Raw genomic sequence first — 113,608 nt, 5'->3', positions numbered from 1 at the left:
TTGCTGAAGGCGGAGGGATTGTCGCTGCTTGGCCAGCAGGTCAGCCGGGAAGCCTATGTGCTTGCCTATAATGACACGTTCCTGCTCATCTCCGTCGTTTCCGCGCTGGCGCTGACCGCGCTTTTGATCCACCTCGCATGGTTGCGCATCCGCCCCTTCCTTTTCCCGGAGGACATCGATGCCGCACCGGCCCCCCAGTCTTGAACCTTCCAAGAGTGCCAAAATGTTGAAGAAGTTTTTTACTCCCGTTTCCATTCTCGTGCTGCTCGGCGGTTTCGCCGGTGTTGCGCTCGTGCTTTACGCCTGGCGGCTGCCGCCCTTTCTCTCCACCGTGGAAATGACCGACAACGCCTTCGTGCGCGGTTACGTCACGACCATGAGCCCGCAGGTCAGCGGATATGTCGTGGATGTGCCGGTGAAGGATTATCAGGAGGTGAAGCAGGGTGCTTTGCTGGCGAAGATCGATGACCGCATCTATCGCCAGAAACAGGCGCAGGCGGAAGCAACGCTCGATACGCAAAAGGCGGCTCTCGATAATTCCCGCCAGCAGGAAAATGCAGCCAATGCCCATATTCTTTCCAGCCAGGCCGCGGTCGACAGCGCCGAAGCCTCGCTGAAACAGGCCCAACTGGCATCCGACCGGCAGGATAATCTCATAAAAAGCGGTGTGGGAACTTCCAGCCTTCAGGAAGAAGCCCATGCCGCACTGGAAAAGGCGCGGGCATCGCTCTCCCAGGCAAAAGCCGCCCTTGAGGTTTCACGGCAGGATCTGCAGACCATCATCGTTAACCGCAGTTCGCTGCAGGCTGCGGTCGCAAATGCCGAAGCGGCCGTCGAGCTTGCCCGGATCGACCTCGCCAATACCGAAATCCGTGCGCCCGTGGATGGCAGGCTCGGCGAAATCGGCGTGCGCACTGGCCAATATGTCACCGCCGGCACGCAGCTGATGGCCGTTGTGCCGCATGATGTCTGGGTTATCGCCAATTTCAAGGAAACCCAGCTTGCGGGCATGCAGGTTGGCCAACCGGTGACGATTTCCGTCGATGCGCTGCATCGCCGGAAGCTGACCGGCCATGTGGAGCGTTTTTCGCCCGCCACGGGTTCGGAATTCGCCGTCATCAAGCCCGACAATGCGACCGGCAATTTCGTGAAAATCGCCCAGCGTCTCGGTGTGCGCATCACCATCGACGCGGATCAGCCGCTGGCGGCAGAACTTTCGCCGGGCATGTCTGTGGTGGTGCATGTGGACAAGAGCAAGGCGCCCGATGGGGCGGAGACGGCGGCGAGGTAGTCTGGCGTTGAGTTTGCAGAGGGGGGTATTCCTCCGCGAAATCAACCCAACAAAAAACCCCGGATGTCGCCATCCGGGGTTTTCCTTTGACCGTTAGGTCAGATCTTACTCGTCGTCGCCGTCGCGGTCAGCTTCCGGATCGAAGAAGTCTTCCGGACGCAGCGCGTCTTCGTCAACGCCGTAGATGGCGTCAGCGGAGGTGAGGCTTTCGCCCTTGGCCTGACGCTCTGCTTCTTCAGCCGAACGGGCAACGTTCAGCTCGACCTGCAGCTCGACTTCGGCATGCAGGTGCAGGGTAACGTTGTGCAGGCCGATGGTCTTGATCGGCGTGTTCAGCTCAACCTGGTTGCGGCCGATGTTGAAGCCTTCGGCAGCCAGGATTTCAACGACGTCGCGGGCAGCAACAGAACCGTACAGCTGACCGGTTTCGCCAGCCGAACGGACAACGATGAAGGACTTGCCTTCGAGTGCTTCGGCAACCTTCTGGGCTTCCGACTTGCGCTCGAGGTTACGAGCTTCGAGCGTTGCGCGCTCGGTTTCGAAACGGGTCTTGTTGGCGGCGTTGGCGCGCAGCGCCTTGCCCTGCGGCAGCAGGAAGTTACGGGCATAGCCGTCGCGAACCTTGACGGTTTCGCCCATCTGGCCGAGCTTGTTGATGCGTTCGAGAAGAATAACGTCCATCTTCTTGATCCTTTCTATGGTTTGGTTTCGTTCGTAGTGTCGGTTTTCCGCGCCGGCGTCAGGGAGATCGTGCTGCGCACGTCGCTGAGGCCGAACACGAGAATGATGAACAGCGGAAAGACAAAGACCGCCGAGAGATATGCGAGAATGAGGACCGGCAGGCGCCAGTCCTTGCCGCGGGCGCGCTTGTGCAGCGAGGCATAACCCGCCATCAGGAAGCCCGCGCCAAAGGTGCCGCAGATGACCGCGCCGATCATGGCCGCCACGCCGCCAAGGAACATGGCGAGAATGCCGGCCAGAAAAATGAAGATCGCGTTGCGATGCATGCGCAGTGCCGAGGGAATGTCCTCACGCGGGCGCAGGCCCTTGCCGAAAGAGCCGACTAGCCGGGTCGCGAAATAATAGGCCGCAAACAGAAGGATGACCCAGAGGCCGCCCTGAACGATCGGCAGCATCAGCACCAGCAGCGATTTCGTTTGCGCCAGCGCCTCTGCATTGGGCTCGAACAGCGGTTCGCGGTTCTGCACCGATGTCATCATGATATCGACCATGCGCGCGACCAGATCAGGACCGTAACCGATCATCCAGCCAAGAATGACGACGGCGACCGAAACCAGAATGCACAGGTGCAGCACGATGCCGGAGAGCGGATACCAGGCAAGCAGATCATCCGGGCCGCCGATTTCGGAAGCCGGGCGCGCCAGATTGGCGAGATGCGAAAGCCAGCCCGCCGGGATCAGCGTGAAGATCGCGATGGTCAGCGCAAACAGCGGCGACATGACCAGCGCACCGATGATGGCGGTGGTGATGATGGCGACGATGGCGGCGCGATTACCCCAGCCCATGCCTGCGATCAGGATCGGCATGGCGGAACCGGCATAGAGCAGGAAGGAAAAGGACGACTGTGCCGTTGCGCCAAGCGTTAAAAACGCGGCGCATATGCCGGCGAGAACGCCGGAGATCAGCACTGTCTGGTTCAACTTTTGCACTTCGCTGTCCTGCTGAAACTAAGCAGTTAGAGGATCGCTCGTGAGAGCCTCATCCCCAACATGGGATTTAGAGTATCGATCCGCGCCCAACGCGGAAGGATCTGGAAAAGCGAGGCCGCGTTAAACGCAGCCCCGCTTCAATTCATTACGCTACAACGTAGGGCAGCAGGCCGAGGAAACGGGCGCGCTTGATCGCCTGGGCGAGTTCGCGCTGCTTCTTCTGGGAAACGGCCGTGATGCGAGAAGGAACGATCTTGCCACGCTCGGAAATGTAGCGCTGCAGGAGACGTACGTCCTTGTAGTCGATCTTCGGAGCGTTGGCGCCGGAGAAGGGGCACGTCTTGCGACGGCGGTGGAACGGGCGGCGTGCCTGGGAAGAGGATGCGTCAGCCATTGGTCAATTCTCCTTATGCACGGTCTTCGCGCGGACGGCGCGGACGGTCTTCGCGGGGACCACGATCTTCACGCGGGCCACGGTCCGGACGGTCGCCATCGCGGCGCGGACGGTCGTCACGGTCGCGCTTCTGCATCATCGCGGACGGGCCTTCTTCGTGGGCTTCGACGGCGATGGTCATGTAGCGAAGAACGTCTTCGTTGATGCGCATCTGGCGCTCGACTTCATGGATGGCGGCCGCCGGAGCGTCGATGTCCATGAGAGCGTAGTGAGCCTTGCGGTTCTTCTTGATGCGGTAGGTGAGGGACTTCAGACCCCAGTTCTCGATGCGTCCGACTTTGCCGCCGAACGATTCGATAACGCCCTTGTACTGCTCGACAAGTGCGTCGACCTGCTGGGCAGAAATATCCTGCCGGGCAAGGAAGATGTGTTCGTAAAGAGCCATTTAAGCTTTGCCTTTCTTGCGTTTCGTCCTTCACCCGGCAACGGCGCTAAGCCTCAACGACTGCTCCTGAAAAGGCGTGAGCCTTAAAGCAAGAAAAGCGTTGTTCGAGACGGTCGAGAGCGGAGACACGGGAGGCCGGAAAAACCTTATGGTTCCTGCTGTTCCGTGACCGGAACCAGCCCTCCGTTCAGCCACCAGCCAATTGGACCGGGTGTTGTGAACAGCGCGCTTATACGGATTTTTGCCCGGAATGCAAGGGCAGAGGCGAAAAAGCGCGCCGTTCGATCATCAGATCGGCATTGGATATTGCCGGTGAATGGCTGCGATGCCCTTCAGCACGTCCTCGGAAAGAGTGACATCCGCTGCCGCAATATCAACCTTCAGCTGCTCCATCGTGGTGGCGCCGATGATGACGGAGGCCATGAAGGGGCGCGTCAGGCAGAAGGCAATGGCGAGCTTTGCGGGGTCGATACCATGCGCGGCGGCAAGCTCCAGATAGGCCTTTACCGGTGCTTCCTGAAGCGGCTGCAGGCGGCCACCGAGATCCTTGTTGATGGTTCCGCGTGAACCGGCGGGACGAGCGCCGTTCTGGTATTTGCCGGTCAGCAGCCCTGCTGCCAGCGGTGAATAGGCGAGCAGGCCGACATCTTCATGGTGGGCGACTTCCGCCATGTCCAGATCGAAGCTGCGATAGAGCAGGTTATATTCGTTCTGGATCGTGGCGACGCGCGGCAGGCCCTTGGCTTCGGCGATGTCGATATATTTCTGCGTGCCCCAGGCGCTTTCGTTGGAAAGGCCAATGGCGCGGATTTTTCCGGCCTTTACCAGTTCGCCGAGCGTTTCCAGCTTTTCGGTGATTTCGGCAAGCGTGCGCGCCGTGTCCTGACCGGAAGCGTCAAAGCTCCATGCTCCACGGAAATGATAGGTTCCGCGATTCGGCCAGTGGATTTGGTAGAGGTCTATATAGTCGGTCTTCAGGCGCTGGAGGCTGGTATCGACAGCCTCACGGATCGCGGCTGCGTCGATATCGCGACCGCCACGAATGTAATCGCGTCCTGAGCCGGCAACCTTGGTCGCGAGCACGACCTGATCGCGCTTTCCGGTCTTTTCAAACCACGAGCCGATATAATCTTCCGTCCGGCCCTGGGTCTCCGCGGAAACGGGCGTGGTGGGGTAAAGCTCTGCCGTATCGAAGAAATTCACGCCGTTTTCGACGGCGTAATCCATCTGCGCATGCGCTTCGGCTTCGGTATTCTGTGTGCCCCATGTCATGGTGCCGAGGCAGATTTCAGACACGGAAATATCCGTGCGGCCCAATAGTCTCTGTTTCATGGAATTGTCCCGGTGCTTGGCCAGATAGTTTGGAAGGTGGTGGTGAAAGTAATGGGGAATTGCCGCAGTGCAAGAAAAAATATGATGAAAAGAAAGGGGAAAACAGCACGACAAAACCCCTCACACCGGGCCGGCAGGCGGCCTCAAGCCTTGACTTCGCTGGTGGGAATGTGAATGGAAGTCGACAAGAATAAAGGCAAGGCCAGACAAGAAGGACGACATCCCATGGGTATTGCATTCACATTTCCCGGTCAGGGAAGCCAGGCTGTTGGCATGGGCAAGGAGCTGGCGGATACCTATCCGGAAGCACGCGCCGTGTTTCAGGAAGTCGACGAAGCGCTCGACCAGAAGCTTTCCGACATCATGTGGAACGGCCCTGAAGAGACGCTGACGCTGACGGCCAATGCCCAGCCGGCCCTCATGGCCGTCTCGATGGCGGTCATGCGCGTTCTTGAGGCGCGCGGATTAAAACTGTCCGATACCGTTTCTTATGTCGCGGGCCACTCCCTCGGCGAATATTCGGCGCTCTGTGCCGCCGGTACTTTCTCGGTTGCCGATACCGCCCGTCTTCTGCGCATCCGCGGCAATGCCATGCAGGCCGCCGTGCCGGTGGGTGAGGGCGCGATGGCCGCAATCATCGGGCTTGAGCACGATGCCGTTTCCGCCATTTGCGACGAGGCTGGCATTCTCGGCGTGTGCCAGATCGCCAACGACAATGGCGGTGGCCAGCTGGTTATATCAGGCAGCAAGGCGGCTGTCGAAAAGGCAGCGGCAATCGCTTCCGAAAAGGGCGCCAAGCGCGCCATCATGCTGCCGGTCTCCGCTCCCTTCCACTCCGCGCTGATGGCGCCGGCGGCGGAAGCCATGCGCGAGGCGCTGGCCAAAGTCGAAAAGCACAATCCGGTCGTTCCTGTCATCGCCAATGTGCGTGCCGCCCCCGTTTCCGACGCCAATGAGATCGCCGGCCTGCTGGTCGAGCAGGTGACGGGCCAGGTGCGCTGGCGTGAGACGGTGGAATGGTTCGCCGCCAACAACGTGACCCAGCTTTACGAAATCGGTTCCGGCAAGGTGCTGACGGGCCTTGCCCGCCGTATCGACAAGACGGTGAATGGCGTTGCCGTCAACGGTGCTGCCGATATCGATCAGCTTCTCGCCACGCTTATCGGCTGAGGCGGGATTTCTCCCGCAGCCACATTCCTCAGGGCGCAACAACGCTCAACATTTTCAGTCCGAAGCTCTAAAGAAGGAATAGGACATGTTTGATCTGACAGGCCGCAAGGCCCTCGTAACCGGCGCGACCGGCGGCATCGGCGAAGAAATCGCCCGCCTTCTGCACAAACAGGGCGCAACTGTCGGCCTGCACGGCACGCGCGTTGAAAAGCTTGAGGCGCTGGCGACGGAACTTGGCGACCGCGTCAAGATTTTCCCGGCCAACCTTGCCGACCGCGCTGAAGTCAAAGCGCTCGGTGAAAAGGCTGAAGCCGAGCTGGAAGGCGTCGATATCCTCGTCAACAACGCCGGCATTACCAAGGATGGCCTGTTCGTTCGCATGAGCGACGAAGACTGGGATAACGTCATCGAAGTGAACCTGACGGCGATGTTCCGCCTGACGCGCGAGCTGACGCATCCGATGATGCGCCGCCGTTTTGGCCGCATCATCAACATCACCTCCATCGTCGGCGTTACCGGCAATCCCGGCCAGGCCAACTATTGCGCCTCCAAGGCCGGCATGATCGGCTTTTCCAAGTCGCTGGCGCAGGAAATCGCCACCCGCAACGTTACCGTCAACTGCGTAGCCCCGGGCTTCATCGAAAGCGCGATGACCGGCAAGCTCAACGACAAACAGAAAGACGCCATCATGGGCGCCATTCCCATGAAGCGCATGGGCACGGGTGCCGAAGTCGCCTCTGCCGTGCTTTATCTCGCTTCCAACGAAGCGGCCTACATGACCGGCCAGACCCTGCACGTCAACGGCGGCATGGCGATGATCTGACGGCACGTAAGTCCGTCATGAAAAGGATTGCGGCGCTGTTTAAGCACCTTCTTGGGTAGCTGGCGCCGCAAGGCCCCGCTGACCGGTTTTCGGCGAAATTGCCTGTCATACGCTGTGCTTAGCGCGTTTTCAGGCTTTTCGACCGATTGAAACCATGTTAAGCGGGCCAAGACTGTGAACAGTCGTCCCGGAGAGACAGGAAGCCGTTGCGATTTTGCGTGACGATGTCTAGCTTGGACCGGGTTGAACGGGTTTGCCCGCAGTGCCGGATTTGAACGGCGCATGAGGGCTTCTAACAGGGCAGGGTGCCGCGAGGCATTCCCTTCAAAATAAAGGTCGAGGAAACCGACATGAGCGATATCGCAGAACGCGTAAAGAAAATTGTAATTGATCATCTTGGCGTTGACGCCGACAAGGTTGTTGAAGGCGCCAGCTTCATTGACGATCTGGGCGCTGATTCGCTCGATACCGTTGAACTGGTCATGGCTTTCGAAGAAGAGTTCGGCGTTGAAATTCCCGACGACGCTGCGGATTCGATCCTGACCGTCGGCGACGCTGTCAAGTTCATCGAGAAGGCCCAGGCCTGATCGACCCGCATGGGGAGGTGCAATATCCTCCCGTCTTGGCCCGGCTTGTCCGGGCCAATGTTTTATCGGCCGGTGGCACGTGCTCCGACAGGTGCTCGTTTCCCGGCGATGCATGAGGTTACGGCCCGGAACGGTAGCCGCGATTCTCATGCCGTGATTTTGAAATGCTGCGCCATTGCGTGAACACCCCGTGGTGCCCGATGTCGCAGAAGACCGATGATTTGGATAAGGGCGGAGCATTGGCGATGAGGCGTGTCGTTATCACCGGTACCGGCATGGTATCTCCTCTTGGATGTGGAACGGAAGTGACCTGGGAACGGCTGTTGGCCGGCCAGAATGGCGCCCGTCTCGTGACTGAATTCGAAGTCGAAGACCTTCCTGCAAAGATCGCCTGCCGCATTCCCGTGGGCGATGGTTCCAACGGCACCTTCAATGCCGATGACTGGATGGAACCCAAGGAACAGCGCAAGATCGATCCCTTCATCCTGTATGGCATGGCTGCCGCCGACATGGCGCTTGCTGATGCAGACTGGCATCCTGAAACCGACGAAGACCAGATCGCAACCGGCGTTCTGATCGGCTCCGGCATCGGTGGTCTGGAAGGCATCGTCGAGGCCGGTTATACGCTGCGCGACAAGGGCCCGCGTCGCATTTCCCCGTTCTTCATTCCCGGCCGCCTGATCAATCTCGTATCCGGCCAGGTTTCCATCCGCCACAAGCTGCGCGGACCGAACCATGCCGTGGTGACGGCCTGCTCGACCGGCGCGCACGCTATCGGCGACGCCGCCCGGTTGATCGCGCTCGGCGATGCCGATGTCATGGTCGCCGGTGGTGCCGAATCGCCGGTCTGCCGCATCGCGCTTGCCGGTTTTGCGGCCTGCAAGGCCCTTTCCACCCAGCACAATGACAATCCGGAAAAAGCCTCGCGCCCTTATGATCGCGATCGCGATGGCTTCGTCATGGGCGAGGGTGCCGGCATCGTCGTTCTGGAAGAGCTGGAGCACGCCAAGGCGCGTGGCGCGAAGATCTATGCGGAAGTGGTCGGTTACGGCCTTTCTGGTGATGCCTATCACATCACGGCACCGTCCGAAGATGGCGAAGGCGCCTACCGCTGCATGTCGATGGCGCTGAAGCGGGCGGGTCTGACGCCTGACGATATCGACTATATCAATGCCCACGGCACATCCACCATGGCCGATACCATTGAGCTTGGAGCTGTCGAGCGTCTTGTCGGCGAATCGGCCTCGAAGATTTCCATGTCTTCCACCAAGTCGGCCACCGGCCATCTGCTCGGTGCGGCGGGCGCCATAGAGGCGATCTTCGCTACGCTTGCAATCCGCGACAACATCGTTCCGCCGACGCTGAATCTCGACAATCCCGATGTCGAGACCAAGATCGATCTTGTGCCGCACAAGGCGCGCAAGCGGCAGGTCAATGTGGCGCTTTCGAATTCCTTCGGCTTCGGTGGCACAAACGCCTCCCTCGTGCTGCGCCGTTACGAAGCGTAAGTCGCGGCGGCTGTGGCCGTCGCGATGGCGTCCGCGCCGCATACCGTCCCCGGCGGTGCGGCGCTCTCCTGCCGGACGCTTTAAAGAATGTTCTTTCCTTAGAAGAACGTGGTTCGGCTTGCGAAAGCCATTCCGGTTTTCGCGCCGATATTGTAGTCATTGATTGGGAGAGTTTGCCGGTCTGCTCGATTTCGGACCACAGGTATCTTTCCCCCGTCGGCTTTGTCCGAGGTGATATTCGTGAGGCAGAACAAGAAGGCTTCACGGTGTCTTTATGTGGTGCAGGAAGCCATTCCGAACCTGTTTTTGCCGCATTACCTGCGCAAAAAGCGCTGACAACGCCGAACTGAAAAGGACCGACGGTGAGCGACACGAACCAGAACAGCCAGGGACCATACGGACAAAACGGCGCGGGCGAAGGCAATCGCGGTCCGATCATTCCGAAATCCCCGACGGAAGCCTTGCGGCCGGAAAAGGTGCCGGCGCCGCCGAAGCGCTCCCGCAAGGCCCATGGCCAGCTTGTCATCTTCCTGAACTTCCTGATGACGCTTGCCGTTGCCGTTTGCGTCCTGGCGATCGCCGCCTTTTATTACATGATCAATGCGTTTCAGGAGCCGGGGCCGCTTGAAACGAATACACATTTCACCGTGCGTAATGGTGCCGGTCTCATTGAGATCGCCAATAATCTCGAGCGCAACGACATCATCTCCAACGCACGCGTTTTCCGTCTGATGGCCGGCAGCTATCTGCAAAAGGACCAGACGTTGAAGACCGGCGAATATGAGATCAAGGCCGGCGCATCGATGAAGGACATCCTGATGCTGCTGGAATCGGGCAAGTCGATCCTTTATTCCGTGTCGCTGCCTGAAGGGTTGACGGTCAAGCAGATGTTCGCCCGCCTTGCTGCCGACGAGGTTCTGGATGGTGAACTTCCCGCCACCTTGCCACCGGAGGGTAGTCTGCGTCCGGATACTTACCGCTTCACCCGTGGCACCAAGCGCGAAGAAATCATCAATCAGATGAGCGCGGCGCAGGACAAGCTGATCGACATGATCTGGGAACGGCGTGATCCCGACCTGCCGATCAAGACCGTCGAGGAGTTCGTGACGCTGGCCTCGATCGTCGAAAAGGAAACAGGCAAGGATGACGAGCGCGCCCATGTTGCCTCGGTCTTCTACAACCGCCTGAAAAAGGGCATGCGTCTGCAATCCGACCCGACGATCATCTATGGTCTGTTCGGCGGCGACGGCAAACCTTCGGATAGGCCGATTTATCAATCGGATCTCCAGAAACAGACGCCGTTCAACACTTACGTGATCAAGGGCCTGCCGCCATCGCCCATCGCCAATCCCGGCCGGGCCGCACTGGAGGCGGTTGCCAACCCATGGCGCACGGATGATCTTTATTTCGTGGCCGATGGTACGGGCGGTCATGTTTTCGCAAAGACGCTGGACGAGCACAATGCCAATGTGCGCCGGTGGCGCAAAATCGAGGCCGAAAAGGCGGCTGCCGGAGCGAATCCCGAAGTTGTCGTGGATGGTCAGCCCGGTGGTGCAGAGGCGGAAAAACCGGCCAATAACTAACTGATAAATCACGGCCGGGCCTTGTGACCACAAGGCCCGGTTTCGTGCGGCGTGACGGGGGGATTCCATATATGACGTTGCAATCGATGACCGGCTTCGCGCGCAGCGAAGGCACCTCCGGCCGCTACCGCTGGGCGTGGGAATTGCGCTCGGTAAACGGCAAGGGGCTGGATCTGCGCCTGCGTCTGCCTGCCGGTCTGGAAGCCTTGGAAACCGGGCTGAGGGAAATCGCGGGGGCGCATCTTTCCCGCGGCAATATCCAGGCGGGACTGGCGCTCTCAGTTGCCGAGAACCGGCTCGAGGCTGTCATCAATCGCGATGCTCTCGCCGCGGTTCTGGCGCTCAAGAAGGAACTGGGCGATGTCGTCGACGACAAGCCATTGAGCTTCGATACGCTGCTTACGTTGCGCGGTCTGGTCGATTTTCGCGAGGCGGAAGACGATGCGGAGGCGCTGGCTGCGCGCAACGGCGATGTGCTGGCTGGCTTCGCTGTTGCAGTCGAAAAGCTGAAGGACATGCGCGAGCGGGAAGGGGCATCTCTTTTCGCCATCCTTTCCGGTCATATCGACCGGATCGAGCAGCTTGTGAACATCATTGAAAGCGATCCCTCCCGTCACCCGGAGCAGATCGCGGCGAGGCTTGCTCAGCAGATTGCGCTGATTGGCGATGGCATGCACGGGCTTGATCGTGACCGCCTTCATGCCGAGGCGGCGCTGATCGCCACCAAGGCGGATCTGCGCGAAGAGATCGATCGGCTGCATGCCCATGTGCAGGCCTCTCGGGAGCTTTTGGCCAATGGCGGTCCGGCTGGCCGCAAGCTCGATTTTCTTGCACAGGAATTTAACCGTGAGTCGAATACAATCTGTTCCAAATCGAACGCCAGTGCGGTAACCGCAGCAGGTATAGAGCTGAAAGTGGTTATCGACCAGTTCCGCGAGCAGGTCCAAAATCTGGAGTAGACCCATGGCCCCGGTGAATATTTCTCCCGTCACGATCGCCCGCAGGGGGCTGATGCTGGTGATTTCTTCGCCTTCCGGCGCGGGCAAATCCACGATCGCGCGCAACCTGCTTGAGAAAGACAAGAATATCAGCCTTTCCGTCAGCGTCACCACACGCGCTCGCCGGCAGAGCGAGATCGAGGGCATTCACTACCACTTCATCTCCAAGCGCGATTTCGAGCGCATGCGTGATAATGAGGAATTGCTGGAATGGGCCGAGGTTCACGGCAATTTCTACGGCACGCCGCGCGAGCCGGTGGAAGATGCCATGGCCGCCGGTCGCGACATGCTGTTCGACATCGACTGGCAGGGTGCCGAGCAGTTGCAGGACAAGATGAAGGCAGACGTGGTCTCGATCTTCATCCTGCCGCCGACCATGACCGAACTGCAATCGCGCCTGCACCGCCGCGCCGAAGACACCGAAGAGGTGATCAAGACCCGGCTCCTCAATTCCCGCGCGGAAATCGAGCACTGGCGCGACTATGACTACGTCATCCTCAATGACGACCTTCAGGCCGCTTTCGAGGCCGTCGAAGCAATCGTCAAAGCCGAACGCGTCCGCCGAGACCGCCGCCATGGCATGTTCGATTTCGTGCGGGCTTTGCTGGAGGAAGAGCCGAAGCTCTGAGGTATCAATGAGATCAGACCACCAAGTTTGATCGTCCCTGTCTCGTCCATCGTCATGCCCCAGAGTCCTTGAACGAAGGACAAACTGGCGCTATGTATATCCCAATGGGATATACGAGGGTCGATGCATGGCTACGTCTACCGTATTTACAAGCAATCGCAGTCAAGCTGTCAGGCTGCCGAAGACCGTCGCTTTTCCAGACGACGTCCATAAGGTGGAAATCCTGAAAGTCGGTCTGACACGTATTATTGTCCCCTATGGGAAGCGTTGGGACGACCTCTTTTTGAGCGGTCCGCGTGCCACGGACGATTTCATGTCCAGTCGCGAAGAGCCGCCGTTGGAAGAGCGGGATTCCTTCTGATGCTCCGATATATGCTGGATACGAACATCTGCATCTATGTGATGAAGACATACCCGACCGACCTTCGGGACAAATTCAACAGTTTGGCGGACGAGCTTTGTATTTCGAGCATTACGCTTGGTGAGCTCTGTTACGGTGCGGAGAAGTCAGCCCGGCGGCGCGAAAATCTAGGCGCGATCGAGAATTTCACAGCGCGTCTGGAGGTACTGCCTTTCGCGGACAAAGCCGCATCGCATTACGGCCAGATCAGGGCGGAGCTCGCCAGAGCGGGCACGCCCTGTGGTGTTCACGACATGCAGATTGGTGGCCATGCCCGTAGCGAAGGATTAATCGTCGTGACAAACAACATGCGCGAGTTCGTCCGGATGCCCGGCTTACGGGTCGAAAACTGGGTGTAGTTTCAAAATCCTGATTTACAGGCAGTTCGCCAACGTAACGAACTCTTCGACCGATAACGTCTCCGCCCGGCGCGTGGGATCGATACCAGCCTTTTCAAGCAGCGCCTCGCCGCCAAGGCTTTTCACGCTCTGGCGCAACATCTTGCGGCGCTGACCGAAGGCGGCTTCGGTCACTTTTTCGAGCTTGGCGATATCGCAGGGCAGCGGCTTGTCCTTCGGCAGCAGATGCACGACGGTGGAGGTTACCTTCGGTGGCGGGCTGAAGGCCTGTGGCGGGACATCGAAGGCCATTTCGGCAACCGTACGCCAGCCGGCGAGAACGCCAAGGCGGCCATAATGGTTGTCGCCTTCTTCCGCCACGATGCGCTGCCCGACTTCCTTCTGGAACATCAGCGTCATGGAGAGCCAGAAGGGTGGCCATTGCTTCGGCAGAAGCCAATTGACCAGCAATTGCGTGCCGACATTGTAAGGCAGGTTGGCGATGATGCGCACCGGCTCGCCGACGGGGACCAGAGCCTCGAAATCGGTCTGCAGGGCGTCTCCCTCTATGACCTCAAGCCGTCCGGGGTAATGCGCCTCGATTTCCGCGAGCGCCGGCAGGCAGCGACTGTCCCGTTCGACGGCGATGACCTTTTTCGCCCCGAGCGAAAGAATAGCGCGGGTGAGGCCGCCGGGACCGGGCCCGACCTCAATGACAGTCACGCCTTCGAGCGGTCCCGCCGTTCTGGCGATCTTCTGGGTAAGGTTGAGGTCGAACAGGAAGTTCTGTCCGAGCGATTTCTTCGCATCGAGCCCATGACGCTGGATGACGTCCCGTAGCGGTGGTAGTCCGTCGATGGCCGCCATTATGCGCCGGCCCGGCTGCGGAGGGAAATGTCCGCCGCCATCTTGAGTGCCGCCACGAGGCTCGCCTCATTGGCGATGCCCTGGCCGGCAATACCAAAGGCAGTGCCATGGTCTGGCGAGGTGCGGATGAAGGGCAGCCCGAGTGTGACGTTGACCGAATCGTCGAAGCCCAGCGCCTTGGCGGGGATGAGCGCCTGATCGTGATACATGCACACTGCCACGTCATAACGCTTGCGGGCGGCATCGTGGAACATGGTGTCGGCGGGCAGGGGACCGAACGCATCGATCCCGTCCTTGCGCAGCCGCATGGTCGCGGGGTGAACGATATCGCGATCCTCCGTGCCGAGTGCGCCGTCTTCACCCGCGTGCGGGTTCAGCCCGGCAACCGCCAGACGCGGAGCTTCGATGCCGAATTTCCGTCGCAGATCGGCATCGATGATCCGGCAGGTCGTGACGATCAATTCTTCCGTCAGCGCGGCCGGCACGTCTTTCACGGGAATATGGATCGTCACCGGCACGACACGGACCTTGGGGCCGGCGATCATCATGACAGGCGTGACTTGTTCACCGGTCTGGCGCAAGGCGAGATCAGCCAGAAACTCCGTATGACCGGGGAAACCGAAGCCAGCCTCGTAAAGCACCGATTTCGCGATGGGATTGGTGACAACGGCCGCAGCCTTGCCCTCGACCGTCAGCGAAACGGCGGTTTCGATGGCCTTGATCGTGGCATGGGCAGCGCCGACATGCGGTTGCCCCGCCTGCACGTCGAAGCCGACGGAAAGAGGTAGGATCGGAAACGCGTTTTCGAAAAGGCCAACGGCACTGTCCGCATCGCAGGTCTCGATATTGAGCGGCACGCCGATCAGCGCCGCGCGGCTTGCCACCACATCGGGGTCGCCGATGAAGATGAAGGGGGGCACACCGTTTTCCCGGCGCTTCGCCCAGGCGGTAATGGCGATATCGGGGCCGATACCGGCTGGATCTCCCTGTGTCAGGGCAAGCGGCAGGGATGCATATGTCACGGAAAGACCCGGCTCTTGTATCAATATCAGGTGTTGACGATCTGCGCCTTCTTGCGCAGCTCATCCATGTATTTCTTTTCGTTCGGGTTTTCGCCTTCCTTGGCCTTCATCAGGTCTTCGGACTTGAACACCATTTCCGCCGCATAGTCGTCGGAAACCTGGCGCTGCTTGCAGATGGCCAGATATTCGACGCCCTTTTCGGTCACGCGTGTGCCGGTGGTGCCGCCTTCCTTGGTCTTTTCTACCAGAGCCTTCCAGTCTTCCGGCAACTCAGGCGCCAGAATGCGGCCGAGGTCCTTGATTGCCACATCGCGCATGGTCGCGGCAAAGCTCATCGCCTGATCGCAGCCGGGATAACGTTTACGCGAGGCTTCAGCCTCAGCCTTGCGCTTGCCGGTGATGGCGTTGCGCTTTGCTTCCGGTATCACGAAGATGACCTGCTGCAGGAAATATTCCGTGGTGACGGGTTTGTCGCCTCGCTCTTTCAGGCGGGTGACAAGATCCTGCGTTGACATCTTGCCGCGCGCGCCATAACGGGCGTTCACAAGGCGCGGCCAGCTCATCTGAACGGCGATGAAGGCCTTGAAGTGGTCGGCGCCAACACCCGCCTGCGCCAGCACCTTCGTCAACTGCTCCGGCTTCATCTTGTTGTTGCCGGCAAATCGCGCGAAAGCAGCATCGACATCCTCCGTACTGACCGACATTTTGACGCGGGCGATTTCTTCGCGCTTCAGCGCTTCATCGACGAGCTGCTCACGCGCCTTTTCATTGAGGTTGCCGGACTGGCGCTGCAACTTCAGGAAGGCGACGCGCTTGGAAATGTCGTCATTGGTGATCGGGGTCTTGTTGACGACGATCTTCACGGTGTTATCGGCAAAGGCCTGACCGGCATAAGGCACGATGGCCATGGGAACGGCGAATATCGCAAAGGCAAAAGCAGCGCCACGCAAAGCCGACTTTCCGAAATTCATCATATCCTTCTCCCTTTCGTCAGGCTGGGTCCTGTTGCCCTGTCCCGCCAATCTGTTCGTCTGGTAACAGGGATTTTGCCTTCCCCCGCCTTTCAGACCTGCACATGTGCATCCGCACCGCGAATTTGCCACGTATATATCATCGTGATCCGCAAAACGGCAATGTGTCGGTTTGTTGAAAGAAACCCGATACTGTCATGCCGGGTCGACACTGGCGCGGTGTTGCGGCAAAACCGTGACTACTACTGGTCTGATAGCAAAAAGGCAGGCCACAATGCTGTGCGGCCCGCCTTTAAACTCAGTAATTGTTCGGCTTCCAGCCAATATCCATGTCGTTCCAGTCTTCGTTCGCGGAGCCGACGCTGATATCGCCAAGGGTACGGAAGGCAAGACGGGCGTTGATGGACCAGTCATTGGCGGCCTGGCGGCTGGAGTTGATATTGCCTTCGTCGGAATAGCTGACCGTCAAGATCGTGCATTCATCCTGATAGGCGATACCAATCCGGCGTTCGGCGGCAAACTTGCCGTTCAGATCGTAGTTGATCGAGCCGAACAGCGACCAGTTATCGTCCATGCGCAGTGAACCGGACGCCTGGATGATATCGCGGTCTTCGTTATAGCCGTATTTCGGCTGCGCCTTGACCTGCGTATAGCTGAGCCTGCCGTTGATGCGGCGATCCGAATAGCTGATGCCCGTTTCAGACCGGTTGATTTCGAAATTGTCCTTGTCGAGACGCAGGCTCGAGGACAGCGAAAGACCGATAGGTGCATCGAATGCAGCCATGGCGACATAATCCGAACGATCGGATTCGAGGCCGGAATCGGCGCCGACATTCAGAAGATCATAGGAGGCGAAGGAATTATCGCCAGCGAGATGGAAGGACTGGCCGGCAATGGCGCGAACACCGTAACCATTGTCGAAAGTACCGTTGTAACGGAAGCCGAGATTGGCTCGTGTGCCGCCTTCGATCCGGTCGAAGCCCGAAAATTTGTCGCGCTCAAACAGGTTTGTGGCGTCGAACACAAAGGCTTGTGAGTCCTCGTTCGGGAAACGACCGGAATATTGCTCGTTCGGCCGCACGAAAATCTGCGCGATGGGCTCGATCACGTGGCTGCTGTTGAGAGCGGTGAACAGCCAGGGATAACGCACCTCAAGGCCACCGGTGACCATGCCGCGCAAGGCAGCATCGTCATGGATCATGCCTTCATAGGCATAGGATGTGCCGCCGGAGGTGAAGCTTGCCGCAGTCATGTCGGTCCACAATGCGTCGCCGCGCGCCGCAAGGATCGGCGTGATCTGAAGACCGCTATCCATCGTGATGGTGCGCTTCCATTCCGCTTCCGTGGTCCAGCGCGTGTAAGAGCCTTCCAGACCGTTGAAGCGCGGGAAGCTGCCCATCGCGTAGGAATCCTGCGTCGAACGGCTGATGCTCGTGAAGTTCGTGGTCAGCGAGAGCTCGCCGCCATAGATAGGATCCGGCAGGAAGTAACGATAGTCAACGACCGGATGAACGATCGCCTGCTTACGTTCCTTGAGCTCTGAATTATCCGTGTCCTGAACGTTGAAGTAATAACCGCGGGCGTCGAAGCTGTTACGTTCGCCAGTGCCTGTCAGATAAATCTGATTGGTCTGGACGTCGTTCTTGTAGCCTTTCAGGCTGTAGGTACGCGAAAAATTGTTATCCGACTGCACCATGGCGTCCCAGCCGAAGGCCCAGCGCGGGTTGATGCTGAAATCGCCCTTGCTGGCAACCATGCCGCGCTGATCGTTCAGCGCGTCACTCGTTCCGGCAATGAACGTATCCGAGGACTGCTGGCTGATGCCGGCGATCGTCAGCGTGTGCATGCCGGTTTCGAAACGCTGGCGCAACTCGGCCTGAAGAAGCAGGCCCTGTTTTGTGTAGTAGGTCGGTGTGACCGTGAGGTCGGACGTATCGGAAAGAACCTGGAAATAGGGGACACCGATACCGAAGCCGAGCTTGTTGGTCATGCTCATCTGCGGGAACAGGAAGCCCGACTTCCGCTTCACCGTATTGTCCGGCACCGTCAGGAACGGGATATAGGCGATCGAATGGCCGAAAAGCTGCAGACGTGCTTTTTCCAGCCGCACCGTATGGGTCTTGCCGTCCTGAATGACGCGCTCGGCCTTTACCTGCCACAGCGGCGCCTTTTCCGGGCGCTCGGCGCAGGGCAGACACGCGGTGTAGACACCGTTGTTGAGGACCATCAGGTCGCCTTCAAGGCGCTCGGCGCTTTCCCCGGCAATACGGGTATTGTCCGTGGTCTCGACGCGCAATGCGTTGACGAAGCCCTGACCGAAGTCGTCGGTCACGTCCATCTCGTCGGCATAGATCTTGTTGCCGCCCGGCTCGATCAGCTCGATGTTGCCATGGGCGACCACGCGACCGGTCTGCTGGTTATATTCCACTTGCTGGGCCACCATACGGTAGCCCGAATATTTCATGCGAACCACGCCCTTCGCGATGACGCGCTGGGAATCGCGGTTATAGGTCAGTTCATTTGCTGTAAGCAGGAGTTTCGAATCGTCTTGGCTTGCCGACGCAAGCAAACCATCCTGGCCGAAAGCGACCGGGCTGGATGCCAAATACGCGCACACAGCGGCACCTGTCAGAAGGGCCGTCCAAAGCCGCCTGATATTCCCGCGGTCAATTACCGCCACTTAGCCGTCCTCCTGATGAAGCAGAATGGTTGCCCCCAAAGCCAACGCCACGATGACTGGAACCCAGACCGCGACGGTGGGAGGGACAACACCACCACTCCCGAATGCCCTTACGAGCACGGTTACTACATAAAGCACGAAGCCGGAAACGATTCCACCCAGAATCACGGAGCGCGACTGGGCGAAGCGGCTGAACTTTAATGAAACGGTCGCGGCGATCAAGGTCATCGCAACCAGAAGCAGGGGCGTCGATAGCAGGAAATGATACTGCGTCTCAAGCGCCTTTGAAGATAGTCCAAAGGACTTTGCAACTTCGATCTTGTGAGAAAGGTCAAAGAAAGCAACGGTTTCCGTCTGCGTCATGCGCTCTTGGACGAATTCCCGTCTCAGATTGGTACTGATCTGCATGCTCTCTTGCCGAACTGGCACATGTCCGGCCCGCGTTTCAGAAACGCCGTTAAGAAGCCAGTAACCATCTTCCAATTTAGCCGACTTCGCATCCTTCCGCGAGACGATGTTTCCGTCCTTGTCGAGGTCGATGAGAACCACGTCGAGAAGCATCGTTCCGTTGTCTTCGAAGCTCTTGGCGCCGATGATCGTATCCTGGCCGCCGCTCGACTGGCGCATCCACGGAATGATCTGCTGCTGGCGTCCGCCGCCCGCTTCGTTTCGCAGGCCGGCTTCCATGGCGAGCGACTTGTTCTGGCCCCACGCTGCGATGGGGTTCAGGACAGTGACCGACAGGATGCCGATGAGGACCGCGCCGAGCACGAAGGGGAGAATGAACTGCCAGGCGGAAATGCCGGCGGCGCGCGTCACGACCAGTTCGTAGCGCCGGTTGAGCGAGATCAGCGTCGTCATGCCGACGAACAGCGCAATGAATGGTATGGTCTGCTGCAGGATCAACGGCAGGCGAAGCGCTGTCAGGCCAAGCGCGGCCGGAACGGAATAGCCGGGCAGGCCGGACATGCGCCGCGCCGTTTCGCTGAAGTCGGCAAGGTAAATGATCGAGGATACGCCGATCACGAACCAGATGGCCGTGATGAGATATCGTTTCAGAAAGTACCGGGCGAGCGTGTTGAAGATCATGCGTTGCCGCTCCCCGAATTGCGCGCCAGCCGGCTGGAGAAGAGACGGCGCAACCGGCCCGCCGCATCGGTTACCATCCTCGGCATTTTCGGTTTACGGCCGGTGATCAGCACGAAGGCGGCCGCAGCACCGCTGAGGCCCGGAACGGCATAGACCAGAGGAATGAAGGCTGCGCTCTGCTTCACCTGGTTCGTGACGTAAAAACCGAGCCAGCGAAGCACGAAAGCCGTCACCAGCGCCGCGACCATCGGATGCATGCGCGCCTCGCGGTGCGAACGGGCGTCGGCGGCGATGACCAGCGATATCAGCGCAAAAGAAAAGGCGAACATCCAGTCCGACAGTCGCTTGTGCAATTCGCTGCGGAACGTCTCCGGCGAGCGCTTGTAGCTCGCATTGTTTTCATCGGGCGAAAGAAGGAAACCGAGGCTGGCGTCGCCCGGAGAGAGCGAAGGCTCCGAATCCTGCTTTTCCGACATGGTCGAAAGGTCGAAGGCATAGGACAGGAACTTGACGATCGAGACCTTGCCGTCAGGCGTCTTCTGCTGCACCTCGCCGTCGCGCATGGTGAGCGACGTACCGCTTTCGTCGATCATGCCTTCCTTGGCATAATAAATGAGATCGAAATTCGGATCGCGGCGGTCGGCAACGAACAGTCCCTTGAGAATACGGCCCTGCCGTTGGGCAATCTGCACGTAAAGGCCGTCCTGGATGGTACGGAACGTCTTCTCCTCGATCACGGAGGAGAGAAGGTCGGCATAGGCCGCAGCCACCATCTGCCGGGCCGAACTGCGGGCAGGCGGCTCGACGAAATTGGTGATGGTGAAGGAAAGCGCGCTCAGGACGGCGGCCAGAATGAGAACCGGGCGATACATGATCGAACGCGGAGATCCGGCCGCATCGATGATCGCGAGCTCGGAATCATTGTTCATCGTCGTGAAAATCTGGGTGATGCCGATGACGAGCGCGAAAGGCAGCACGACGGGAATGAGCGTCGGCAGGATCATCGTCGCGAGCGCCATGAAGGAACCCATCGACTGGCCCGTATCGGTCACGAGATTGATTCTCTGGAGAACCTGGATGGTCCAGATGATGGCCAGCACCGGCAACAGCGCGACCAGAAACATCTGCGTTGTCCGCCGCAGGATATAGTTCTCGAGAAGCTTCATACGGCCCTGTTCGACATTGTTTTTCCCTGCGATCGCTCGCCGAGTTTCCGCCTATCTAATCGCATCGTTTGCAATTGGCTATTCCGGCAGGCTCACAAATATGTTTTGCGCGACAATTTTTCCGCCGCCTGTGTCTTTTTGTGGAACAAGCTGTCGGTTTCATGACGTGAGTTCGCATTCACTAAAAATGCATTTCCTTTAACGGCTGTGGGGCTTTAAAGAATGCGGGGTTGCGCCCGGGGCCGAAAAGGCCATGATCATGCGCATCGTGCAAGTCGTAGAAGAAGAGCAGGAAAACATGTCCGCCAAATTTGATATATCTTTCGCCAATTCCGCCTCGCTGGAAAATGCCCTGGCCGTGATGCTGCAGGCCTCGGGTGATGCGAAGGCCGTCGCCGGTGCTTCCGAAGCCGATCCGGGTGGTGTGATCGAAAGGGCGGCGAAGATCGCGGGGTTTTCCGCAAAATCCATGACGACGCTCGATGTTATCGCGCCGCAGGGTTCCGCTGCCGACCGGCTGCTCGTCATCGGAATCGGAAAGCCGTCGAAGCTGGTCGCCCATGACTGGCTGCGTGCCGGCGGTACGGCGGCTGCCCATTTCAAGAAGGCGGACAAGGTCGTTGTCTATCTCGATGCGCCGGGCGTAGAGGTTGGCGCTCAGGCGGCGGCGGATTTCGCGCTTGGTCTTCTGCTGCGCGCCTACAGCTTCGATGCTTACAAGACCAAGAAAAAGTCCGAGGACGAAAAGACGCCGAAGAAGGTGGAGATCATCATCGTCACGGCCGCCCATCAGGAAGCGGAAAAGGCTTTTGCCGTCTCCGAGGCGGTTGCGGGCGGCGTTATACTGGCGCGCGATCTCGTCAACCTCCCTCCGAACGTTCTCGGCCCGGTCGAATTCGCCGAAAAGGCGGAAGAGTTGCGCAAGCTCGGCGTCGAGGTGGAGGTCCTTGGCGAAAAGGAACTGAAGAAGCTTGGCATGAATGCCCTTCTCGGCGTGGCGCAGGGTTCGGCCCGTCCGCCGCGGCTTGCGGTCATGCAATGGAACGGCGGCTCCAAAAAGGATGAACCCGTTGCCTTTGTCGGCAAGGGGGTCGTTTTCGATACCGGCGGCATTTCGCTGAAGCCCGGCCTCAACATGGAAGACATGAAGGGTGACATGGGTGGTGCTGCAGCCGTAACCGGCTTGATGCATGCGCTTGCGGCCCGCAAGGCCAAGGCAAACGTTATCGGTGTCATCGGCCTTGTCGAGAACATGCCTGATGGCAACGCCCAGCGCCCCGGCGACATCGTGACTTCCATGTCCGGCCAGACCATCGAGATCATCAATACCGACGCCGAAGGACGGCTGGTTCTGGCCGATGCGCTCTGGTACACCAAGGAGCGTTTCAATCCGAAATTCATGATCAATCTCGCAACACTGACGGGCGCGATCACCGTGGCGCTCGGCAATCTGCAGGCCGGATTGTTCTCCAACGACGATGAACTGGCAACGCGGCTTTCGCAGGCCGGCGAGGTGACGGCTGAAAAACTGTGGCGCATGCCGCTCCACAAGGATTACGACAAGATCATCGATTCCAAATTTGCCGACATGAAGAACAGCTCGGGCCGCCTGGCGGGCTCCGTCACCGCTGCGCAGTTCCTCAAGCGCTTCGTGGGTGAAACACCGTGGGCGCATCTCGATATCGCCGGGACAGCCATGGGCTCGCCGCTGACCGAGATCAACCAGTCCTGGGGATCGGGTTACGGCGTGCGTCTTCTGAACGAACTCGTTCGCGCCCACTACGAAGATTGAGACGAGCGGAGCGGCACGCCAGCGCATGACTGAAATTCTGTTCTATCACCTGACGGAATCGAAGCTGGAGGACGCGCTGCCGCCCTTGCTCGAGAAATCGCTGGAACGCGGCTGGAAGGTCGCGGTCCAGACAGTGGGCGAGGAGCGCCGGGACTTCCTCGACACGCATCTCTGGACGTTCCGCGACGACAGCTTCCTTCCGCACGCCACCGACACTTCGCCAGTACCGCAAAACCAGCCGATTCTCCTGACGGCATCGGACGGGAACGCCAACGCCGCGAGTGTTCGTTTTCTCGTCGATGGCGCCGAGCCCCCGGCAGTGGAGGCTTATGAACGCATCGTCTTCATGTTCGACGGATACGATGCCTACCAAACCGAAATGGCGCGAAACCACTGGAAAAGGCTGAAAACGGAGGGGCATTCGCTGACCTACTGGCAGCAATCGCCGGAAGGGCGCTGGCAGAAAAAGGCATGACCCGTCCCCCCGTCTGACTACCTTTGCAACGGGAAAATGGCCGGTAAGAAATCGCATGTGGTGTCGCCCGTGGCGGTTGTTTTATGAACGCATGCAACATGTACGCTTTCAGACGCGTTATCAGCAGACAGAGGGGATATGCGATGGGACAGATGATGCCACGACCGGATCTGGAGCTGGAACGACTGGTAGCAGTGCGGTCCGTTGTGGCTTTCAAGAATGCGGAAACCGCTGAATTGAAGGCGATCTCGCAACTGGCGCAGGGCGTATTCGGGGTGGCACGCGCGGCCGTGCATATTCTGGATGAGGACTGGCTCCACATTGCCGAGCAGGCAGGGCTGCAATTCCAGGAATGCCCCCGTGACATCGCGATCTGCGACCGTGTGGTCGTCACGCAGAATATTCTGACTGTTACGGATCTGAGCGCTCATCCTGAATTCGGCTCTTTGCCTTATGTAAAGGGCGCGCCCGACCTGCGGTCCTACGCCGGCGCTCCGATCGAACTCGAACCCGGTCTGGTGGTCGGGACTTTTTGTCTGCTTGACCCGCACGTTCGGGAGTACACCGCTGCGGAGGTCGATAATCTCCAGTATTTTGCGACACTCGCGGGCGCGCTTTTGAGATTGCAGAAAGCGAACTTCACCATGAGCCTTGCCGCCCGGGAACTGCGCGATGCGGCCATGACCGATCCGCTGACGGGCTTTTATAATCGCAAGGCTCTGGACGCGATCGTTGATCTGGAACTTGGCGCCGCGCTTTGCGAGAAAGACACTTTCGGTGTTCTCTATCTCGATCTCGACGGCTTCAAGACCATCAATGACACGCTTGGCCATGCGGCAGGAGACAGGGTGCTGGTCGAGGCATCCACCCGAATCCGCGATGCTGTAAGAGAAGATGACGTGGTGGTGCGCATGGGGGGCGACGAATTCGCAATATTCGTGCCGCGTCCGGATTCATCCACGCTCATCAGTGGCCTTGCGGAAAAACTGCTCCACGCGTTTCGGCAACCGTTTCATGTGGAGGGTGAGAGCGTGCTTGCGCGCCTCAGCATCGGCGGCGCCATCGCGCCGCAGGCGGGCGCGGATCGCGCGACGCTGCTGCGGAGCGTCGATGAAGCCCTGTATCAGGCCAAAAAATCGGGGCGCGACCGGTTTGTCAGCCGCGCCCTCTGAAAGATTGCCTTGAGAAGCGTTTCGCTGCTCAGTCGTAGAAAGAATCCACGAATTTGTGGCGGCCGAGCAGAAAAGCATCGGCCACATGGGTCAGCGGCGCAAGATCGACGTCCGAGCGGCCTGACTTGATGATCTCGGCGAAGCGCTCGTAAAGGGCCGGATATTCCCGTTCCGGCTGGGATAGTTTTTCCTCACCATTGATCGAAAGCTTCGCCCCGCCTTCCGAAAGCACCATCCGCCCCGCGGCGGTCTCGGCCACGATGTCCCAGCTCTGCTTGCCGGTCTGACGCCAGTCGAATTCGGCATGGACGGGCATTTTCGTCACGTCGGAGAAATGCAGATCGGCCGCGATCGGCGCGTCGCGGTTTTCCGGGAATTCAAGCGTCGCCCTGGTCAGGAACAGCGCGCGCGGCAGGATATGGGTGATGATGGAAAGCGCATTGATGCCGGGATCGAACACGCCGAGACCACCCGCCTGCCAAATCCATTCCTGGTTCGGATGCCAGTGGCGCACATCTTCTTTCCAGATGACATGAACGCTGTTGATCGTCGTGGAGGCTAGAAACGCCTTGGCAGCCTCCACGCCAGGTGCATAACGCGAATGCCAGCTTGCAAACAGTGACAGGCCTTTAGAATCCGCGAGGCGGACGAGATCCTGTACCTCCGAAAGCGTCGCGCCCGGCGGCTTTTCGAGGAAGACGTGCTTGCCGGCATTCAGTGCCGCATAGGCTGCCTCATAACGATATTGCGGCGGCATGCACAGAGAGACGGCGTTGATATCGGGTACGGCCTCGAGCATCGCCTCGATGGTGCCGTAGGATGCGACGCCATCCACCGTGCCATGGCGGCTTGCGGTGCAGATCAATTCAAAATCCGGATTGCCTGCAATGGCGGGAAGATGCTGGTCGCGAACGATTTTTCCGACGCCGACGATGGCAAGCTTGGTGGCTGACATGAAGTGGAACCCGTGTGTGAGTGCTGCCTAAGATAAAGTGTGATTTTTACAGGTTTTTAGCAGAAACGCCCGCAGGAGCAAGGTGATCGTTTCGGCGCGACGCGTCTTTTCCAGACGATGACTTCACCGAAACTTTCGATACACATTATCGATCGTGTAATGCTTGATCATGAAAATATTTCTTTGTGATTTTCAGTGATGTTTTCGATGGCCGGGCTGTCTTAATCCAATTTTTTAGGTATATTCTCGTTTTGTTAGAGTTTTATGTATTTTTAACTTGAGTATATTTTAAAGAGCGGGTCGTGGTGGTTTTATTCAAGGCTGACCGTCTGTCTGGCTTCGTTCAGAAAGTCAACGAAAGCAGCCGGCAATTCAATACATACGGATTGATCTTCGGCATCATCCTCTACAATCTCTACGTATTCGTGGACATCAGTCTGGTGCCGGAAATCATCTGGCTGGATCTGACAGTCCGCCTGATGATCATCACACCGCTTCTCTTTCTTTATTTCCCCGCCCGATATTATGCGATCAGGATGCGGCCGGACGGCGTGGCGCATGAGGTCCTGCACGGACTGGGTTGCATGTTGGTCGTCGCCTCGATCATGTTCATCTATGCCAATGCGCAAACCTCGTCGGCGAGCGAATATTACGTGGGTATCGTCACCGTCGTCCTTTATATGAACACGATACATCGCAAACCGTTTCCGCTTGCGGTCATGGGCACGGTTGGCTGCATGGCGGTTTTCATTGTCGGCATGGAATATGTCACGGTCACGAGCGAGGTGGCCAAGCTACCGGCCATCATGTGTTCCGCTGGCATCAGCGCCGTCTCGCTGTTTGCGGCCTACCGCATCGAGCAGGTGGAAAGAAAGGACTATCTGGCCTCTCTGCGGGAGAAGACCCTGCTGCAGCGGATTCAAAGTGCAAATCACGAGCTTCAGCAGCTTTCCAATACCGACCAGCTCACCGGAATTCGCAATCGCCGCAGCTTCGAGGAGGCGGCGAACGAGGCGTCGGTCGGTAGCGGCCGGCCGCGGGCGCTCATCCTTCTCGATGTCGATTATTTCAAGAACTACAATGACGCAGAAGGCCACGTCGCCGGCGATGACTGCCTGCGCAGGATTGCCGGCAGGCTGCGTGGCGCCCTGCGCAGGGACGATGGCGACAGAAGTTTCATAGCCCGTTACGGTGGGGAAGAATTTGTCGTTCTGCTTGCCGATTGTACCGCTTCCGCTGCGCTTGCCGTTGGCGAAAGACTGAGACTGGCCGTAATCGACGAGGCCATCCCCCATCTCAACCGTCCAGACAGACAGGAAATCGTCACCGTCAGCCTCGGCATCGCCGTTTCCGGCGACGGCAGGGAAATCATATACGAGATGGTGAACCGGGCCGATATGGCGCTTTACGAGGCAAAGCGCCAGGGCCGCGACCGGCTGGTGCTGGCCTCCGGGCATATGGGAATGCCGGCGGAGCTGTACGGGCTCGAGGCCATGATGTCCGGATAGGGCTGATGGCTTGGCGGCGCCATAAAATTTGCCCCGCGCAAGCGGGATTGTTGAAGACCGGCCACCGGAATTCCGGGGCAAGAACATATAATAATCGGGGAATGCAGATGATGGAATTGATCGCCGCACAAGCGGCAGCGTCCGCTGCCGAACTTCCATTCCTGCTGCTTCAGGCGGCCGCGGTGGTTGGCATGGTGTCCGTGCTGATCCTTCTGCGGCGGAACATCGCCCTCGAGGATCCCCGCTATAAAATCTACTATGGCCTCGTCTTCGGAATGACAGGTTTTCTGCTGACGCTGCTTGTTTCCGAATTCATCAAGCTGCCCTCCAAGCCTTACATCCGCTCCGATCTGCTGTTTCTCGCGGGGGTGCTGGGCTCATGGCAGGGCGGGCTTATCAGCCTGTCCCTCGTCGCGGCCGGGCGTTTCGTGTTCGGCGGCCCCGTGCTGTTTTTTGCGGCCCTGCAGGACATGGTCGTCATTTCGGCCTGCGGCATCATCATGTATGGCTGGATGCGCGACCGACGCCTCGCCGATCTGGGAACTCTGGATATTCTCACCGTCTTCGCCGTCAGATTCATGGCCGCGCTGCTTGCCACCACAATCTCGTTCGTGTTTGGTCTGATCGACCAGACGCTGTTCTTGAGCGCAATAGGCCGCCGAACGCTGGGAGCTGTCGCCGTTGGCCTGCCGATGATCGTCTGCCTGTTCATCCTGCTGCGCAGCGAGGCGCGCGCGCGCGACGAGGCAAAGAAACGCGAGTTGGCGGCGCGGACGGATTCATTGACCGGACTGCCCAACAGGCGCGCCCTCAAGGACCATATGGAAACGATCATGCGGCAGGAGCCGGCCGTTTCGCACGCCCTCGTTCTGATCGAGATCGTCAATATTGCCGATGTCGCCGCCTGCGAGGGGGAGGACTGGAGCGATATTTTCTGGCCCAGGCTGGCGCGGGAAATCTGCGATGGGGAATACGGCCTGCTGTGCAGCGCCCATGCACCTTGCAGCTTCATGTTCGGCGATACGACACTTGCAGTTGTCATGCGGGAGATTTCGCTGGAGAAATCCGAAGGTGCGAAACTCATGTTGCATCTGCATGAGGGGTTGAGCACCTTTTGCCGCTCGGCGGAAGCGGGGCCGGTACCGCATCTCAAAATAGGCGCCGCAAGTCTGGACAGGCTTTCCCGGCAGAACGTGGCCTCGTTCTTCAGACATCTCAGCCTGGCGCTCAAGGGAAGCGATCATCCCGTGCAGATTTTCCCCTTTTCGTTTGCCGAGAAGGCGACACGGGACGAGACGGTGCGGCAGATGCTCGTCAACTGGATCAAATCCGGCAGGCCGCCCATTTGCTATCAGCCGAAATTCGAAATGCGCAATCGCCGCATGATCGGTGCTGAGGCGCTGCTGCGCGCGGTCGATGCGCGGGGGCAGGCGCTTTCGCCCTATTATGTGCTGGAGATCGCCGAACGTCATCGGTTGCTGGCGGAATTCGAATGGTCGACGATCGAAGCCGTGGTGAACGACCTTCGCGATCTGCATGATTTCGATGCGGATTTTCATCTCGCGGTGAATATTTCCGCTTCGTCCTTTGCAACCGTGCACTTTGCTGACCGGGTCGTGGCGCTGCTGCAGGAAATGGCGGTGCCGGCGCATCGCCTGGCGATCGAAGTGACGGAGATGAGCAGGATTCCGACCAACGACGTCGTGCAGCAGAATTTCGATGCGCTGTTCGCCGCCGGCGTGCGACTGGCGCTCGATGATTTCGGGACCGGTTATGCCGCGCTCACTTTGCTGGCGCGGTTCCCGTTTGAAGAGGTCAAGATCGATCACTGGATGACGTCGAGGCTGGATCAATCGCGGTTCCGGGAGGCCATTGCGCTCGCCTTCGAGAGCGCGGAGCGTTATGGCGCTAAGCTGGTGACGGAAGGTATAGAAACCGAGGAGCAGAGCAGGCTTCTCATGCAGATGGGTATTCGCTTCGGGCAGGGTTATCTTTATTCCCCTGCCGTGCCGCTCGCACGGCTGCAGTCCCGCAGGGCGTGTGCCTAGCGCCAAGGGCGCCGCTCACGTCTTCCCGCGCCAATGATGGATCAGCAGTAAATTCGGCTGGGGCCGGATTGAATGTTCTCACTGTCTGTGCTGAGAAAAGTCACCTGTTGAACGAATGTCATGATCCGCTCTGTCGGTCATGCGGGCGAGCCGATGCTTGAAAAAAACGATGCATGGAACGACATGCCCGGAACGCCGGTCGAGCGCCGACTGAACGAAGCGGCCAGGGGCGCTGCTGCGGCCGGCCGCTCACTTGATGCCACCGCCCATTCCCTTTCCGGCAGCCGGCGCATGGCGCACGCGCCATGGCCGCTGACGGGGCGGCCGTTTCTCAAGTTGTTTCTGGTCTGGGCACTGCTTATGGCAGCCGTCGTGTCCGCACTGGCGGCTTATCAATATGTCAGCCTGCTCGGCGAATTGGCACGGCAGAGCGATGCATTGCAGGCTGAGGCATCCCGCCGGGCCGATCAGCATGATGCCCATGTGACGGCGCTTTCGGCGGTGGCGCAGGCGCAGCAGGGGGCGGATTATCGCCTCTTGCTCGATGTCGCGGCACCCATTCTGCAATTTTACCCGCGTATTGACGAGGTCCAGCTGGTTTCCCTCAACGAGGCGGGGCCTGTTGTCGGCACACGGCCGCTGGAGAGCGAGCTGGCAGCGACGATCCGCGAGGCGGCATCGGTCTTTACCGGCCGGCCGGCTCTGGTGGCGAGCGATCTCAGACCCGGCCATTACATGATCGTCAAGCGCAGCCCCAATAGCGGGTCGGCCTCGAAGGTGCTGGTGCTTGCCGTCGATGCCGGGCGGCTTCTCGCGTCCGACGCTGCGTTCTGGTCGGAAAAACAGGCGGTGATCCGTCTTAAAATGCCTGGCGGGACAGTCCTTCTCGGCCCACCCACGATGCCGGAAGCGCCGCAATATGTCCGGCAGCTCAGCAGCGCCAGCCAGCCTCTGACGCTGGAAGTCGCGCTCGCAATCACCTGGCGGGACCTTTTGCCCGGCCGCGCCCTGCTGGCGGGCGTGGCTGGCGCAAGCGTCGTTTTCGTGCTCTGTATTGTCATGACAAGACAGAGGACGCGCATGCGCGCCGCCGAGAGACGCGCCGAACTGAGCGGCATGGAAGCGAGACTGACCCACGCCTCGCGGGTTAACGCTCTCGGAGAAATGGCGAGCGGCCTTGCCCACGAGCTTACCCAGCCCCTGACGGCGATATTGGCGCAGGCGCAGGCGGGGAGACGGCTGCTTGCCCGTCAGGATGTCACGGCTCTTTCCGGTGCTCTCGACGATATGATCGATCAGGCGCGGTGCGCCGCGAATATGCTCGACCGGTTCCGCAACTGGTCGCTGCCGCACCGCCAGCCGGTCGCGGCGCATGACCTGCGCGCCGCCCTGCGCAATGTCGATGCGCTGCTTGCCGGCGAAGCCGCCCGGCATGACGCCAGCATTGATATCGCGATGCCGGAAGTGCCGCTTCCGGTGCGGGTCGATCCCGTCGAAATAGAACAGGTCATGTTCAATTTGCTGCGCAACGCGCTTGACGCACTCACTGCCATTGAAGGCAGACGTGCGATCACGGCAGGATTGAGCCGGAACGGTGATTTCGCCGTTCTCGATGTTGCCGATAACGGCCCCGGCGTAGCGCCCGAGCTGCTCGACCGGTTGTTCACACCTTTCACCACCACGAAAAACAACGGAATGGGGCTGGGGCTTGCCCTCAGCCAGAGGCTGGTGGAACGCGCCAGCGGTGAAATCCGATACGTCGCGAGTGAGAATGGTGCCCATTTCCGGGTTGTCCTACCGCTTGCACCGGAGGCACGGGACCCATGACGCTGCCCGTCTATCTGGTTGATGACGATGACGCCGTGCGCAAGGCGCTCATCCTGCTTCTCTCCACCGTCGGCATAAAGGCGAAGGGCTTTGCTGATCCCGTGGCGTTTCTCAGCCAGCTTGCCGCCCTCGAGCCGGGCTGCCTGATCCTCGATATTCGCATGCCCGCCATAACCGGATTGAAATTGCAGGAGAAACTGACGGAAGAGGGGATAGACTGGCCGGTCATCATCATTTCCGGTCACGGCAACATCGAAGCCTGCCGCCGGGCCTTCCATAATGGGGCGGTGGATTTTCTCTCCAAGCCGGTCGACGAACAGGATCTCATCGACGCGATCCAGAAAGCGCACCGGATATTGGCCCGCACGCTTGACGCAAAAGCGCTGCAGGCGGAGAATTTGGCGCTCCTGTCGCTGCTGACCGCGCGGGAGCGGGAGATACTTGAACGCATCGCGCTCGGTTTTACTTCGCGCCAGATCGCAGACGGACTTGGTCTGTCGCCACGCACGGTGGACAGCCATCGCGCCGCCATTGGCCTGAAGCTCGGCACAACCTCGCAGGCGGAAATGACAAGGCTTTGGCTGGAAGCGGGTGCGGATCGGTAGAACTACCGAGCAGCCGGAAAGTCTTACGGATTCGCGGCTCAACGCCATCCGCTTAAACTGCAGTCCTCATCAAGCAAGAGGACCTTTTCATGATCCGCAACCTTCTCGTTGTTTCCACTCTGCTCGCTCCTTCGGTCGCCCTGGCGCAGACGCTGCCGACCGCACCTTACCTGCCACTTGAATTGGCGGAAAAGGCGGCCAGTGCAGCACTTCAGGCCTGCTCGGCCAAGGGCAACGCTGTCACCGTTGCCATCGTCGCCCGCGACGGCGCCGTAAAGACGGTCCTGAAAGCAGATGGTTCGGCTCCGCACACGGTCTCCAGCGCCACCGGCAAGGCATTCGCTGCCGCATCGCTCGGCCGTGATATTGGCGAGATTGCCGAATTCATCGCCTCCAAGCCCGCCAATGATGGCCTCCGCAACATGGATGAGCGCATGGTCATTCAGGCAGGCGGGCTGCCGATCAAGATCGGCGACGCGCTCGTCGGCGGTATTGGCGTTGGAGGCGCGCCGTCGGGTGCAATCGATGCCGAATGTGCGCGTGAAGGTCTGAACACGATCGGCGCGAAGTAAGTTTCGTCAATGCGATACGGCGGCTTCGCAAGAGGCCGCCGCTCCTGTGCCGTCGCGCATCAGCCGGCCATTGCTTCCTCGTATTCACTGGAAAGCATCAGCCATTGCTCTTCCGCATCCGATAGCCTGGCAGCGGCTTCGCCACGCTCCTTGACTTTCTGAGCGGCTTTGGCAGGGGCTTTTTCATATAGCGCCGGGTCGGCCAGTTCGGTGTCGAGCGTCTGAATCAGTTTCTCAAGCTTTGCCGTCAGGGATTCGATTTCGTTGATCTTTTTCTTCAACGGCGCGAGTTGGGCACGCTTTTCCGCGCTTGCCTTGCGCTGATCGGCCTTGGAAGCCTGATCGGCAACGGTGTCGCTCTTGTCGTCCTTCTTTTTACCGGAGGAAACGACGAGATCGCGATATTCCTCCATGTCGCCTTCGAACGTCTTGACCGTCCCGTCGGCCACCAACCACAGCCGGTCAACGGTCGCCTCAATAAGATGGCGGTCGTGGGAAATGAGGATCACCGCGCCATTATAATCATTCAGCGCCTCGATCAGCGCCCGGCGGCTGTCGATATCGAGATGGTTGGTCGGTTCGTCGAGGATCAAGAGGTTGGGTGCGTGGAAGGCCGCAAGGCCCATCAGCAGGCGAGCCTTTTCGCCACCGGAAAGGTCTTTGGCAGCCGTCGCCATCTTTTCAGTCGCAAGCCCCATCTGCGCCACGCGTGACCGCACCTGCGCCTCCGGTGCCAGCGGCATCAGCTTGCGCACATGTTCGACCGGGGTTTCATCCGGCACCAGATCGTCGAGCTGATGCTGCGCGAAGAAGCCGATCTTGAGGCCGGGCGCGACGCGAAGATCACCCGCCTGCGGGGCGAGACGGCCGGAAATGAACTTCGCAAAAGTGGATTTGCCGTTGCCGTTGGAGCCGAGCAGCGCAATGCGGTCGTCATTGTCGATGCGCAGGTTGAGGTGTTTCAGAATGGACTTGCCCGGTTCATAGCCGACCGCGCCGCCATTGATGGCAACGATCGGCGAGGCCGGCTGTTTCTCCGGCTCAGGAAACGTGATCGGCTGCACATGATCTTCGATCACGGCGGCGACGGTGCCCATGCGCTCCAGGGCCTTGATGCGGCTCTGCGCCTGACGGGCCTTGGTGGCCTTGGCGCGGAAACGGTCGATGAAGCTCTGCAGGTGTTTGCGCGCGGCGTCGTTTTTCGCCTTGGCTTTCATCTGCAATTCGTCGGCCTCGGCCTTCTGCCGCTCGAACTGATCGTAGCCGCCGCGATAAAAGGCCAGCTTCTTCTGGTCGAGATGCACGATGGAATTGACGGCGTTGTTCAGCAGATCGCGATCATGGCTGATGATAATGACAGTGTGCGGATAGCGGCGGATATATTCTTCCAGCCACAGCGTGCCCTCAAGGTCGAGATAGTTGGTCGGCTCATCGAGCAGCAGCAGATCGGGCTCGGCAAACAGCACCGAGGCGAGCGCCACACGCATGCGCCAGCCGCCTGAAAAGGAGGAGGCGGGGCGGAGCTGCGCCTCATGATCGAAACCGAGACCGGCAAGAATGCTCGATGCACGCGCTTCCGCCGAATGGGCATCGATATCGACGAGCCGCATCTGGATCTCTGCGATACGATGCGGATCGGTTGCGGTCTCCGCCTCCGCCAAAAGCGCGCTGCGCTCCTTGTCAGCGGAAAGCACGATGGAGATGAGAGATTCCTCCGTGCCCGGCGCTTCCTGCGCCACCTGGCCGATGCGGGCCTGTTTCGGAATGGTCACCGAACCGCCCTCTGCCGCGAGATCGCCGGTGATGATGCGGAAAAGGGTGGATTTGCCGGCACCGTTGCGGCCGACGAGGCCCGCCTTCACACCGGCGGGAAGTGTCACGCTGGCGTGGTCAAGGAGCAGACGCCCGGCGATGCGGGCCGAAAGATCGGTAATCGTAATCATGGCGTCGTTTTGGCCGAACTGTGTGACCAAGGCAAGAGCAGGCACGCCACACCGCGGCAGTTATGAGGTCGGAAATGAAGAGGCGGCAAACGGGGACAAGGCGCGGGATGGCAGCTCGTTTTCCGGATATAAGCCCATCCTGAAGGCTTGCCGAAATGTCCTAGCAACCCAACTGCGCGAGATAGCTGTCGCGATTGTGCTGCGCGAGGTCCCTGCAATAACCGACGACGCAGTTGCGGGTGCCGCACCGGGCGCAAAGCAGGGCCAATTCAGCCTGGCTGAAGAATTCCGCGGGCGTTGCCGTGCCGTCCACTGAGGCGACGCCGATTGAAACCGTCAGATGCTCGCCGCCGCCCTCACTCGTCACGAAGCGCAAGGCTTCGACGCTTTGCCGCAGACGTTCAGCGATCGCCTCAGCCGTGTTTTGCGCAACGCCTGCAAACAGGAAAGCAAATTCGTTGCCGCCGATGCGGGCGACAAAATCATCCTTCTTGATCGTCTTGCGAAAGAGCCCAGCAAGCCGCCGCAGGGCCTTGTCTCCGGCGGCGGGGCCGTATTTGGCGTTGATCTCGCGGAAATGGTCGATATTGAGGAGCATCAGCGATGTCGCGGAGGCGGCCCTGTCTCCGGCAAAAAGCTCTCCGAGTTTTTCGAGGAAAGCCGCCCGGTTGGGCAGCGCCGTCAGCACGTCGCGCAGGGAACCGGCCTGCAGTTCGGCGCGCCGCCTCTCGACGTCATGTATTTTCATCAGCCCCATGGAGATGAAATGCCTTAGGCTGGTCTGTTCCTCGTGGATGTCGTCCAGCAATCGGGCGACGCGGTCGGTGGCCGGGGACCCAACAGTTTCGTCTTCGCCAAGGCGTCCGATGAAGGCTTCCGTGCGCCTCTGGCCAGCTTCCAGCCGTGCGGAAATCTGTTTCAGCGTTTCAAAGGCCTCGCTGGCCATCTGTTCCGCTTCGATGCGGGAGAAGCCGGGCAAATTGTGCCTCTGGCCAACCAGATCGATCTCGTGCTGTTGCGGCGCATTACCGAGCGCCAGGATGTCTCGGCCCATGGCCGGGTTATGGCCCGACAATATTTCATAGATCAATTCGTAATTGCGCGGCAATGGTGCAATATTCATCCTGGCGATGAACTGCGCGACCTTGGTAAGGACAAGACTACTTCTCGCCTGTTCGCGTTTTTTATCGCCAGCAGATGTCATCGCTGTCAGCTCCAGTATCGATGGTCTTATCAATCGAACGAAATAACCGTTTTCTGAATGGCCAAATCATAGGCGAGACGGCTTAAAATTGGCTAAACCAGCGAGCGAAATTCATCACTTCCAGGTTTTATTTCGGCCCTTGGCGAACGGAACCTTTCAAACGTCCTTTGATTGATAACATGACAAATGCTGATTTGATTTCCGGCTCCCGCCGATCTTATATCGCTTGGTCGTTATTGCAGAGAAGGTGCAGCCCATGACGAATTCCCGAACCCTCTATTCGCTCTGCGGAAGCGATGTCTCCAGGCCATTTTCCCCCCATTGCTGGAAAACCGTGTTTTCGTTGGCGCATAAGGGACTGGATTTCGAAGAGCGTCCGTTGCCCTTCACCGTCATCCCGACCGTGGAGGATGGTTTTTCGAAGACGGTGCCGATCCTGCGGGACGGCGACCGCCTGGTGAGCGACAGTTTCGAGATTGCCCTTTATCTGGACGAGGCCTACCCGGAGCGGCCATCGTTGTTCGATGGGGAAGGCGGCAAGGCCATGGCGCGCTTTATCGAAAGCTGGTCCCAAACCCAGCTGCATCCGGCCATCGTCCGTATCGCCGTGCTGGATATCCACAATATGCTGGATGAGCCGGATCGTCGTTATTTCCGCGAAAGCCGGACAAGGGCGCTTGGCCGCCCGCTCGAGGATGTCGTCGCCAACCGCGAAGACGAGATCGCCGCCTTTCCTGCCTTGCTCGCTCCCATCCGCCGGATGCTGAGTTTTCAGCCCTTCATCGGCGGCACGTCGCCGCTTTTTTCGGATTACATCGTTTTCGGCGCGCTGCAATGGGCGAGGATCACCACCGGTGCTGATCTGTTTTCAGATAATGACCCTGTGCGCGACTGGTTCGAAGGGTGCCTCGATCTTTACGATGCAAGGGGCCGCAGTGTGACAGCGGCGTGAAATGTCTGCCGTCAGTGCCGCAATCTCATTGATCCCCCTTGTTTTCGGGCCTTTGGGCGGGTAAAGACCGCCCACTTTCTCTGAAGGAAAAGGAAACGGACACATGGCGATTGAACGCACATTTTCGATGATCAAGCCGGACGCAACCAAGCGTAACCTCACGGGCGCGATCACCAAGGTATTTGAAGACAACGGCCTGCGCGTCGTCGCCTCCAAGCGCGTCTGGATGAGCAAGCGCGAAGCCGAAGGCTTCTACGCCGTCCACAAGGAGCGCCCCTTCTTCGGCGAACTCGTTGAAGGCATGACTTCCGGCCCGACCATCGTTCAGGTTCTGGAAGGCGAAAACGCCATCCTCAAGAACCGCGAAATCATGGGCGCCACCAACCCGGCCCAGGCCGCTGAAGGCACCATCCGCAAGACCTTCGCGCTTTCCATCGGCGAAAACTCCGTTCACGGTTCCGACGCTCCGGAAACCGCCGCTCAGGAAATCGCCTACTGGTTCGCCGAAACCGAAATCGTCGGCTGATTCAAAGTCTCAACGGCTTGAATCGCTCTATCAGGCGATTGCTCGAAGCTGCTGAAAAGACTCGAAGAAGCGGAGCCGAAAGGCTCCGTTTTTTTGTTTTTTGTTGCGATAAGGGGACGCCGCACCCGCCTTCATCATCATTCCTGTGACAAGCACAGGGACGAGGAGAGGTTGCACTCGCTCCGTCAGTCCCTACGACGCCGGGCAACCCTGAGCCGGCCGCATATCAATCGTTCCGTCAGGTTTAAACACCTCCGGATTGGGCGTATAGAGCGGGCCGACGACCAGCGGCTTGGCGGGGAGAGCTGACTGGTCGGTATCGGAGCGGATAGTGGTCTCGATCGTCTGCAGAATATCGCCATCCGGCCCTTTGATGCGGACGGTGACCCTGTAGGGCCGGTCCTGCTTCACACATTCGACCGGCGGGCTCTGAACGGTGATCCTTTCGTCCTTCGGAAAAATCTTCTCGCGGGTGGTGAGGTCGGGCCCTCCGCGAGGGTTTTCGAATGTTGCTTCAACGCTGCTGCCATCGCGAATGGGGGCAATACGCTGCAGCGTCACCAGATAGGTGGCAATGGCCACGCGATAGTTGAAGACGAACATGCGGCCGGAAACCTTCGCCACCTCGCGCGGTTCTTCGCGCTGACAGCCGGAAAGGGTGAGTATCGCCACCATTGCCAGCAATGGCAGGCCGGTTCTTTTCATGACCGCGTCTCCTTCGTGCGGTGATAGTGCCGGCTGGCTTTCTGCCGGTTGCCGCACACCGCCATATCGCACCAGATCCGGCTTCTGTTCTTGCTGCGGTCGATGAACAGCCAGCCGCAATTGCCGCAGATCCTCAACCGCTGCCGTGGTTCGTCCGCAAGCAGCGACAGTGCGGAGTGGGCGGTGGCATTGGCGAGATGTTCTGCCTTCGGGAACATGCGCAGGGCGGCGCCGCAAGCGAAGAGAAACTGCGCCAGTTTCCCGTCGTCCTCGCCGCCATCGGCGATGGACGAGCGAAAATAATCGTCGATTGCCTCGCGCAGATCGAAAAGAACCGGCCGTCTCTCTTCGTCGGGCGCGACGAGGGGGGGAAATCTTTCTCGCTCCGCACCAAGCCGTGTCGCCGCTTCGGCAAAGGTGGCGATCTGCCCGGCCACGGCGAAGCGGTCTACCGATCTAGCGGCGTCTGAACGCAGGATCACGCTGTTGGCAACATCCAGCGCCAATGCGCCGCCCGCGAAACGATGTTCTGTCCAGCGAAAGGTCATGCCGCACATTATAACTATCAAAACTGGTTTTAATAGTTATAATCACAGCGGGAGGATGCGCTTGGCCTATTTCATGCAACAATTGCTGAATGCCGTGCCGGTCGCCGCGCTTTATGCGGCTCTGGCCTTTGGTTATGCCGTCGCCTTTTCAGTCACCAGACGCGCCGATGTCACCTATGGCGCCATATTCGCCTTTGCTGGCCAGACCTGCCTGCTTTTTGCCGATTTCGGCTGGAACCGCCTGTGGCTTGTTCTCCCGGCGACATTGGCGCTGGGGGCAGGGGCGGGCCTGTTCGGCGGGCTGTGGGCGGCGGGTTTCATCGGCAGGGTGGTGATGCGGCCGTTAGCGAAAGCCTCTCCCAACGCGGTGACGGTCGCTTCCATCGGGGTGTTGATAGCGCTGACGGAAAGTGCAAGGCTGGCCGCCGATACACGGCAATTATGGCTCCCGCCGCTTTTGTCGGAGCCGATACGTTTCTGGGCTGATGGCGGCTTCGCCGTGACGCTGACGCCGATGCAAATGCTGAATACGACGGCCTTCAGCCTGCTCATTTTCGCCGGATCGTTTTATCTTGGCCGCTCCGCTTTCGGCAGGCGCTGGAAGGCAGTGTCGGACGATGCTTTTGCTGCAGCCTTGTGCGGGGTAAATGCAGGCCGGATATTTCTCGTGTCCTATTGCGCGGCGGGTCTCGTCGCCGCCATCGCGGGCGTGCTGGCCACATTTTATTACGGCACCATGGATTTCGGGGCCGGTCTGGTCTTTGGCCTGAAGGTGGTGCTGATTTCTGCGGCAGGCGGTTATGCCAGTCCGCTTATCTGTGGGCTGGGGGCCGCCGCCGTCGGTTTTGCGGAAACTCTCTGGGTCGGTTACGGACCGGCCGCCTGGCGGGATGCGATGGTTCTCGCGATGCTGGTCGGCTGGCTGGTTATCATGCGCAGCAGGGTTGAAGCGCCTTAGGGCATTGACGAAAGCGGTGCCCGCTTCAACCGGACCATGCGGGAAGAACAAGGCGTTATCGCCACTTTTCCCTGGCGGTATCGTCGGTTGTCTTTGCCGCAACCCACTCGCCCGCCGTTCCATCCTTGCCATGTTCCTTTTTCCAGAACGGCGCGGATGTCTTCAAGTAGTCCATCACGAAATTCGCGCCATCGAAGGCTGCCTGTCGATGCGATGAAGCGGCGATGACGAGGACGATATTTTCGCCCGTGGCGATCTTGCCGTGGCGATGGATGGCGGTGAGGCCAAGCAGGCCGAAGCGTTCCATCGCGAGCTTGGCGATGCGCGTCATTTCCGCTTCCGCCATGCCGGGATAATGTTCCAGTTCCAGCGCCGCGAGCGTGCCGCCATCATCCCGGCAGAGCCCGGTGAAGGCGACAACCGCGCCGATGCTCCTGTCACCTTCCGTTAGCTGGCGGGTTTCTTCCGCTGCGTCGAAATCCTCTGCCTGGACACGGACGGTCGGCTGCATTCGCTCATCCCCCCGTCATCGGTGGGAATATGCCGATCTCGCGCGCGCCGACGATGCTTTCATCATGCTCGACGTGTTCCTGATTGACCGCAACGCGGATGACATTGGGAAATTCGAAGGCAGCCTCGTAATTTTCACCGCGTGTCGCAAGCCAGGCAATCAGCTCGCCGGCCGTAGTGATGGAGGAAGGGAGGTCCAGCTCCTCTTCATCCGTGCCGATCTTCTCGCGAACCCAGGCGAAATAAACGATCCGTGTCATCATTCTTCATCCACGATGTGCTTGAGGCCAGCCTTGAAGTAATCATAACCGGTATACATGGTGAGCGCTGCGGCCAGCCAGAGAAGCGTGATACCCATCTCGGTCGTGTATGGCAGAACCTTGTCGCCAGCAGGACCCGCGAGCAGGAAAGCGATGGCGACCATCTGGATGGTGGTCTTCCATTTGGCGATGCGGGTGACGGGAACGCTGACCTTCAGCGCCGCCAGATATTCGCGCAGGCCGGAAACAAGAATTTCACGGCAGAGAATGGTGATGGCCGCCCAGAGCGACCAGCCGGCAATGGTGCCGTCGGCCGCCATCAGAAGCAGGACGGATGCGACCAGCAGCTTGTCAGCGATCGGGTCCAGCATGCGGCCGATATTCGACGTCTGGTTCCAGATGCGTGCCAGATAACCGTCGAGGAAATCGGTCAGCGAGGCGATGATGAACAGCCACAGTGCCGTCCAGCGCGCAAAATCCGAACTCTCCAGTTTTCCTTCAACGTAAAAGCAAAGGACAATGACCGGAACAGCGAGAATCCGGCCATAAGTGAGGAGGTTGGGAATGCTGTATGCGCGCGAAGCCATGGGGAAACCTGTCAGTCTGAGATCAGCTGCCTTGATGCCGCCGCTAGGGCATAGCGTCAACACGTGATTATGTTTTTTTAGCAGGTCAGCCCCGCCGTTCTGCGTCAATCGCTGCCGCTCTCGTGGAAGTGATTGTAAATTTGCCGCGCCACCGTCTCGGAAATGCCGGTGACGGCCATCAGGTCATTGAGGCCCGCGCGGGAAACCGCCTTGGCGGTTCCAAAATGCTGCAGCAACGAACGTTTGCGCCCCGGTCCGATTCCCGAGATTTCGTCCAGCGGATTGCGCACCATTTCCTTCTTGCGCCGGGCCCGGTGCGATCCGATCGCGAAACGGTGCGCCTCGTCACGCATGCGCTGAATGAAGTAGAGCACGGGATCACGTGGCGGCAGGGAAAAATCGCTGCGCCCGTCCGCGAAGAAACGTTCACGGCCCGCCTCGCGGTCCATGCCTTTGGCGACGCCGATGGTGGTCACGCAGTCGCGAATGCCGAGTTCGTCGAGGATGGCCCGCACCGCCGTCATCTGCCCCTGACCACCATCGATCAGGATCACATCCGGCCAGGCGGGGAAGGGCATGTCGGCAGCTTCTTCTGCTGTCGGTATGCGCTCGCGATCCGGCTTTCCTTCTTCTTTCAGCAGGCGTGAGAAGCGGCGGGTCATCACCTCCCGCATCATGCCGAAATCGTCGCCCGGCGTGATGTCGGTCGATTTGATATTGAACTTGCGATACTGGTTCTTCACGAAACCTTCCGGCCCCGCCACCACCATGCCGCCGACCGCATTGGTGCCCATGATGTGCGAGTTATCGTAGATTTCGATCCGCCGAGGCACGTAGGCAAGGCCGAAAGTCTCGGCAAAGCCCTTCAGCAGCCGCGCCTGAGACGAGGTCTCCGCGAGCTTGCGGCCGTGCGCCTCGCGGGCATTGGCAAGCACGTGATCGGTAATGTCCTTCTTCTCGCCGCGCTGCGGCACGCTGATCGTGACCTTGTGCCCGGCTTTCTCCCCGAGGGCGGCCGCCAGCAGTTCCTGTTCCTCCACCGTTTCGGAAAGCAGGATCTGTTTCGGCACCGGCTTGTCGTCGTAGAACTGCGCCAGAAACGCGTTGAGAATTTCCGAGCCGGGCAGGGAAGGATCGGCCTTGGGGAAATAGGCGCGGTTGCCCCAGTTCTGGCCGGTGCGGAAAAAGAACACCTGAATACAGGAAATGCCGCCTTCGTGGTGGATGGCGAAGACATCCGCCTCTTCAATGCCGGCGGGGTTGATGCCCTGGTGGCTCTGGACGTGCGAAAGTGCCGCCAGCCGGTCGCGATAGATGGCGGCGCGCTCGAAATCGAGGTCTTCGGAAGCCTCGTTCATTTGTCGCGCAATTGCGGTCTTGACGCTCTGGCTCTTGCCGGACAGGAAATCCTTGGCTTCCTTGACCAGCTCCGCGTAGCCCTCGTCGCTGATCTCATGCGTACAGGGCCCGGAACAGCGCTTGATCTGGTACAGAAGACAGGGACGGGTGCGGGTTTCGAACACGCTGTCTGTGCAGGTGCGTATCAAGAAGGCGCGCTGCAGCGAATTGATCGTGCGGCCAACCGCGCCGGCGGACGCGAAGGGTCCGAAATAGTCGCCCTTGCGCGCCCTTGCTCCCCGGTGCTTGAAGATCGCTGGGGCACGGTTGTCGGCGGTGATGAGAATATAGGGGAAGGACTTGTCGTCGCGCAGAAGTACGTTAAATCGCGGCCGCAAGCGCTTGATTAGATTCGCTTCCAGAAGAAGCGCCTCGGTCTCCGTGCGGGTGGTGACGAATTCCATGTGCGTGGTGTGACGCACCATCTGGGCGATGCGGTTGGAATGCACGCGGCCCTGCGCATAATTGCCGACGCGCTTTTTCAACGAGCGTGCCTTGCCGACGTAAAGCACGTCGCCCGCCTCGTTGAACATGCGATAGACACCCGGCGCATTTGGCAGGTGTTTGACGAATTCGCCAATGAGGTCCATGCCCTTCAGGCCGGATTCGTTCTTCCATCCCGCATTCCAGTCCATGCCGGCGACGTCGCGCGGAGCCTCGGCCGTTTCCGTTGCGGCGAGGCTTGCATCGTCATCTTCGTCGTCGGTGTCATCGAAGAGAATACCGCCGTCAGGCAGCTTCTTTCCGTTCATTCAGGTATCTCCGCCACGTCAGGGGTTTCCCAGCCAAGGTGCTGGCCGCCGTCGAGCGCGATCATTTGTCCGGTGACCGACGGCGTGTCGTAAAGAAAGCGAATCGTCCGCCCGAACTCGTCCGGCGCAGGACCACGCTTTAATATAAGGCCGTCGATCTGCGCCTGAAAGTCCTCGGGCGCCTGTCTTTCGCTTTTGAAGGTGGGTCCAGGCCCGATGGCATTCACCCTGACGCGCGGCGCGAAGCTCTGCGCCATCGTCCGTGTGGCGGTCCAAAGCGCTGATTTCGAAAGGGTGTAGGAATAAAAGCGTGGCGTGAGCGCAAGCACACGCTGGTCGATGATATTGACGATCAGCCCGGATTTATCGGCGGGCAACTGTTCGACAAAGGCGGCGGCGATGAGGGAAGGCGCCCGCACATGCACGGCAAAATGCGCATCGAAGATATCAGGGTCAGGCGCTTCCGCCGTGTCGCCGAGAAAAACAGACGCATTGTTGACGACGACGCCGATGGGGCCGAGGGCGGAAGACGCCTTTTCGATCAGCGCCGCTGTCGGGGCTGATTGTGTCAGGTCCGCCTGAACGGCAGCAGCTCTGCCACCTTTCTGCCTTATTTCGTTAGCGAATTCCTCCGCCTGCGCGATCGATTCATTGGCATGGACCGCGATCGCAAAGCCGTGGCTGGCCAGATCGGTGGCGATAGCGCGCCCAAGCCGCCGTGCGGCCCCGGTAATCAAGACTGTCTTCGGTATATCTTCTTTCACAGCGGACCTGCATTTGCTCATACACGCCCTATTTGCTGGATATAAATGCAAATCGCAAGCTGTCACTCGGCCCGAAAAGAATTGGGCGATTTTTTATTCACAATGCAATTTTGGTTTAATTTTAATATAACGAAGTTTAAAGGCGATCTATTTTTGTTTAGCCTTTTGTTAGGGTTAATAAAACCCTTGTGGCAATTAGGCAACGTCTAATTCTAGTCACGCGTCTGCCCCAAACAATTCACATTTTGGCTCTTTGATCTCCGCATTCTCCCATCAAATTCGGTTTCCAGAGGGGCGATCAACCCGACGAATTATGCCGCGTCTGAAAACAATGTTTTGAGTGCAGAGCGGTCCTGAAAGGAGAATAACATGCGTATTTTCGTAGCAACCCTTATGGCTTCGACCATGGCCGCCGCAGGATTTTCGGCTGCTCGCGCCGCTGACGCCGTAAACGAAGTGCCGCAGGCACCGGTTTCCTACGACCAGCCAGCACCGGTCAAGGACTGGTCCGGCGCTTACCTCGGTGGTACCGTCAACTACGACTGGGGCCGTTTCAGCTCCAGCAACGACGGCCGTGACGCCAAGGGCGCTGGCGGCGGTCTGTATGGCGGTTACAACTGGCAGAATGGCCAGATCGTTTACGGTGCCGAAGCTGACGTCAACATGGGTGACGAGCGCGGTTCCGCCGGTACGGTCGCAGGTCGCTCGGTCGAAGGCAAGCAGGGCGTCAACGGCTCGCTGCGTGGCCGCGTTGGTTACGACATGAACCCGTTCCTGCTCTATGGTACGGCCGGTCTTGCTGTCTCCGACAACAAGGTTCGTGACGGCGTCAACAAGGACAGCGCCACGGCTCTCGGTTACACGGTTGGTGCCGGTGTAGAAGCCATGGTGACCGACAACATCACCGCCCGTCTGGAATATCGCTACAGCGATTACCAGAAGAAGGACTATACGCTCGGCAACGACGCCTTCTCGCGCGGTTATGACGACCACTCGGTCAAGGCCGGTATCGGCGTCAAGTTCTGATCCTTTCCGGATCGGTCAAAGAAAAGCCGGGGTCATGCCCCGGCTTTTTGTGTCTGTGATTTGCCGTTGAACGCCCGGCAAAAAGCCGGGTGTTCTGCGCGGTCACGTCAGGCGGCGGCCTTCATTTCCGTATAGGCCTCGAATCGCTTGCCAAAGGTTTCCGGCCACGCCGCCAGCGCATCGCGCCCTTCGGCCCACTCGCCCGCAAAACGCAGGTCTAGATAACCGATCATCGCAGCCAGCGCGAAATGGCCGCCGTGCAGCTTCTTGCCGGTCTTCGGCAGGTTGGCGTTGAGATGGTCGAGCCCGCGCACCACCTTGCTCCACTGCTTGTCGATCCAGGGCTGGTGAATTTTCTCTTCCGGTCGGAAACGGCGCTCGTAGACGATGGCCAGCAGGCAATCCATGATGCCGTCGCACAGCGCCTCCAGAATTTCCACATCCGTGCGCTTGCCGTTCTTTTTGGGGTAGAGTTTACCGCCTGAAAGACGGTCGAGATAATGCATGATGGCCACGCTGTCGTAGACCGATCCGCCATCATCAAGCAGCAGTACCGGAATCTTTCCCAGCGGATTATTGTCCATCAGCGTGGCCGGCTCGGCGTTGGTGTCAACGCGAACGGAGGTTATGTCGATGTCGAGATGACGGGCCGCCATGCGCACCTTGGCGGAGTAGGGGGAGGCAGGCGAATAGAGCAGTTCCATGGTTGGGTCCCTGTGGGTTGATCAGCGAATGGGGATGATTTCGGTTGAACTCGCGCGGCAGCCCTTGCGGTCAAGCTCCGGGCAATCGCGGAATGTCATGTCCCGGTTAAGGCAGATGCGCACTTCTTCGAGGCGCTTGCCATCGCAGCTGATAGAAATGCCGCGTTTCGACAGGCCGGGATTGGCATCGGTAAAGGCGGTTTCTATCGCATCGGCGGAAAGCGTGGCTGTTTCGGCGCCGGAAGCGATTCTCTCCGGCAGCCGGATGGCCTCGAAGGCGGCCCGCGTCGCCGAGAAATAGTCTAGCTGCGACAGGCCGGAACAGGAGCCGTGTTTGCGCCACTGATGGCCGATCAGGCCCATGGAGGGCATGATGTCGAACATGGTGCGGCCAATCGCGTCCGGAACACGCTCAGGCTCGTCGCTTCGGCAGAATTCGGGATAGCCGTTTTCGTTCTGCGGCCATAGCCCGTGCACCACGAATCCGTAACGCCTGTCGCTGCCGCACTGCTGTCGGTTGCCCGAGCCTTCGGAACTGGCGCAGAATGCCGGTGACCATGAAAGCGAGAGCACATAAAAATCGAAGCCGCTTCCGCGCGGCGGAGGCCTCTTATCCGGCTTCGCTTGAGAAACCGCGCGCCCTGGAGCGTCCGGCCCGGAATTGCCGGCGGTCTGCGATTGGGGTTGTGTCTGCCGGTCGGCCGGTGTGGTTGGGGCCGGATTTTGCTGCGCGAACCATAAGGCGCCGAGCGACAGAAGGCCCAGAGCGATGAAACCGGCATAACGCTTCATTCCGTGTACGTTCCCCGGAAAATGGACGACCTCATATCGCCGGCAGGCGACGATCCGGTCTTACATCAACTTGTGAACGGGGCAAACCGCCAATCTTTGATGAAAAGGTTGAAAGCTTCGCCGCATAACGAATAGAGTCGAACGAATCTCCGCAAAAGACGGAACAGGCTGGGGTGAAGCTGGAGGAAATAGGCGGGCATGACCGCATGAAATTCAAGAAATATATCTGGCCCGTCGTTGGCTTTGCGACGATCGGTTTTTCCGCCTGGTTGCTCTTTCACGAATTGCGCGGCCTGTCGCTCGATGATCTCTGGGACAGCCTGAAGGCCATTCGGGTGCGGGACTGGTTGTGTTCGGGTCTCTCCACCCTGCTGGCCTATGCCGCGCTTGCCGGTTATGACCGCATCGCGTTGCAGCATCTTGGCCGCAAGGTGAACTGGCTCTTCATCACGCTCACCTCCTTCACCACCTATGCGCTGTCCCACAATGTCGGTGCGTCGGTGTTTTCGGGCGCCGTGGTGCGATATCGGGCGTATACGTCGAAGGGACTAAGTGTGGCGGAAGTGGGCGTTCTCGTCGGCCTCTGCTCTTTCACCTTCCTCATCGGCACGATCATGCTGATCGGACTGGTGCTGCTTTACGAGCCTGACATCACTGAACGGTTCACGGGCATACTGCCGGTCGAAGCCTCGACCACGACAGGCGTCGTGCTGCTCTTTTTCGTCAGCCTTTATGTTCTCGGTAGCCTGCTCAGGCTGAAGCCTCTGAAGATCGGCTCCTTCGTGTTGCCATACCCGGCGCCGAAGCTTGTGGCGCAGCAACTGGTCATTGGCCCCATCGAGCTGATCGGCGCGGCGGGCATCATCTATTTCGCGCTGCCGGAAGCCGGCAATCCCGGCTATATGGTCATTCTCGGCATATTTCTGGTGTCGTTTTCCGCAGCGCTCATTTCGCATGCGCCGGGCGGATTGGGCGTGCTGGAACTCGTCTTCGTCACCGGCCTGCCGGACATGAACCCGGCCGACGTCATCGCGGCGCTCCTGGTCTTCCGCCTGTTTTACCTCATCATCCCCTTCGTCATGGCGCTGTTCGTGATCCTCTTCTTCGAAAGATCACAGCTGGCCGCGGCGCAGAAAAGGGAAGGGTTGAGGTAACTCAGCCGTCTTCCGGCTTTTCCTCGCCGCGCAGCCAGAAGGCGCGTTGCGAGGCAAACCTGTCCTGCGCCAGCCTTGTCTTGAGGTAAGGCAGCAACGTGTGCAGCTCTTCTTTCAGCGTGTAGGGCGGATTGACGATGATGAGGCCGGAGCCGCTCAGCCCATCCAGCCGGTCGCTCCTGACGGAAAGTTCCGCGCATAGCATCTTCGGAATCTCGAAGGATTGCAGCCGCTCGTGGAAATCCTTGATCGGCGCGCCTTTCTTGAGCGGATACCACAGGCAATATGTGCCAGTGGAAAAACGTCGGTAGGCTTTGTTCAGGCCATCGGCCAAGCGCTGATATTCATTCTCCAGCTCGAATGGCGGATCAACGAGGATGAGGCCGCGTTTTTCTTTCGGCGGCAGATGCGCGCCAAGCGACAGCCAGCCATCGAGCTCGGTCACCCGCACCTGATAGTCACCTTCGAATAGCCGCGCGAGCGCGCGGCTGTCATCCGGGTGCAGTTCCATGGCCGAAAGCCGGTCCTGCGGGCGAAACAGCATACGCGCGAGTTTCGGTGAGCCGGGGTAGAATTTGACACCGCCTTCAGGATTGAGTTCCTTCACGGCGGCAAGATAGGGCTCCAGCAGCTCGGCGATAGGGTCGGGCAGATCACCCTCCATCAGCTTTCCGATGCCGGTCTGCCATTCGCCGGTTTTCTGCGCCTCTTCAGACGTCAGGTCGTAAAGACCGATGCCGGCATGGGTGTCCAGTACCCGAAAGGCCTTGTCCTTGTTCTGCAGGTAACGCACGAGGCGGGCGAGAACGGCATGTTTGAGGACATCCGCGAAATTGCCGGCGTGATAAATGTGGCGGTAGTTCATGGATGTGTCTCGCTTGCCGTTTATCCGGATGAATGGTCAGGATGAATATTCTTGATGGACGTCACTTCGGCCTTTTTGCCGCATCGTTGATGCAATATACAAAAGACATGAACGTTGCGACCCCGATTTCCGCTGAAAAAGCCACCCTGAAGGCCGAAGTCCGTATCGGACACACGGTCTGCCCGCATGACTGTCCGAGCGCGTGCGCGCTGGAGGTCGATATCAATGCCGATGGCCGCATCGGTCGTGTGCGCGGCGCCAATGCCAACACCTATACCGCCGGCGTGATCTGCGCCAAGGTGGCGCGGTATTCCGAGCGCATCTATCATCCCGGTCGTCTGCTGACCCCGAAGCGCCGCAAGGGCGCAAAAGGGGCGGGCGACTGGCAGGAAATTTCCTGGGAAGCGGCGCTGGACGAGGTCGCCGACGCTTTTGTGAAGGCAGAAGCCCGGCACGGCGCGGAGGCCATCTGGCCTTATTTCTATGCGGGCACCATGGGGCAGGTGCAGCGCGACTCCATCGAGCGGCTGCGCCACGCCAAGAAATATTCGGGCTTCTTCGGCTCGATTTGCACCAACATGGCCTGGACCGGCTATGTGATGGGCACGGGCGCCTTGCGTGGCCCCGATCCGCGCGAGATCGGCAAGGCCGATGTCGTCGTCATCTGGGGCACCAATGCGGTCGCCACGCAGGTCAATGTCATGACCCATGCGGTCAAGGCCCGCAAGGAACGCGGCGCGAAGATCGTCGTGGTCGATATCTATGACAATCCGACCATGAAACAGGCGGATATGCGCCTCGTCGTCCGGCCGGGCACGGATGCGGCGCTGGCATGCGCCGTGATGCACATCGCCTTCCGCGACGGTTACGCCGACCGTGGTTACATGGCGCGCTTCGCCGACGACCCGGCCGGGCTGGAGGCGCATTTGAAGACGAAGACGCCGCAGTGGGCATCAGAGATCACGGGCCTTTCGGTCGACGAGATCGAGGATTTCGCGAGGCTGGTTGGCGTCACGAAAAAGACCTTCTTCCGGCTCGGATATGGGTTTGCCCGACAGCGCAACGGCGCGGTCGCCATGCATGCAGCGCTTTCGATCGCCACGGTGCTCGGTTCCTGGCAATATGAGGGCGGCGGCGCGTTCCACAATAATGGCGACATCTTCCGGCTCAACAAGGCGGAGCTCATGGGCACGGCCTATGCCGACCCCGACGTGCGCCAGCTCGACCAGTCGCAGATCGGCCGCGTGCTGACGGGGGACGCCGAAGCGCTGCGCCATGGCGGTACGGTGACGGCGCTGCTCATCCAGAACACCAATCCGGTCAATGTCGCGCCCGAACAGAGGTTGGTGAAGCAGGGCTTCCTGCGCGATGATCTCTTCGCCGCCGTGCATGAGCAATTCATGACGGAAACGGCCGAGCTTGCCGATATCGTGCTGCCCGCCACCATGTTCCTCGAACATGACGATATTTACCGCGCCGGCGGCCAGAATCACATTTTGCTTGGGCCCAAACTGGTGGAGCCGCCCGAAACGGTGCGTACCAACCTCTTCGTCATCGAGGAGCTGGCAAAGCGTCTCGGGATCGACCACATGCCGGGCTTTGGCCTTTCAGCGCGCGATCATGTCGATCATATGCTGAAAGTCAGTGGCTGGGGCGACTTCGATACGCTCGCCGAAGAGAAATGGATCGATGCGCAGCCACCGTTCGAGGTCGCGCATTATCTTGAAGGCTTCGGTTACGGTGACGGGAAGTTCCGTTTCAGCCCCGATTGGGCAACGGGGCCTTCTCCCAACAAGCCGCCGAAGAACATCGGCGTGATGGGGCCGGTGTCGGAATTTCCGAAATTCCCGGATCAGGTCGATGTCATCGAGGTTGCGGATGCTGACCATCCCTTCCGACTGGCGACATCGCCCGCGCGCAACTTCCTGAATTCCACTTTCGCGGAAACCAAAACCTCCGTGCAGAAGGAAGGTCGCCCGGAACTGATGATCTGTCCTGAGGATGCTGCCATCAACGGCATTTCTGATGGCGACATCGTCCGCATCGGCAACGGGCGAGGCGAGGTCCGGCTCCACGCGAAAATCGTGGAAGGTGCTAGGCCGGGAGTGCTCATTGCCGAAGGGCTATGGCCGAACAAGGCGCATCTGGACGGGGAGGGCATCAACGTGCTGACCGGTGCCGACGCCGTCGCTCCCTATGGCGGCGCGGCATTTCACGACAACAAGGTTTGGCTGCGCAAAAGCTGACGGAAGATTTTGAATGACGAAGTTCGACAACGTGACAATTGAAATTCTGAAAGACGAAACGCTTTCAAAGAACTGGTATCACCTCCGCAACATAACCTACAATTACACCAATTCCCGTGGCGAAACGAAAGTCATCAGGCGCGAAGCCTATGACCGTGGCAACGGCGCGACGATCCTGCTGTTTGATCCACGACGCCAGACGGTTGTTCTGGTACGGCAGTTTCGCATGCCGGCCCATGTGAACGGTCATCCCGGCTGGCTCCTTGAAGCCCCGGCTGGCCTGCTGGACGGCGATAACCCGGCCGAAGCCATTCGCCGCGAGGTGACGGAAGAAACGGGCTACGTCGTGAGGGACGTGCGGTTCCTCTTCAAATCGTTCATGTCGCCCGGTTCTGTCACCGAGATCATTCATTTCTTCGCCGCGATTGTCGAATCTTCGGATCGTGTCGAAGAAGGCGGCGGTGCGGCCCATGAGGACGAGGATATCGAGGTCGTGGAAATCCCGCTGGACGACGCCATGAAGATGATCGAGACGGGCGAGATCTGCGATGGCAAGACGATCATGCTGCTGCAATGGGCGGCGTTGAACCGCGCCTCCCTGACAGCCTGAGATTTCATCATCTTTCGGAGACTCTTATGAACGTGTCGCTCTTAAAGTCGCCCGCTGCCGCGACTGACCGGATCCGGCTGGTGGAAAAGGAAACCGTCTGGAAGGGCTTCGTGCATTTGCAGAAGCTCGTTTTTGACCAGCGCATGGCTGACGGCAAGATGATCCGTATTGTGAGGGAGGTCCATCATCACGGCCTCGCCGCCGCCATTCTCCTGTACGACCCGAAACGTGACAGCGTGGTAATGGTGCGGCAGTTTCGCCCCGCCGCCTTCGTCAACGGCGATCCGAACTTCATGATCGAAGTTCCGGCAGGGCTTCTCGATGGCGACGATGCCGCTGATGCGATCCGCCGTGAGGCGATGGAGGAATCCGGTTACGCCGTCGAAAAGGTTGAATACCTCTTCGACATGTATGCCAGCCCCGGCACACTGACGGAAAAGGTGAGCCTCTTCGTCGCCCGTATCGATCTCGACGTGCAAGCGGGCAGCGGTGGTGGACTGGAGGATGAAGGCGAAGATATCGAGGTTCTGACCTACGGTCTCGACGAAGCCTTCGGAATGATCGCCTCGGGTGAGATCACGGATTCCAAGACGATCATTCTGCTGCAATGGGCGATGTTGAATCGTGATCGGCTTTAAAGGCGGGGCGGCTTGAGCATATCCAGTGAACTAACCCACGGATACAGCCATCAACGCTAAAACCGCCCCCTGACGCCGGCACCCACGAAAATCGACTGCAAGTCGCCGCCACCAGCGTTCTTCTCCGACGACAGGCTTCCGGCGCCCGCGCCGCTATAATGCGTGTTCCCGCGCCCGAGGCTGGTATAGTCGTAAGCGCCGTCGAGGTAGATCGAGGCGTTTTCAGTCACGTCATAGGCAACGCCTGCCTTCACCCCGAACATGCCGGCAACGTCGAATTTGTCAGTGAAGCGCATGTCGCGCAGCCAGTGATCGTCAGTCGCCTTGGCGTAGACCATGGCGCCACCTTCGAGACCGAGATTGAGCGACCAGTTGCCGAATCTCTGGCCGCCCGTCAGGTTGCCGTAGAAAACCGGTATTTGTTGGCGATAGGTTATTCCCTTGAGGCCATCCTTGAATTTGCCCGAGAAATCGCGGCGGGAGAAAACACTGTAAACGGCGTTGCCACCATAGGCCGACCATTGCACATCGGTGTAGCGAAAACCGACGCCCGCGCTGAGATATTGCTGCGGATCCTCCAGCAATGTGCGATTGAGTTCGAGGCCTCCCGAAAAATAATGGTCGAGCCGTGTGTCATCATGCTGGGAGCGATCGCTCCAATTCTCCTTGGAGCTGTCTTTCGAAAAAGGCCATACCCAGTCGTAGTCGGTCATGTAGCCATCGCCTTCAAAACCGATGCGGCCTTCCGCCTTGACGCGCCAGCCGGGCGCTAGTTCAAGCCCGAGCGAGCCGCGCAACGCCACGGCGTTTTTCGTTTCCCATTCCAGTTCGCTCACCTTGCGGCCACCGAGATGAACAGTTTCCGTCGCCCGGAGATTGAGAACGCCGGCATCCAGTGAAGCCGTAATGCCGTTTTGTTCGGCGGCGAGTGGCAGGCAGGTACCCATCAGTAAAGCCGCAGAAAGCGGCAGGGGAAATCTCGAAAATCGCATAATCGCTCCTGAACGTCCGGAGGGCCTGAAGTAGAGGCCGTTGCGGTCATTAAAGACGATTATGGTAAATGATCGGTTTATTTCACCGAAGATACCAATTCTGATTTATCTATGTACTTTAGGAATAGCTACATCACGAGGCAGAGACAAGGATGGAATACTCGGTTTTACTTTCGCTCTTGTCGAAAACGGCTTTTCCGCCTTCCATCCGTACCTTGCCTTCGGCGAGTAATTTCAGCGCCAGTGGATAGAGCTGGTGCTCGACGGTGAGAATCCGCGCAGCCAGGGTATCGGCCGTGTCGTCGGAAAGAACCGGCACAGCCCCCTGCGCAATCGTCGGGCCCTCGTCCATGCCTTCGGTGACGAAATGCACCGTGCAGCCGGAAATCTTCATGCCGCTGTCGATGGCACGCTGATGCGTATGCAAACCGGGGAAAAGCGGCAGCAGGGAAGGGTGGATATTGATGATGCGGCCTTCATAGGGGGCAATGAAATCCCCCGAGATCAGCCGCATATAGCCGGCGAGACAGATGATGTCAGGCGCAATCTCCCCAAGAGCGGCCAGAATGGCGCCCTCATGTTCCGTCTTGCTCGCATAGGTCCTGCGTTCGAAGACGAGGGTCGGAATGCCGAAACCCCGTGCCTTTTCCAGCCCGCCGGCAGTTGCCTTGTCCGAGATCACGCAGGCGATTTCCGCCGGAAAATCCGCCGTCTGGCAGGCCTTTACCAGCGACACCATGTTGGAGCCGCTGCCGGAGATGAAAACGACGACACGTTTGCGGCCGGACGAAAGGGCGGCGGGCATCATAGGGCGAGGGCGCCCTTGTAGATCGTGCCGTGCGCGCCTTCTTCACGGGCGACCATGCGGCCGAGCGGGAAGACGGTCTCGCCTTGGGCCGTCAGAACTTCGGTGACCTTTTCGGCATTTTCAGCCGAAACCACGACGATCATGCCGACGCCGCAATTGAAGGTGCGCAGCATTTCCTTTGCTTCGACACCACCGGTTTTCGCAAGCCAGGAGAAGACGGCGGGAACCTCTATCGCTTCGAGATCGATCTCGGCGGCGAGATGTTTGGGCAGAACGCGCGGAATATTCTCCGGGAAACCGCCGCCGGTAATATGCGCCAGTGCCTTCAGCGCGCCGGTCTCTCGGATCGCTTTCAAAAGTGGCTTCACATAGATGCGGGTTGGAGTCAGCAGCGCTTCGCCCAGCTTCTTGCCATCGGCGAAGGGAGCGGGTGCATCCCAGTCGAGCCCGGAGATCGATACGATCTTGCGCACCAGCGAGAAGCCGTTGGAGTGGACGCCGGATGAGGACAGGCCAAGAATGACGTCGCCCTCGGAAATGTCGCCGGCGGGCAGAAGCTGGCCGCGTTCGGCCGCGCCCACGGCAAAGCCCGCGAGGTCGTAATCGCCATCTGAGTACATTCCCGGCATTTCAGCGGTTTCGCCGCCGATCAGCGCACAACCGGATTCGCGGCAGCCGGCGGCGATGCCGGAAACGATCGCAGCGCCCTGGTCGGGATCGAGCTTGCCGGTGGCAAAATAATCGAGGAAGAACAGCGGTTCTGCACCCTGAACCACGAGATCGTTGACGCACATGGCGACGAGATCGATACCGACGGTGTCGTGATAGTTTGCGTCGATGGCGATCTTCAGCTTGGTGCCGACGCCGTCATTGGCGGCCACCAGAACCGGGTCGGTGAAGCCAGCGGCTTTCAGATCGAACAGGCCGCCGAAGCCGCCGATTTCGCCGTCCGCGCCGGGACGTCGCGTGGAACGCACCGCCGGTTTGATCTTCTCGACCATCAGATTGCCGGCGTCGATATCCACCCCTGCGTCACTATAGGTAAGACCGTTCTTGCCCGACTGGCTCATGGCTCTCGTCTCCGCTGGTTCGTTTGGCGTCGCCATTCGCACGGGACGGGGCCTGATGCAAGGGTTTGAGTGGCAAAACCTCCGGTTTTTAACGGCTTTGACGTTCCGCGATGGCCGCTCTCGGCAGCATTTGCCGCAATGCGGCGAAGGTGGGACCGAATATTCTGCGTTGTGGGCTTTTTCAGCCCCCCTTATCCCTTTGCCGACGCAGTCTTGACCATGTGCCCACGCCCATCCTATCTCCATGATGCGGGATGACGATGCGGTGACAGAAGGATGAACGGATGCAACCCCATGTAAGCGGTACCAGCCTGCGCCGGCAGGTGTTTTTCTGGATCGGCGTGCTTGCCGTCTTTATCCTCTTCCTGATGGTCTTCAGCTCCATTCTCCTGCCTTTCGTGGCTGGCATGGCGCTAGCGTATTTTCTCGATCCGGTGGCCGACTGGCTGGAGAGGCGCGGCCTCAGCCGGCTGATGGCCACAGTCGTCATTCTCATCTCCTTTGTGCTGGTCTTCGCGCTGTCGCTCATCATCATCATTCCGCTCATTGCCGCCCAGGCCTCGGAATTCATTACGCGCATACCGCAATATATCTCGTCGCTGCAGCAGCTGATCGCCGGCGCCGATACCAATCTCCTGCCGGACTGGGTGAGCAGCCAGATCGACGCGGTAAAGGAGAACTTCTCGAAACTCCTCACCGAAGGTGCGGGTTTCATCGGCACATTGCTGACGCAGATATGGAATTCCGGGAAATCGCTGGTCGATGTCGTCTCGCTCCTGGTGGTCACCCCCGTCGTCGCCTTTTACCTGTTGCTTGACTGGGACCGGATGATCGACAAGGTCGACAGCTGGATCCCGCGCGATTACGTGCACACGGTGCGCCAGATCGCCCGCGACATGGACAAGACCATTGCCGGTTTCGTGCGTGGGCAGGGCTCGCTCTGCCTCATTCTCGGGGTTTATTACGCCGTCGGCCTGTCGCTGGTCGGGCTTAATTTCGGCCTTTTGATCGGCCTTTTTTCGGGCCTCATCAGCTTCATTCCCTATATCGGCTCCATGGTCGGCCTGATCCTGGCGGTTGGCGTCGCCATCGTGCAGTTCTGGCCGGATTATCTCTATGTCGTGCTGACCCTCGTCGTGTTCTTTTCCGGCCAGTTCATCGAAGGCAACATCCTGCAGCCGAAACTTGTCGGCAGCAGCGTCGGCCTGCATCCTGTCTGGCTGATGTTTGCCCTCTTCGCTTTCGGCGCGCTTTTTGGCTTCGTCGGGCTTCTCGTCGCGGTGCCGGCCGCGGCGGCGGTCGGCGTGCTTGTCCGCTTCGCCTTGTCGCGGTATCTTGAAAGCGATCTTTACCACGGGCACGCCGCCAACCTTCCCTGGGAAGCCAACCTTACCCTGGAAGAAAGGGAAACGTCCTCCGGCAAGGTTGACTCTCAGAGCTGACAATGACTGACCCAATCAAAACCGACAACGCCCGGTCGAAGGCCGAGCAGCTGCCGCTCGCATTTTCGCATCCGTCCGCCTCCGGCCGGGAGGATCTCCTCGTGTCGGCTTCGCTGGAGGCCGCCGTCAGCCTCGTTGACGCATGGCCGCACTGGCCCTCGCCGGTGGTCGTGCTGGCAGGGCCGCCCGGTTCCGGAAAATCGCACCTTGCCAATATCTGGAAAAATATCAGCGAGGCCCGCGAGATTCATCCGCAAGCGGGCGCGGATGCCGCGCGCGCGGCCGAAAGGGGGGCGGTGCTGTTCGAGGACGCCGATCGGCGTGGTTTTGACGATACCGAACTCTTCCATGTCATCAACAGCGTACGCCAGAATGGCACGACGCTTCTGATGACCAGCCGGCAATGGCCGTCGGCCTGGCCGGTCGCGCTGCCGGATCTGCGCTCGCGCCTCAAGGCCGTGACGGTGGTGGAAACGGGTGAACCGGACGAGGCGTTGCTGGCGCAGGTGCTGGTGAAGCTCTTCGCTGACCGGCAGCTTTACATGGATGACAAACTCATAGGCTACATCGTCAACAGAATGGAACGTTCGCTCGATACGGCGCAGACGATCGTAGAGCGGATCGACAGGCTGGCGCTTTCGCGCGGAACGAGGATCACCCGCCCACTGGTCGCGGAAGTCCTCAACGCGATGGACAATGCCGAGAGACATAACGGACCGGACGACGATTGACTGTCACAGTTCCGTCGTCAAACTGTTATACGGGCAAGAAGGACGATCGCGGGATGCAGCAGGATCACGGATTGGAAATTGGTCAGGGGATGGAACAGGGCATGGACGCTGTCGCGCAGGAAGATTTCAACAAGGTTCAGCCGCAGACCGAGGGCGAGAACCTCTGGGATAGCCCCGCGCGTTTCATCAACCGCGAATTCTCCTGGCTCCAGTTCAACCGCCGTGTCCTTGAGGAAACGCTGAACACCGATCACCCGCTGCTGGAGCGGCTGCGTTTCCTGTCCATCTCGGCGGCCAATCTCGATGAGTTCTTCATGGTTCGCGTCGCCGGCCTCGAAGGCCAGGTGCGCCAGAAGATCACCGTCAGGACCCCGGACGGCAAGACCCCGGCAGAACAGCTCGAAGATATTCTGAAGGAAATCGACAACCTGCAGATGGAGCAGCAGGCCTCGCTTGCCGTTCTGCAGCAATATCTTGCCAAGGAAGAAATCTACATCGTACGCCCGGCTGCGCTTTCGGATGAGGATCGCAACTGGCTGGAGACCGAGTTTGAGGAACGCATGTTCCCGGTGCTGACGCCGCTCTCCATCGATCCGGCGCACCCGTTCCCCTTCATTCCCAATCTCGGCTTTTCCATGGGCCTGCAGTTGGACAGCGTCAACGGCCGCGAGCCGATGACGGCGCTTTTGCGGCTGCCGCCGGCGCTCGACCGCTTCGTGCGGCTGCCTGATGAAAAGAACGCCATCCGCTACATCACGCTCGAGGATGTGGTTGGTCTGTTCATTCACCGGCTCTATCCCGGCTATACCGTTCGCGGTTCCGGCACGTTCCGCATCATCCGCGATAGCGATATCGAGGTGGAGGAAGAGGCCGAAGATCTGGTGCGCTTCTTCGAAAGCGCGCTGAAACGCCGCCGCCGCGGTTCCGTCATCCGCATCGAGACCGATAGCGAAATGCCGCAGTCGCTGAGGCAGTTCGTGGTGCACGAACTCGGTGTGCCGGATAATCGCGTCGCGGTTCTGCCCGGTCTTCTCGCGCTCAACACGATCTCGGAAATCGTGCGTGCCCCGCGCGACGACCTGAAATTCGAGCCCTACAATGCCCGTTTCCCGGAGCGCGTTCGTGAACATGCCGGCGATTGCCTCGCTGCTATCCGCGAAAAGGACATGGTGGTTCACCATCCCTATGAAAGCTTCGACGTGGTGGTGCAGTTCCTCCTGCAGGCTGCGCGCGATCCCGAAGTACTCGCCATCAAGCAGACGCTTTACCGCACCTCTAACGACAGCCCGATCGTTCGCGCGCTGATCGACGCCGCGGAAGCAGGTAAATCCGTCACCGCGCTGGTCGAGCTCAAAGCGCGTTTCGACGAGGAAGCAAACATCCGCTGGGCGCGCGATCTGGAGCGCGCCGGCGTGCAGGTCGTGTTCGGCTTCATCGAACTCAAGACCCACGCCAAGATGTCGATGGTGGTGCGCCGCGAGGATGGGAAGCTCCGGACCTATTGCCACCTTGGCACGGGCAACTATCACCCGATCACGGCGAAGATCTATACCGACCTGTCCTTCTTCACCTGCAACCCGAAGATCGCCCACGACATGGCGAATATCTTCAACTTCATCACGGGTTACGGCGAACCGGAGGAGGGCATGAAGCTGGCCGTCTCGCCCTATACGCTACGCGCGCGCATCCTCAAGCATATTCACGAGGAAATCGAGCACGCCAAGCGCGGCGCGCCGGCGGCGATCTGGATGAAGATGAATTCGCTTGTCGATCCGGAGATCATCGATGCGCTCTACCATGCCAGCGCCGCGGGTGTTGAGGTGGACCTCGTCGTGCGCGGCATCTGCTGCCTGCGCCCGCAGGTGCCCGGCCTGTCGGACAATATCCGCGTCAAATCCATCGTCGGCCGCTTCCTGGAGCACAGCCGCATCTTCTGCTTCGGCAATGGTTTCGGCCTGCCGTCGGACAAGGCGCTGGTCTATATCGGCTCCGCCGACATGATGCCGCGCAATCTCGACCGCCGCGTGGAAACGCTGGTGCCGCTGACCAATCCCACCGTGCATGAGCAGGTTCTTTCACAGATTATGCTGGGCAATCTCATTGACAACCAGCAGAGCTACGAGATACTTGCGGACGGAACGTCGAGGCGCATCGAGGTGCGTAAAGGCGAAGAACCGTTCAACGCGCAGCACTATTTCATGACCAATCCCAGCCTTTCCGGACGTGGTGAAGCCCTGAAATCCAGTGCGCCCAAATTGATTGCCGGGTTGATTTCGTCCCGCAAGAAACAGGCTGAATGACTCGATCAGAAGCACAGGGGCGGCTGACCGGCCTTGCCCCCGTTTCCGTCATAGATATTGGCTCGAACTCCGTTCGTCTTGTCGTATATGAAGGTCTTTCCCGCGCGCCTGCGGTGCTGTTCAACGAAAAGGTGCTTTGCGGGCTTGGCAAAGGTTTGGCGCTGACGGGGCGCATGCATGAGGAAGGTGTGAGCCGCGCGCTCCTGGCGCTCAGGCGTTTTCACGCCCTCTCCGAGCAGGCGCAGGCGCAGCAGCTTTATGTGCTGGCCACGGCCGCGGCCCGAGAAGCGGAAAATGGTCCCGATTTCATTCGTGAGGCCGAAGCCATCCTCGGCTGTGAGATCGAGGTTCTGTCGGGTGAGAAGGAAGCGCTTTATTCGGCCTATGGCGTGATCAGCGGTTTCCATGATCCTGATGGCATCGCCGGCGACCTCGGGGGCGGCTCGCTGGAGCTGATCGACATCAAGGGCAAGAGCTGCGGCGAAGGCATCACCCTGCCGCTTGGCGGTCTGCGGCTTTCGGAGCAATCGGACGGCTCGCTGGAAAAAGCGGCGACCATTGCCAGAAAACACGTCAAATCCTTCGCCAAACTTCTGGCGGCGGGTGAGGGGCGCACCTTTTACGCCGTCGGCGGCACCTGGCGAAATATCGCCAAGCTGCATATGGAGATATCCGGTTATCCCCTGCACATGATGCAGGGTTATGAATTGCCGCTGGAGGAAATGCTGAATTTCCTCGAGGAGGTCATCGTCTCCCGGGATAGCAAGGATCCCGCCTGGCAGGCGGTCTCCAAGAACCGCCGCTCGCTCCTGCCATTCGGTGCCATCGCCATGCGCGAAGTTCTGAAGATGATGAAGCCGGCCAGGATCGCTTTTTCCGCACAGGGCGTACGCGAGGGTTACCTTTATTCGCTGCTGACGGAGGCGGAGCGCGAATCCGATCCGCTGCTGGTTGCCGCCGACGAACTTGCCATTTTGCGCGCCCGTTCTCCGGAGCATGCGCGAGAACTGGCGGACTGGAGCGGTCGCACCTTCCCGGTTTTCGGCATCGACGAGACGGAAGAGGAAAGCCGCTATCGGCAGGCCGCCTGCCTGCTGGCCGACATCAGCTGGCGCGCGCATCCCGATTACCGCGGTCTGCAGGCGCTCAATATCATCGCCCACTCGTCCTTCGTGGCGATCACCCATCCCGGGCGCGCCTATATTGCACTTGCCAATTATTACCGCTTTGAAGGCCTGAACGACAACGGCACCACCGAGCCGCTTGCCGCCATGGCGGGGGAGCGTCTGCAGGAACTCGCCAAACTGCTGGGCGGCCTGCTGCGCGTCGTATATCTTTTTTCAGCCTCCATGCCGGGTGTCGTGGATCACCTGAAATTCCGCAAGACAGATAATCCGGATCTCGATCTGGAATTTGTGGTGCCGCATGATTATTGCGATTTTGCCGGCGAGCGGCTGGACGGACGTTTGCAGCAACTGGCGAAGCTGACGGGCAAGCGGCTGGCCTTCGTGTTCGAATAAGGAGCGGCGGAGTTTCTGTTCACGACAGAAATGACATTGGCCCCGTGCTAGGACCAGCGCTCGCAGAACGCTTCGATATCGTTTGACTGAAAGTCGCCAAGCCGCGCCATGATCGTCTCGAAGGGCCAGTCCCACCAGGCAATAGCGGTAAGCTTCTGCGCAATTGATCGTGAAAAGCGCTCGCGAATGATTTTTGCAGGTACGCCGCCGACGATGGTATAGGGCGGCACGTCCCTGGTCACCACGGCGCCGGCGGCCAGCACCGCGCCGTCTCCCACCTTGACGCCCGGCAGGACGATGACCCCGTGTCCGATCCAGACATCGTGACCGATAACGGCGCGATCCTGCTTCCGCTGCGCGAAAAAGGCATCGTCGCGCACCGCATCGGCAGAGTAATATTCAGGGCAGTAGCTGAAACGGTGCATGGATGGCCGGTCCATCGGATGGTTGGGAGCGCCTATCCTGACCTCCGCGGCGATGGCGCAGAACTTCCCGATGATCGCATCCCCCACCATGCAGCGGGGACCAAGATAAGAGTAGTCTCCGAGCTCAACATTATGCAGCGAGGTATCGGCCAAAATCTCGCAGCATCTGCCGATGCTCGAGTCTCTTACGCTGGCTGTTGCATGAATGACGGTCTCTGCGAGCTTAGGGCGCTTGATCTGTGCGGTCGAATCCATTGCAGTCTCCCGATTTTGCGCCTGCTTAACCGGGCATGATGAAGGCCCTATGACGCGAGACGGCGGAGCATTCCATCCGTGACCGGCATACCCTGTCAAGTTCAGAACACGTCTCTTGCTTCGTGTGACATTCTCTCCTTACAGATCGGCGTCACCTGTCGGCGACATTCGGGCGCATTATCGTTTCCAGTAGTGCTCCGTTATGTTTTGAGCATTCCGAATGATATGACCGGCGATTTCTGGGTCGCCGCCCTCGAAGGTCTGCGGGTCGGCCCCGCATAACAACAAAAAGAGCTGTTGATGCGCGACCGCGGCAAAATAATCCCGGGGTGGTGGCTGCATGTCTGACCCGGTCGCCTCGAATGCTTCGGCGACTTCTTTGCTGGCGCGCTCAACCGCTGCATGAACACTCGCCATCATCGCCGCTTCGTTGCGTTCCAATATATCCTGAACCTGCCGTTCTGCCGGTGTCAGAACCGGACAACTCTCGCTCATTAAATGTCTCTCCTGTGGGTACAACCATTTCGCCAAGCAATATTATCGCGTGGATTGTGTCCGCTTTGCGGGAAACATAAATCTTGGTCTTGAAGTGTAGCGCGCCGGTTGACCTCCATGCCGTCCGTGCGGATCGAACAGCAATGGGCTGTCCTTTTTGCAAGCCGTTCAGCCGTGGCCGAGTGCCTTTCGAATGCAGGCGCTGAGATAGGCATATTGCAGCGGCGTTATCGTCGCCATGACTTCGGTCCGATTGGCGGGATGATCCTGATAACCCACCGGCAGATCGAATTGGGTGAAGGTGAAATCCCAGCGGACGCCATCAATGATATTGTAGAAGTGTTGCGCGCCGCTGACAGCGGTTTTCGCAATTTCGCCGCCGAAAATGTCCTGAACCACCAGGGCAGTGACGCTTCCTTGCCCCCTGGCTGGATTTTCGCGCGACCAGAGGCCGCTGGTCTCGCCCGACCAGCTTCTCTTCAGGGCGTAGTACAGTCTTTCGGCATGGTCCTGCATGAAACGTCTTCTTTTCCGCAAGCATGTTTCTGTCGCGGCCGGAAAATCGGAAGGAGCGCCGCGCAGACGTTCGTGTCTGCCAGCGCTCCGTCCGGATCATTGGTGACCGTCAATGCAAATGACGGCAGCCGTGGCCTCACTTCGCCTCGAGCAGGTCCTTGACCTCAAGCAGAACGAATTCGTTGTCATCAGCCTTGTCCAGCGCCCGCCCGGCAGAGAAAGGCAGGTTGTTGTCATTGCCGACGATGATATGCGTGGCATCGACGCGGTCGACATTCTCGATGGTGACGAAAGGCATGTCGTAGAAACCGTTGCCGCCGCCCTGGCGCTTCTTGTTATCAGGGTCGGAGATCTTCATCAGGTCGATATAGCCGATCTTGCGGGCGGCCTTGCCGACATTGGCGTCGTTGAATTCGATCTTGTAGATGCGCTTGACCTTGGCTGGGCGGGCGAAGCAGTCCGCAGTGGGAGCCTTCGGGTCGGCGCAGGCCTTGTCGGCCGTGCCGGCGCCGTTGTCGCGTTCGATGACGAGGGCAGTGGTCTCGTCCAGCATGTTGAAGTCACCGATCGCCTCGCCGCCTTCCGCCAGCGGATAAAGCCAGCTGCGACCGGTCCACTCTTTCTTGGCGGTGTCCAGTTCGATGATGCGCAGCGCGGTCGCGCCGTCTTCGGTCTTTTCTACTTGCCCGTCCGCCATATAGAGCGGTCCTTCGAGAAGGCCGTAGAGCTTTGAGCCGTCCTTGGAGAGCGCCATGCCTTCATAACCGCCGGAGCGTTTCAGGTTGAAAGCGGGCATTTTCTGAGTCGGGTTGCCAGGCAGTGTGAGAGCCGGATGGTCGGGAGACTTCACCTCGATATCGCCGGCCTTGGTGGAGATCACATCGGTCAGCTTTCCGTCGCGGGTGAATTTCAGGATGTAAGGACCGAATTCCTCACCCACCCAGAAACCGTCGGCAACAGGCTGAATGGATTCGACATCGAAATCGGCGCCCGTCAGGTAGCGCTTTTCCGTGCCTTCCAGAACGATGGGGAAGGGCGATTTCATGTCGGGGTCGGAGAGAAACACGGTTTCAAGCGCATTGACCTTGCCGGCTTCCCAGTCGAACTTCAGATGGTGAAGCATCAGCATGGCGTCGCTCGAATTGAGCTTGGAGCCGAAACCGTTGTCGGAAAGGCTCCAGAAGCTGCCGTCCGGCATGGCCTTGATGCCGGAAAAGCCCTGCATGGGCTGGCCGTTGAACGGCATGGAAAGGCCTGTCAGGCGCACGCCGTCCTTGCCGGGCACGGTGCCGAGGCCTTCGGCGCGCTTGCGGTCGGCTGTGGTGAACTTGGCGGAGGTCTTGAGATGTGCCGGCGCATCGGCAGGCGCGGCGATGATGGTGTTGGCCGGCAGAATGGCATGTGAAACCAGCTTTGCCGGAAACTCCTTTTCCGCTGCCAGCGATGCGGAAGCGAGCGCGAGAACCGCGCAAGAGGCGAAAAGAACGTGCTTCATGTTGAGACCCCTCTCAGTACCTGTTGAAGACAGGATTGACGCGATAGGGGCAGCACATGACAGAGAGGTGATTGCCATTTGAAGCTTTGATGAATTTTGATGACGGCGCTGCTGGCAAAGGTGACGGCGACGTTGCTCCGCCCTAAGCGGCGGGGGCCTGATACTGGCTGAGCGTGCAGACACCGAGCGTCTGACCACGGCCCTTGACCGCGTGCTCGCCGAGATATTCGCTGCGCACGCCCTTGGGAAGCACCAGCTGATGGGCGAGGTCGGCGGAAATCAGCACGGGATGGCCAAGCATCTTGCTCAGCGATTCGAGTCTGGAGGTCGTGTTCACCGTATCGCCGAAATAGGTGATCTTGTGATGGTCGACGCCGATTTCCGCAGTGATGACAGGTCCGCCATGGATGGCGAAGCGCAGGCGCGGCACTTCACCGAAGCGGGAAAGCCACATGTCGCGCTTTTCCTCGATGGTCGCCTGAATATCGAAAACGCAGCGCACGCAGGCCGCGCGCCTTATCGCCCTATGGTACGGCCAGGTGATGATCGCGGCGTCGCCGATGTAATCGTCGATGACGCCGCCGTGTTTCCTGACCGGTGCGGCATAGCTCGCGAAGATTTCGCCGAGAAACTCCTGTGCCTTCAGGTCGCCATGAGTTTCGGCGAAGGAGGTGGAGCCTACAAGGTCGATGAAGATGAAGACACGGTCTTCGCTCACCGGTCTGCGATAGCGCCCGAGAATGAGGTCGATGAAGATATCGCGGCCAAGAAGTTCACGCACGCGCATGATGAAGACGATGATGCCGCAGACGATGAGCGTGAAGACCAGCGTCTGTACTTCGGCATGAACGGCGCGTTTCCAGGTGCCGGGAAAGATGCCGCTCAGCCACAGGATCGTGCCGCCCAGCCCGAAGCCGCAGAAGACGAGAACAGCATAGATGACAAGACCGACGGCAATGTAAACCGGTGTCGGCAGGGCGCTGACCTGCCGCGACAGGCCGGGCATGATGTAACCGCGCTCGAAGGCGAGGATTGGCGCGCAGGCAAACAGCGCATAGGTCGCGCCGATGAGCGCGCCACCGCCATATTCCAGGAAGGCGTAGGCCACGCCGCTGCCGGCCACGGCAACGAAGAGCACCACGTAATCCAGAATGGGCAGCAATTTTCTCATGTCGATTCTTGATCTCGGGAAGGGCAGGCCCGTCGCTCCTTGCGGGCAAAGCTTCTGTTCAGGTCATATGCGACATTAATGTGGAAAAAGCGCTGGAAAAAGTGAGCAATCGGTAAGGTTGCATAAAGGATCGGAAAGCCTGTTGCCCGGTTGCCGCAACGGACGGGGCCCGCACCCCGCCTAAGTTTATATTGTGTATTCGATGGCTTCACCGATTTTGTCGCCCGACGCGCTGTCGGGCGATTCGGGTGTTCAGCCAGCGCCATTCAGATGCAGCGCTAGCGAATGAGGCGACACGCGGTATGAGAAGGTCGCGGAAAGAGCGAGCGTTACGACTCGTTCGCCGCAACCTCTACAGCCTCGACCTTCTTGCCGGCAAAACGCAGGGCGACCTCACCATTGATGAGCTTCAGCGCCACATTGCCGAAAAGCTCCCGCCGCCAACCGGTCAGTGCTGCCACCGTTGCCTTTTCGCCCTCGGCGGCAATCTTGTCCAGATCGTCGCTATTGGCGATGACCTTGGCGGCGACGCCGTGCTTATCAGCCGTCAGCTTCAGCAGAACCTTCAACAGTTCCACGGCAGCGCCCGAACCTTCCGGCGCGTGGCTGTGACGCGGTGCCTTCGGCATTTCTTCTTTCGGCAGCGCCAGCGCCGCATTCACCGTCTCGACGATGGCGTTGCCGGACGCGGAGCGTTCCCAGCCCTTGGGAATGGTGCGAAGCCGCGACAGCGCCTCGGCATCCTTCGGCTGCTGCTGGGCGATTTCGAAGATCGCATCGTCCTTCAGCACGCGCGAACGCGGCACGTTGCGGGAGCGCGCCTCACGCTCGCGCCAGGCGGCGATGAATTTGAGGATGGCAAGCTCGGTCGGCTTGCGCAGGCGCGATTTCAGCCGCAGCCAGGCATCGTCGGGATGCATGTCATAGGTGTCGCGAGACTCGAGAATATCCATCTCTTCGGTCAGCCATAGCGAGCGGCCTTCGCGCTCGAGCTGGGCTTTCAGCGAGAGATAGACATCCCGCAGATGGGTCACGTCGGCCAGCGCGTAATCCAGCTGCTTTTCGGTCAGCGGGCGGCGGCTCCAGTCGGTGAAACGGGAGGATTTGTCGATCTGCACGTTTTTGATCTTCTGCACCAGCTGGTCGTAGGAGATCGAATCGCCGAAACCGCAGACCATGGCGGCGACCTGCGTGTCGAAGATCGGATGCGGAATAAGCCCGCCGAGATGGTAGATGATTTCGATGTCCTGTCGCGCCGCGTGGAAAACCTTTACGACGTCGGGATTGGCCATCAACTCGAAAAGCGGCGTAAGATCGAGGCCCTTCGCCAGCGGATCGACCAGCACCTCGAGAGTCGGGCTTGCCATCTGCACGAGGCAGAGTTCCGGCCAGAAGGTGGTTTCCCGCAAAAATTCGGTGTCGATGGTGATGAATTCCGATTTCGCCAGTTCCGTGCAGGCCTCGGCGAGGGCGGCAGTCGTTTCAATCATTGCAAATGGCCACTCGTGAAAATTATCCGTCTTACTTTCCCTTTGCCGGGCGCATGTCAATACAAAGCCCGTTTTTGAAGGCCTAACGATCGTTTTTCTCCGGCGGATTGGGCTCCGACCCATTCTTTTTAGGTGGTGCGGGTGCGGCGAGCTTCTGGAAATAGGCCGAGGTGCGCAACAGCGAACTGAAACGCCAGTTCCTCTCCTCAAGCGGAACGCCCTCGCGCACCTGCAGCCGATATATGGTGTAGCCGATGAAAACGATCTGGATCGCGGCGGTATAGCTGAAGAGTGCCTTCGGACCGAACTGATCGATCAGGACGGAGGCGAGAAGCGGCCCCACGGTTGCGCCCACCGACCAGAAGAACAGCAGTCCGGCTGACATCATCGCATGTTCGCCTTCCCTGGCGTGGTCGTTGCCATGCGCCGAACTCAGCGAATAAAGCGGCAGGGCGAAGGCGCCGAAGATGAAGACGCCGATGATATTGCTCCATTCGTCCGTGCCGGCGAAGAAAGCGAGAAACAGCCCGACGATGACAGAGGCGGCCGTGGTGGCGAGGATGATGATGCGCCGGTCATAACGGTCGGAATAAACGCCAAGCGGATATTGCAGCACCACACCGCCAATAATGCCCGCACTCATGAAGGTGGCGATGGCGGTGACGGAAAAGCCGATCTGTTCGGCATAGATCGGGCCAATGTTGCGGAAGGCTGCCATGCTGAGGCCGACTGCCACGCAACCGACGACGGCAAGCGGGGAAATGCGCCAGACGGCGAAAAGGTCGAAGGGAATCTGCTTCGGCGGGGCAGGGTTGGATTTGTCGGCAAGCGAGATCGGCACCAGAGACAGCACCAGCGCTATCGCGATCAGCGAAAACACCACCGGGCCTTCGACACCCATCACGGCAATGACATATTGCGCCAGCGTCACGGAGCCGAGATCGACGAAACGATAGATGGAAAGCGTGCGCGCGCGATTGGAATTCGTCACCTGCGCATTGATCCAGCTTTCGATGGCCGCAAAAAGACAGGCGACGGCAATGCCGATGACGAAACGCATCAGCATCCAGAATAGCGGGTGGATGATGAGCGGCATGGCGATGGAAGCGGCCGAGGCGACCGCTGCCATGGTGGCAAATGTTCTGATATGGCCGATCTTTCGCAGAAGCCGCGTCACCGAAATGCAGCCGAGTGCGAATCCGAAGCTGTAGGCGGCGCTGATGACGCCGATGGTGCTGGCGGAAAAACCTTCGGAGATGCCGCGCAGGGCAATATAGGTTCCCTGCAGGCCGTTGCCGCCGATCAGGATGCCGGCGGTGACGAGAAGCGGGATGAGGGGTCTGATCTGGCTCATTGCGGGCCGACTCGGTTTGGCGGGCTGAATATGCACTATCTAAAGCCAAGGCGGGGGAAAGGACAGGCTGAAGGCGACATTGTTGCGCTTTGCCTTGACAAATCAGGCTGGCCATGCGCTTTTCCGGCAAATTTCGACAGTGCCGCCCATCTGGCCTCCAACAGGCCCACGACACGTTCCAGGATAAAAAAATGCATCGTTACCGCAGCCACACCTGTGCCGCTCTCCGCAAGTCCGACGTCGGCGAAACCGTTCGCCTTTCCGGTTGGGTTCATCGCGTGCGAGATCATGGCGGCGTTCTCTTCATCGACCTTCGCGACCATTACGGCATCACCCAGGTGGTTGCCGATCCTGACAGCCCGGCTTTCAAGGTTGCGGAAACCGTGCGCGGCGAATGGGTCATCCGCATCGACGGCCTCGTCAAGGCGCGTTCGGAAGACACCGTCAACAAGGGCATGGCGACCGGCGAGATCGAACTTTACGCTCAGGAGATCGAGGTTCTCGGCGTCGCCAAGGAACTGCCGCTGCCGGTCTTCGGTGAGCCTGACTATCCGGAAGACGTTCGCCTGAAGTACCGCTTCCTCGACCTGCGCCGCGAAACGCTGCACAAGAACATTGTCAAGCGCACGCAGATCATCTCCGCCATGCGCACCGGCATGGCCGATGCCGGCTTTGCCGAATATACGACGCCGATCCTCACGGCCTCCTCGCCGGAAGGTGCACGCGACTTCCTCGTGCCGTCGCGTATTCATGAGGGCAAGTTCTTCGCGCTGCCGCAGGCGCCGCAGCAGTACAAGCAGCTTCTGATGGTGGCGGGTTTCGACCGTTACTTCCAGATCGCGCCGTGCTTCCGCGATGAAGACCCGCGCGCCGACCGCCTGCCGGGCGAATTCTACCAGCTCGACGTCGAAATGAGCTTCGTGACCCAGGAAGATGTCTGGACCACGATGGAGCCGATGATGACTGCCGTCTTCGAAAAGTTTGCCGAAGGCAAGCCTGTCACCAAAGAGTGGCCGCGCATTCCCTATGATGAAGCGATCCGCAAATACGGCTCCGACAAGCCGGACCTGCGCAACCCGATCGTCATGCAGGCCGTGACCGAACATTTCGATGGTTCGGGTTTCAAGGTCTTCGCGAACATGATCGCCTCCAACCCGAAGGTTCAGGTCTGGGCAATTCCGGCCAAGACCGGCGGTTCGCGCGCATTCTGCGACCGCATGAACGCCTGGGCGCAGTCTCAGGGTCAGCCCGGCCTCGGTTACATCTTCTGGAAGGAAGAGGACGGCAAGGTCGGCGGTTCCGGTCCGCTCGCCAAGAACATTGGCGAGGAACGCACCGAGGCGCTGCGCCAGCAGCTCGGCCTCGAGGCAGGTGATGCCTGCTTCTTCGTCGCCGGTGATCCCGCCAAGTTCTACAAGTTTGCCGGTGAGGCGCGCACCCGCGCTGCCGATGAACTGAACCTGATCGATCGCGACCGCTTCGAAATGTGCTGGATCGTCGACTTCCCCTTCTTCGAATACAACGAAGAAGAAAAGAAGATCGATTTCGCCCACAACCCCTTCTCCATGCCGCAGGGTGGTCTGGAAGCGCTGGAAGGGCAGGACCCGCTCTCCATCAAGGCCTTCCAGTACGACGCCGTCTGCAACGGCTTCGAAATCGCCTCCGGTTCGATCCGTAACCAGTCGCCCGAGTTGATGGTCAAGGCTTTCGAAAAGGTTGGCCTGTCGCAGACCGACGTTGAAGAGCGCTTCGGCGGTCTCTACCGCGCCTTCCAGTATGGCGCGCCTCCGCATGGCGGTTGCGCTTTCGGTATCGACCGTGTGGTCATGCTGCTGGTCGGTGCGAAGAACCTGCGCGAAATCACGCTGTTCCCGATGAACCAGCAGGCGCAGGACCTCCTTATGAACGCGCCGTCGCCGGCAACGCCGACGCAGCTTCGCGAACTGGCGCTGCGCGTCGTTCCGTCCAAGAAAGACTGATCGTGTTGAAGACGCTGCTCGACCGTGTTCGCGCAGCCTTCACCCGTGCATTGGCGGCCGCACTTGCGGCCGCTTTTGCGTTCTGGGTCGCGCATCGCTGGCTAGGCCATCCGCAACCCGTCTTCGCAGCGATCAGCGCGCTCATTTGTCTGGCGCCGGGAATTCCAAGCCATGTTCGTCAGGGCCTCGGCTTGATGGTGGGCGTCACCGTCGGCATTCTCGTCGGGGAAATAGCCCTCCTGGTCCCGCATGATTTCGCCGAAATCAGGCTGGCCTCGGCGACCTTCATCGCCATGATCCTCGCCTCCATGTTCGGCCTGCCGCCAGTCGTACCGATACAGGCTGGTGCTTCCGCCATGCTCGTGCTCCTCATGGGGCCGCAGGTTGCCGGCCTTGTCCGCTTCATCGACGTGATCGTGGGTGTCGCGACCGGTGTCACCGTAGCGCTGGTCTTCTTTCGCGAACGGCTGAAACTCTAGCCGTCACCACTGGTGGATGAGGAATTTTCCGTCTTTTTCTCGCGAACGCGGCAAAGACACAATTTTACCGCGAGTCGAACCCACTTCCGCACATAATCAGCCGAAATCCGATCCCAGTATAGCCCTGCGTCCACCAGGAGGATGCAAGTCTAACGCAGATTTTAAACTTGGGACGGCGCCGACCGAACGTTGAATCCGGTTCGCGCGATAATATTGGTAAGGATTTCAGAATGGTTCATCAAACGGAAAAAGACCCTGCCATCGCGGCCGGGCATATGCATCCGGCCACGCACCGCACTCATTTCGCGGCCGGGCTGCGCTCGCCGGGCGCGAAATTTGTCATGATCGGCTTCATTTCGATGGTCTTGCTGGTGCCGCTCCTGCTGGTCTGGGCATTGACGGAAGAACGCGCCTCGCGTGCACAAGAGGTATCCGGACGGATCGCCCATGGATGGGGTGGCGATCAGGTGGTGAATGGACCTTATCTTGCCGTGCCCTTCGATGTGGAACGCCGCCGCGAGGTCAATGGCCAAAGCGTCGTTGATCGTGTGACGGAATGGGTGCTTGTCATGCCGGAAACACTAAAGGTCACGGCTGATCTCAAGACCGAGGAAAAGCAGCTGTCGATCTATAGCTTGCCCGTTTATAAAGGCGATCTCGCGCTTGCCGGTCGCTTTGGTTCCGGCATCCTGACGGATCTCGCCCGTTTTGCTGGCACGCCCCGTCTCGATAACGCCGTCCTGGTTCTCAATATCGCTGACATGACAGGCATCCGGTCCAGCGCAGGGGTCCGGATAGACGGCGGGCCCGTTCTGCCATTTGATCCCGGCATGCGGGACATGTCCGCAACGGCAACGCATGACGACCCGCAGGCGCGAATGATGTCCGATGCCGGAGTGCATAGGCAGATTGACAGAAGCCTCATTGAAACCGGCTTTGCCTTCGATATCGCCTTTTCGCTGAACGGGTCGGGCAGTTTCGCCGTCGCGCCGGCAGGTCAGACGACGAGTTTTGCCGCAAAAGCCAATTGGCCACATCCGGGTTTCGAAGGCCTGTTTTTGCCGGAGGAAAAAACGATCACCGCCACGGAGTTCAATGCCAGTTGGACCATTCCGTATCTCGCACGGGGCTTGGATCGGGTTGTTGAAGGCCCGCGATTGCCGCTCTCCAACAGTCTGATGACAATCAATCTCGTAGAGCCAGTGAAATTTTACCAGATCATCGCGCGGACACTGAAATATTCGATCGGGTTCATCTCTCTCGTTTTCCTTGCCGTCTTTATCGTCGAACTCAAGGGCGGCACCATCGTGCACTGGCTACAATATGTGCTGACAGGGCTGGCGCTGATCGTTTTTTATGTACTTCTCCTGGCGCTTTCGGAGCACACGGGATTCACCATTGCTTATGTCGCCGCCGCACTTTCAACAGCGGTCCTGATCTCCTTTTATCTCGGCAGCGCAACCCGTAGCCGAAGGAACGGCATTGCCCTGTTCGGCGTGCTCTCACTCGCCTACAGCGTCATGTATCTGGTGCTGAATGAAGATGAATATGCGCTGTTGGCCGGCGCGGTAATCTCGTTCATCGCCATAGCCGCCACAATGTTTGCGACGCGCCGCGTTGACTGGTGGGGAGCGGGCACTGCAGGTGAGGGCAGGATAATCGCACAGGGCGAAACGGCCTGAGTGCCACTGCCGCCCCCAAAAGCGGGACGCAAGCTGCGACCCGCTTTTGGCGTTGATCGTGAGATAAGTTATCGGGAGCTGACGACATTCCCGGATGTTAATTGAGCACAAAAGGAAAGCCCCGGTGCAATGGACCGGGGCTCTTTAGTCTTATTCGTTTGCCGTCACCGTGACGCCGAGCATTTTCGGCAAGGTGTTCGGCGCGCCCATGGCAGCGCCCATGATCATGGGGAAGGGGACCGGCTTTTCCGGCGCTGCCGTGATCGAGAAGTTCTTCGGATCGTCGATATAGGTGTTGATCGCCGCCGACACCATGTTCTGCAATTCGGGAACGTTGAGCGAGGCCATCATGATCGGCGCCATGCCCTTGATGGTCTGTGCAAGCTGGTCGCCCGTCATACCCTGCTGGCTCGCCGCATAATCGATCGCGCGCTTGGTGATGCTGGCGTCTTCGAAGCTGATCTCGGCGTTGACGAAGGAGAGTTGCTGCATCAGGCCGAGCATGGCAAGGCTCGCGGCCTGGTCTGCCTGTTCCTTGTTCGGGTTGGCAGCCTGCGCTTTCACCGTTTCCTGCATCGACTTGATGAAGGCGAGCGTATAGCCGGAGAAACCGAACGACATGTTCAGGCGGCCGACATCATCGAGGTCGATCGCGTATTCCTCGACATCAACAGTGCCGGAAGCCACTTCCCAGCTGCCGCTCATGGTCATGTCGCCGGAAAGTGCCTGCAGCTTCAGTTTTTCGATTGCATCCTTGGTGGCGGGGTCGGTGACGTCGCTGAGGTCGGCCTTGAAGCCGGAGGCGTCAAGGTCAAAGCCGATCGAGTTCTTGTCGTCGCTGACCGACATCGTCGCGCTGGTTTCCTCAAGCGAGAAAGCCTGCTTGCCGTCAACGGAAACAGTAATCGGGCCGCTATGGGCTTCGTCGTAGAACATCAGCGCATCGACGGTGCCGGTGGTGGCATCAGCGGGGATGACGAGGCCGGACATGTAGATGTCGCTGGCCTTGATCTCGACCTTGTCCTGCTTGTAGTCGATATTGTCGAAGCGGGCGTTCTTGATCTTGTAGCCGCCGTTGTTTTCCTCGACGCCATCAAGCGTGATATTGCCAACCGGGATTTTCTTGGCCGGGTCGGCAGCGGCACTGAGGGTCACGTCGTTCAGCGTGACCGTCGAGCCGTTGAGGGCGACGGAGCCTGCATCAATTTGACCGCCCTGCGCGGCATAGGCCGCATTGATCTTCTTCAGCACATCCCCACCATCCAGCGCGAAAGCCGGCGCGGAAAGGGCAAGAAGCGCGGCGCTCGCAAAAAGAACCTGCCGGGTGGATTTCAGTCTCATGATGTTTCTTCCCTCAACGTACGGCTGCAAACCGAGCCTTAATGCTAATGGTGATACTTATATTCGCTGATAATCAAAGGTCTAGGGTATTTAGATCGATTCCCATGACGGCGGCATTGCGGCATTTGCAGCGCGGTTAACAAAAAACCGCATGGAAGGGCTGGTTTCATCCACAGCCGCGACCCCTGTGTTTCTTGCCGGGAATCGCCATTTCCGCTAGTCAAGCACCATGGGAAAAAATCTTGTACCTCCGTCCGGCGGAGACGATAATATTCATCCGGTCGATTTGAAGGCAGCGCTCGAAGAGCGCTACCTCGCTTACGCCTTGTCCACGATCATGCATCGTGCGCTGCCGGATGTTCGCGATGGCCTGAAGCCGGTCCATCGCCGCATTGTTTATGCGATGAGCGAAATGGGCCTGAGACCCAATTCCGCCTTCCGCAAATGTGCCAAGATTGTCGGTGAGGTGATGGGTAACTACCACCCCCACGGCGACCAGGCGATCTATGATGCGCTGGCGCGTCTGGCGCAGGATTTCTCGCTGCGTTATCCGCTGGTCGACGGGCAGGGCAACTTCGGTAACATTGACGGTGATAGCCCCGCCGCCATGCGTTACACCGAAAGCAAGATGACGGCGGTGGCCGAGCTTCTGCTGGAAGGTATCGGGGAAGACGCGGTCGATTTCCGCGACACCTATGACGAATCCAATTCCGAGCCCGTGGTATTGCCCGGCGCTTTCCCCAATCTGCTGGCGAACGGTGCTTCCGGCATCGCTGTGGGCATGGCGACGTCGATCCCGCCGCACAATGCGCATGAACTGTGTGACGCGGCGCTGTACCTCATCAAGCATCCCGATGCGACCGTTGAAAAGCTGGTGGAATTCATTCCCGGTCCCGACCTGCCGACCGGCGGCGTGATCGTTGAAAGCCGCGAGAATATTCTCGATGCCTACAAGACCGGCCGCGGCGGTTTCCGCGTGCGCGCCAAATGGGAGACGGAAGACCTCGGGCGCGGCGGTTATCAGATCGTCATCACCGAAATTCCGTTCCAGGTGCAGAAATCACGCCTGATCGAAAAGATCGCCGAACTGCTGATTGCGCGCAAGCTGCCGCTGCTCGAAGATGTCAGAGACGAGTCCGCCGAAGATGTGCGTATCGTTCTGGTGCCGAAGAGCCGCACCGTCGATGCGACGCTGTTGATGGAATCGCTGTTCCGTCTCTCCGATCTTGAGAGCCGCCTGCCGCTCAACATGAACGTGCTGTCGCTCGGCAAGGTGCCGAAGGTGATGGCGCTGAACGAGGTGCTGACGGAGTGGCTGGCGCACCGCAAGGACGTGCTGGTCCGCCGCTCGCGCCATCGTCTGGCGGCAATTGATCGCAGACTGGAAATTCTGGGCGGCCTGCTCGTCGCTTATCTTAATCTTGATGAGGTGATCCGCATCATCCGCGAGGAGGATGAGCCGAAACAGGTGATGATGGCGAAATGGTCGCTGACGGACCTGCAGGCCGAATCCATCCTCAACATGCGGCTGCGCAACCTGCGCAAGCTCGAGGAATTCGAAATCCGCAAGGAATTCGACGAACTGACGAATGAGAAGGCCGAGATCGAAGCGCTGATCGCCTCTGATGACAAACAGTGGCAGACCATCGCCTGGGAAATCGGCGAGGTCAAAAAGAAATATGCCAAGGCGACCGAACTCGGCCGCCGTCGCACGCAGTTTGCCGACGCGCCTGACGCCGATATCGAGGCCATTCAGCAGGCGATGATCGAAAAGGAACCGGTCACCATCGTTATCTCGCAGAAGGGCTGGATCCGGGCGCTGAAGGGTCATATGTCCGACACCTCGACCCTGACCTTCAAGGAAGGCGACGGTCCAAAGCTTGCATTCCCGGCGCAGACGACCGACAAGCTGCTGCTGCTGACGACGGGCGGTAAGGCCTATACGCTCGGCGCCGACAAGCTGCCGGGCGGACGCGGCCATGGCGAGCCGATCCGCATCATGGTCGATATGGAAAACGATCAGGATGTCCTCACCGCCTTCGTGCATGATCCGTCGCGCAAGCTGCTGCTCGTTTCGACGGCCGGGAATGGCTTCGTCGTAGCGGAAAGCGAAATGGTGGCGAATACCCGCAAGGGCAAGCAGATCATGAACGTATCCATGCCCGATGAGGCCAAGCTCGCGGTTCCCGTTACCGGCGACCACGTCGCTGTCGTCGGCGAAAACCGCAAGCTCCTGGCGTTCCCGCTGGCGCAGGTCCCGGAAATGTCGCGCGGCAAGGGCGTGCGCCTGCAGCGTTACAAGGACGGCGGCGTCGTGGATGTGAAATGTTTCGCGCTTGCCGACGGCCTCAGCTGGTCCGACACGGCCGGGCGTCTCTTCAACAAGGTGGGTGAAGAACTGCGCGAATGGTTGGCCGACCGTGCAACGGCAGGCCGCACCGTGCCGAAGGGCTTTCCGAGGAGTGGAAAGTTTGGTGGGTAAGAGTTACGGGTATGGAACGATATGATCTTTGAGGAACCGGCTCACGCCATCCTCATCGATCTCTTCAGAAGCGACGGCCATAACGAATTGGTAGAGATGTGCTTCTTCCGTTTGGATCATGAAGCCGTTTTCCATCAGGAAAACACCGGCGGTCACGATAGCGATCCGCTTATTGCCATCCAGAAACGCATGATTTCTCGCCAGTCCAAAAAGATAGGCCGCCGCGAGATCGCAGACGTGGTTGCCGCCATAGCCAGCTTTGTTGATGGGTCGGTTTAAGGCTGAATCCAGCATGCCCTCATCACGCAGTCCATGAATGCCCCCGAAATTGTCGATTTGCATTTTGTGGAGCTGCTTGACGGTCTTGACGTCTAGGAAAATAAACTCTGTCATTCAGCAAGTTTCTTCAAGGCTACCTTGTATTTATCCATAAAGATACGTGCATGTTCTAGTTGACGTGCGAAGGCTTCGTCTGCAACGCGCACACGCAGTTCACCGTTGCTTTCGTTAAGATCAAGCGTGTCGCCTGCCTTAACGCCCATGCGTTCCAGAACTTCCTTGGGGATAATGATGCCTTCGGAATTACCAATTCTGCGGACCGTCACGTTCATTGCTAGAGACTCCATGTTATAACGGCGTTATAACATTGCTGAGTCTCTGTCGCAACGTAGTTGCAATATTTCGATCAAACTGGATCCGGCGTATAAACTTCCCACCCGCGCGGCGTCAGATGCTCCTGCGGGTGGTAGCGGGTCTTATAGCCCATCTTTTCAGAGCCATCGACCCAATAGCCGAGATAGACGTGTGGCAGGCCGAGCGCGTGGGTGCGGGTGATATGATCGATGATCATGTAGGTGCCAAGCGAGCGCTTCTCGAGTTCCGGATTGAAGAAGGAATAGACCATCGACAGGCCGTCGCTCATCACGTCGCTGAGCGCCACAGCCAGAAGCTCGCCGCGTTTGCTGGAATCGATGCCGGAGCCGGGCTCGCGGACGCGGTATTCGATGATGCGGGTGTTCACATGTGTGTCTTCCACCATGATCGCATAATCCAGCGCCGACATGTCGGACATGCCGCCAGACTGGTGGCGGTGGTCGAGGTAGCGGCGAAACAGGGCGAATTGTTCGGTGGAGGGTTCGGCCGCATGCACCGTGGCGACGACATCCTTGTTGGCGGCAAGAACGCGTCGCATCGATTTTGTCGGTTGAAACTGCTCGGTCAGGATCCGCACGGATACACAGGCGCGGCAGTTTTCGCAGGCCGGACGATAGGCGATGTTCTGCGAGCGCCTGAAACCGCCCTGGGTCAGAAGGTCGTTCATTTCCGAGGCGCGCGGGCCAACCAGATGGGTGAAGACCTTCCGCTCCATCTGGTTCGGCAGATAGGGGCAGGTGGCCGGCGCCGTAAGATAGAATTGTGGAGAGGGCGTCGCCTGCGTGTTCATCGAACCGTGATCGCCTCCTGCGTCTGTTATAAAGCGCGCCGCGATTTCACGGGGCTGACGGCGGCGCTTCAAGCGACATGCATAATGTCACAGAATGGCAAAATGACGGAAAACGTCAACTGCGGGATGAGGTATTTGGCGGGGTGAAAGCCACGTTTCCGTGGCTTTCCGTAATATTAGCGTGTTCTGACGATGACGGTGCCGAGCAGGAAGTCGTGAACGAGGCGCGAGCGCTCCGTAAACAGGCCGGCAAGCAGGATCAGCGGCGTCAAAACCGAGTTGATGATCCAGAAAAGCACGATGTGAACGGTGGACAGCAGGAAATCGATTCGCCGCCCGTCCATGCGCGCCATCGCAATCCCCATCGCCCGCATACCGGGGGTCGCCTGCGACGGGCCTCCGAGCGTCATGCCAAAATAGAGTACTGCCACAATGACGAACAGCGCCGGGTAGAGGAAGAAGCCGAGACCCAGCGTGATCACGCCAAGAAAGAAGACAATCACGGCGGCCGGGATGCACAGGAGGAGAACGATTGCGTAATCGATCAGGAACGCGAAGACCCGCCGGCTCAGGACGCCGCTATAGGCGCGCCAGTCATCCGGTGCGGCATAGGTGGGGTTCTGGTCGAGGCTCATCGGTCGTTTTCTCCTGAAAGAACTGACAGCTCGGCATGAGTGCCGTGTCAGCAACAATATGGGTAAGGAACCACCGAATACAATAAGCGCTGGCCTTAGCCCCTGTTGAGTTTGCGTGCGGCTTCGATGGCGAAATAAGTCAGAATGCCGTCGCAACCCGCACGCTTGAAACAGAGAAGCGTTTCCATCATCACCCGCTCGCCGTCGATCCAGCCGTTCATCGCCGCAGCCTTGATCTGCGTATATTCGCCGGAGACCTGATAGGCGAAGGTCGGCAGGCCGAAATTCTCCTTCAGCCGCCAGCAGATGTCGAGATAGGGCAGGCCGGGCTTGACCATCAGCATGTCCGCGCCTTCTTCCACATCGAGCGCCGCGTCGCGGATGGCCTCCATGCCGTTGGCAGGGCTGATGTAATAGCTTGCCTTGTCGCCCTTCAGCAGGCCGGCGGTGGAAATCGCCTCGCGATAGGGGCCGTAATAGCCGGATGAGAACTTTGTCGCGTAGGCCATGATCCCGACATTCTGGTGCCCGGCCGCATCAAGGCCGCGGCGGATGGCGCCGATACGGCCGTCCATCATCTCAGAAGGAGAAATAATGTCCGATCCGGCTTCCGCCTGCAGGATCGCCGCCTTGACGACCTGTTCCACGGTCTCGTCGTTGACGATCTCGTTGCCGCGCAGAATGCCGTCATGCCCGTGGCTGGTGAATGGGTCGAGCGCCACGTCGGTGATCATGCCAATATTGGGAACGGCTTTCTTGACGGCGGCAGTCGCCTGATTGATGAGGTTATTGGCCTCAAGCGCGTTCGAGCCGGTCTCGTCCCGCAATTCCATCTCGACATTCGGGAAGGTGGCGATTGCCGGAATGCCGAGATCGGCGGCTTCCTTCGCCGCTTCGACCAGTCTGTCGATGCTCATACGGTTGACGCCAGGCATCGCCGGAATGGGCTCCAGAATATTGCTGCCCGGCACGATGAAGACCGGCCAGATCAGGTCGTCCACAGTGAGGCGGCTTTCCTGTACCAGACGGCGCGTCCAATCCGCCTTGCGATTGCGACGCATGCGGCGATGGCCGGTGATTTCGTCGACCAGGTGGGTTTTGTCCTGCATGTCAGAATGTCCTTCGATCAAATTTGGAAGGCTGCATACCATGAAGCGCGGCGCATGCGAATGCGACAATCTTCCCTCATTGCCGTCCGGCAATGACGATGATGCTTTGACAAGGCAGGCGGCGGAATTCAATATGGGCTGGTCGCCCGTTCGTCGAGACCGTATCTTCCGGCCATGGAACCTGATTCTCAACCTCTGCCGAAGCGCCCGCTCACTGAAATCCTGTTTCTGGTCTTCATGAGGCTGGTCGCGGTTTCGTGTTTCTGGTTCGGGCTGCAATATTGGGCAATGCTGACGGGCTATTCTCTGGGCGGTCACGGCAGGTTCGATATGCTGAACCTGCCCTGGCGTGTGGCCGGCAGCGCGCTTGCCGTCATTTTCCCGGTCGCGGCCCTCGGCCTTTGGCTCGGCGCCTCCTGGGGCGCTGTCATGTGGGTGATGGGCGCGGGCACGCAGATCGCGATGTATAAGGTGTGGCCCCACATCTTCGGCGCCAACACGCTGGTGCCCGTCATGCACGGTCTTGTGGCAACCATTTATATACTATTCCTGGTCGCTTTCTGGCTGGATCAGCGCCAGAATGAAGAACGGGCAAGAATTGATTTACCATAAGAATAAAGCAATTCGGCCTGATTTGCGGCCGAATTTCATATTTAACCCATTGATTTATAACGATCGCCTGTCAGGCATTCCCACTTCGCCACAAGTTGGGGCCTCCAGGCAAAATGCAGGTAACCATTTGTTAATCGTAGCTTTTAAGTAGAATTTTATGCGCATTGATTAGGTTCTCACTCAAGGCGGGAGACAAACAAACACACCGCCAAACAAAACAGTGAGGCAGTCATGATCAATAGCAAAGTTAAGCCCCAGGCCGTTGTTGCCGATGCACATGAAGATACCATCCGCTCGCTCTACATGGAATCGCTGCATCTGGTGGAACGTCTCCACCGCCGTCTCCTCGATGTCATCAAGGATGAGTTCGACCGCCAGGGTCGCGATGACGTCAACGCCGTTCAGGCCCTGCTGCTGTTCAACATCGGCAATTCTGAACTGACCGCCGGCGAGCTTCGTTCGCGTGGTTATTATCTCGGCTCGAACGTTTCCTACAACGTCAAGAAGCTGGTCGACCTTGGTCTCATCAACCACCAGCGCTCTCGCGTCGATCGCCGCTCGGTTCGCATCAGCCTGACCGAAAAGGGCCAGGAAATCGCCGAAACGGTTGCCCGCCTTTATGAACGCCACGTCGGCTCGATCGAAAAGGTCGGCGGCATCGGCACCGGTGAGTTCTCCGAAATGAACAAGCTGCTGCAGCGCCTCGATCGCTTCTGGAACGACTCGATCGCTTACCGCCTGTAATACCGCGACGGTTTCACTGTTTAGGCCGGGGGCATTCTTGCTCCCGGCCTGCGGATTCGGCGGCTACATCTCTGCCGTTTCTTCATGTCAAGCCCAACCTGCAAAGCTCGTAGGAACCCTGTTTTGTGGGGCATACACAGCTTCGTGAGAAATGGCCCGTGACACGAATTGGCCATATTGATATGGGACCCGCAAAGCTTGAGGAGCCGGCTGTTTCTCCTGCTGTCGCGGCAAGTCCCGACCGTTCTGCCAGACAATAGCGCCCAGGCGATGGGTGTCGAGTATTCCAGGCCGGCAGGCACGTTGTACGTGTTTGTTAATCATATTGATTTAGGCATTATAGAGAATGCCGAATAGAGTGGCTGGTAGGTAGAATGACAAAGACATCCGTTTCCAATTCCGTATCGCGCCGCACGCTTCTGCGCTCGGCCGTTTCCGCTGGTGTCGCCGCGCTCGCTGCGCCGGCCTTGGCGCAGGACGCGTTTAACGATCTCATGGGTTCCTCGCGCCGCGGCAACTGGGATGACCAGTTCGACGCCAATACGTCGCGTTCGGCTGTGGGCGTCGTTTCCAACAATCCGGTCCTCGGCCGCGAAGCCCCCGTCTATATGCAGCAGGCGATCATGCAATATCAGCAGATCGTGCAGAATGGCGGCTGGCCGGAAGTTCCGGCGTCGCAGCAGCGTCTGCAGATCGGCGTCTCCGATCCCTCCGTTCAGGCACTGCGCCAGCGACTGATGGTATCGGGCGACCTGCCGCGTGAAGCCGGCATTTCCAGCGCCTTCGACTCCTATGTCGATGGCGCGCTGAAGCGTTTCCAGGCCCGTCATGGCCTTCCGGCTGATGGCGTCAGCGGCGAATACACCACCAAGGCTCTCAATGTCTCCGCGCAGATCCGTCTCGCGCAGCTGCAGACCAACCTCGTGCGCATCCAGTCCATGTCCGGCGATCTCGGTCAGCGTCACCTGATGGTGAACATTCCGGCCGCCGCCATTGAAGCCGTTGAAAACGAACGCGTCGTGCTGCGCAACACTGCCGTTGTCGGCCGCGCCAGCCGTCCGACGCACGTTATCAATTCGAAGATTTACGAGGTCATCCTCAACCCCTATTGGACCGCACCGCGCTCGATCGTCGAAAAGGACATCGTGCCGCTGATGCAGAAGGACCCGACCTATCTGGAGCGGAACAACATCCGCCTTATCGACGGCAAGGGACAGGAAGTCTCGCCGACCACGGTCGACTGGTTCGCGCCGAAAGCGCCGAACCTGATGTTCCGCCAGGACCCCGGCAAGATCAACGCCATGTCCTCGACGAAGATCAACTTCCACAATCCGAACAACGAATACATGCACGACACGCCGCAGCAGGGCCTGTTCAACAAGCTGATGCGCTTTGAGTCCTCCGGTTGCGTCCGCGTGCAGAACGTGCGCGACCTGACGTCGTGGCTGCTGCGCGACACGCCCGGCTGGTCGCGCCAGGAAATGGAACGCGTCATCGCCTCGCGCGTCAACACGCCGATCAAGCTCGCACAGGAAGTGCCCGTCTACTTCGTCTACATCACCGCATGGTCGGCGAAGGACGGCGTGGTTCAGTTCCGCGACGATATCTACGGCAAGGACGGCAATGCCGAACTGGCGCTGAACACGACGGCGGGCATGGAACAGCCGGCCGGTGCCGTGGACGACGATCTGCTGCCGCGCAACTGATCGGGCTTTTGCCATAAGCTTTGAATTGTGAGCGAGGGGAGAGGTGATCGCCGGAAACCGGCCAGTCCCTCCGCCGTCATCTTCGGGCTTGTCCCGAGGACCTAATCACCTATCGTAAAATAGAGCATTGCAGATCCTCGGGGCCAGCCCGAGGATGACGCAGGTGCGCGGCTTGGCCGCGCATCATCGCAGCGCCGCCTTTAAGTTTCCGTCGCGCTCTGCTTTTCCTGAAAACAACTGCCACTTTTCGTCGCGACGTCGCAGTTTGACGGGCAAATCTCGCTCTCCGTATTGCTCTTGTTCGGGCAGGGCGCTAAGACGCCATCGCATTACTGTTTCAGGAGCCTTCACCATGTCGAACACAGATGCTTTCTTCTCCAGTCCGCTTGCCGATGTCGATCCGGAAATTTTCGGCGCGATCGAGAAGGAACTGGGCCGCCAGCGCCACGAGATCGAACTGATTGCCTCGGAAAACATCGTTTCCCGTGCCGTGCTCGAAGCACAGGGTTCGATCATGACGAACAAATATGCGGAAGGTTATCCGGGCAAGCGTTATTACGGCGGCTGCCAGTTCGTCGACATTGCTGAAGAACTCGCCATCGAACGCGCCAAGAAGCTGTTCGGCGTCAACTTCGCCAACGTTCAGCCGAATTCCGGCTCGCAGATGAACCAGGCCGTGTTCCTCGCGCTGCTGCAGCCGGGCGACACCTTCATGGGTCTCGATCTGAATTCGGGAGGTCACCTGACGCATGGTTCCCCGGTCAACATGTCCGGCAAGTGGTTCAATGTCGTGTCCTACGGCGTGCGCGAAGGCGATAACCTGCTCGATATGGACGAAGTGGAGCGCAAGGCCAAGGAACATAAGCCGAAGCTCATTCTCGCCGGCGGCACCGCCTATTCGCGCGTCTGGGACTGGAAGCGCTTCCGCGAAATCGCTGACGAAGTCGGCGCTTACCTCATGGTCGACATGGCTCACATCGCCGGTCTCGTGGCTGGTGACCAGCACCCGTCGCCGTTCCCGCACTGCCACGTCGCGACCACGACGACGCACAAGTCCCTGCGCGGCCCGCGTGGCGGCATGATCCTCACCAACGACGAGGATCTGGCGAAGAAGTTCAACTCCGCCGTCTTCCCCGGCCTGCAGGGCGGCCCGCTGATGCACGTCATCGCCGCCAAGGCTGTTGCCTTCGGTGAAGCGCTGAAGCCCGAGTTCAAGGATTATGCCGCACAGGTCGTGAAGAACGCCAAGGCGCTGGCCGAAACCCTGGTTGAAGGCGGTCTTGATGTCGTTTCCGGCGGCACAGACAACCACCTGATGCTGGTCGACCTTCGCAAGAAGAACGCCACCGGCAAGCGTGCGGAGGCAGCACTTGGTCGCGCCTACATCACCTGCAACAAGAACGGCATTCCCTTCGACCCGGAAAAGCCCTTCGTTACCTCTGGTGTCCGTCTCGGCACGCCGGCCGGCACGACGCGCGGTTTCAAGGAAGCGGAATTCCGCGAAATCGGCAAGCTGATCGTTGAGGTTCTCGATGGTTTGAAGGTCGCCAATTCGGATGAAGGCAATGCCTCCGTCGAGGCTGCGGTGCGTGAAAAGGTCGTCGGCCTGACGGACCGTTTCCCGATGTATCCGTACATGTAAGGAAAGAAGACGATGCGCTGCCCATTCTGCGGTTCCGAAGACACACAGGTCAAGGACTCGCGTCCGGCGGAGGACAACACCTCCATCCGCCGGCGGCGCATCTGCCCGGATTGCGGCGGCCGCTTTACGACCTATGAGCGCGTGCAACTGCGCGAGCTGATGGTCATCAAGAAAAGCGGCCGCAAGCTTCCTTTCGACCGCGAAAAGCTGGTGCGCTCCTTCGAGATCGCGCTGCGCAAGCGGCCGGTTGATCGAGACCGGATCGAACGGGCCGTATCAGGTATTGCCCGTCGTCTGGAAAGCTCCGGCGAGACGGAAATTCCCTCGGAAGAAATCGGTCTTCAGGTTTTGGAAGCACTGAAAAGCCTCGATGACGTCGCCTTCGTTCGTTATGCTTCGGTCTATCGCGATTTCAGCCATGCCGAGGATTTCGAGAACGTGATTGCCGAAATCAACGCCAAGATCGCGCGCGATACCGACGCTGGAGCATAGACGTGATGAGCCGTGCCGATGACGAAAGGTTCATGGCGCGGGCCATCGAGGTTTCGCTTCGCCACCAGGGCCAGACGCTGACCAACCCCTCGGTCGGCTGTGTTCTCGTCAAGGATGGACAAATCATCGCCGAAGCCGTGACCGCCATCGGCGGACGCCCCCATGCCGAACGCCAGGCGCTGGAACTGGCCGGAGAGACGGCACGCGGCGCGACCGCCTACGTGACGCTCGAACCCTGTTCACACTGGGGCAAAACCCCGCCCTGCGCCAACGCGCTGGTGGAATATGGCGTTGCCCGTGTCGTGGTCGCGGTGGACGATCCGGATGAGCGCGTCTCCGGCCGTGGTTATCAGATATTGCGTGATGCCGGTATCGTGGTGGAAACCGGTCTGCTGCGTGCCGAAGCCCAACGGGCGCTCGCCGGTTACCTCACAAGGCAGGTGAAAAAACGCCCGCATGTGATTCTGAAGCTTGCGGTTTCTGCTGACGGAATGATCGGCAGGCAAGGTGAGGGGCAGATTGCCATTACCGGCCCTGAGTCACGCCATGCAGTGCACCAACTTCGGGCGCGCTGCGACTGCATTCTCGTTGGTATCAGGACCGCTATCGCGGATGATCCTGAGCTGACTGTGCGCATTGCCGGTCTGGAAAACCGCTCGCCTGTGCGGATCGTGCTGGATCGGCAATTTGAATTGCCATTGACGTCGAAACTGGTGCGGACTGCGCGGGAGGTTCCGGTGGTGGTTGCCGCTTTACCCCCCTCTGCCCTGCCGGGCATCTCCCCCTCAAGGGGGGAGAACGATGGAGCGCTGCTTCGCCCTGCATCGACGGCTGGAGAGGGTGCGTCTAGGGCGCAATTTGACCGAGCGGACAGCCCCTTGCCAATCTCCCCCGTTGAGGGGGAGATGCCCGGCAGGGCAGAGGGGGGTAACCTCGACCTCCGCCGCCAACTCCTGACCAACGCCGGCGTCCAGGTCCTCGAAGCCCCCACGCTCGAAAACCTCCTCCACATCCTCGCCGAAAGCGGCATGTCGGAACTTCTGGTCGAAGGCGGCGCCTTTGCCGCAAAATCATTCCTTGAAGCTGGATTGGTGGATCGTATCATGCTGTTTGAAAGCCCCGTCGTGATCGGCACGGGCGGCATTGAAACGCCGCTCAGCCGTGCCGACATCAAGGGCGACTATGCTCTGATCAGTGAAACCACCTACGGGCCGGATCGCTGCTTCAATTATGAAAGGCCGATTTGATGTTTACCGGAATTGTCACCGACGTCGGAACCGTTTCCGAGCTGGAAGCTCTGGCCGAAGGCGTGCGTCTGCGGGTGGCTACAAATTACGACCCCAAGACCATCGATATGGGCGCGTCCATCTCCCATGGCGGCGTCTGCCTGACGGTGACGAGACTGCCTGATGATGGCAGCAATGAGCGTTGGTACGAGGTCGAGGCCTGGGAAGAGGCGCTGCGCCTGACGACGATCGCCAGCTGGCAGAAGGGCACCCACGTCAATCTGGAGCGGGCGCTCAAGATCGGCGATGAGCTTGGCGGTCATATCGTCTCCGGCCATGTGGACGGCAAGGCGGAAATCCTGTCGGTTGAGCCGGAAGGCGAGGCGGTGCGTATCCGCCTGCGCGCGCCGGAACATCTGGCGAAATTCGTTGCCCCCAAGGGCTCCGTGGCGCTCGACGGCACATCGCTCACCGTGAACGCCGTTGATGGCACCGATTTCGACGTGCTGTTGATCCGCCACACGCTTTCCGTCACCACCTGGGGTGAGCGCCAGCCGGGCGATTTCGTCAATTTCGAGGTCGACACCATGGCGCGTTACGCCGCGCGGCTTGCGGAATTCCCCTCGGCGTAATGTGACGATGCTTTGGAGAGGAGGACGCACCGACGCCTCCTCCGTCATTCCGGCCTCGAGCCGGAATCCAGTCAGCTCAAGTCTTTGGGCTGAAAGAACTTTTCCCGCCGCGCAGACGCGCGTCGACTGGATTCCGGCTCAAGGCCGGAATGACGGAAAGGGGAGTGGCCAACACCTGAAATCGCGGCCTATAGCAATTGTTCTCAAGCACCCGCTTCCGATGAAGCTGGAAACGCTATAGGACTTTTTGGCCGTTTGAAATCGACCGCGAGCCAAACGGGGTAGGGGAAATACATCATGCCTTCCTTCGAACTGCTGACCGCCTTTTTCCTAACCACCGCCCTGTTCGCCTATATCCCCGGTCCGGCCATGCTTTACGCGGCGGCGCAGACCATGGCGCGGGGCCGGTTTGCCGGGTTGATGGCAGTGCTCGGCATCCATGTCGGCTGCTATGTCCACATCTTCGCCTCTGCGGCCGGTCTCTCGGTGTTGTTTCAGGCGGTTCCGTGGCTCTATCTCGCCGTGAAGCTCTGTGGCGCGCTTTATCTCGTCTGGCTCGGCTTCTCGATGTTGCGCAGCAAGATGGAAGGCGAGGCGGTCAATCTGACCATCGAGCCGAAATCGGCACGCCGCGCCTTCATCGACAGCATCATCGTTGATGTACTCAACCCGAAGACAGCGCTGTTCTTTCTGGCTTTCCTGCCGCAATTCGTCGATCCGGCCGCCGCCTTTCCCGTCTGGCTGCAGTTCCTGATCCTTGGCATCGCCGTCAATTTCATTTTCTCCTCCGCCGATCTCGTCGGCGTGCTTCTGGCAGGCGCAATGGTCGGGCGCTTGAAGCGTTCGAGAGCGGCGCAGATGCTTGTCCGCCGTGCTGCCGGAACGGTGCTGATGGGGCTCGGCGTCCATCTCGCTTTCCAGAAAACCTGATTCACGGGGAGCCGCGCCGGGAGCGCAAAACCCGGCCAAATGCCCTGCAAACGCGGCCGCTTGCGCCGCCGACACATGAAATTACTTGCCAAAAACGGCCAGCCGTGGTTTGACCGCCGCAAATGCCGGTGTGATCCGGCGTCAAGCTTTTCGGGAAAATCCCCAGGAACCCTCACATGTCCAAACCCCATCTTCTTATCGTGGAAGCACGTTTTTACGATGATATGGCCGACGCTCTTCTCGAAGGCGCGAAGTTCGCGCTTGATGAAGCCGGCGCCACCTATGACGTCATCACCGTTCCCGGCGCGCTCGAAATCCCGGCCGCCATCGCCATGGCGCTTGACGGCGCCGACAATGACGGCACCGAATATGACGGTTTTGTCGCACTCGGCATGGTCATTCGTGGTGAGACCTATCACTTCGATATCGTCGCCAACGAATCTTCCCGTGCCCTGATGGATCTGGCCGTCAGCGAATCGCTGCCGATCGGCAACGGCATCCTCACCGTCGAGAACGACGAGCAGGCCTGGGCGCGCGTGCGCCGCTCCGACAAGGACAAGGGTGGTTTCGCTGCCCGTGCGGCGCTCACGATGATCGAGTTGAAGAAAAAACTGGGTGGCTGAACGCATGTCTAATGTGGAAAATGGCGGTGAACCGCGCCAGCCTTCGGTAAAGCCCGCCAATCAGCGCGGCGCAGCCCGCCTTGCGGCCGTGCAGGCGCTTTATCAGATGGATGTCGGCGGAACCGGCGTTATGGAAGTCGTCGCTGAATATGAAGCGCATCGTCTCGGCCAGGAAGTCGATGGCGATACCTATCTCAAGGCCGACCCGTCGTGGTTCCGTTCGATCGTGTCGGGCGTCGTCCGCGACCAGACGAAGATCGACCCGCTGGTGCGCTCCGCCCTTCTCGAAGACTGGCCGCTGTCGCGACTCGATGCCACCGTCCGCGCTATCCTGCGTGCAGGAACTTTCGAGATTCTCGAGCGCAAGGACGTGCCGGTCGCCGTCATTGTCACGGAATATGTTGAAATCGCCCGCGCTTTCTTCGAGCATGACGAGCCGAAGCTGGTGAATGCGGTTCTTGACCGCATTGCCAAGCAGGTGCGCGGCGAGGCAAAACGCTGAACTAAAAGCAGATGAGGAAGAGATGAGCGCCGTTTCCGTCCCCGGACTTGAAGGTCAACTGGACGAGGCGAAGCGCAACGTCTTCCTCCTCACCATGGCGCAGGCGATCATGGGATCAGCCGCGCCCATGAGCTTTTCCGTCGGCGCGCTCGCAGGGTACCAACTGCTTGGCGCCGACAAGTCGCTGGCGACCGCACCGCTTACCGGGTTTAATATCGGTGTGGCGCTTGGCGCGATCTGCGTGGCGGCCGCATCCCGTTTCCTGGGCCGCAAGGCTGGCTTCATGGTCGGCGCACTGATGTGCTCGATCGGCGGCGGAGTTGCTGCGGTCGCGCTCTTCCGGTCGGATTTCTGGCTTTTTGCCGTCGGCCTGCTGCTGATCGGCATTTCCGGCGGCTTTACGCAGAAGATCCGATTTGCCGCAGCCGACGCATCGCCGTCCTTCTACAAACCCAAGGCTATCTCCTGGATACTTGCGGGCGGTATCATCTCCGCCATTGTCGGACCGCAGCTCGCCATCTTCGGCAAGGACCTGCTGGCGCCGGTCACCTTTGCCGGCGCTTTCATGGCGCTTGTGCCATTGGGGCTCGTTTCGATCGCCATTCTGGCGTTTTTGAAGTTGCCCGATCCCAAGGCCGCCACCCATGTCGAATCGGCAAGGCCGCTTTCTGAAATCGTCTGCACGCAGCGTTTTGTCACCGGCATGATCTGCGGCATCGGCTCTTATGCGCTGATGACCTTCATGATGACCGGCGCACCGCTTGCCATGGTGGTCGGCTGCGGTTTCCCGACCGAACTCGCTACGCTCGGCATCCAGTGGCACGTCCTTGCCATGTTCGGCCCGAGTTTCTTCACCGGGATGCTGATTTCCCGGTTCGGCGCGGAAAAGATTGTCGCTTCCGGCCTCATCGTGCTGATGGCGTGTGCCATCGTCGCCCACATGGGCATCGAATTGTGGAATTTCTGGACGGCGCTGATTCTGCTCGGGCTTGGCTGGAATTTCGGTTTCATCGGCGCGACCGCCATCATCACGTCAAGTTACCGCCCGCATGAAGCGGACAAGGTGCAGGGATTTCACGATATCGTGCTGTTCGGCACGGTTGCCCTGTCATCCTTCTCCTCCGGCAAGGTCTTCACGGCATGGGGCTGGTCGGTTATGAACCTCGTCATCTGGCCCGTTTCAGGGCTTTGCCTCCTGCTGGTGCTGTCGCTCATCTTCACGGCACGCAGAAAAGCGGCCTCAGTCGCATAGTCGGCGCTACGCCTTTCAAGTTTCAGGCAAATTTGTGGGCTTGACGCGAGACGTCGCGCCAACGCAATCTCCCGTCGAGGACATTTTTCCTTGGGAGGGGAACAAATGCCCAATAGGGGACTTCGGACAGGCCGTCCGCGTCCCGCTGCACATGGTTTCGCCACGCCGGGGTGGGAGTGAGGCCCGGCCTTTTGGGAGGTAAGTGCGCATGACCGTAATACCCATAGTCATTTTATGCGGTGTCCTGTCCGTGGTTTACGCGGTATGGGCAACCAAGAGCGTCCTCGATGCCGATCAGGGCAACGAGCGCATGCGTGAAATAGCAGGTTATATCCGTGAAGGTGCGCAAGCTTATCTCACCCGCCAATATCTCACCATCGCCATCGTCGGCCTGATCGTCGCCGTTCTGGCCTGGTATCTCCTGTCATCCATGGCCGCGATCGGTTTCATCATCGGCGCTGTCCTTTCAGGTGTTGCCGGGTTCGTCGGCATGCATGTGTCCGTCAGGGCCAATCTGCGTACGGCGCAGGCCGCGTCGCACAGCCTGTCCGCCGGACTCGACATCGCGTTCAAATCAGGCGCCATTACCGGCATGCTGGTGGCGGGCCTCGCGCTGCTCGGCGTATCCATCTATTATTTCATCCTCACCTCGGTGATGAGCCATGCGCCCGGCTCGCGGGAAGTGATCGATGCGCTGGTGTCGCTCGGATTCGGCGCTTCGCTGATCTCCATCTTCGCGCGTCTCGGCGGCGGCATCTTCACAAAGGGCGCCGATGTCGGCGGCGATCTCGTCGGCAAGGTCGAGGCGGGCATTCCTGAGGATGACCCGCGCAACCCCGCAACCATCGCCGACAATGTCGGCGACAACGTCGGTGACTGCGCCGGCATGGCGGCCGATCTTTTCGAGACCTATGCCGTTTCGGTGGTGGCCACCATGGTTCTCGCCGCGATCTTCTTTGCGGGAACGCCGATACTCGAAAGCGCAATGGTCTATCCGCTGGCGATCTGCGGCGCCTGCATCCTGACCTCGATTGCCGGCACCTTCTTCGTGAAGCTCGGCACCAACAATTCCATCATGGGCGCGCTCTACAAGGGCCTGATCGCCACCGGCATCTTCTCCGTCGCGGGTCTTGCCGTCGCCACTTATGCGACGATCGGCTGGGGGACGGTGGGCACGGTGGCCGGCACGGAAATCACCGGCACCAATCTTTTCCTGTGCGGCCTTGTCGGTCTCGTCGTGACGGCGCTGATCGTTGTCATTACCGAATATTATACCGGCACCAACAAGCGCCCGGTCAATTCCATCGCCCAGGCCTCGGTGACGGGCCACGGCACCAACGTCATCCAGGGGCTTGCGGTTTCGCTCGAATCGACCGCGTTGCCGGCCATCGTCATCGTCGGCGGCATCATCGGCACCTACCAGCTCGGTGGCCTGTTCGGCACCGGTATTGCCGTTACCGCCATGCTTGGTCTCGCCGGCATGATCGTCGCGCTCGACGCTTTCGGCCCGGTCACGGACAATGCCGGCGGCATTGCTGAAATGGCTGGTCTTGATCCAGACGTTCGCAAGGCGACAGACGCGCTGGATGCCGTCGGCAATACCACGAAAGCCGTGACCAAGGGTTATGCCATCGGCTCAGCCGGTCTCGGCGCGCTGGTTCTGTTTGCCGCCTATGCCAACGACCTTTCCTATTTCGCAGCCAACGGCGACACCTATCCCTACTTCAAGGATATAGGCGAGATTTCCTTCAGCCTCGCCAACCCTTACGTGGTTGCCGGCCTGCTGTTCGGCGGCCTCATTCCTTATCTCTTTGGCGGCATTGCCATGACGGCGGTGGGCAAGGCGGCAGGCGCCATCGTTGAGGAAGTCCGTCGCCAGTTCCGCGAAAAACCCGGCATCATGGCCGGCACGGAAAAGCCTGACTACGGCAAGGCTGTGGACCTGCTCACCAGGGCGGCGATCAGGGAAATGGTCATCCCGTCGCTTCTGCCGGTTCTGGCGCCTCTCGTCGTCTATTTCGGTGTGCTGCTGATTTCCGGTTCCAAGGCCTCGGCCTTTGCCGCACTCGGCGCATCACTGCTCGGTGTCATCATCAATGGCCTCTTCGTGGCGATTTCCATGACGTCTGGTGGTGGTGCGTGGGATAACGCCAAGAAAAGCTTCGAAGACGGTTTCGTCGACAAGGATGGCGTGCGCCACGTCAAGGGTTCGGAGGCGCACAAGGCATCGGTGACGGGTGATACCGTAGGCGATCCCTATAAGGATACCGCGGGTCCGGCGGTCAACCCGGCCATCAAGATTACCAATATCGTGGCGCTGCTGCTGCTGGCGGTTCTCGCCCACTGAAGGCTACCGTTTCGACAAATTGAAAAGGCCCGGGGAGCGATCCCCGGGCCTTTGAATTTTCCGTTCCTGCTGAGGTCAGGGCGTATTGCCGCCCTGGCCGAGAATGCTCTTGGCGATATTGGCGCCCGAGGTGCCGCCGGAAAGCAGCTGCTGCAGGAAGGTGAGGTCCTTGCCGCCTGTCGGCGTGGTGCGCGAAATCGTGTCGAAGACCTTGCCGTCCTGCAGCGTGTAGTTGGCCTTGCGCTCGATGACGCCGTCCTTGTTGAAATAAATGGCGAGAATGTTCTGTTCGACCAGCGACGGCTTCATGAAGGCGGCGCGGCGCACACGCTTCTGCGAGATGTAATAGAACACTTCATTGCCGAAGGTCGCGGTCGTGGAGGGCGTGCCCATGGTCAGGAGAACCTGCTCACGGCTCGAGCCTTCCGGGATCAGCTGGAGCGACTGCTCGTCCATGACATAGCCGTTATGGAATACATCTGTCGTGCTGGTGCAGGCGGAAAGCAGGCCGGATGCGAGCACGATTGCGATGGCGGTCTTGCTCAGAATTTTGCCGTGACTTGCGGATTTCTGCTTGCTCAACTGCTTTTCCCCGACTGCGATCATGAATGGCACCTTCCGGCATTGCGTGGTGCACAGTGTCTGTGCACATGATTGTGTCAATCCGGGGACGGAAAATCCCGATCACCCCCCAAATTCAATGCTTTCCCGGCCTTTTGGAACTCCTCCGGTTCTCTTCGACTGTTTCAGCGCAAAGACGAACGTGACCGCGACAGCATTGCAATTCGTGGATGCTTCGGTAAACCAGCTTTGACGATCATGCAACAAGTGCGATGGGCGGTAAGCGCATTCACCCGTCCCGTTCGGAAAAAAAACGATGATATTCGGGCTGTTCAAGAAGAAAAACAACAATCGCGCCATAGTTGACAGGCAATATGCGACCTTGACGGCAGCAGCCCGCACACCCGAATTTTATCTCGATCTCGGGGTACCGGACACTGTAATGGGCCGTTTCGAGATGCTGTCAGTCATGATGATTCTCTATTTCCGCCGCACCAAATCCTCCGGTGTCAGCGGGCAGGAGATTGCCCAGGAGATTGTCGACGCCTTCTTTCAGGACCTTGATCACTCCATCCGTGAGCTTGGCATTGGCGATCAGGGCGTGCCAAAACGCATGAAGAAATTCGCCGGCATGTTTTATGGCCGTCTCGAATCCTACGCGGCGGCGCTGGATACGTCCGACCTTGCGGCCCTTGCCGCAGCGCTCCGGCGCAATATATATCCGCAGGCAGACGAGAACGCGCCGGCGCTGGATGGGCTGGCGGGCTGGATGATGAAGGCTTCTTCCATCCTTGCCGCCTGTTCCGAAGAAACAATTGCAGCCGGAAGCCTGACGCTGCCCTTGCCTGGACGATGAGGTTCACATGAACGCGCGACACGCCGCAAATGACGACCTGCCTTTCTCCTATCCCGTGAAGGTAGGCCATATTTCCGCCAATCCCGTCAGGATTGGTCTCGAAGCCGATGCCGAAGAACTCAAGGCGCTGGCGAAATTCTGGGACGTGGTTTCCGTCGAATATCTGAAGGCAGAGCTGCAGGTATCCCGCTGGAAGAAGGATGGCGTGAAGGTAAAAGGCGAGGTGCATGCGGCCGTGACCCAGTCCTGCGTCGTGACGCTGGAGCCGGTGTCGAGCAAGATCGACGAGACTGTCGAGCAGATTTTCGTGCCGGAAGGTTCGAAACTGGCGCGGATGGTCACGAACGAAGACGGCGAGATCGTGCTCGATCCCGATGGTCCCGACATTCCCGATCAGTTCACCGGCGACAGCATCGATGTCGGCGCTGTCGTTGCCGAATTTGCCGCCCTTGCCATCGATCCCTATCCGCGCAAACCGGATGCGGCGTTCCCCGAAACGGCCGAAAAAGAACCTGAAGAAGAGAAGCGGCCATCGCCCTTTGCCGTGCTGAAAGATTGGAAAAAAGACTGAATGGCCCAGCCGGGCTGAAATAATTTTATTGTAACGAAGGCCGGAAAAGGTATTTTCGCGCAAAATCCGCTTGATTGGCGGCAAGTAAGGATAAGGGACGAGTGATCAGAATTGCAATTGACGTCATGGGCGGCGATTTCGGCCCAGATGTTGCCATCCCGGGTGCCGCCAAGGCGCTCGAACGGCACAACGATGTAACTTTTCTGCTCTACGGGCAGAAGAGCAAATGCGACCCCATTCTGGCACAATATCCCGCACTTCGGGAAAAGTCGGTCTTTCACGATTGTGAAGTCTCTGTCAGCATGGACGAGAAGCCCAGCCAGGCGCTGCGCCGCGGCCGCTACGTCTCCAGCATGTGGCGCGCCATCGAGGCCGTGAAACTCGGCGAGGCTGACGTCGCCGTTTCCGCCGGCAATACCGGTGCGCTGATGGCCATGGCGAAATTCTGTCTGCGCACCATGGCGCGGGTGGAGCGCCCGGCAATCGCCGGTATCTGGCCGACACTGAAGGGCGAAAGCATCGTGCTCGACATAGGCGCGACGATCGGCGCCGACTCCCAGCAGCTTCTGGATTTCGCCCTGATGGGCGGCGCCATGGCGCGCGCGCTCTTCGATATCGACCGTCCGACGGTCGGCCTGCTCAATGTCGGCGTCGAGGAGGTGAAGGGTCAGGAAGAGGTTCGCGAGGCCGGACGGCTGATCCGCGAGGCAGATCTCGGCACCATCGATTATCGCGGTTTCGTTGAGGGTGACGATATCGGCAAGGGCACGGTGGATGTCGTGGTGACCGAAGGTTTCACCGGCAATATCGCGCTGAAGGCGGCCGAAGGCACCGCCCGCCAGATCAGCACGTTGCTGCGTGAGGCGATCTCCCGCAGCTTCTTCGCCAAGATCGGTTATGTTCTCGCAAAGAGCGCCTTCGACGTGCTGCGTGAAAAGATGGATCCGCGCAAGGTCAATGGCGGCGTGTTTCTCGGCCTGAACGGCATTGTCATCAAGAGCCATGGCGGTACGGATGCCATCGGTTTTGCTTCCGCCGTCGATGTCGGCTACGACATGGTTCATAACGGCCTGACGGCCAAGATAGAAAACGATCTCAAGATTTACCACGCAAGACGGCTTCCGCCCCCGGCGCCCGAAGCACTCGTGGCTGACGAGGAATAACGGAATGATCCGCTCTATAGTTCGTGGTTTCGGGGCAGCGCTGCCGAAGCGTGTGATGACCAACAGTGAAATCGAAGGCGTCGTGGAGACGTCAGACGAATGGATCGTGCAGCGAACCGGCATCAAGCAGCGCTACATCGCCGGCGAAGGTGAAACCACCGCGTCTCTCGGCGAAGCGGCGGCGCGTGCGGCTCTCGACAATGCCGGTCTGACGCCCGACGATATCGATCTCATCATCCTGGCCACCTCGACGCCGGATAACACCTTCCCCGCGACGGCAGTGAACATCCAGAACCGCCTCGGCATGACCCACGGCTTCGCCTTCGACATGCAGGCTGTCTGCTCCGGCTTTGTCTATGCCGTCTCTACCGCCGACCTCTATATTCGCGGCGGCATGGCCAAGCGCGTTCTCGTAATCGGCTCCGAGACCTTTTCGCGCATTCTTGACTGGAAGGACCGCACCACCTGCGTTCTCTTCGGCGATGGCGCCGGGGCGCTTGTTCTGGAAGCTGGGGAAGGCGAGGGTACCTCTGCCGATCGCGGTATCCTGACGGCACAGCTGCGTTCCGACGGTTCGCACAAGGAAAAGCTCTATGTCGATGGCGGGCCCTCAACAACGGGCACGGTCGGTCATCTGCGCATGGAAGGCCGCGAAGTGTTCAAACACGCCGTCGGCATGATCACCGACGTGATCGAGCAGGCATTCGAAGCCACGGGCACCACGGCAGACGATCTGGACTGGCTCGTTCCGCATCAGGCCAACAAGCGCATCATCGACGGATCGGCGAAAAAGCTCAACATCGACCCGGAAAAGGTCGTCATTACCGTCGATCAGCATGGCAATACCTCCGCGGCCTCCATTCCGCTGGCGCTTGCCGTTGCCGCAGGCGATGGCCGCATCAAGAAGGGCGATCTTGTCATGCTGGAGGCCATGGGCGGCGGTTTCACCTGGGGTGCGGTGTTGCTGCGCTGGTAAAGGCGCGATTTCAGCGTTTGCCGGGGCGGTGAAGCGAAATCCGCTGTGATTTTCGCGCTCACGCCCCGATAAGGCGCGTCTTGACGGCTCGGCCTGTGTCAAAACCGTATCAGTTGCTCTAAGCCCTTGCAGCGATTGCCGAAAGCCGCAAATGAATCTGGAACAGTCCCTTGACCGGCCGCCACAAGGGAAATAATCTCGGCGTCTCCTAGAGAAGAATTCAGACACGGTTTGTGGGGAAAAATGGCCGGGAAGACAGTGACACGCGCAGATCTTGCAGAATCTGTGTTTCGTAAAGTCGGGCTGTCCCGCACCGAATCCGCTGAGCTGGTCGAAACGATTATCGACGAAATATGCAACGCGATCACCCGCGGCGAAGTCGTCAAGCTCTCCTCTTTCGCGACGTTTCAGATCAGGGAAAAGAACGAGCGCATTGGCCGCAACCCGAAGACGGGGGAGGAAGTTCCGATTTCCCCACGTCGCGTCATGACCTTCAAGGCTTCGAATGTATTGAAGCAGCGCATTCTGAAAGCGCATACCGCTCGTAAAGCCAAGCAGAAGGGCCAGAAGTCCGGTACGTAAGCCTGCGCGCGAAGCAGCGCCATGGCGCGGTTTTGCGCCTCCGTAAGCCCTTTTTCCCATTCTTCCTGTGAACATGCTTGAATTTCAACGCGCAAGCCGTTGAAATCCGGTCGACTCACATCATAATCAATTTTAGTGATTTGTATCCTGCCGCAACCGGTGTTGGCGCGAAGGTCGGACCTGACCTTGCGTGATATGCGGGCCGGCGGGTGAAAAGCGTTCTCGTTCAGTGTCCGGCCGGATGCATGGCGCTCCGGTTCGGATGGGAGTGGAAATTTGGATAAAAGCCCCGACGCGTTTCGGACGATCAGTGAAGTGGCGGATGAGCTGAACCTGCCGCAGCATGTGCTGCGTTTCTGGGAAACGCGCTTTCCGCAGATCAAGCCGATGAAACGGGGCGGGGGCCGCCGTTATTACCGCCCTGATGACATCGACCTGCTGAAAGGCATACGCCATCTTCTTTATGACCATGGCTACACTATCAAGGGCGTGCAGAAGCTGCTGAAAGCCAATGGCAACCGCTTCGTGGCTGCCATTGCCTCCGGTGATCTCGCGACCATGGAAGCCATCATGGCGGCGAGCGGCGAAAAGGAAGTCAACGAGCCGCGGGTTATCGATACCGATGGCGATGAGGTCGTCGGCCGTCCGAAGGCGAAGCCAAGCGGCCGGTTTTTCGGTTTTGGCGGTGGCGGCAGCGACGCTGAAATATCGGTGGGCAAGTCCGGCATTGGCAAGGATGACCAGGCGCTTTTGCAGGAGGCCCTGTTTGATCTGCTCGAATGCAAGCGCCTGCTGGATCAGGTTCGCTAAACCTTTTCCACAGCTGTTTCGGGACGCCAACCTTTCAGAAACCCCTTTGGCCGATAATGCGGCTCCGTAAAAAGGAGTCCGACCGTGAGCAACCGAAAATCGACAGCGCGACGCCGCACGGCGAAGAAATCGAGTGGCGGTAGCGTTTGGCCCTGGGTGCTGATGCTGGGTGTGGTTGCCGGCGGCATTCAGGCCTACGAACATCGCGATAGTCTTTTGCCGCAGCGGGCTGTTGCAAAGGCGACGTCTTCGGCAGCCAACGCTCCTAAAGTCACGACGGCGGCCAAGCGCGAGGCGGTTACCTCCGAGAAAGTCGCGGCCATGCGCCCTGCTGCCCCCGTCCTGCCCGGCAACGCACCGGTTCCGCCACGCCCCATCGCCATGCCGCCTACGGCCTCTCAGAACAAGGTCGCAGCTATCCTGCCGGAAACCCGCCCGTCAGTCGAAAAGGTCTCGCTCGGCGAAAAAAGCGGAACTTTTGCCTTTTGCGGCCGCTCCGGCCTCAACAATTGTGTGGCCGATGGCAACACCTTCTGGATGAAGGGCGTCAAAATGCAGCTCGCCGGCATCGAGGTTCCGCAGATCGACCGGGCGCGCTGCATGGAAGAACGCCAGCGCGGTTTCATTGCGAAAGTCAGGCTTCGCGAAATGCTGAACGCCGGCGCCTTCGATGTCGCATCTACCGGTGCTGCGGGCGGGCAAGCTACGGAACGGACACGCCTTTCGCGTTCAGGCGTCTCCTTCGCCGATCAGCTCGTGCGCGAAGGTCTGGCCCATCCGCTCTCGGGAAAAAATCAGTCCTGGTGTGGCTGAGGCCCCGTTGACCGAAACGGCCCGGACTGTGTAGATGAGGCGCGGTCGTGTTTAAGGTCGGCCTTTGCGCCGGCCACCTGAACGATGACAGCATTTTTGCAGCGACTTGACCCCAAACGGTTCATGGCGCCGCAATGCGGACGTGGCGAAATCGGTAGACGCAGCAGACTTAAAATCTGCCGACCATTGGTCTTGCGGGTTCAAGTCCCGCCGTCCGCACCATAACCCCGATTAAATTTTCTTTTTTGCTTCCCTGCGGTTTCCCGGCGTCTGGGAGGATTTTATGCCGAATTTTCCAGGTTTTCGGCATGGTTGGCGCTGAGATCCGCAGGATTGCCTTAAAAGTGTGCTTGATCACGCAGGCGGCATTTTTCCGTTGAAATCACCCGAAAGAACCTATTGACCTTGCCACGATGGGAAGCCCTATCTTTTTTTTAAATGAGAAAAGAGGGGTCATACGCATGTCACAAATGGAGATCCGGGCGAGCCATCAGATTGCGATCGATGGCATGACATGCGCCTCCTGCGTCGGCCGCGTTGAAAAGGCGATCGCCAGGGTACCCGGGGTTCTCAAGGCTTCGGTCAATCTTGCGACGGAACGCGCTGACATCTCTTTTTCCGGATCGCCCGACGTGCCGGCCGTGATCGCGGCGGTGCGGAATGCCGGCTATGGGGTCGAAGAAAGAACCATAGAGCTTGATATTCAGGGCATGACATGCGCCTCCTGTGTGGGCCGTGTTGAAAAGGCCCTGAAGGCTGTTTCCGGTGTTTCGGAAGCGAGCGTCAACCTGACGACCGAGCGCGCCACCATCCGCGTCGCCGGCAATGCCGCTTCTACCGCCACCTTGGGGGAGGCGATCAGACGGGCGGGTTACACGGCGAAGGAAATCGTCGCCGACAGGGCCGGCGAAGTGGAGCAGGACCGACGCGCCGTGGAGTTGCGCAGCCTGAAAATCAACCTGGTCGTGGCCGCTGCTTTGACCCTGCCAGTCTTCGTTCTTGAAATGGGCTCGCATCTTGTCCCCGCGATCCACGACATCGTGATGGAAACGGTCGGCATGCGGGAAAGCTGGTATCTGCAATTCGTTCTGACGACGCTGGTACTCTTTGGACCGGGTCTGCGTTTCTTCAAAAAAGGCGTACCCGCACTTCTGCGGCTCGCGCCGGATATGAACTCGCTTGTCGTGTTGGGCACCGCCGCCGCCTGGGGATTTTCGGTTGTCGCAACCTTCCTGCCCGAAATATTGCCGCGCGGCACGGCGAATGTCTATTACGAGGCCGCTGCTGTCATCGTCACGCTCATCCTCCTTGGCCGGTTCCTTGAAGCGCGCGCCAAAGGCCGCACCAGCGAGGCGATAAAGCGATTGCTCGGGTTGCAGGCCAAGTCGGCGCGGGTGTTACGCGACGGCGAAACCGTGGATGTGCCGTTGCAGGATGTGCGCGCCGGTGATGTGATCATTGTCCGTCCTGGCGAGAAAGTGCCGGTCGATGGCGTGATCCTCAGTGGCTCGTCCTATGTCGATGAATCAATGATAACCGGCGAACCCGTTCCGGTTACGAAAACGGCGGGTTCCGAGGTCGTGGGCGGTACGGTGAACCGCAACGGCTCTTTCACCTTCCGCGCCACCAAGGTGGGTGCCGATACGCTGATCGCCCAGATCATCCGCATGGTCGAGGAAGCACAGGCCGACAAGCTGCCCATTCAGGCGCTGGTCGACAAGGTCACCAACTGGTTCGTGCCGGCGGTGATGCTGGCCGCAGCCGCCACCTTCCTCGTGTGGTTCTTCTTCGGCCCGGATCCGGCTCTGACCTTCGCGCTCGTCAATGCGGTTGCGGTTCTCATCATCGCCTGTCCCTGTGCCATGGGCCTTGCCACGCCTACCTCGATCATGGTCGGCACTGGCCGCGCCGCCGAGATGGGCGTGCTGTTCCGGCGCGGCGATGCGTTGCAGACGCTCCGCGATGCCGAGGTGATCGCCGTCGACAAGACCGGCACGTTGACGCTCGGCAGGCCGAAACTGGTGCATTTTACAACGACCGAGGGCTTCGGTGCCGATGAGGTGCTGCGCCTTGTGGCATCCCTCGAAAGCCGATCCGAACACCCGATTGCGGAGGCGATCGTCGAAGCCGCGAAACATGGCGGCCTGGCGCTTGCCGATGCGGAAGGTTTCGAGGCAACGCCGGGTTTTGGCGTGGCGGCGGTGGTTGAAGGGCGCAGGGTTGAAGCGGGCGCGGACCGGTTCATGGCGAAGCTCGGTTACGATACTGCGATGTTTGCGCATGAAGCAGACCGGCTGGGCAGGGAAGGGCAGTCGCCGCTTTATGCTGCAGTCGACGGCAGGCTGGCCGCGATTATCGCAGTGGCCGATCCGGTGAAGCAGACGACCCCGGAGGCGATCGCGGCGCTGCATGCGCTCGGCCTCAAGGTCACGATGATCACGGGTGACAATCGCCGCACCGCAGAGGCCATCGCCCGTCGCCTCGGCATTGACGAGGTGGTGGCGGAAGTGCTGCCGGACGGCAAGGTGGAAGCCGTCAAAAGGCTTGCCACCGGTGGGCGCCGGGTCGCCTTCGTAGGCGATGGCATCAACGATGCACCGGCGCTTGCGGCAGCCGATGTCGGCCTCGCCATCGGAACGGGCACGGATGTCGCGATTGAGAGCGCCGATGTGGTGCTGATGTCGGGCGATCTGCGCGGTGTGGCCAATGCCATCGCCCTGTCCAAGGCCACGATCCGCAATATCGGCCAGAACCTGTTCTGGGCCTTCGCTTACAACGCCGCGCTCGTTCCCGTGGCGGCCGGAATATTGTATCCTGTCAACGGCGTGTTGCTGTCACCCGTCCTTGCTGCCGGCGCAATGGCACTTTCCAGCGTCTTCGTCCTGACGAACGCGCTGCGCCTGAAAAGCTTCCGTGCGCCGCTCACGGACAGACCCGCGGGCTTGCAGCTCGCAGCAGCGGAATAGGAGGGGACACAATGGCGCTCCCCCGGTCCATCCACTTGCCGCAGATTGATCGCAGCATCGCGGTGGCGGAGGGCGAGACTGTCCTTCAGGCCGCCCTGGCAGCAGGCATCGCTTACCCGCACGGCTGTCGCATGGGCCGCTGTGGGGCCTGCAAGTCGAGGCTGATCTCCGGTGAGGTCGACCTTCTCAAGCACACGCCTTTTTCGCTGACTGAGGAAGAGAAAGCAGATGGCCTGACGCTTGCATGCCGAGCCATACCATTAAGCGACGTGGCGATCGGCTGGCTGAATGGCGCTGACGCGCTCTCCGACAGTGATGCAGATCTGTTGTCCACCCCGGAAAGATAGGAGCAGGATCCATGAACATCGGCACAGCCGCTACCGCATCCGGCGTTTCTGCAAAGATGATCAGACATTACGAGACGATCGGCCTGATCAAATCGGCGACCCGCACCGATTCCGGCTACCGGGTCTATACGGCCAATGATCTGGAAACACTGCGCTTTATAAGGCGCGGCCGCGACCTCGGTTTTTCAATCGAAAAGATAAGGCAGCTCATGACCTTGTGGCGTGATCCCGGCGGCGCCTCCTGCGACGTCAAACGCATCGTCATGGAACACGTCGTCGATCTCGAAGCCAAGATGCAAACGCTTCGCGACATGGCCGATACGCTCCGCCATCTGGCGACCTATTGCCCGGATAATGGCGAGCCGGAGTGTCCGATCATTCAGGATCTGGCACAATCGGAAGATCCCGATTTCATCCCGGCGGCGGTGGTGCCGAAACGGTCGGGCATGTTGAAGGGCACGTCCGGCCCGGTAGCGGAACTACAGCGCCTTGCGAAATGAGCGGCCGTTCCAATCGTGGACGTCGTCGATTGCGGTAAAAATGCCAATGCGGTGAAGGAGATCAGCCATGTGGATACAGATATTACAGCGGTTCCTTATCCTGTGCCTGATGTTGGCGATCGTCTCCGTCATCGCGTTTCTTTTGCCCTATATGGCCGGTGGCGATCCGGCCCGTACCATCCTGTTTTCGCGCATGCGCGATACGGCGCTTGATCCACACGCCGTTGAAGCGCTGAGAACCAGCCTCGGGCTCGACCGTCCGCTCTATGTGCAATATTTCGCCTGGCTGTCGAACGCGTTACGCGGTGACCTTGGCTTCTCCTTCACCAGCAGCCAACCCGTCGCCGGTGAGCTTTTGCGTTCCCTCGGCGTGTCGGTGACACTGGCGCTGACGGCGCTGGCAATAGCGGTGGCCGTTGCCCTGCCGCTCGGCACGCTGGCCGCAATGCGTCCCGGCGGACGGCTGGACAATTTCGCGACGCTGATGATCCAGACCTTCGTCGCCACGCCCGAATACTGGTTCGCGCCCATGTCTGCGCTCGTCTTTGCCCTCTATCTTGGCTGGCTGCCCTCCGCGGGATGGGACAGCTGGCGTTCGCTGGTCCTTCCTGCGCTGACGCTGACCCTGCGACCGCTCGCCTATTTCACGCAGGTGACGCGCGCGGCGATGGCCGAAGTTTTACGCGCCCCTTATATCACGGCGGCGCGCAGCCGCGGGCTGGGCATGCATGGCACGGTCATGCGGCACGGCATCCGCAACGGCTCGCTTCCGGTAGTCACGTTTTTTGCCCTGTGGCTTGCGGGGCTGCTGGGCGGATCGGTGGTGGTGGAGGTGATCTTCGCCATCCCCGGAATGGGTCGGCTTCTCTACGATGCGGTGGTCAACCGCGACATCCCGATGCTGCAGGGCGGCTTCATCTGCATCGTCGCGCTTTCCATCCTGATCAATACCCTGGCCGACAGCTTCTATGTCCTGATCAATCCGGCAATGCGAGGTCGCCATGACCATTAGTCACTTTCCACAGGCTGCCGCCATGACGATGACCGCGCCCAGACGCCCCTCGACACTCAACCGGTTCACGGATTTCATTCGCCGGCGGCACTGGACCTTCTATGCGGGATCGGCGATCTTTCTCGCCATCATCCTGCTGCTCATCATTGCGCCGTGGATTTCGCCTTATAATCCGGCGCAGCAGAACCTTCGCCTGCGGCTGAACGCGCCGAGCGCCGCCCATTGGCTCGGAACGGACCATCTGGGGCGTGATGTGCTCAGCCGTCTGCTCATAGGCGGCCGTTTCACGGTCACCATCGCCGCGATCACCGTCATTCTCTCGGTCGTGATAGGAGCCTTGATCGGCATCGTCAGCGGCCGCAGCCGCGGCATAGTCGATCAGATTTTGATGCGCATCGTGGACCTGCTCATAGCCATACCAGATGTCGTGATCGCGATTTTCCTCGTCGCCATCTTCGGGCCCGGATACGGCACACTGATCGCCTCGCTGACCATCGTTGGCTGGACGCCTTTCGCACGGCTGGCACGGGGACTGACGCTTTCGATCAATTCCCGTGAATATATCCGCGCGGCAGAGGTGCTTGGATGTACGCGGAGCTTCATCATCTTCCGGCATATTATTCCCAACACGATCTGGCCCATTGCCGCTGTCGCGTTCCTGCGGTTCGGCCACAAGCTGATCACGGTGGGCGGACTGTCATTTCTGGGGCTCGGCGTACAGCCGCCGGCCGCCGACTGGGCGCTGATGCTGTCCGATGCGCAGGCCTACGCCGAACGCATGCCCGTTCTGGTTATCGCACCGGGTCTGGCGATTTTCCTGGCGGCGCTCAGCGTGACCTGGATCGGCCATGGCCTCAACCTTGAAACCAAGAAAACGAGCGGTCATTGACGCCCGCGAAGGGGCAATGGTCGATTTGACTGCCGTCAAACATAGATGACGCCACGGACAATGAAGGAGAGTAATATCGTCTGAAGCCGCATGAAAATCCGTAAATGCCTCCGATTCAATAAAAATAAGGGGAACTCTTATGAATATCGAAGGACACACCCATGCCAGCACGGCCATGTCTTCCGAATGCGCACCGCTTCTGGAAATTGAGGACCTGCACGTTTCGGTGCCGGCGCAACATGGCCGGAAATTCGTCATCTCCGGGCTGACGCTTTCCGTCAATGCCGGGGAAGTTGTCGCTCTCGTCGGCGAGTCCGGATCCGGCAAGAGCATGACGGCGCTATCGCTGATGCGGCTCCTGCCACAGGGTGCGGAAATCAACTCCGGCCGAATTTCCTTTGCCGGGCGTGATATTCTCGCCCTGTCATCCGCCGAACTCGACGCGTTGCGCGGCGCAGATATCGGCATGCTGTTTCAGCAGCCACAGGCCATGCTGGATCCCACCAGCCGGGTGAGGACGCAGGTTGCCGAACCGCTATGGGTCCATCGCAAGATGAGCCGGCACGCCGCTCTCAATCGGGTCGTCGGCCTTCTGTCCGATGTCGGTATTCCCGATCCGTCTGCACGGGCGCAATGCTTCGCGCACGAACTTTCCGGCGGCATGGCGCAACGTGTCATGATCGCCGCAGCACTCTCGGGCAATCCGCAACTGCTGATCGCCGACGAGCCGACGACAGCGCTCGATGTCACCGTTCAGGCACAGATATTGCGCCTGCTCGATGACGAGCGCCGCAAGCGCCGGCTGGCCACGCTGCTCATCACCCATGATCTTTCGGTTGTCGCCGCATTCGCGGACCGGATCGCGGTCATGTATGCCGGCCGCATCGTGGAGGAAGGGCCCACCCAGGCGATCCTCAAGGCGCCGCAGCATCCCTATACCAAGGCGCTCATCAGCTGCTCGCTTCTGACCACTGACGGCGAGGGGCAGTTGCTGACAATCCCCGGCTCCAGTTCGCAGGCCCACGACATGTCCTGCGGCTGCCGGTTTCACCCGCGCTGCGCGCTCGCCAAATCCGCCGGCATGGGCAGCCGCTGCATGGCAGCCGAACCGAATCTGAATGCCCTGCCGGAAGGACGCAAGGCCCGGTGCTGGGCAGTCGGTGACGAGCAGGTCAACCATGATCATGCTGGCCACGCAATGTGCTGAAGGAGGTGACGATGTTATCGCCAACGATGAAACAGGCCACGCCATCGGCCGGCAGCGACAGCCGACCCTATGTGATTGCCAAAAATCTTTGCAAATATTACCCCATATCAGGCTTTGGTCACCGGGTGGTGAAATCCGTTGACGACGTGTCGCTGACGATCGGCGAAGGCGAGGTTCTGGGCCTCGTCGGCGAATCCGGCTGCGGCAAAAGCACCGTCGCCGGATTGATAACGCGGCTGACGAACGCGACGAAAGGCGAGGTCAGCATCGGTAATCATAATATACTGCAAATCCAGGGCGAAGAGCTTCGGCGGATGCGTCGGGTCGTGCAACTGGTGTTTCAGGATCCCTATTCGGCACTCGATCCCCGTATGCGCATCGGGCAAAGCATGGAAGCACCGCTTGCCCAGCACGGCATCGGCTCTCGCGAGGAACGCGCGACGCGGGTTTTCCGGATGCTGGAGGAGGTCGGTCTTGATGCCTCATTTTACGATCGTTATCCCAGCCAGTGTTCCGGCGGGCAACTGCAGCGCGTCGTCATAGGGCGCGCACTTCTTCTCAATCCGAGTTTCCTCGTTTGCGATGAGCCGACATCGGCACTCGACGCCTCCATGCGCACGCAGATACTGAACCTCCTGATGGACATGAAGCGTCGCCACGGTTTGACGGTTCTGATGATTTCCCATGACCTGCGTGTGGTGCGTTATCTGTGCGATCGCATCGCGGTAATGTATCTCGGGCGCGTCGTTGAAATCGCTGACCGTGAAGAGCTTTTCCGGGCGCCGAAGCATCCCTACACCAAGGCCCTCATTGCATCGTCGATGCTGGACGAGACGGGGTTGTATGCACCGGAAATGCTCCTGGACGGTGATCTGCCGAGCCCTCTCAATCCTCCCGACGGATGCAAATTCCACACGCGCTGCAAATACGCGACCGCAATATGCGGAGAGGTAGAACCCGTTCTGGAAGGCGTTTCCGGCGAGCATTTCGCGCGTTGCCACCACTGGCAGGAACTGGGTTGAAGGACGACGCAGCTACAGTTCTCTGATGCTGTAAAAACAGATGAATTGTGTGTTTGAAGCTTAATATCGGAATAAAATTCCGAGTATAAAACGTAAAATAGATGATATTCGAATGGATAATCGAAAGATATCCATAGGGTATTATTGTTGTAATTTTATGGAATAAGCGAATTTTCGAGAATATGTAAGAGATGTGAGCGTTGTCATCAAAAATAAAAGGGGAATCTTCTATGATGAAGCACGCACTTTTGGCGACGTGCGCCGTTGTTGTCTCATTCGGGGCACATGCGGCGACAGCCGGAACGATCACCTATGACGATTATACCGGCGTCAAGACCGGCTGGCAGATGGCTTCCGACGATGCCTATCTCGGCTCGCGGGCGGGATGTTTCGAAAGTCTGGTTCGTGTCGGTTATGACGCGACACTGGAGCCTGGCCTTGCCGAATCCTGGACGCAGACCGCGCCGAAGGTCTGGGAATTCAAGCTGCGCAAGGGTGTGAAATTCCAGAATGGTGAGCCGCTCAATGCCGCAGCCGCGGTGAATGCACTCACCAATCTTCTGAAAGCGCCTGTTCCGGCGCGCGCCTTCTCGCCCAAGCTGATCGCCGCTGTTGATGCCGATGGTGACGATATCGTGAAGATCACGACCATCGAGCCATCGGTGCTGCTGCCGGCGCAAATGGGAAGTCCGGCAACGTCGATCCTCGCGCCTTCAGCCTATAAGGAGGGCAAGGTCGATCCGATCGGAACCTGCACCGGACCCTTCAAGATTACCAAGGTCGATGCCAACCAATATATGGAGCTGACCGCAAACCATGACTATTGGGCCGGTATGCCGAAGCTTTCGGGCGGCCGCGTGAACTTCATCCCGGACGCCGATACGCGCGCCACCCAGATAAGAAGCGGTGAAGTGCAGATTTCGCGCATGATCCCACCCTGGACGGTGAAGACCGTTGAAGCGGCCAAGGGCGTCAAGGTTGCGCCGATCACCGTGCCGCGGATCACCGAAATGCTGCTCAATAATTCAAAGGCGCCTTTCAAGGATATCAAGGTTCGGCAGGCGATCCGGGCTGCCATCGATACCGCCGGTATTGCCGACAGCATCTATGAAGGCGTGGTAAAGCCCGCAACGATGCCCTTCGCACCGGCTGAGCCGTGGGCGCCGCAAGACGTCATACCCGCTTATGACCTGGAGAAGGCAAAGGCTCTGCTGAAAGAGGCCGGAGTTGCTCCCGGCAGCCTGAAGTTGACGCTTCTCGCCTACACGGAAAGAACCGAACTCAAGGATGTTGCCGCCGTTATCCAGGCCCAATTGCAGGAAATCGGCATCAAGGTCGATGTTCGCGTTGCCGATTACACAGCGATCGAGCCCGATCTCCTGTCCGGCAACTTCGACATGGTTCTTCTGTCGCGCGGTTACGCCACTGACGTTGCAGAGCCGATCGGTTTCCTGAACGCCGACTACACCTGCACAGGCGGTTACAACATCTCGCATTATTGCAGCGAAGAGACGGACAAGCTGATCAAATCGGCCTATGCGGTGGCCGAGCCGGCCAAGCGTTACGCCATCTATGCCGAGGCGGCGAAGAGGGTTTACGATGAAGCGGTCACCGTCTACCTCATCCACGAGACGGCTTTCGACGCCTATTCGGACAAGGTCGAGAACTTCAAGCCGCATCCGATCAACTACTTCATCATGACCAAGGATCTGGCGGTGAAATAAGCCAACGTGACATTGCTGACGAGGTGTGGCCCGGTTCGCAAGAGCCGGGTCTCTTTTATGAGAAGGCCCCTGAACCTCTCCGCCGTCATTCCGGCCCTGTGCCGGAATCCAGCCAGCCCAGGTCCTTGGACTGAAAGGAGTCTTCCCGCCGTGCAGACGCACGTCAGCTGGATTCCGGCTCAGGGCCGGAACGACGGAGGAGGGCGGATTCGATTCATTAAGCTGGGGAAACCTCCTCCGTCACCCTTGATTGAAAGGGAGAGGGCGTTTGCCGTCCGGGAGGAGAGAGGGATGGATGCCGTCCAAACCCGTCACACAATTCGGCGCGAAGCGGGGCAGGCAGTGCGATCCGGCGGCGGCTGTATGAAAGCGCCGCCGGTATCTCGTCTGATCAGGCGCGTGCTTCCGGTGTGTATCCAGCCGCGGTGATGATTTCTGCGATACGTGCCGCATCGGAGATGCCGCCAACCACCACTGTGCGGCTTGCCGGATCGGCATGTACGGCAGCGCCGGGAACGGTCTTTTCGATCGCACCCTTGATCACACCGGCGCAGTGCCCGCAGGTCATGTCTTCAACGTGGAAAGAAAGGTCGGCATTGACAGGTGCGGCAGTGGTTTCCGGGTGATGCTGGTGAGCGGTGCACATAGGCGGTTCTCCGTGATTGGGAATTCGTAACAGGGAGAGCCTGGACTATTCCAACGTGGGAAGGTCAAGCGCTTTATTCGCCCAAAGCCAGTGATTTCAGCTCTTCCAGAAAATCGGCATCAGCAGCACCAGAACCGTCAGGATTTCCAGACGCCCCAGCAGCATAAGGATCGACAGGAGATAGAGCGCCGGTTCGCTTATCGTGGAGAAATTGCCTGCCGGGCCGATGATCGGGCCGATGCCGGGGCCGACATTGGCAAGCGAGGTCGCCACAGCCGAGGTGGCGGTGAGGAAATCATAGCCCATCAGGCTCATGGCCAGACTGCCGGCAATCCAAAGTGCGATGAAACAGCTGATGAAGAGAAAGATGGTGCGGATGGTTTCCGGATCGACCACCTGCTGGCCGTAGCGCACGGAATAGACGGCGTTCGGATAGATCAGCTTCTTGAGCCCGGCCCGCGCCACGTTGAAGATGATCAGAAAACGATAGGCCTTGATGCCGCCGGCCGTCGAGCCCGAGCAGCCGCCCATGAAAGTGGCGAAAAAGGCGACGACGACGACGAAGGGCCCCCACAGCGTGTAGTCATCGCTGGCAAAGCCGCCGGTCGACAGGATGGAGGTCATGTTGAAGAAGGAGTGGCTGAGCGCATCATCCAGCGGCACGCCGTTCCTGAAATGGTGGTAGACACCAACGGCAACCGAGATCGCACAGAGGTAGCCGAGGAAGACGGCGATCTGCGGGTCGCGCAGCGTCTCCAGCCGGCGCCGCACGGCGAGCAGGATCATGACCGAGAACGGCAGGCTGCCGAAGATGAGGAAGATGGTGGCGATCCACAGCAGGGCCGTATTGTTGAAATAGGCGAAGGACGCGTCATGGGTGGAGAAGCCGCCCGTCGCAACCGTCGACATGGCATGGTTCAGCGCATCGAAATGCGACATGCCGGCAAAATCATAAGCGATGGTACAGGCGAGCGTCATGACGATGTAGATCGCCACGAAAGCCCGGGTGAAGCTTGCCAGCCGGGCGAAGGGGCGGTCGTTGCCGGTATCGGAGGATTCCATGCGGAAGAAGGTCATGCCGCCGACGCGCAGCAGCGGCAGGATGAAGAGGCCGAGTGCGACAATACCGATGCCGCCGAGCCAGCACAGCAGCGACCGCCACAGGAGAATACCCTGCGGCGCATTGTCGAGACCCGAAATGGCGGTGGATCCGGTCGTCGTGATGGCTGAGACGGACTCGAAAAGCGCCTGGCCCGGCGTCAGGTTGAGTTCGGACAGATAAAGCGGCACTGCACCGACGATGGAAAACACCAGCCAGAGCAGGTTGACGAGCAAAAAGCCGAAACGCTTGTTGAACGAAGCGATCGGCCCGCGCGTGGCGAGCGCGCAGGCAAGCGCGAACCCGCCACACATGAAGCCGGAAAGCGCGAACACCATCCAGTCGTCATTGCCGTAATAAAGATCCGTCAGTGCGGGCAGGAACATGGCCGTGGCGAGATAGAGCCCGAAGATGGACGCTACATATATGACCGAGCGCAGAAGGTTACTGTTCAAGAAATGAAACCCGGAGTTCGTGGCCGCGCTGAAATGAGTCTTTGTCTCGGACGCCTTCCTATGGCATAGCGGGTGCCATTATGAATTTCAATGGATTGACTATCGTGGACAAGCAGCTTGTGGAAGCAGCGCGGCGGGAAGTGCGGGAAATATTCCCGGAAACGCCGCTGCAGTTGAATGAACATCTCAGCCGTCGGTATGGCGCGTCGATTTGGCTGAAGCGTGAGGATCTGTCCCCGGTTCGTTCCTACAAGATTAGAGGCGCATTCAATTTTCTTCGCAAGGCGGTGGCCAAGGCCGGCAAGGGCAAGATTTTCGTCTGTGCTTCGGCTGGAAACCACGCCCAGGGTTTTGCTTTCGCCTGCCGCCATTTCGGCGTTCATGGCGTTGTTTTCATGCCGGTGACCACACCGCAGCAGAAGATCGAAAAGACCCGCATCTTCGGCGGCGAGTTCATCTCCATCCGTCTGGTGGGCGATATATTCGACCAGTGTTACGCTGCTGCCCGCCGGCACGTGCAGGACAATGACGGCTACATGGTGCCGCCGTTCGACCATGAGGATATCATCGAGGGCCAGGCGACGGTTGCCGCCGAGATCATGGACCAGCTCCCTGATGGCACTAAGCCTGACATCGTCGTGATGCCTGTCGGCGGTGGCGGTCTTTCGGCTGGCCTGTCCGGATTTTTGGCCGGGACGGTCCGCAAGGAAAACTTCGTGTTCTGCGAGCCGGAAGGCGCACCGAGCCTGAAGAAAAGCCTCGAACGTGGCGAACCGGTGACGCTGAACAAGATCGATAATTTTGTCGATGGCGCCGCCGTCGCCCGCATCGGCGACCTCAACTTCAAGGCGCTGAAGGATTTCCCGGCCGATCAGGTCCAGCTCATCCCGGAAAATGCCATCTGCGTGACGATCATCGAGATGCTGAATCTCGAAGGCGTGGTGCTGGAGCCCGCAGGCGCGCTCTCGATCGCCGCGCTGGAAAAGCTCGGCCGTGAAAAGCTGGAAGGCAAAACGGTCGTCGCCGTGGTTTCCGGCGGCAATTTCGATTTCGAGCGCCTGCCGGATGTGAAGGAGCGCGCCATGCGTTACACGGGCGTGAAGAAATACTTCATCCTGCGCCTGCCGCAGCGTCCCGGTGCGCTTCGCGATTTCCTCAACCTGCTCGGGCCCGATGATGATATCGCCCGTTTCGAATATCTGAAGAAATCGGCCCGCAACTTCGGCTCGATCCTTATCGGCATCGAAACCAGCGCGAAGGAGAACTTCGCCGGCCTGCTGGAGCGCTTCGAAGCGGCCGGTCTCGGTTATGAGGACATCACCGAAAATGACATCCTGTCAAACCTGATCATCTGATCGGAAGAGGCAGGGAAGGGCGGGTGTCATCCGCCCTTCAAACGTGACACGAATTGAGGGAGTGCAAGCCATGGCATCGTTTTTTTCCAAAATCCTCTCGGCCTTCGGCTCCGGCCAGCCGTCTTCCGACGCCCCGCAGAAGACGGCGCAGGCAGAACCGCATGCGCATGGCGACTATCTGATCTATGCGACCCCGATAAAGGAAGGTGGCCAGTTCCGCCTGGCTGGCCGTATTGAAAAAAAGGCCGGTGACGAGGTGCTGGTGCATGAATTCGTGCGGGCCGACGTCTTCACCAGCCTCGATGATGCGGTGGAGTTCACCATCCGCAAGGCGAAGCTGATTATCGATCAGAACGGCTCATCTCTCTTCCCAGGAAAATGATGACGGCTGCATTGAGTGCCTGAACGCTACGGCCTTCAGGGACGGGCAGTATTTCTGTGCTTTGTTATCTGAATCAGGTGCGTGGCCTACGTGGCAAAGAATAACGGCCGGGACAGGGTCCACGGCCGTTACGGAACGGAGCTCGGTCAATACCCGGCGGTCATGCCGGGATTGCCTTTGAATGAATGCCTCAGGCGGCCTGTGCCAGTTCTTCCACCTTGGCTTCGGCAGCCGCTACAGCCTTCTCGACGGCTTCGGGGCCGAAAGCCAGACCCTCGACGTAGATCACTTCCACATCGGTCATGCCCATGAAGCCGAGAACGGTCTTCAGATAGGGAACGGCATGGTTCATCGAAACGGCCGGGCCTTCGGAGTAAACGCCGGCAGCCGCCAGGACGATGTACACCTTCTTGCCAGTGGCGAGACCGACCGGGCCGGTTTCGGTGTATTTGAAGGTCTGGCCAGCGCGGGCGACGTTGTCGATCCACGACTTCAGGCCGGAATAGATGTTGAAGTTGATGAGGCCGGTGCCGATGACGACGGTGTCGGCGGCCAGAAGCTCTGCAACGAGCTTGTCGGAATAATCGGCTGCAACCGCTTCTTCAGCCGTGCGCTGATCGGGTGCCTTGCGGATTGCGGCTGTCTTGACGGTGTCGAGATGTGGGATCGGGTCAGCTGCGAGATCGCGGTGGACAAGGGTGTTGGAAGCCGACTTGGCCTTCAGCTTGCTGGCGAGCTCACCGGCGAACTTGTTCGAAACCGATTCCTCGCCGCGCGGGCTGGAGGTGATGAGAAGAATGTTGGACATGGTCTTTTCCTTGCATATGCGATGAATTGACGGGCGCCTTGGGAGGGCGGGAGAGCACGATGCCCTGCCTTTGCGCTCTATATGAAAAATTACTGCCATCAAGAAAACTGTGATAATGTGGAAGCAATCTATCGATGAAATGGATGGGACATGGACGCGAACCCAACGCTCGATCAATTGCAGGTATTCTTGACGGTTGCCGAGACCGGCAGTTTTTCCGCCGCATCGCGGGCGCTCAATCGTGCCCAGTCGGTGGTCAGTTACACCATCGCCAATCTCGAAGCGCAGCTTGAGGTTACGCTTTTTGAGCGCAACGGTGTGCGCCAGCCGAAGCTGACGGACGAAGGGCGCGCCATGCTGGAGGATGCAAGGCGCATCGTCGCTGGCCTGCAGGAAATGCGTGCCCGTGCCAAGGGGCTGAAACAGGGGCTGGAAGCGGAACTTTCCGTAGCTATCAGCACCATGGTGCCGGCGGAGGCCGTGGTGGCTGTGCTGCGGGATTTTCGCAGGCAATTCCCAACCGTAGCCCTCAGCCTCAATGTTGGCGAGCTGGGCATGGTCATGGACATGGTGCTCTCCCGCAAGGCAGGCATCGGCATTGGTGGGGCGATGCTGCGTCAGGATGATGAGCTCGTCGTCGAAAAGGTGGGCCATTCCTTCATGCTGCCGGTCGTCGCGTCGGATCACCCGCTGGCGCAGATCGAACGCCCGCTGGTTCTCGCCGACGTGCGCGAGGAGGTTCAGCTTGTCGTCACCGATGCCTCCGGCCTGACCAAGGGCCGCGATTTCAATGTTCTCTCCTACAAGACATGGCGGGTCAGCGACATCGCCACCAAATACCAGCTTATCAAGGGCGGTCTCGGCTGGGGCGGTCTGCCCGCATCGATCGTCCGCAACGATCTTACCAATGGCAGCCTCAAGGTGCTCGAACTCGAGGCCTATGAGCAGGGGGAATATCCGCTGTTTGCACTGCGACGGGTGGATTCGCCTGCGGGTCCGGCGGGGCAATGGCTCGCCGAGGCTTTTCAGCAGCGCCTGTCCGCCTGCCCGAATCATAAGGATTTCAACGGTATGCTTGCTGCCAGCAAACAGAGGACCATTGCTGTCGCCGCTGAGTGATATTGGCTAATTATATGTGGACCGGCCGGGCCTGCTTCTTGCCCCGGCTGGGAGAGGAAACGCGCGGCAACCTCGGCGCTATGCCAGCAGAGACCAATTGACGTGGGCGGATCGCCTGCCTATACCTAATCACGGTCTGCAGTTCACCGAGGCATCGCCGTCCCGCATGGGAAGCTAAACCTGCATATTTATGGTTTGACAGCACTTATCCCGTGCCTTGTCGGAAGCCGGCGATCAGCGACACCTTTTCGGAATGGCACTTGAGGGTAAGTCATGCCACGTTCGATCCTTTCCATTGATATCGCCGATCTCTCGACCTTTGCCAAATCCGTGCGCGCGCAGATCGGCAGGCTGGACCGCCAGCCGAGCCATGTGGAGATGCTCAATCTTCTGAGCCGGGCTGCCGGTTTTCGAAATTTCCAGCATCTGCGCGCTGACCGCATCTCTTCCGCCGAAAGCACAACCGCTCAGCCTGAGCTGCTGCCAGCCGTCAATGAGGGCAGGGTGCTGAAGACCGTTCGTGTCTTTGATGCCGCCGGCCGGCTGATGCAATGGCCGGCCCGCCGGTCGCATCAGGAACTGTGCCTCTGGTATCTCTGGGCAAAAATTCCCGCCGGGCAGAGTTTTTCCGAGCGAGAATTCAGCAGCTTTCTGGATAGCCTGCACCTGTTCGGGGATGCGGCAATGCTGAGGCGCGACATGGTTGGCCTGAGACTCATCCGCCGTAACCGTGACGGCAGCGACTATCGGCGTGTCGAACAGAA

The 113,608-nt window shown here is 59.4% G+C and carries 109 protein-coding genes, 1 tRNA gene and 1 pseudogene (2 of these 111 cut by a window edge); 67 read left to right on the top strand and 44 right to left on the bottom strand.

Features of this window, described 5'->3' with window-relative positions; translation table 11 throughout:
* Positions 1-204, top strand: the final stretch of a protein-coding gene (locus BLU28_RS18155; protein WP_168247129.1) for an MFS transporter. 1,539 nt of this gene lie to the left of the window's left edge; the window shows 204 of its 1,743 coding nt (coding positions 1,540-1,743); its start codon lies off the left edge, out of view; the stop codon is at positions 202-204.
* Between the two features lie 19 nt (positions 205-223).
* Positions 224-1,291: an HlyD family secretion protein gene (locus BLU28_RS18150; protein ID WP_034496251.1), complete on the top strand. Its 1,068-nt coding sequence runs from the start codon at positions 224-226 to the stop codon at positions 1,289-1,291.
* Positions 1,292-1,396: 105 nt separating this feature from the next.
* On the opposite strand, the gene rplI is transcribed toward BLU28_RS18150, so the two are convergent.
* From rplI to BLU28_RS18120, 5 genes are all read right to left on the bottom strand, one after another.
* The gene (gene rplI / locus BLU28_RS18145) at positions 1,397-1,972 is read right to left on the bottom strand and encodes a 50S ribosomal protein L9 (RefSeq protein ID WP_004441037.1); all 576 of its coding nucleotides are present in this window, start codon (positions 1,970-1,972) and stop codon (positions 1,397-1,399) included.
* A 14-nt stretch (positions 1,973-1,986) separates the two neighbouring features.
* Positions 1,987-2,961, bottom strand: a complete 975-nt coding sequence (locus BLU28_RS18140) for a hypothetical protein (protein ID WP_004441038.1) — start codon at positions 2,959-2,961, stop codon at positions 1,987-1,989.
* A 145-nt stretch (positions 2,962-3,106) separates the two neighbouring features.
* Positions 3,107-3,355, bottom strand: coding sequence for a 30S ribosomal protein S18 (rpsR, locus tag BLU28_RS18135; protein ID WP_003502063.1), 249 nt, complete (start codon positions 3,353-3,355; stop codon positions 3,107-3,109).
* Positions 3,356-3,368: 13 nt separating this feature from the next.
* Positions 3,369-3,800: a 30S ribosomal protein S6 gene (rpsF, locus tag BLU28_RS18130; protein ID WP_004441041.1), complete on the bottom strand. Its 432-nt coding sequence runs from the start codon at positions 3,798-3,800 to the stop codon at positions 3,369-3,371.
* A gap of 288 nt (positions 3,801-4,088) precedes the next feature.
* Positions 4,089-5,132, bottom strand: a complete 1,044-nt coding sequence (locus BLU28_RS18120; protein WP_072494254.1) for an aldo/keto reductase — start codon at positions 5,130-5,132, stop codon at positions 4,089-4,091.
* 225 nt (positions 5,133-5,357) lie between these two features.
* Here BLU28_RS18120 and fabD point away from each other — a divergent pair, with 225 nt between their 5' ends.
* The 9 genes from fabD to vapC all read left to right on the top strand — a co-directional run bounded on the left by fabD (position 5,358) and on the right by vapC (position 13,188).
* Positions 5,358-6,302 carry an ACP S-malonyltransferase gene (gene fabD / locus BLU28_RS18115; RefSeq protein ID WP_022555932.1) on the top strand — a complete coding sequence of 315 codons (945 nt, stop codon included), beginning with the start codon at positions 5,358-5,360 and terminating at the stop codon, positions 6,300-6,302.
* Between the two features lie 85 nt (positions 6,303-6,387).
* Positions 6,388-7,125, top strand: coding sequence for a 3-oxoacyl-[acyl-carrier-protein] reductase (gene fabG, locus BLU28_RS18110; RefSeq protein ID WP_037088954.1), 738 nt, complete (start codon positions 6,388-6,390; stop codon positions 7,123-7,125).
* Between the two features lie 350 nt (positions 7,126-7,475).
* On the top strand, positions 7,476-7,712 hold the full coding sequence (locus BLU28_RS18105; RefSeq protein WP_003502080.1) for an acyl carrier protein: 237 nt from the start codon (positions 7,476-7,478) through the stop codon (positions 7,710-7,712).
* A 245-nt stretch (positions 7,713-7,957) separates the two neighbouring features.
* Positions 7,958-9,220 (top strand): beta-ketoacyl-ACP synthase II, encoded by a 1,263-nt coding sequence (gene fabF / locus BLU28_RS18100; protein WP_004441057.1) that lies wholly within the window; start codon positions 7,958-7,960, stop codon positions 9,218-9,220.
* Positions 9,221-9,582: 362 nt separating this feature from the next.
* Positions 9,583-10,803: an endolytic transglycosylase MltG gene (gene mltG / locus BLU28_RS18095; protein WP_004441060.1), complete on the top strand. Its 1,221-nt coding sequence runs from the start codon at positions 9,583-9,585 to the stop codon at positions 10,801-10,803.
* 71 nt (positions 10,804-10,874) lie between these two features.
* A complete protein-coding gene (locus BLU28_RS18090; protein ID WP_006700159.1) occupies positions 10,875-11,762 on the top strand; it encodes a YicC/YloC family endoribonuclease in 888 nt (295 codons plus the stop codon).
* A gap of 4 nt (positions 11,763-11,766) precedes the next feature.
* A complete protein-coding gene (gene gmk / locus BLU28_RS18085) occupies positions 11,767-12,429 on the top strand; it encodes a guanylate kinase (RefSeq protein ID WP_004441063.1) in 663 nt (220 codons plus the stop codon).
* A 127-nt stretch (positions 12,430-12,556) separates the two neighbouring features.
* Positions 12,557-12,790 (top strand): type II toxin-antitoxin system VapB family antitoxin, encoded by a 234-nt coding sequence (vapB, locus tag BLU28_RS18080; protein ID WP_035207666.1) that lies wholly within the window; start codon positions 12,557-12,559, stop codon positions 12,788-12,790.
* Entirely contained in the window at positions 12,790-13,188 is a 399-nt protein-coding gene (vapC, locus tag BLU28_RS18075; protein ID WP_035207667.1) for a type II toxin-antitoxin system tRNA(fMet)-specific endonuclease VapC, read from the top strand. Before vapB ends, vapC begins: the two co-directional genes overlap by 1 nt.
* Before the next feature lie 15 nt (positions 13,189-13,203).
* On the opposite strand, the gene rsmA is transcribed toward vapC, so the two are convergent.
* From rsmA to BLU28_RS18045, 6 genes are all read right to left on the bottom strand, one after another.
* Positions 13,204-14,034, bottom strand: coding sequence for a 16S rRNA (adenine(1518)-N(6)/adenine(1519)-N(6))-dimethyltransferase RsmA (rsmA, locus tag BLU28_RS18070; RefSeq protein ID WP_035207668.1), 831 nt, complete (start codon positions 14,032-14,034; stop codon positions 13,204-13,206).
* Positions 14,034-15,056 carry a 4-hydroxythreonine-4-phosphate dehydrogenase PdxA gene (gene pdxA / locus BLU28_RS18065; RefSeq protein ID WP_077987860.1) on the bottom strand — a complete coding sequence of 341 codons (1,023 nt, stop codon included), beginning with the start codon at positions 15,054-15,056 and terminating at the stop codon, positions 14,034-14,036. Before pdxA ends, rsmA begins: the two co-directional genes overlap by 1 nt.
* Positions 15,057-15,082: 26 nt before the next feature.
* Positions 15,083-16,030 (bottom strand): SurA N-terminal domain-containing protein, encoded by a 948-nt coding sequence (locus tag BLU28_RS18060; RefSeq protein WP_006700162.1) that lies wholly within the window; start codon positions 16,028-16,030, stop codon positions 15,083-15,085.
* Positions 16,031-16,325: 295 nt separating this feature from the next.
* A complete protein-coding gene (locus tag BLU28_RS18055; RefSeq protein ID WP_077987775.1) occupies positions 16,326-18,707 on the bottom strand; it encodes an LPS-assembly protein LptD in 2,382 nt (793 codons plus the stop codon).
* A complete protein-coding gene (gene lptG / locus BLU28_RS18050) occupies positions 18,708-19,796 on the bottom strand; it encodes an LPS export ABC transporter permease LptG (RefSeq protein WP_004441073.1) in 1,089 nt (362 codons plus the stop codon). It lies immediately after the preceding gene.
* Positions 19,793-20,962 (bottom strand): LptF/LptG family permease, encoded by a 1,170-nt coding sequence (locus BLU28_RS18045; RefSeq protein ID WP_004441075.1) that lies wholly within the window; start codon positions 20,960-20,962, stop codon positions 19,793-19,795. Before BLU28_RS18045 ends, lptG begins: the two co-directional genes overlap by 4 nt.
* A 298-nt stretch (positions 20,963-21,260) precedes the next feature.
* Between BLU28_RS18045 and BLU28_RS18040 the strand changes: the two genes are divergently transcribed.
* From BLU28_RS18040 to BLU28_RS18030, 3 genes are all read left to right on the top strand, one after another.
* Positions 21,261-22,754 (top strand): leucyl aminopeptidase, encoded by a 1,494-nt coding sequence (locus BLU28_RS18040; protein ID WP_045534274.1) that lies wholly within the window; start codon positions 21,261-21,263, stop codon positions 22,752-22,754.
* A gap of 25 nt (positions 22,755-22,779) precedes the next feature.
* Positions 22,780-23,229, top strand: coding sequence for a DNA polymerase III subunit chi (locus BLU28_RS18035; RefSeq protein WP_004441079.1), 450 nt, complete (start codon positions 22,780-22,782; stop codon positions 23,227-23,229).
* Positions 23,230-23,372: 143 nt separating this feature from the next.
* Positions 23,373-24,401, top strand: coding sequence for a GGDEF domain-containing protein (locus BLU28_RS18030; protein ID WP_022555941.1), 1,029 nt, complete (start codon positions 23,373-23,375; stop codon positions 24,399-24,401).
* A 28-nt stretch (positions 24,402-24,429) separates the two neighbouring features.
* Here the strand turns inward: BLU28_RS18030 and BLU28_RS18025 are convergent, their stop codons facing one another.
* Positions 24,430-25,356, bottom strand: a complete 927-nt coding sequence (locus BLU28_RS18025) for a Gfo/Idh/MocA family protein (protein ID WP_004441083.1) — start codon at positions 25,354-25,356, stop codon at positions 24,430-24,432.
* 302 nt (positions 25,357-25,658) lie between these two features.
* Here BLU28_RS18025 and BLU28_RS18020 point away from each other — a divergent pair, with 302 nt between their 5' ends.
* The 5 genes from BLU28_RS18020 (at position 25,659) to BLU28_RS18000 (ending at position 31,916) form a co-directional block, all read left to right on the top strand.
* Entirely contained in the window at positions 25,659-26,864 is a 1,206-nt protein-coding gene (locus tag BLU28_RS18020; protein WP_234794419.1) for a GGDEF domain-containing protein, read from the top strand.
* Between the two features lie 107 nt (positions 26,865-26,971).
* Positions 26,972-28,912, top strand: a complete 1,941-nt coding sequence (locus BLU28_RS18015) for an EAL domain-containing protein (RefSeq protein WP_077987862.1) — start codon at positions 26,972-26,974, stop codon at positions 28,910-28,912.
* 120 nt (positions 28,913-29,032) lie between these two features.
* Positions 29,033-30,739: a sensor histidine kinase gene (locus BLU28_RS18010; RefSeq protein ID WP_034495810.1), complete on the top strand. Its 1,707-nt coding sequence runs from the start codon at positions 29,033-29,035 to the stop codon at positions 30,737-30,739.
* Positions 30,736-31,344 carry a response regulator transcription factor gene (locus BLU28_RS18005; RefSeq protein WP_004441091.1) on the top strand — a complete coding sequence of 203 codons (609 nt, stop codon included), beginning with the start codon at positions 30,736-30,738 and terminating at the stop codon, positions 31,342-31,344. Before BLU28_RS18010 ends, BLU28_RS18005 begins: the two co-directional genes overlap by 4 nt.
* An 89-nt stretch (positions 31,345-31,433) precedes the next feature.
* The gene (locus tag BLU28_RS18000) at positions 31,434-31,916 is read left to right on the top strand and encodes a GlcG/HbpS family heme-binding protein (RefSeq protein WP_077987776.1); all 483 of its coding nucleotides are present in this window, start codon (positions 31,434-31,436) and stop codon (positions 31,914-31,916) included.
* 59 nt (positions 31,917-31,975) lie between these two features.
* On the opposite strand, the gene BLU28_RS17995 is transcribed toward BLU28_RS18000, so the two are convergent.
* Together BLU28_RS17995 and BLU28_RS17990 are read right to left on the bottom strand one after the other, a co-directional pair.
* On the bottom strand, positions 31,976-33,859 hold the full coding sequence (locus BLU28_RS17995; RefSeq protein ID WP_044458763.1) for an ABC-F family ATP-binding cassette domain-containing protein: 1,884 nt from the start codon (positions 33,857-33,859) through the stop codon (positions 31,976-31,978).
* Between the two features lie 160 nt (positions 33,860-34,019).
* Positions 34,020-35,063: a GGDEF domain-containing protein gene (locus tag BLU28_RS17990; protein WP_004441098.1), complete on the bottom strand. Its 1,044-nt coding sequence runs from the start codon at positions 35,061-35,063 to the stop codon at positions 34,020-34,022.
* A gap of 256 nt (positions 35,064-35,319) precedes the next feature.
* Here BLU28_RS17990 and BLU28_RS17985 point away from each other — a divergent pair, with 256 nt between their 5' ends.
* Positions 35,320-36,015 (top strand): glutathione S-transferase family protein, encoded by a 696-nt coding sequence (locus BLU28_RS17985; RefSeq protein ID WP_077987777.1) that lies wholly within the window; start codon positions 35,320-35,322, stop codon positions 36,013-36,015.
* Positions 36,016-36,118: 103 nt separating this feature from the next.
* Positions 36,119-36,541, top strand: coding sequence for a nucleoside-diphosphate kinase (ndk, locus tag BLU28_RS17980; protein WP_003496769.1), 423 nt, complete (start codon positions 36,119-36,121; stop codon positions 36,539-36,541).
* A 192-nt stretch (positions 36,542-36,733) separates the two neighbouring features.
* On the opposite strand, the gene BLU28_RS17975 is transcribed toward ndk, so the two are convergent.
* Positions 36,734-37,246, bottom strand: a complete 513-nt coding sequence (locus BLU28_RS17975) for a hypothetical protein (protein ID WP_004441104.1) — start codon at positions 37,244-37,246, stop codon at positions 36,734-36,736.
* The gene (locus BLU28_RS17970; RefSeq protein WP_006700173.1) at positions 37,243-37,803 is read right to left on the bottom strand and encodes a CGNR zinc finger domain-containing protein; all 561 of its coding nucleotides are present in this window, start codon (positions 37,801-37,803) and stop codon (positions 37,243-37,245) included. The genes BLU28_RS17975 and BLU28_RS17970 overlap by 4 nt, the downstream gene beginning before the upstream one ends.
* Positions 37,804-37,855: 52 nt before the next feature.
* On the opposite strand from BLU28_RS17970, the gene BLU28_RS17965 reads away from it, so the two are divergent.
* Positions 37,856-38,752 carry a branched-chain amino acid ABC transporter permease gene (locus BLU28_RS17965; RefSeq protein WP_006700174.1) on the top strand — a complete coding sequence of 299 codons (897 nt, stop codon included), beginning with the start codon at positions 37,856-37,858 and terminating at the stop codon, positions 38,750-38,752.
* Between the two features lie 55 nt (positions 38,753-38,807).
* Here BLU28_RS17965 and BLU28_RS17960 read toward each other — a convergent pair whose 3' ends face one another.
* The 5 genes from BLU28_RS17960 to BLU28_RS17940 all read right to left on the bottom strand — a co-directional run bounded on the left by BLU28_RS17960 (position 38,808) and on the right by BLU28_RS17940 (position 43,044).
* Entirely contained in the window at positions 38,808-39,263 is a 456-nt protein-coding gene (locus BLU28_RS17960) for a molybdenum cofactor biosynthesis protein MoaE (RefSeq protein ID WP_077987778.1), read from the bottom strand.
* Between the two features lie 4 nt (positions 39,264-39,267).
* Positions 39,268-39,522, bottom strand: coding sequence for a molybdopterin converting factor subunit 1 (moaD, locus tag BLU28_RS17955; protein ID WP_006700176.1), 255 nt, complete (start codon positions 39,520-39,522; stop codon positions 39,268-39,270).
* Positions 39,522-40,109, bottom strand: coding sequence for a CDP-diacylglycerol--glycerol-3-phosphate 3-phosphatidyltransferase (gene pgsA, locus BLU28_RS17950; RefSeq protein WP_004441114.1), 588 nt, complete (start codon positions 40,107-40,109; stop codon positions 39,522-39,524). Before pgsA ends, moaD begins: the two co-directional genes overlap by 1 nt.
* A 104-nt stretch (positions 40,110-40,213) precedes the next feature.
* Positions 40,214-42,259: an excinuclease ABC subunit UvrC gene (uvrC, locus tag BLU28_RS17945; protein ID WP_168247128.1), complete on the bottom strand. Its 2,046-nt coding sequence runs from the start codon at positions 42,257-42,259 to the stop codon at positions 40,214-40,216.
* Complete coding sequence (locus BLU28_RS17940; RefSeq protein ID WP_051634340.1) at positions 42,256-43,044, bottom strand: SDR family oxidoreductase; 789 nt, start codon at positions 43,042-43,044, stop codon at positions 42,256-42,258. The genes uvrC and BLU28_RS17940 overlap by 4 nt, the downstream gene beginning before the upstream one ends.
* 348 nt (positions 43,045-43,392) lie before the next feature.
* On the opposite strand from BLU28_RS17940, the gene BLU28_RS17935 reads away from it, so the two are divergent.
* Positions 43,393-44,049, top strand: coding sequence for an outer membrane protein (locus BLU28_RS17935; RefSeq protein ID WP_077987779.1), 657 nt, complete (start codon positions 43,393-43,395; stop codon positions 44,047-44,049).
* 107 nt (positions 44,050-44,156) lie between these two features.
* Here BLU28_RS17935 and BLU28_RS17930 read toward each other — a convergent pair whose 3' ends face one another.
* Together BLU28_RS17930 and BLU28_RS17925 are read right to left on the bottom strand one after the other, a co-directional pair.
* Positions 44,157-44,753: a glutathione S-transferase gene (locus BLU28_RS17930; RefSeq protein ID WP_006700180.1), complete on the bottom strand. Its 597-nt coding sequence runs from the start codon at positions 44,751-44,753 to the stop codon at positions 44,157-44,159.
* A gap of 21 nt (positions 44,754-44,774) precedes the next feature.
* Positions 44,775-45,545 carry a ribonuclease T2 family protein gene (locus BLU28_RS17925; RefSeq protein WP_077987780.1) on the bottom strand — a complete coding sequence of 257 codons (771 nt, stop codon included), beginning with the start codon at positions 45,543-45,545 and terminating at the stop codon, positions 44,775-44,777.
* A 206-nt stretch (positions 45,546-45,751) separates the two neighbouring features.
* On the opposite strand from BLU28_RS17925, the gene BLU28_RS17920 reads away from it, so the two are divergent.
* Complete coding sequence (locus tag BLU28_RS17920; protein WP_077987865.1) at positions 45,752-46,699, top strand: lysylphosphatidylglycerol synthase domain-containing protein; 948 nt, start codon at positions 45,752-45,754, stop codon at positions 46,697-46,699.
* A 1-nt stretch (position 46,700) separates the two neighbouring features.
* On the opposite strand, the gene BLU28_RS17915 is transcribed toward BLU28_RS17920, so the two are convergent.
* Positions 46,701-47,564: a 23S rRNA (adenine(2030)-N(6))-methyltransferase RlmJ gene (locus BLU28_RS17915; protein ID WP_077987781.1), complete on the bottom strand. Its 864-nt coding sequence runs from the start codon at positions 47,562-47,564 to the stop codon at positions 46,701-46,703.
* Between the two features lie 41 nt (positions 47,565-47,605).
* On the opposite strand from BLU28_RS17915, the gene BLU28_RS17910 reads away from it, so the two are divergent.
* Genes BLU28_RS17910 through BLU28_RS17900 form a run of 3 tightly spaced genes read left to right on the top strand, consistent with a single transcriptional unit; the run spans position 47,606 to position 51,058 of the window.
* Complete coding sequence (locus tag BLU28_RS17910) at positions 47,606-49,810, top strand: molybdopterin-containing oxidoreductase family protein (protein ID WP_168247127.1); 2,205 nt, start codon at positions 47,606-47,608, stop codon at positions 49,808-49,810.
* A gap of 13 nt (positions 49,811-49,823) precedes the next feature.
* Positions 49,824-50,420 (top strand): NUDIX domain-containing protein, encoded by a 597-nt coding sequence (locus tag BLU28_RS17905; RefSeq protein WP_077987782.1) that lies wholly within the window; start codon positions 49,824-49,826, stop codon positions 50,418-50,420.
* A gap of 26 nt (positions 50,421-50,446) precedes the next feature.
* Positions 50,447-51,058: an NUDIX domain-containing protein gene (locus BLU28_RS17900; RefSeq protein ID WP_077987783.1), complete on the top strand. Its 612-nt coding sequence runs from the start codon at positions 50,447-50,449 to the stop codon at positions 51,056-51,058.
* 56 nt (positions 51,059-51,114) lie between these two features.
* Here the strand turns inward: BLU28_RS17900 and BLU28_RS17895 are convergent, their stop codons facing one another.
* The 3 genes from BLU28_RS17895 to purM form a co-directional block, all read right to left on the bottom strand.
* Positions 51,115-52,050 carry an omptin family outer membrane protease gene (locus BLU28_RS17895; RefSeq protein WP_037088978.1) on the bottom strand — a complete coding sequence of 312 codons (936 nt, stop codon included), beginning with the start codon at positions 52,048-52,050 and terminating at the stop codon, positions 51,115-51,117.
* A gap of 133 nt (positions 52,051-52,183) precedes the next feature.
* Positions 52,184-52,858, bottom strand: coding sequence for a phosphoribosylglycinamide formyltransferase (purN, locus tag BLU28_RS17890; RefSeq protein WP_037088980.1), 675 nt, complete (start codon positions 52,856-52,858; stop codon positions 52,184-52,186).
* Positions 52,855-53,928, bottom strand: a complete 1,074-nt coding sequence (gene purM, locus BLU28_RS17885) for a phosphoribosylformylglycinamidine cyclo-ligase (protein WP_004441129.1) — start codon at positions 53,926-53,928, stop codon at positions 52,855-52,857. The genes purN and purM overlap by 4 nt, the downstream gene beginning before the upstream one ends.
* A gap of 284 nt (positions 53,929-54,212) precedes the next feature.
* Between purM and BLU28_RS17880 the strand changes: the two genes are divergently transcribed.
* The 4 genes from BLU28_RS17880 (at position 54,213) to ppx (ending at position 59,921) form a co-directional block, all read left to right on the top strand.
* The gene (locus BLU28_RS17880) at positions 54,213-55,370 is read left to right on the top strand and encodes an AI-2E family transporter (RefSeq protein WP_004441130.1); all 1,158 of its coding nucleotides are present in this window, start codon (positions 54,213-54,215) and stop codon (positions 55,368-55,370) included.
* 2 nt (positions 55,371-55,372) lie between these two features.
* Positions 55,373-56,101: a DnaA regulatory inactivator HdaA gene (hdaA, locus tag BLU28_RS17875; protein WP_022555965.1), complete on the top strand. Its 729-nt coding sequence runs from the start codon at positions 55,373-55,375 to the stop codon at positions 56,099-56,101.
* A 101-nt stretch (positions 56,102-56,202) separates the two neighbouring features.
* A complete protein-coding gene (locus BLU28_RS17870) occupies positions 56,203-58,401 on the top strand; it encodes an RNA degradosome polyphosphate kinase (RefSeq protein ID WP_034496238.1) in 2,199 nt (732 codons plus the stop codon).
* Complete coding sequence (ppx, locus tag BLU28_RS17865; protein ID WP_004441136.1) at positions 58,398-59,921, top strand: exopolyphosphatase; 1,524 nt, start codon at positions 58,398-58,400, stop codon at positions 59,919-59,921. The genes BLU28_RS17870 and ppx overlap by 4 nt, the downstream gene beginning before the upstream one ends.
* A gap of 47 nt (positions 59,922-59,968) precedes the next feature.
* Here ppx and BLU28_RS17860 read toward each other — a convergent pair whose 3' ends face one another.
* The 7 genes from BLU28_RS17860 to BLU28_RS17830 form a co-directional block, all read right to left on the bottom strand.
* Positions 59,969-60,601 (bottom strand): DapH/DapD/GlmU-related protein, encoded by a 633-nt coding sequence (locus BLU28_RS17860; protein ID WP_004441138.1) that lies wholly within the window; start codon positions 60,599-60,601, stop codon positions 59,969-59,971.
* A 177-nt stretch (positions 60,602-60,778) separates the two neighbouring features.
* Positions 60,779-61,096, bottom strand: coding sequence for a hypothetical protein (locus tag BLU28_RS17855; protein ID WP_072494276.1), 318 nt, complete (start codon positions 61,094-61,096; stop codon positions 60,779-60,781).
* Between the two features lie 168 nt (positions 61,097-61,264).
* Positions 61,265-61,612, bottom strand: coding sequence for a YunG family protein (locus tag BLU28_RS17850; RefSeq protein WP_004441141.1), 348 nt, complete (start codon positions 61,610-61,612; stop codon positions 61,265-61,267).
* A 136-nt stretch (positions 61,613-61,748) separates the two neighbouring features.
* Positions 61,749-63,107 (bottom strand): esterase-like activity of phytase family protein, encoded by a 1,359-nt coding sequence (locus BLU28_RS17845; RefSeq protein WP_077987784.1) that lies wholly within the window; start codon positions 63,105-63,107, stop codon positions 61,749-61,751.
* Between the two features lie 142 nt (positions 63,108-63,249).
* Positions 63,250-64,278 (bottom strand): adenylate/guanylate cyclase domain-containing protein, encoded by a 1,029-nt coding sequence (locus BLU28_RS17840; protein WP_004441145.1) that lies wholly within the window; start codon positions 64,276-64,278, stop codon positions 63,250-63,252.
* A 329-nt stretch (positions 64,279-64,607) separates the two neighbouring features.
* Positions 64,608-65,768 carry a ribonuclease D gene (gene rnd, locus BLU28_RS17835; protein ID WP_037088987.1) on the bottom strand — a complete coding sequence of 387 codons (1,161 nt, stop codon included), beginning with the start codon at positions 65,766-65,768 and terminating at the stop codon, positions 64,608-64,610.
* A gap of 82 nt (positions 65,769-65,850) precedes the next feature.
* Entirely contained in the window at positions 65,851-67,122 is a 1,272-nt protein-coding gene (locus BLU28_RS17830) for an MFS transporter (protein WP_077987785.1), read from the bottom strand.
* 191 nt (positions 67,123-67,313) lie between these two features.
* Here BLU28_RS17830 and aspS point away from each other — a divergent pair, with 191 nt between their 5' ends.
* The 3 genes from aspS (at position 67,314) to creD (ending at position 71,262) form a co-directional block, all read left to right on the top strand.
* Positions 67,314-69,101, top strand: coding sequence for an aspartate--tRNA ligase (aspS, locus tag BLU28_RS17825; RefSeq protein WP_004441151.1), 1,788 nt, complete (start codon positions 67,314-67,316; stop codon positions 69,099-69,101).
* Between the two features lie 2 nt (positions 69,102-69,103).
* Positions 69,104-69,580, top strand: coding sequence for an FUSC family protein (locus BLU28_RS17820; RefSeq protein WP_022555974.1), 477 nt, complete (start codon positions 69,104-69,106; stop codon positions 69,578-69,580).
* A gap of 230 nt (positions 69,581-69,810) precedes the next feature.
* On the top strand, positions 69,811-71,262 hold the full coding sequence (gene creD, locus BLU28_RS17815) for a cell envelope integrity protein CreD (RefSeq protein ID WP_077987867.1): 1,452 nt from the start codon (positions 69,811-69,813) through the stop codon (positions 71,260-71,262).
* A gap of 150 nt (positions 71,263-71,412) precedes the next feature.
* Here the strand turns inward: creD and BLU28_RS17810 are convergent, their stop codons facing one another.
* On the bottom strand, positions 71,413-72,603 hold the full coding sequence (locus BLU28_RS17810; protein WP_077987786.1) for a hypothetical protein: 1,191 nt from the start codon (positions 72,601-72,603) through the stop codon (positions 71,413-71,415).
* Between the two features lie 229 nt (positions 72,604-72,832).
* Between BLU28_RS17810 and parC the strand changes: the two genes are divergently transcribed.
* Complete coding sequence (gene parC, locus BLU28_RS17805) at positions 72,833-75,085, top strand: DNA topoisomerase IV subunit A (protein ID WP_004441156.1); 2,253 nt, start codon at positions 72,833-72,835, stop codon at positions 75,083-75,085.
* A gap of 3 nt (positions 75,086-75,088) precedes the next feature.
* Here the strand turns inward: parC and BLU28_RS17800 are convergent, their stop codons facing one another.
* The 5 genes from BLU28_RS17800 to hemB form a co-directional block, all read right to left on the bottom strand.
* Positions 75,089-75,478, bottom strand: a complete 390-nt coding sequence (locus tag BLU28_RS17800; protein ID WP_035207708.1) for a type II toxin-antitoxin system death-on-curing family toxin — start codon at positions 75,476-75,478, stop codon at positions 75,089-75,091.
* Positions 75,475-75,696 (bottom strand): AbrB/MazE/SpoVT family DNA-binding domain-containing protein, encoded by a 222-nt coding sequence (locus BLU28_RS17795; RefSeq protein ID WP_022555977.1) that lies wholly within the window; start codon positions 75,694-75,696, stop codon positions 75,475-75,477. The genes BLU28_RS17800 and BLU28_RS17795 overlap by 4 nt, the downstream gene beginning before the upstream one ends.
* 74 nt (positions 75,697-75,770) lie before the next feature.
* On the bottom strand, positions 75,771-76,529 hold the full coding sequence (locus tag BLU28_RS17790) for an arginyltransferase (RefSeq protein ID WP_035207710.1): 759 nt from the start codon (positions 76,527-76,529) through the stop codon (positions 75,771-75,773).
* A gap of 176 nt (positions 76,530-76,705) precedes the next feature.
* Positions 76,706-77,164, bottom strand: a complete 459-nt coding sequence (locus BLU28_RS17785; RefSeq protein ID WP_022555979.1) for an RDD family protein — start codon at positions 77,162-77,164, stop codon at positions 76,706-76,708.
* A 95-nt stretch (positions 77,165-77,259) separates the two neighbouring features.
* Positions 77,260-78,273: a porphobilinogen synthase gene (gene hemB / locus BLU28_RS17780; RefSeq protein WP_022555980.1), complete on the bottom strand. Its 1,014-nt coding sequence runs from the start codon at positions 78,271-78,273 to the stop codon at positions 77,260-77,262.
* Between the two features lie 174 nt (positions 78,274-78,447).
* Between hemB and BLU28_RS17775 the strand changes: the two genes are divergently transcribed.
* The 12 genes from BLU28_RS17775 (at position 78,448) to BLU28_RS17715 (ending at position 90,981) form a co-directional block, all read left to right on the top strand.
* Complete coding sequence (locus BLU28_RS17775; RefSeq protein ID WP_006700200.1) at positions 78,448-78,885, top strand: DUF6163 family protein; 438 nt, start codon at positions 78,448-78,450, stop codon at positions 78,883-78,885.
* A gap of 234 nt (positions 78,886-79,119) precedes the next feature.
* Positions 79,120-79,629, top strand: a complete 510-nt coding sequence (gene ldtR, locus BLU28_RS17770; RefSeq protein WP_026363448.1) for a transcriptional regulator LdtR — start codon at positions 79,120-79,122, stop codon at positions 79,627-79,629.
* Positions 79,630-80,003: 374 nt separating this feature from the next.
* Positions 80,004-81,335: a L,D-transpeptidase family protein gene (locus BLU28_RS17760; protein ID WP_006700203.1), complete on the top strand. Its 1,332-nt coding sequence runs from the start codon at positions 80,004-80,006 to the stop codon at positions 81,333-81,335.
* A 352-nt stretch (positions 81,336-81,687) separates the two neighbouring features.
* Positions 81,688-82,977 (top strand): serine hydroxymethyltransferase, encoded by a 1,290-nt coding sequence (glyA, locus tag BLU28_RS17755; protein WP_004441171.1) that lies wholly within the window; start codon positions 81,688-81,690, stop codon positions 82,975-82,977.
* Between the two features lie 12 nt (positions 82,978-82,989).
* Positions 82,990-83,469 carry a transcriptional regulator NrdR gene (gene nrdR / locus BLU28_RS17750; RefSeq protein ID WP_003512508.1) on the top strand — a complete coding sequence of 160 codons (480 nt, stop codon included), beginning with the start codon at positions 82,990-82,992 and terminating at the stop codon, positions 83,467-83,469.
* A 2-nt stretch (positions 83,470-83,471) separates the two neighbouring features.
* Positions 83,472-84,716, top strand: a complete 1,245-nt coding sequence (gene ribD, locus BLU28_RS17745) for a bifunctional diaminohydroxyphosphoribosylaminopyrimidine deaminase/5-amino-6-(5-phosphoribosylamino)uracil reductase RibD (RefSeq protein WP_077987788.1) — start codon at positions 83,472-83,474, stop codon at positions 84,714-84,716.
* Positions 84,716-85,327, top strand: coding sequence for a riboflavin synthase (locus BLU28_RS17740; protein ID WP_022555984.1), 612 nt, complete (start codon positions 84,716-84,718; stop codon positions 85,325-85,327). The genes ribD and BLU28_RS17740 overlap by 1 nt, the downstream gene beginning before the upstream one ends.
* Before the next feature lie 297 nt (positions 85,328-85,624).
* Positions 85,625-86,257: a LysE family translocator gene (locus BLU28_RS17735; RefSeq protein WP_077987789.1), complete on the top strand. Its 633-nt coding sequence runs from the start codon at positions 85,625-85,627 to the stop codon at positions 86,255-86,257.
* A 176-nt stretch (positions 86,258-86,433) separates the two neighbouring features.
* Positions 86,434-86,880 (top strand): 6,7-dimethyl-8-ribityllumazine synthase, encoded by a 447-nt coding sequence (gene ribH, locus BLU28_RS17730; RefSeq protein ID WP_004441178.1) that lies wholly within the window; start codon positions 86,434-86,436, stop codon positions 86,878-86,880.
* 4 nt (positions 86,881-86,884) lie between these two features.
* A complete protein-coding gene (gene nusB, locus BLU28_RS17725) occupies positions 86,885-87,382 on the top strand; it encodes a transcription antitermination factor NusB (RefSeq protein WP_004441180.1) in 498 nt (165 codons plus the stop codon).
* Between the two features lie 22 nt (positions 87,383-87,404).
* Positions 87,405-88,634, top strand: a complete 1,230-nt coding sequence (locus BLU28_RS17720; RefSeq protein WP_035207718.1) for an MFS transporter — start codon at positions 87,405-87,407, stop codon at positions 88,632-88,634.
* Between the two features lie 208 nt (positions 88,635-88,842).
* The gene (locus tag BLU28_RS17715) at positions 88,843-90,981 is read left to right on the top strand and encodes a sodium-translocating pyrophosphatase (RefSeq protein ID WP_035207720.1); all 2,139 of its coding nucleotides are present in this window, start codon (positions 88,843-88,845) and stop codon (positions 90,979-90,981) included.
* 75 nt (positions 90,982-91,056) lie between these two features.
* Here BLU28_RS17715 and BLU28_RS17710 read toward each other — a convergent pair whose 3' ends face one another.
* Positions 91,057-91,587: an outer membrane protein assembly factor BamE gene (locus tag BLU28_RS17710; protein ID WP_035207722.1), complete on the bottom strand. Its 531-nt coding sequence runs from the start codon at positions 91,585-91,587 to the stop codon at positions 91,057-91,059.
* Between the two features lie 271 nt (positions 91,588-91,858).
* Here BLU28_RS17710 and BLU28_RS17705 point away from each other — a divergent pair, with 271 nt between their 5' ends.
* The 16 genes and pseudogenes from BLU28_RS17705 to BLU28_RS17630 all read left to right on the top strand — a co-directional run bounded on the left by BLU28_RS17705 (position 91,859) and on the right by BLU28_RS17630 (position 106,980).
* Positions 91,859-92,398 carry a ubiquinol-cytochrome C chaperone family protein gene (locus tag BLU28_RS17705; protein WP_077987790.1) on the top strand — a complete coding sequence of 180 codons (540 nt, stop codon included), beginning with the start codon at positions 91,859-91,861 and terminating at the stop codon, positions 92,396-92,398.
* Positions 92,399-92,405: 7 nt separating this feature from the next.
* Entirely contained in the window at positions 92,406-92,969 is a 564-nt protein-coding gene (locus tag BLU28_RS17700) for a YceD family protein (protein ID WP_035207724.1), read from the top strand.
* A gap of 101 nt (positions 92,970-93,070) precedes the next feature.
* Positions 93,071-94,132, top strand: coding sequence for a phosphate acyltransferase PlsX (gene plsX / locus BLU28_RS17695; protein ID WP_004441191.1), 1,062 nt, complete (start codon positions 93,071-93,073; stop codon positions 94,130-94,132).
* 4 nt (positions 94,133-94,136) lie between these two features.
* Positions 94,137-95,108: a beta-ketoacyl-ACP synthase III gene (locus BLU28_RS17690; protein WP_006697941.1), complete on the top strand. Its 972-nt coding sequence runs from the start codon at positions 94,137-94,139 to the stop codon at positions 95,106-95,108.
* A 243-nt stretch (positions 95,109-95,351) separates the two neighbouring features.
* Positions 95,352-95,690 carry an integration host factor subunit alpha gene (locus BLU28_RS17685; RefSeq protein WP_006697942.1) on the top strand — a complete coding sequence of 113 codons (339 nt, stop codon included), beginning with the start codon at positions 95,352-95,354 and terminating at the stop codon, positions 95,688-95,690.
* Between the two features lie 276 nt (positions 95,691-95,966).
* Entirely contained in the window at positions 95,967-96,500 is a 534-nt protein-coding gene (locus tag BLU28_RS17680; protein ID WP_004441196.1) for a MerR family transcriptional regulator, read from the top strand.
* Between the two features lie 84 nt (positions 96,501-96,584).
* Positions 96,585-97,313: a thermonuclease family protein gene (locus BLU28_RS17675; protein WP_004441197.1), complete on the top strand. Its 729-nt coding sequence runs from the start codon at positions 96,585-96,587 to the stop codon at positions 97,311-97,313.
* 136 nt (positions 97,314-97,449) lie between these two features.
* A tRNA-Leu gene (locus BLU28_RS17670) sits at positions 97,450-97,535 on the top strand.
* Positions 97,536-97,774: 239 nt separating this feature from the next.
* The gene (locus BLU28_RS17665; protein ID WP_168247126.1) at positions 97,775-100,279 is read left to right on the top strand and encodes a heavy metal translocating P-type ATPase; all 2,505 of its coding nucleotides are present in this window, start codon (positions 97,775-97,777) and stop codon (positions 100,277-100,279) included.
* A gap of 11 nt (positions 100,280-100,290) precedes the next feature.
* Positions 100,291-100,590, top strand: a pseudogene (locus BLU28_RS17660) (2Fe-2S iron-sulfur cluster-binding protein); the annotation flags it as partial.
* Between the two features lie 47 nt (positions 100,591-100,637).
* On the top strand, positions 100,638-101,126 hold the full coding sequence (gene cueR, locus BLU28_RS17655) for a Cu(I)-responsive transcriptional regulator (RefSeq protein ID WP_045534242.1): 489 nt from the start codon (positions 100,638-100,640) through the stop codon (positions 101,124-101,126).
* 67 nt (positions 101,127-101,193) lie between these two features.
* Positions 101,194-102,138, top strand: a complete 945-nt coding sequence (locus tag BLU28_RS17650; RefSeq protein WP_004441204.1) for an ABC transporter permease — start codon at positions 101,194-101,196, stop codon at positions 102,136-102,138.
* Positions 102,128-103,027: an ABC transporter permease gene (locus BLU28_RS17645; protein ID WP_022555995.1), complete on the top strand. Its 900-nt coding sequence runs from the start codon at positions 102,128-102,130 to the stop codon at positions 103,025-103,027. Before BLU28_RS17650 ends, BLU28_RS17645 begins: the two co-directional genes overlap by 11 nt.
* A gap of 139 nt (positions 103,028-103,166) precedes the next feature.
* Positions 103,167-104,234, top strand: a complete 1,068-nt coding sequence (locus BLU28_RS17640) for an ABC transporter ATP-binding protein (protein WP_045534244.1) — start codon at positions 103,167-103,169, stop codon at positions 104,232-104,234.
* An 11-nt stretch (positions 104,235-104,245) separates the two neighbouring features.
* Positions 104,246-105,256 (top strand): ABC transporter ATP-binding protein, encoded by a 1,011-nt coding sequence (locus tag BLU28_RS17635; RefSeq protein WP_077987791.1) that lies wholly within the window; start codon positions 104,246-104,248, stop codon positions 105,254-105,256.
* A gap of 230 nt (positions 105,257-105,486) precedes the next feature.
* The gene (locus tag BLU28_RS17630) at positions 105,487-106,980 is read left to right on the top strand and encodes an ABC transporter substrate-binding protein (protein ID WP_077987792.1); all 1,494 of its coding nucleotides are present in this window, start codon (positions 105,487-105,489) and stop codon (positions 106,978-106,980) included.
* A gap of 391 nt (positions 106,981-107,371) precedes the next feature.
* Here BLU28_RS17630 and BLU28_RS17625 read toward each other — a convergent pair whose 3' ends face one another.
* The gene (locus BLU28_RS17625) at positions 107,372-107,626 is read right to left on the bottom strand and encodes a heavy-metal-associated domain-containing protein (RefSeq protein ID WP_004441212.1); all 255 of its coding nucleotides are present in this window, start codon (positions 107,624-107,626) and stop codon (positions 107,372-107,374) included.
* A gap of 96 nt (positions 107,627-107,722) precedes the next feature.
* Positions 107,723-109,180: a TrkH family potassium uptake protein gene (locus BLU28_RS17620; protein WP_035207806.1), complete on the bottom strand. Its 1,458-nt coding sequence runs from the start codon at positions 109,178-109,180 to the stop codon at positions 107,723-107,725.
* Between the two features lie 80 nt (positions 109,181-109,260).
* Here BLU28_RS17620 and ilvA point away from each other — a divergent pair, with 80 nt between their 5' ends.
* Positions 109,261-110,535: a threonine ammonia-lyase gene (ilvA, locus tag BLU28_RS17615; RefSeq protein WP_077987793.1), complete on the top strand. Its 1,275-nt coding sequence runs from the start codon at positions 109,261-109,263 to the stop codon at positions 110,533-110,535.
* A gap of 70 nt (positions 110,536-110,605) precedes the next feature.
* Positions 110,606-110,917 carry an HlyU family transcriptional regulator gene (locus BLU28_RS17610; RefSeq protein WP_004441218.1) on the top strand — a complete coding sequence of 104 codons (312 nt, stop codon included), beginning with the start codon at positions 110,606-110,608 and terminating at the stop codon, positions 110,915-110,917.
* Positions 110,918-111,107: 190 nt separating this feature from the next.
* On the opposite strand, the gene BLU28_RS17605 is transcribed toward BLU28_RS17610, so the two are convergent.
* Complete coding sequence (locus tag BLU28_RS17605; protein WP_004441220.1) at positions 111,108-111,725, bottom strand: FMN-dependent NADH-azoreductase; 618 nt, start codon at positions 111,723-111,725, stop codon at positions 111,108-111,110.
* A 150-nt stretch (positions 111,726-111,875) separates the two neighbouring features.
* Between BLU28_RS17605 and BLU28_RS17600 the strand changes: the two genes are divergently transcribed.
* Complete coding sequence (locus tag BLU28_RS17600; protein WP_004441221.1) at positions 111,876-112,844, top strand: LysR family transcriptional regulator; 969 nt, start codon at positions 111,876-111,878, stop codon at positions 112,842-112,844.
* A gap of 273 nt (positions 112,845-113,117) precedes the next feature.
* Positions 113,118-113,608: the 5' portion of a DUF2087 domain-containing protein gene (locus BLU28_RS17595; RefSeq protein WP_034495776.1), read on the top strand. The gene runs 52 nt beyond the window's last position; only the first 491 of its 543 coding nucleotides appear in the window; it begins with the start codon at positions 113,118-113,120; its stop codon lies off the right edge, out of view.

Source organism: Agrobacterium pusense, assembly GCF_900102105.1.
GTDB lineage: Bacteria > Pseudomonadota > Alphaproteobacteria > Rhizobiales > Rhizobiaceae > Agrobacterium > Agrobacterium pusense.
The sequence above is the reverse complement of the archived record's forward strand: the minus strand, read 5'-3'. Positions and strand labels throughout refer to the sequence as shown.

What these genes read in the sequence shown, in the direction of transcription:
- BLU28_RS17740 (WP_022555984.1), top strand. Translation starts at nt 84,716, where the DNA reads ATGTTTACCGGAATTGTCACCGACGTCGGAACCGTTTCCGAGCTGGAA.
- BLU28_RS18060 (WP_006700162.1), bottom strand. Translation starts at nt 16,030, where the DNA reads ATGATGAATTTCGGAAAGTCGGCTTTGCGTGGCGCTGCTTTTGCCTTT.
- BLU28_RS17940 (WP_051634340.1), bottom strand. Translation starts at nt 43,044, where the DNA reads ATGAGCAAATGCAGGTCCGCTGTGAAAGAAGATATACCGAAGACAGTC.
- BLU28_RS17905 (WP_077987782.1), top strand. Translation starts at nt 49,824, where the DNA reads ATGACGAAGTTCGACAACGTGACAATTGAAATTCTGAAAGACGAAACG.
- parC (WP_004441156.1), top strand. Translation starts at nt 72,833, where the DNA reads ATGGGAAAAAATCTTGTACCTCCGTCCGGCGGAGACGATAATATTCAT.
- BLU28_RS18030 (WP_022555941.1), top strand. Translation starts at nt 23,373, where the DNA reads ATGGGACAGATGATGCCACGACCGGATCTGGAGCTGGAACGACTGGTA.
- rplI (WP_004441037.1), bottom strand. Translation starts at nt 1,972, where the DNA reads ATGGACGTTATTCTTCTCGAACGCATCAACAAGCTCGGCCAGATGGGC.
- BLU28_RS17715 (WP_035207720.1), top strand. Translation starts at nt 88,843, where the DNA reads ATGACCGTAATACCCATAGTCATTTTATGCGGTGTCCTGTCCGTGGTT.
- nrdR (WP_003512508.1), top strand. Translation starts at nt 82,990, where the DNA reads ATGCGCTGCCCATTCTGCGGTTCCGAAGACACACAGGTCAAGGACTCG.
- BLU28_RS17880 (WP_004441130.1), top strand. Translation starts at nt 54,213, where the DNA reads ATGCAACCCCATGTAAGCGGTACCAGCCTGCGCCGGCAGGTGTTTTTC.
- pgsA (WP_004441114.1), bottom strand. Translation starts at nt 40,109, where the DNA reads ATGGCTTCGCGCGCATACAGCATTCCCAACCTCCTCACTTATGGCCGG.
- BLU28_RS17915 (WP_077987781.1), bottom strand. Translation starts at nt 47,564, where the DNA reads ATGAACTACCGCCACATTTATCACGCCGGCAATTTCGCGGATGTCCTC.
- BLU28_RS17860 (WP_004441138.1), bottom strand. Translation starts at nt 60,601, where the DNA reads ATGGATTCGACCGCACAGATCAAGCGCCCTAAGCTCGCAGAGACCGTC.
- BLU28_RS17720 (WP_035207718.1), top strand. Translation starts at nt 87,405, where the DNA reads ATGAGCGCCGTTTCCGTCCCCGGACTTGAAGGTCAACTGGACGAGGCG.
- BLU28_RS18000 (WP_077987776.1), top strand. Translation starts at nt 31,434, where the DNA reads ATGATCCGCAACCTTCTCGTTGTTTCCACTCTGCTCGCTCCTTCGGTC.
- BLU28_RS17635 (WP_077987791.1), top strand. Translation starts at nt 104,246, where the DNA reads ATGTTATCGCCAACGATGAAACAGGCCACGCCATCGGCCGGCAGCGAC.
- rsmA (WP_035207668.1), bottom strand. Translation starts at nt 14,034, where the DNA reads ATGGCGGCCATCGACGGACTACCACCGCTACGGGACGTCATCCAGCGT.
- BLU28_RS17895 (WP_037088978.1), bottom strand. Translation starts at nt 52,050, where the DNA reads ATGCGATTTTCGAGATTTCCCCTGCCGCTTTCTGCGGCTTTACTGATG.
- aspS (WP_004441151.1), top strand. Translation starts at nt 67,314, where the DNA reads ATGCATCGTTACCGCAGCCACACCTGTGCCGCTCTCCGCAAGTCCGAC.
- BLU28_RS17630 (WP_077987792.1), top strand. Translation starts at nt 105,487, where the DNA reads ATGATGAAGCACGCACTTTTGGCGACGTGCGCCGTTGTTGTCTCATTC.
- BLU28_RS17850 (WP_004441141.1), bottom strand. Translation starts at nt 61,612, where the DNA reads ATGCAGGACCATGCCGAAAGACTGTACTACGCCCTGAAGAGAAGCTGG.
- BLU28_RS17975 (WP_004441104.1), bottom strand. Translation starts at nt 37,246, where the DNA reads ATGAAAAGAACCGGCCTGCCATTGCTGGCAATGGTGGCGATACTCACC.
- fabG (WP_037088954.1), top strand. Translation starts at nt 6,388, where the DNA reads ATGTTTGATCTGACAGGCCGCAAGGCCCTCGTAACCGGCGCGACCGGC.
- BLU28_RS17900 (WP_077987783.1), top strand. Translation starts at nt 50,447, where the DNA reads ATGAACGTGTCGCTCTTAAAGTCGCCCGCTGCCGCGACTGACCGGATC.
- BLU28_RS18015 (WP_077987862.1), top strand. Translation starts at nt 26,972, where the DNA reads ATGATGGAATTGATCGCCGCACAAGCGGCAGCGTCCGCTGCCGAACTT.
- uvrC (WP_168247128.1), bottom strand. Translation starts at nt 42,259, where the DNA reads ATGAACGGAAAGAAGCTGCCTGACGGCGGTATTCTCTTCGATGACACC.
- BLU28_RS17735 (WP_077987789.1), top strand. Translation starts at nt 85,625, where the DNA reads ATGCCTTCCTTCGAACTGCTGACCGCCTTTTTCCTAACCACCGCCCTG.
- BLU28_RS17640 (WP_045534244.1), top strand. Translation starts at nt 103,167, where the DNA reads ATGAATATCGAAGGACACACCCATGCCAGCACGGCCATGTCTTCCGAA.
- fabF (WP_004441057.1), top strand. Translation starts at nt 7,958, where the DNA reads ATGAGGCGTGTCGTTATCACCGGTACCGGCATGGTATCTCCTCTTGGA.
- BLU28_RS18025 (WP_004441083.1), bottom strand. Translation starts at nt 25,356, where the DNA reads ATGTCAGCCACCAAGCTTGCCATCGTCGGCGTCGGAAAAATCGTTCGC.
- BLU28_RS18035 (WP_004441079.1), top strand. Translation starts at nt 22,780, where the DNA reads ATGACTGAAATTCTGTTCTATCACCTGACGGAATCGAAGCTGGAGGAC.
- BLU28_RS17870 (WP_034496238.1), top strand. Translation starts at nt 56,203, where the DNA reads ATGGACGCTGTCGCGCAGGAAGATTTCAACAAGGTTCAGCCGCAGACC.
- lptG (WP_004441073.1), bottom strand. Translation starts at nt 19,796, where the DNA reads ATGATCTTCAACACGCTCGCCCGGTACTTTCTGAAACGATATCTCATC.
- BLU28_RS18045 (WP_004441075.1), bottom strand. Translation starts at nt 20,962, where the DNA reads ATGAAGCTTCTCGAGAACTATATCCTGCGGCGGACAACGCAGATGTTT.
- hemB (WP_022555980.1), bottom strand. Translation starts at nt 78,273, where the DNA reads ATGCAGGACAAAACCCACCTGGTCGACGAAATCACCGGCCATCGCCGC.
- BLU28_RS17935 (WP_077987779.1), top strand. Translation starts at nt 43,393, where the DNA reads ATGCGTATTTTCGTAGCAACCCTTATGGCTTCGACCATGGCCGCCGCA.
- BLU28_RS18040 (WP_045534274.1), top strand. Translation starts at nt 21,261, where the DNA reads ATGTCCGCCAAATTTGATATATCTTTCGCCAATTCCGCCTCGCTGGAA.
- BLU28_RS17685 (WP_006697942.1), top strand. Translation starts at nt 95,352, where the DNA reads ATGGCCGGGAAGACAGTGACACGCGCAGATCTTGCAGAATCTGTGTTT.
- ilvA (WP_077987793.1), top strand. Translation starts at nt 109,261, where the DNA reads ATGAATTTCAATGGATTGACTATCGTGGACAAGCAGCTTGTGGAAGCA.
- BLU28_RS17970 (WP_006700173.1), bottom strand. Translation starts at nt 37,803, where the DNA reads ATGTGCGGCATGACCTTTCGCTGGACAGAACATCGTTTCGCGGGCGGC.
- rpsR (WP_003502063.1), bottom strand. Translation starts at nt 3,355, where the DNA reads ATGGCTGACGCATCCTCTTCCCAGGCACGCCGCCCGTTCCACCGCCGT.
- BLU28_RS17925 (WP_077987780.1), bottom strand. Translation starts at nt 45,545, where the DNA reads ATGAAGCGTTATGCCGGTTTCATCGCTCTGGGCCTTCTGTCGCTCGGC.
- BLU28_RS17600 (WP_004441221.1), top strand. Translation starts at nt 111,876, where the DNA reads ATGGACGCGAACCCAACGCTCGATCAATTGCAGGTATTCTTGACGGTT.
- BLU28_RS17665 (WP_168247126.1), top strand. Translation starts at nt 97,775, where the DNA reads ATGTCACAAATGGAGATCCGGGCGAGCCATCAGATTGCGATCGATGGC.
- BLU28_RS18005 (WP_004441091.1), top strand. Translation starts at nt 30,736, where the DNA reads ATGACGCTGCCCGTCTATCTGGTTGATGACGATGACGCCGTGCGCAAG.
- BLU28_RS18090 (WP_006700159.1), top strand. Translation starts at nt 10,875, where the DNA reads ATGACGTTGCAATCGATGACCGGCTTCGCGCGCAGCGAAGGCACCTCC.
- purM (WP_004441129.1), bottom strand. Translation starts at nt 53,928, where the DNA reads ATGAGCCAGTCGGGCAAGAACGGTCTTACCTATAGTGACGCAGGGGTG.
- glyA (WP_004441171.1), top strand. Translation starts at nt 81,688, where the DNA reads ATGTCGAACACAGATGCTTTCTTCTCCAGTCCGCTTGCCGATGTCGAT.
- BLU28_RS17930 (WP_006700180.1), bottom strand. Translation starts at nt 44,753, where the DNA reads ATGGAACTGCTCTATTCGCCTGCCTCCCCCTACTCCGCCAAGGTGCGC.
- BLU28_RS17810 (WP_077987786.1), bottom strand. Translation starts at nt 72,603, where the DNA reads ATGAGACTGAAATCCACCCGGCAGGTTCTTTTTGCGAGCGCCGCGCTT.
- BLU28_RS17705 (WP_077987790.1), top strand. Translation starts at nt 91,859, where the DNA reads ATGATATTCGGGCTGTTCAAGAAGAAAAACAACAATCGCGCCATAGTT.
- BLU28_RS18010 (WP_034495810.1), top strand. Translation starts at nt 29,033, where the DNA reads ATGATCCGCTCTGTCGGTCATGCGGGCGAGCCGATGCTTGAAAAAAAC.
- BLU28_RS18120 (WP_072494254.1), bottom strand. Translation starts at nt 5,132, where the DNA reads ATGAAACAGAGACTATTGGGCCGCACGGATATTTCCGTGTCTGAAATC.
- BLU28_RS17650 (WP_004441204.1), top strand. Translation starts at nt 101,194, where the DNA reads ATGTGGATACAGATATTACAGCGGTTCCTTATCCTGTGCCTGATGTTG.
- BLU28_RS17610 (WP_004441218.1), top strand. Translation starts at nt 110,606, where the DNA reads ATGGCATCGTTTTTTTCCAAAATCCTCTCGGCCTTCGGCTCCGGCCAG.
- BLU28_RS17910 (WP_168247127.1), top strand. Translation starts at nt 47,606, where the DNA reads ATGAATATTCTTGATGGACGTCACTTCGGCCTTTTTGCCGCATCGTTG.
- BLU28_RS17855 (WP_072494276.1), bottom strand. Translation starts at nt 61,096, where the DNA reads ATGAGCGAGAGTTGTCCGGTTCTGACACCGGCAGAACGGCAGGTTCAG.
- BLU28_RS17995 (WP_044458763.1), bottom strand. Translation starts at nt 33,859, where the DNA reads ATGATTACGATTACCGATCTTTCGGCCCGCATCGCCGGGCGTCTGCTC.
- BLU28_RS17845 (WP_077987784.1), bottom strand. Translation starts at nt 63,107, where the DNA reads ATGAAGCACGTTCTTTTCGCCTCTTGCGCGGTTCTCGCGCTCGCTTCC.
- BLU28_RS17795 (WP_022555977.1), bottom strand. Translation starts at nt 75,696, where the DNA reads ATGAACGTGACGGTCCGCAGAATTGGTAATTCCGAAGGCATCATTATC.
- vapB (WP_035207666.1), top strand. Translation starts at nt 12,557, where the DNA reads ATGGCTACGTCTACCGTATTTACAAGCAATCGCAGTCAAGCTGTCAGG.
- ndk (WP_003496769.1), top strand. Translation starts at nt 36,119, where the DNA reads ATGGCGATTGAACGCACATTTTCGATGATCAAGCCGGACGCAACCAAG.
- nusB (WP_004441180.1), top strand. Translation starts at nt 86,885, where the DNA reads ATGTCTAATGTGGAAAATGGCGGTGAACCGCGCCAGCCTTCGGTAAAG.
- BLU28_RS17985 (WP_077987777.1), top strand. Translation starts at nt 35,320, where the DNA reads ATGACGAATTCCCGAACCCTCTATTCGCTCTGCGGAAGCGATGTCTCC.
- cueR (WP_045534242.1), top strand. Translation starts at nt 100,638, where the DNA reads ATGAACATCGGCACAGCCGCTACCGCATCCGGCGTTTCTGCAAAGATG.
- rpsF (WP_004441041.1), bottom strand. Translation starts at nt 3,800, where the DNA reads ATGGCTCTTTACGAACACATCTTCCTTGCCCGGCAGGATATTTCTGCC.
- BLU28_RS18150 (WP_034496251.1), top strand. Translation starts at nt 224, where the DNA reads ATGTTGAAGAAGTTTTTTACTCCCGTTTCCATTCTCGTGCTGCTCGGC.
- BLU28_RS17785 (WP_022555979.1), bottom strand. Translation starts at nt 77,164, where the DNA reads ATGAGCCTCGACCAGAACCCCACCTATGCCGCACCGGATGACTGGCGC.
- gmk (WP_004441063.1), top strand. Translation starts at nt 11,767, where the DNA reads ATGGCCCCGGTGAATATTTCTCCCGTCACGATCGCCCGCAGGGGGCTG.
- purN (WP_037088980.1), bottom strand. Translation starts at nt 52,858, where the DNA reads ATGATGCCCGCCGCCCTTTCGTCCGGCCGCAAACGTGTCGTCGTTTTC.
- creD (WP_077987867.1), top strand. Translation starts at nt 69,811, where the DNA reads ATGGTTCATCAAACGGAAAAAGACCCTGCCATCGCGGCCGGGCATATG.
- vapC (WP_035207667.1), top strand. Translation starts at nt 12,790, where the DNA reads ATGCTCCGATATATGCTGGATACGAACATCTGCATCTATGTGATGAAG.
- BLU28_RS17710 (WP_035207722.1), bottom strand. Translation starts at nt 91,587, where the DNA reads ATGATCGCAGTCGGGGAAAAGCAGTTGAGCAAGCAGAAATCCGCAAGT.
- BLU28_RS17990 (WP_004441098.1), bottom strand. Translation starts at nt 35,063, where the DNA reads ATGACATCTGCTGGCGATAAAAAACGCGAACAGGCGAGAAGTAGTCTT.
- BLU28_RS17605 (WP_004441220.1), bottom strand. Translation starts at nt 111,725, where the DNA reads ATGTCCAACATTCTTCTCATCACCTCCAGCCCGCGCGGCGAGGAATCG.
- BLU28_RS17775 (WP_006700200.1), top strand. Translation starts at nt 78,448, where the DNA reads ATGGAACCTGATTCTCAACCTCTGCCGAAGCGCCCGCTCACTGAAATC.
- BLU28_RS17700 (WP_035207724.1), top strand. Translation starts at nt 92,406, where the DNA reads ATGAACGCGCGACACGCCGCAAATGACGACCTGCCTTTCTCCTATCCC.
- BLU28_RS17840 (WP_004441145.1), bottom strand. Translation starts at nt 64,278, where the DNA reads ATGAGAAAATTGCTGCCCATTCTGGATTACGTGGTGCTCTTCGTTGCC.
- ribH (WP_004441178.1), top strand. Translation starts at nt 86,434, where the DNA reads ATGTCCAAACCCCATCTTCTTATCGTGGAAGCACGTTTTTACGATGAT.
- BLU28_RS17645 (WP_022555995.1), top strand. Translation starts at nt 102,128, where the DNA reads ATGACCATTAGTCACTTTCCACAGGCTGCCGCCATGACGATGACCGCG.
- BLU28_RS17960 (WP_077987778.1), bottom strand. Translation starts at nt 39,263, where the DNA reads ATGCAGCCGACCGTCCGTGTCCAGGCAGAGGATTTCGACGCAGCGGAA.
- BLU28_RS17790 (WP_035207710.1), bottom strand. Translation starts at nt 76,529, where the DNA reads ATGAACACGCAGGCGACGCCCTCTCCACAATTCTATCTTACGGCGCCG.
- rnd (WP_037088987.1), bottom strand. Translation starts at nt 65,768, where the DNA reads ATGATTGAAACGACTGCCGCCCTCGCCGAGGCCTGCACGGAACTGGCG.
- BLU28_RS18105 (WP_003502080.1), top strand. Translation starts at nt 7,476, where the DNA reads ATGAGCGATATCGCAGAACGCGTAAAGAAAATTGTAATTGATCATCTT.
- BLU28_RS17625 (WP_004441212.1), bottom strand. Translation starts at nt 107,626, where the DNA reads ATGTGCACCGCTCACCAGCATCACCCGGAAACCACTGCCGCACCTGTC.
- hdaA (WP_022555965.1), top strand. Translation starts at nt 55,373, where the DNA reads ATGACTGACCCAATCAAAACCGACAACGCCCGGTCGAAGGCCGAGCAG.
- BLU28_RS17690 (WP_006697941.1), top strand. Translation starts at nt 94,137, where the DNA reads ATGATCCGCTCTATAGTTCGTGGTTTCGGGGCAGCGCTGCCGAAGCGT.
- BLU28_RS17760 (WP_006700203.1), top strand. Translation starts at nt 80,004, where the DNA reads ATGACAAAGACATCCGTTTCCAATTCCGTATCGCGCCGCACGCTTCTG.
- fabD (WP_022555932.1), top strand. Translation starts at nt 5,358, where the DNA reads ATGGGTATTGCATTCACATTTCCCGGTCAGGGAAGCCAGGCTGTTGGC.
- BLU28_RS17830 (WP_077987785.1), bottom strand. Translation starts at nt 67,122, where the DNA reads ATGAGCCAGATCAGACCCCTCATCCCGCTTCTCGTCACCGCCGGCATC.
- ppx (WP_004441136.1), top strand. Translation starts at nt 58,398, where the DNA reads ATGACTCGATCAGAAGCACAGGGGCGGCTGACCGGCCTTGCCCCCGTT.
- BLU28_RS17800 (WP_035207708.1), bottom strand. Translation starts at nt 75,478, where the DNA reads ATGACAGAGTTTATTTTCCTAGACGTCAAGACCGTCAAGCAGCTCCAC.
- BLU28_RS17920 (WP_077987865.1), top strand. Translation starts at nt 45,752, where the DNA reads ATGAAATTCAAGAAATATATCTGGCCCGTCGTTGGCTTTGCGACGATC.
- moaD (WP_006700176.1), bottom strand. Translation starts at nt 39,522, where the DNA reads ATGACACGGATCGTTTATTTCGCCTGGGTTCGCGAGAAGATCGGCACG.